The organism is Massilia sp. PAMC28688, assembly GCF_019443445.1.
In the GTDB taxonomy this organism is placed as follows: Bacteria; Pseudomonadota; Gammaproteobacteria; order Burkholderiales; family Burkholderiaceae_D; genus Telluria_A.
Genome location: NZ_CP080378.1, coordinates 57,672 through 173,014 on the forward strand (window position 1 = coordinate 57,672; position 115,343 = coordinate 173,014).

88 protein-coding genes, 1 tRNA gene and 1 pseudogene (2 of these 90 cut by a window edge) are annotated in these 115,343 nt (G+C 61.8%); 47 read left to right on the top strand and 43 right to left on the bottom strand.

The features are described from left to right. The 5 genes and pseudogenes from KY495_RS00195 to KY495_RS00210 form a co-directional block, all read left to right on the top strand. Nucleotides 1–788 carry the final stretch of a hypothetical protein gene (locus KY495_RS00195; protein WP_219881790.1) on the top strand. The gene continues 4,789 nt to the left of window position 1, outside the view, so the window shows 788 of its 5,577 coding nt (coding positions 4,790–5,577); its start codon lies beyond the left edge, outside the window; its stop codon occupies nt 786–788. Then, the gene (locus tag KY495_RS00200; protein WP_219884416.1) at nt 781–2,640 is read left to right on the top strand and encodes a hypothetical protein; all 1,860 of its coding nucleotides are present in this window, start codon (nt 781–783) and stop codon (nt 2,638–2,640) included. The genes KY495_RS00195 and KY495_RS00200 overlap by 8 nt, the downstream gene beginning before the upstream one ends. A 1,188-nt stretch (nt 2,641–3,828) precedes the next feature. Beyond that, nucleotides 3,829–5,001: pseudogene (locus KY495_RS23950) on the top strand (type VI secretion system Vgr family protein). 39 nt (nt 5,002–5,040) lie between these two features. Beyond that, nucleotides 5,041–6,615, top strand: coding sequence for a type VI secretion system Vgr family protein (locus tag KY495_RS23955; RefSeq protein WP_229518445.1), 1,575 nt, complete (start codon nt 5,041–5,043; stop codon nt 6,613–6,615). Nucleotides 6,616–6,623: 8 nt separating this feature from the next. Beyond that, nucleotides 6,624–7,850 carry a LysM peptidoglycan-binding domain-containing protein gene (locus tag KY495_RS00210; RefSeq protein ID WP_219881791.1) on the top strand — a complete coding sequence of 409 codons (1,227 nt, stop codon included), beginning with the start codon at nt 6,624–6,626 and terminating at the stop codon, nt 7,848–7,850. A 7-nt stretch (nt 7,851–7,857) separates the two neighbouring features. Here the strand turns inward: KY495_RS00210 and KY495_RS00215 are convergent, their stop codons facing one another. The 4 genes from KY495_RS00215 to KY495_RS00230 are packed head-to-tail and all read right to left on the bottom strand — an operon-like array spanning nt 7,858 to nt 10,834. Then, on the bottom strand, nt 7,858–8,457 hold the full coding sequence (locus KY495_RS00215; protein ID WP_219879845.1) for a plasmid pRiA4b ORF-3 family protein: 600 nt from the start codon (nt 8,455–8,457) through the stop codon (nt 7,858–7,860). A gap of 51 nt (nt 8,458–8,508) precedes the next feature. Beyond that, nucleotides 8,509–10,080: an IS66 family transposase gene (locus KY495_RS00220; RefSeq protein WP_219881792.1), complete on the bottom strand. Its 1,572-nt coding sequence runs from the start codon at nt 10,078–10,080 to the stop codon at nt 8,509–8,511. 29 nt (nt 10,081–10,109) lie between these two features. Further along, a complete protein-coding gene (gene tnpB, locus KY495_RS00225; protein ID WP_119784802.1) occupies nt 10,110–10,457 on the bottom strand; it encodes an IS66 family insertion sequence element accessory protein TnpB in 348 nt (115 codons plus the stop codon). Beyond that, entirely contained in the window at nt 10,454–10,834 is a 381-nt protein-coding gene (locus KY495_RS00230; RefSeq protein ID WP_229518289.1) for a transposase, read from the bottom strand. Before KY495_RS00230 ends, tnpB (KY495_RS00225) begins: the two co-directional genes overlap by 4 nt. A 55-nt stretch (nt 10,835–10,889) precedes the next feature. On the opposite strand from KY495_RS00230, the gene KY495_RS00235 reads away from it, so the two are divergent. Both KY495_RS00235 and KY495_RS00240 read left to right on the top strand, forming a co-directional pair. After that, on the top strand, nt 10,890–11,780 hold the full coding sequence (locus tag KY495_RS00235) for a M23 family metallopeptidase (RefSeq protein ID WP_229518659.1): 891 nt from the start codon (nt 10,890–10,892) through the stop codon (nt 11,778–11,780). Next, a complete protein-coding gene (locus KY495_RS00240; protein WP_219881794.1) occupies nt 11,777–12,625 on the top strand; it encodes a hypothetical protein in 849 nt (282 codons plus the stop codon). The genes KY495_RS00235 and KY495_RS00240 overlap by 4 nt, the downstream gene beginning before the upstream one ends. Nucleotides 12,626–13,065: 440 nt before the next feature. Here the strand turns inward: KY495_RS00240 and KY495_RS00245 are convergent, their stop codons facing one another. The 8 genes from KY495_RS00245 to KY495_RS00280 form a co-directional block, all read right to left on the bottom strand. Further along, complete coding sequence (locus KY495_RS00245) at nt 13,066–13,440, bottom strand: hypothetical protein (protein WP_219881795.1); 375 nt, start codon at nt 13,438–13,440, stop codon at nt 13,066–13,068. 582 nt (nt 13,441–14,022) lie between these two features. Then, nucleotides 14,023–14,113 (bottom strand) — tRNA-Ser (locus KY495_RS00250). Between the two features lie 153 nt (nt 14,114–14,266). After that, entirely contained in the window at nt 14,267–15,562 is a 1,296-nt protein-coding gene (gene serS / locus KY495_RS00255) for a serine--tRNA ligase (RefSeq protein WP_219881796.1), read from the bottom strand. Nucleotides 15,563–15,707: 145 nt separating this feature from the next. Beyond that, the gene (locus KY495_RS00260) at nt 15,708–15,908 is read right to left on the bottom strand and encodes a hypothetical protein (RefSeq protein ID WP_219881797.1); all 201 of its coding nucleotides are present in this window, start codon (nt 15,906–15,908) and stop codon (nt 15,708–15,710) included. A gap of 134 nt (nt 15,909–16,042) precedes the next feature. Further along, nucleotides 16,043–17,347 (bottom strand): replication-associated recombination protein A, encoded by a 1,305-nt coding sequence (locus KY495_RS00265; protein ID WP_219881798.1) that lies wholly within the window; start codon nt 17,345–17,347, stop codon nt 16,043–16,045. 75 nt (nt 17,348–17,422) lie between these two features. Next, nucleotides 17,423–18,130, bottom strand: coding sequence for an energy transducer TonB (locus KY495_RS00270; RefSeq protein WP_219881799.1), 708 nt, complete (start codon nt 18,128–18,130; stop codon nt 17,423–17,425). A gap of 15 nt (nt 18,131–18,145) precedes the next feature. Next, entirely contained in the window at nt 18,146–18,778 is a 633-nt protein-coding gene (lolA, locus tag KY495_RS00275; RefSeq protein ID WP_219881800.1) for an outer membrane lipoprotein chaperone LolA, read from the bottom strand. 88 nt (nt 18,779–18,866) lie between these two features. Then, the gene (locus tag KY495_RS00280; RefSeq protein ID WP_219881801.1) at nt 18,867–21,221 is read right to left on the bottom strand and encodes a DNA translocase FtsK; all 2,355 of its coding nucleotides are present in this window, start codon (nt 21,219–21,221) and stop codon (nt 18,867–18,869) included. 179 nt (nt 21,222–21,400) lie between these two features. On the opposite strand from KY495_RS00280, the gene trxB reads away from it, so the two are divergent. From trxB to KY495_RS00295, 3 genes are all read left to right on the top strand, one after another. Further along, nucleotides 21,401–22,357 carry a thioredoxin-disulfide reductase gene (trxB, locus tag KY495_RS00285; RefSeq protein WP_219881802.1) on the top strand — a complete coding sequence of 319 codons (957 nt, stop codon included), beginning with the start codon at nt 21,401–21,403 and terminating at the stop codon, nt 22,355–22,357. Between the two features lie 7 nt (nt 22,358–22,364). Continuing rightward, complete coding sequence (locus KY495_RS00290) at nt 22,365–23,036, top strand: Smr/MutS family protein (protein WP_219881803.1); 672 nt, start codon at nt 22,365–22,367, stop codon at nt 23,034–23,036. Nucleotides 23,037–23,109: 73 nt separating this feature from the next. Further along, nucleotides 23,110–23,715, top strand: coding sequence for a trimeric intracellular cation channel family protein (locus KY495_RS00295; protein WP_219881804.1), 606 nt, complete (start codon nt 23,110–23,112; stop codon nt 23,713–23,715). Nucleotides 23,716–23,739: 24 nt separating this feature from the next. Here KY495_RS00295 and KY495_RS00300 read toward each other — a convergent pair whose 3' ends face one another. The 3 genes from KY495_RS00300 to KY495_RS00310 are packed head-to-tail and all read right to left on the bottom strand — an operon-like array spanning nt 23,740 to nt 26,837. Next, nucleotides 23,740–25,287, bottom strand: coding sequence for a tryptophan halogenase family protein (locus KY495_RS00300; RefSeq protein ID WP_219881805.1), 1,548 nt, complete (start codon nt 25,285–25,287; stop codon nt 23,740–23,742). A 17-nt stretch (nt 25,288–25,304) separates the two neighbouring features. Beyond that, nucleotides 25,305–25,988 (bottom strand): DUF6445 family protein, encoded by a 684-nt coding sequence (locus KY495_RS00305; RefSeq protein ID WP_219881806.1) that lies wholly within the window; start codon nt 25,986–25,988, stop codon nt 25,305–25,307. A gap of 3 nt (nt 25,989–25,991) precedes the next feature. Further along, nucleotides 25,992–26,837, bottom strand: coding sequence for a VPLPA-CTERM sorting domain-containing protein (locus tag KY495_RS00310; protein ID WP_219881807.1), 846 nt, complete (start codon nt 26,835–26,837; stop codon nt 25,992–25,994). A gap of 481 nt (nt 26,838–27,318) precedes the next feature. On the opposite strand from KY495_RS00310, the gene KY495_RS00315 reads away from it, so the two are divergent. Genes KY495_RS00315 through KY495_RS00325 form a run of 3 tightly spaced genes read left to right on the top strand, consistent with a single transcriptional unit; the run spans nt 27,319 to nt 29,526 of the window. Next, complete coding sequence (locus tag KY495_RS00315; protein ID WP_219881118.1) at nt 27,319–27,609, top strand: hypothetical protein; 291 nt, start codon at nt 27,319–27,321, stop codon at nt 27,607–27,609. Beyond that, nucleotides 27,609–27,950, top strand: coding sequence for an IS66 family insertion sequence element accessory protein TnpB (gene tnpB, locus KY495_RS00320; RefSeq protein ID WP_219881119.1), 342 nt, complete (start codon nt 27,609–27,611; stop codon nt 27,948–27,950). Before KY495_RS00315 ends, tnpB (KY495_RS00320) begins: the two co-directional genes overlap by 1 nt. Before the next feature lie 55 nt (nt 27,951–28,005). Further along, the gene (locus KY495_RS00325) at nt 28,006–29,526 is read left to right on the top strand and encodes an IS66 family transposase (protein WP_219881120.1); all 1,521 of its coding nucleotides are present in this window, start codon (nt 28,006–28,008) and stop codon (nt 29,524–29,526) included. A gap of 129 nt (nt 29,527–29,655) precedes the next feature. On the opposite strand, the gene KY495_RS00330 is transcribed toward KY495_RS00325, so the two are convergent. Both KY495_RS00330 and KY495_RS00335 read right to left on the bottom strand, forming a co-directional pair. After that, nucleotides 29,656–29,994, bottom strand: coding sequence for a P-II family nitrogen regulator (locus KY495_RS00330; RefSeq protein ID WP_219881808.1), 339 nt, complete (start codon nt 29,992–29,994; stop codon nt 29,656–29,658). A gap of 35 nt (nt 29,995–30,029) precedes the next feature. Further along, nucleotides 30,030–32,042 carry an NAD(+) synthase gene (locus tag KY495_RS00335; protein ID WP_219881809.1) on the bottom strand — a complete coding sequence of 671 codons (2,013 nt, stop codon included), beginning with the start codon at nt 32,040–32,042 and terminating at the stop codon, nt 30,030–30,032. Between the two features lie 75 nt (nt 32,043–32,117). Between KY495_RS00335 and KY495_RS00340 the strand changes: the two genes are divergently transcribed. From KY495_RS00340 to KY495_RS00350, 3 genes are all read left to right on the top strand, one after another. After that, entirely contained in the window at nt 32,118–33,257 is a 1,140-nt protein-coding gene (locus tag KY495_RS00340; RefSeq protein WP_219881810.1) for a GNAT family N-acetyltransferase, read from the top strand. After that, the gene (locus KY495_RS00345) at nt 33,254–33,640 is read left to right on the top strand and encodes a VOC family protein (RefSeq protein WP_219881811.1); all 387 of its coding nucleotides are present in this window, start codon (nt 33,254–33,256) and stop codon (nt 33,638–33,640) included. The genes KY495_RS00340 and KY495_RS00345 overlap by 4 nt, the downstream gene beginning before the upstream one ends. A gap of 125 nt (nt 33,641–33,765) precedes the next feature. Next, on the top strand, nt 33,766–36,537 hold the full coding sequence (locus tag KY495_RS00350) for a hypothetical protein (RefSeq protein ID WP_219881812.1): 2,772 nt from the start codon (nt 33,766–33,768) through the stop codon (nt 36,535–36,537). On the opposite strand, the gene KY495_RS00355 is transcribed toward KY495_RS00350, so the two are convergent. After that, nucleotides 36,534–37,469 carry a LysR family transcriptional regulator gene (locus KY495_RS00355; protein ID WP_219881813.1) on the bottom strand — a complete coding sequence of 312 codons (936 nt, stop codon included), beginning with the start codon at nt 37,467–37,469 and terminating at the stop codon, nt 36,534–36,536. The genes KY495_RS00350 and KY495_RS00355 overlap by 4 nt on opposite strands. Nucleotides 37,470–37,748: 279 nt before the next feature. Between KY495_RS00355 and KY495_RS00360 the strand changes: the two genes are divergently transcribed. From KY495_RS00360 to KY495_RS00390, 7 genes are all read left to right on the top strand, one after another. Then, nucleotides 37,749–40,082: a TonB-dependent receptor gene (locus KY495_RS00360; protein ID WP_219881814.1), complete on the top strand. Its 2,334-nt coding sequence runs from the start codon at nt 37,749–37,751 to the stop codon at nt 40,080–40,082. 94 nt (nt 40,083–40,176) lie between these two features. Beyond that, entirely contained in the window at nt 40,177–41,049 is an 873-nt protein-coding gene (locus KY495_RS00365) for an alpha/beta fold hydrolase (RefSeq protein ID WP_219881815.1), read from the top strand. Nucleotides 41,050–41,083: 34 nt separating this feature from the next. Next, nucleotides 41,084–42,277 carry a substrate-binding domain-containing protein gene (locus KY495_RS00370; RefSeq protein WP_219881816.1) on the top strand — a complete coding sequence of 398 codons (1,194 nt, stop codon included), beginning with the start codon at nt 41,084–41,086 and terminating at the stop codon, nt 42,275–42,277. A gap of 2 nt (nt 42,278–42,279) precedes the next feature. Continuing rightward, nucleotides 42,280–43,047 (top strand): ABC transporter ATP-binding protein, encoded by a 768-nt coding sequence (locus KY495_RS00375; RefSeq protein WP_219881817.1) that lies wholly within the window; start codon nt 42,280–42,282, stop codon nt 43,045–43,047. Then, complete coding sequence (locus KY495_RS00380) at nt 43,040–43,762, top strand: ABC transporter ATP-binding protein (RefSeq protein WP_219881818.1); 723 nt, start codon at nt 43,040–43,042, stop codon at nt 43,760–43,762. Before KY495_RS00375 ends, KY495_RS00380 begins: the two co-directional genes overlap by 8 nt. A 12-nt stretch (nt 43,763–43,774) precedes the next feature. After that, nucleotides 43,775–44,821: a branched-chain amino acid ABC transporter permease gene (locus KY495_RS00385; RefSeq protein WP_374040976.1), complete on the top strand. Its 1,047-nt coding sequence runs from the start codon at nt 43,775–43,777 to the stop codon at nt 44,819–44,821. 9 nt (nt 44,822–44,830) lie between these two features. Next, nucleotides 44,831–45,919 (top strand): branched-chain amino acid ABC transporter permease, encoded by a 1,089-nt coding sequence (locus tag KY495_RS00390; RefSeq protein WP_219881819.1) that lies wholly within the window; start codon nt 44,831–44,833, stop codon nt 45,917–45,919. Nucleotides 45,920–46,091: 172 nt separating this feature from the next. Here KY495_RS00390 and KY495_RS00395 read toward each other — a convergent pair whose 3' ends face one another. The 7 genes from KY495_RS00395 to hemC form a co-directional block, all read right to left on the bottom strand. Beyond that, nucleotides 46,092–46,706: a hypothetical protein gene (locus KY495_RS00395; protein ID WP_219881820.1), complete on the bottom strand. Its 615-nt coding sequence runs from the start codon at nt 46,704–46,706 to the stop codon at nt 46,092–46,094. A 121-nt stretch (nt 46,707–46,827) separates the two neighbouring features. After that, nucleotides 46,828–47,262, bottom strand: a complete 435-nt coding sequence (locus tag KY495_RS00400; protein ID WP_219881821.1) for a hypothetical protein — start codon at nt 47,260–47,262, stop codon at nt 46,828–46,830. A gap of 203 nt (nt 47,263–47,465) precedes the next feature. After that, the gene (ppa, locus tag KY495_RS00405; protein ID WP_219881822.1) at nt 47,466–48,005 is read right to left on the bottom strand and encodes an inorganic diphosphatase; all 540 of its coding nucleotides are present in this window, start codon (nt 48,003–48,005) and stop codon (nt 47,466–47,468) included. A gap of 90 nt (nt 48,006–48,095) precedes the next feature. Further along, nucleotides 48,096–49,292: a heme biosynthesis protein HemY gene (locus tag KY495_RS00410; protein WP_219881823.1), complete on the bottom strand. Its 1,197-nt coding sequence runs from the start codon at nt 49,290–49,292 to the stop codon at nt 48,096–48,098. 2 nt (nt 49,293–49,294) lie between these two features. After that, on the bottom strand, nt 49,295–50,431 hold the full coding sequence (locus tag KY495_RS00415) for a uroporphyrinogen-III C-methyltransferase (RefSeq protein ID WP_219881824.1): 1,137 nt from the start codon (nt 50,429–50,431) through the stop codon (nt 49,295–49,297). Next, on the bottom strand, nt 50,428–51,198 hold the full coding sequence (locus KY495_RS00420; protein WP_219881825.1) for a uroporphyrinogen-III synthase: 771 nt from the start codon (nt 51,196–51,198) through the stop codon (nt 50,428–50,430). The genes KY495_RS00415 and KY495_RS00420 overlap by 4 nt, the downstream gene beginning before the upstream one ends. Then, nucleotides 51,191–52,177, bottom strand: a complete 987-nt coding sequence (hemC, locus tag KY495_RS00425) for a hydroxymethylbilane synthase (protein ID WP_219883992.1) — start codon at nt 52,175–52,177, stop codon at nt 51,191–51,193. The genes KY495_RS00420 and hemC overlap by 8 nt, the downstream gene beginning before the upstream one ends. A gap of 159 nt (nt 52,178–52,336) precedes the next feature. Between hemC and ppc the strand changes: the two genes are divergently transcribed. Beyond that, the gene (gene ppc / locus KY495_RS00430) at nt 52,337–55,147 is read left to right on the top strand and encodes a phosphoenolpyruvate carboxylase (protein ID WP_219881826.1); all 2,811 of its coding nucleotides are present in this window, start codon (nt 52,337–52,339) and stop codon (nt 55,145–55,147) included. Between the two features lie 376 nt (nt 55,148–55,523). Here ppc and KY495_RS00435 read toward each other — a convergent pair whose 3' ends face one another. Together KY495_RS00435 and rpoD are read right to left on the bottom strand one after the other, a co-directional pair. Further along, nucleotides 55,524–56,099, bottom strand: a complete 576-nt coding sequence (locus tag KY495_RS00435; protein WP_219881827.1) for a PEP-CTERM sorting domain-containing protein — start codon at nt 56,097–56,099, stop codon at nt 55,524–55,526. A 450-nt stretch (nt 56,100–56,549) separates the two neighbouring features. After that, nucleotides 56,550–59,021 (bottom strand): RNA polymerase sigma factor RpoD, encoded by a 2,472-nt coding sequence (rpoD, locus tag KY495_RS00440; protein WP_219881828.1) that lies wholly within the window; start codon nt 59,019–59,021, stop codon nt 56,550–56,552. A 438-nt stretch (nt 59,022–59,459) separates the two neighbouring features. Here rpoD and KY495_RS00445 point away from each other — a divergent pair, with 438 nt between their 5' ends. From KY495_RS00445 to KY495_RS00460, 4 genes are read left to right on the top strand one after another with little or no spacing between them, the layout of a single operon-like run. Continuing rightward, the gene (locus tag KY495_RS00445; RefSeq protein WP_374040977.1) at nt 59,460–60,020 is read left to right on the top strand and encodes a ProQ/FINO family protein; all 561 of its coding nucleotides are present in this window, start codon (nt 59,460–59,462) and stop codon (nt 60,018–60,020) included. Between the two features lie 9 nt (nt 60,021–60,029). Continuing rightward, nucleotides 60,030–60,632, top strand: a complete 603-nt coding sequence (locus tag KY495_RS00450; RefSeq protein WP_219881830.1) for a 3'-5' exonuclease — start codon at nt 60,030–60,032, stop codon at nt 60,630–60,632. 58 nt (nt 60,633–60,690) lie between these two features. After that, the gene (locus KY495_RS00455) at nt 60,691–61,389 is read left to right on the top strand and encodes a cytochrome c4 (RefSeq protein ID WP_219881831.1); all 699 of its coding nucleotides are present in this window, start codon (nt 60,691–60,693) and stop codon (nt 61,387–61,389) included. Next, nucleotides 61,386–62,660, top strand: coding sequence for a cytochrome c (locus KY495_RS00460; RefSeq protein WP_219881832.1), 1,275 nt, complete (start codon nt 61,386–61,388; stop codon nt 62,658–62,660). The genes KY495_RS00455 and KY495_RS00460 overlap by 4 nt, the downstream gene beginning before the upstream one ends. A 63-nt stretch (nt 62,661–62,723) precedes the next feature. On the opposite strand, the gene KY495_RS00465 is transcribed toward KY495_RS00460, so the two are convergent. The 3 genes from KY495_RS00465 to KY495_RS00475 all read right to left on the bottom strand — a co-directional run bounded on the left by KY495_RS00465 (nt 62,724) and on the right by KY495_RS00475 (nt 66,298). Beyond that, nucleotides 62,724–63,737, bottom strand: coding sequence for an IS110 family transposase (locus tag KY495_RS00465; RefSeq protein WP_219881833.1), 1,014 nt, complete (start codon nt 63,735–63,737; stop codon nt 62,724–62,726). Nucleotides 63,738–64,351: 614 nt separating this feature from the next. After that, nucleotides 64,352–65,506 carry a type IV pilus twitching motility protein PilT gene (locus KY495_RS00470; protein WP_219881834.1) on the bottom strand — a complete coding sequence of 385 codons (1,155 nt, stop codon included), beginning with the start codon at nt 65,504–65,506 and terminating at the stop codon, nt 64,352–64,354. Nucleotides 65,507–65,653: 147 nt separating this feature from the next. Then, a complete protein-coding gene (locus KY495_RS00475; RefSeq protein ID WP_219881835.1) occupies nt 65,654–66,298 on the bottom strand; it encodes an SAM-dependent methyltransferase in 645 nt (214 codons plus the stop codon). 184 nt (nt 66,299–66,482) lie between these two features. On the opposite strand from KY495_RS00475, the gene KY495_RS00480 reads away from it, so the two are divergent. The 4 genes from KY495_RS00480 (at nt 66,483) to KY495_RS00495 (ending at nt 68,874) form a co-directional block, all read left to right on the top strand. Continuing rightward, nucleotides 66,483–67,379, top strand: coding sequence for an SPFH domain-containing protein (locus tag KY495_RS00480; RefSeq protein WP_219881836.1), 897 nt, complete (start codon nt 66,483–66,485; stop codon nt 67,377–67,379). A gap of 12 nt (nt 67,380–67,391) precedes the next feature. Continuing rightward, nucleotides 67,392–67,586 (top strand): hypothetical protein, encoded by a 195-nt coding sequence (locus tag KY495_RS00485; RefSeq protein ID WP_219881837.1) that lies wholly within the window; start codon nt 67,392–67,394, stop codon nt 67,584–67,586. 31 nt (nt 67,587–67,617) lie between these two features. Continuing rightward, nucleotides 67,618–67,938, top strand: coding sequence for a hypothetical protein (locus tag KY495_RS00490; RefSeq protein WP_219881838.1), 321 nt, complete (start codon nt 67,618–67,620; stop codon nt 67,936–67,938). A 150-nt stretch (nt 67,939–68,088) separates the two neighbouring features. Continuing rightward, nucleotides 68,089–68,874 carry a head GIN domain-containing protein gene (locus tag KY495_RS00495; protein ID WP_219881839.1) on the top strand — a complete coding sequence of 262 codons (786 nt, stop codon included), beginning with the start codon at nt 68,089–68,091 and terminating at the stop codon, nt 68,872–68,874. Nucleotides 68,875–68,904: 30 nt separating this feature from the next. On the opposite strand, the gene KY495_RS00500 is transcribed toward KY495_RS00495, so the two are convergent. Further along, nucleotides 68,905–69,501 (bottom strand): isoprenylcysteine carboxylmethyltransferase family protein, encoded by a 597-nt coding sequence (locus KY495_RS00500; protein ID WP_219881840.1) that lies wholly within the window; start codon nt 69,499–69,501, stop codon nt 68,905–68,907. 130 nt (nt 69,502–69,631) lie between these two features. On the opposite strand from KY495_RS00500, the gene cadR reads away from it, so the two are divergent. Then, the gene (gene cadR, locus KY495_RS00505; RefSeq protein WP_219881841.1) at nt 69,632–70,057 is read left to right on the top strand and encodes a Cd(II)/Pb(II)-responsive transcriptional regulator; all 426 of its coding nucleotides are present in this window, start codon (nt 69,632–69,634) and stop codon (nt 70,055–70,057) included. On the opposite strand, the gene KY495_RS00510 is transcribed toward cadR, so the two are convergent. The 3 genes from KY495_RS00510 to purU are packed head-to-tail and all read right to left on the bottom strand — an operon-like array spanning nt 70,054 to nt 71,977. After that, on the bottom strand, nt 70,054–70,530 hold the full coding sequence (locus tag KY495_RS00510; RefSeq protein WP_219881842.1) for a copper chaperone PCu(A)C: 477 nt from the start codon (nt 70,528–70,530) through the stop codon (nt 70,054–70,056). The genes cadR and KY495_RS00510 overlap by 4 nt on opposite strands. A gap of 16 nt (nt 70,531–70,546) precedes the next feature. Continuing rightward, complete coding sequence (locus KY495_RS00515) at nt 70,547–71,089, bottom strand: YaeQ family protein (protein WP_219881843.1); 543 nt, start codon at nt 71,087–71,089, stop codon at nt 70,547–70,549. Between the two features lie 18 nt (nt 71,090–71,107). Continuing rightward, nucleotides 71,108–71,977: a formyltetrahydrofolate deformylase gene (gene purU / locus KY495_RS00520; protein ID WP_219881844.1), complete on the bottom strand. Its 870-nt coding sequence runs from the start codon at nt 71,975–71,977 to the stop codon at nt 71,108–71,110. Between the two features lie 142 nt (nt 71,978–72,119). On the opposite strand from purU, the gene KY495_RS00525 reads away from it, so the two are divergent. The 4 genes from KY495_RS00525 (at nt 72,120) to KY495_RS00540 (ending at nt 74,845) form a co-directional block, all read left to right on the top strand. Further along, a complete protein-coding gene (locus tag KY495_RS00525) occupies nt 72,120–73,151 on the top strand; it encodes an NADP-dependent oxidoreductase (RefSeq protein WP_219881845.1) in 1,032 nt (343 codons plus the stop codon). A gap of 214 nt (nt 73,152–73,365) precedes the next feature. Further along, entirely contained in the window at nt 73,366–73,788 is a 423-nt protein-coding gene (gene phaP, locus KY495_RS00530; protein WP_219881846.1) for a TIGR01841 family phasin, read from the top strand. A 17-nt stretch (nt 73,789–73,805) separates the two neighbouring features. After that, entirely contained in the window at nt 73,806–74,351 is a 546-nt protein-coding gene (locus KY495_RS00535; protein WP_219881847.1) for a hemerythrin domain-containing protein, read from the top strand. 113 nt (nt 74,352–74,464) lie between these two features. Next, nucleotides 74,465–74,845 carry a KGG domain-containing protein gene (locus tag KY495_RS00540; protein ID WP_219881848.1) on the top strand — a complete coding sequence of 127 codons (381 nt, stop codon included), beginning with the start codon at nt 74,465–74,467 and terminating at the stop codon, nt 74,843–74,845. Nucleotides 74,846–74,958: 113 nt separating this feature from the next. On the opposite strand, the gene KY495_RS00545 is transcribed toward KY495_RS00540, so the two are convergent. The 7 genes from KY495_RS00545 to KY495_RS00575 all read right to left on the bottom strand — a co-directional run bounded on the left by KY495_RS00545 (nt 74,959) and on the right by KY495_RS00575 (nt 80,638). After that, nucleotides 74,959–75,105 (bottom strand): hypothetical protein, encoded by a 147-nt coding sequence (locus KY495_RS00545; protein ID WP_219881849.1) that lies wholly within the window; start codon nt 75,103–75,105, stop codon nt 74,959–74,961. A 459-nt stretch (nt 75,106–75,564) separates the two neighbouring features. Then, nucleotides 75,565–75,708 carry a DUF2474 domain-containing protein gene (locus tag KY495_RS00550; RefSeq protein ID WP_219881850.1) on the bottom strand — a complete coding sequence of 48 codons (144 nt, stop codon included), beginning with the start codon at nt 75,706–75,708 and terminating at the stop codon, nt 75,565–75,567. After that, nucleotides 75,708–76,715, bottom strand: a complete 1,008-nt coding sequence (cydB, locus tag KY495_RS00555; RefSeq protein WP_219881851.1) for a cytochrome d ubiquinol oxidase subunit II — start codon at nt 76,713–76,715, stop codon at nt 75,708–75,710. Before cydB ends, KY495_RS00550 begins: the two co-directional genes overlap by 1 nt. Then, on the bottom strand, nt 76,705–78,150 hold the full coding sequence (locus KY495_RS00560) for a cytochrome ubiquinol oxidase subunit I (RefSeq protein ID WP_219881852.1): 1,446 nt from the start codon (nt 78,148–78,150) through the stop codon (nt 76,705–76,707). Before KY495_RS00560 ends, cydB begins: the two co-directional genes overlap by 11 nt. 14 nt (nt 78,151–78,164) lie before the next feature. Next, on the bottom strand, nt 78,165–78,731 hold the full coding sequence (locus KY495_RS00565; protein ID WP_219881853.1) for a GbsR/MarR family transcriptional regulator: 567 nt from the start codon (nt 78,729–78,731) through the stop codon (nt 78,165–78,167). A 101-nt stretch (nt 78,732–78,832) separates the two neighbouring features. Next, complete coding sequence (locus KY495_RS00570; RefSeq protein WP_229518446.1) at nt 78,833–79,435, bottom strand: ion channel; 603 nt, start codon at nt 79,433–79,435, stop codon at nt 78,833–78,835. Nucleotides 79,436–79,537: 102 nt separating this feature from the next. Next, a complete protein-coding gene (locus KY495_RS00575) occupies nt 79,538–80,638 on the bottom strand; it encodes a suppressor of fused domain protein (protein WP_219881855.1) in 1,101 nt (366 codons plus the stop codon). 188 nt (nt 80,639–80,826) lie between these two features. Between KY495_RS00575 and KY495_RS00580 the strand changes: the two genes are divergently transcribed. From KY495_RS00580 to KY495_RS00620, 9 genes are all read left to right on the top strand, one after another. After that, nucleotides 80,827–81,333, top strand: coding sequence for a M48 family metallopeptidase (locus tag KY495_RS00580; protein WP_219881856.1), 507 nt, complete (start codon nt 80,827–80,829; stop codon nt 81,331–81,333). A gap of 242 nt (nt 81,334–81,575) precedes the next feature. Next, nucleotides 81,576–82,838, top strand: a complete 1,263-nt coding sequence (locus KY495_RS00585; RefSeq protein ID WP_219881857.1) for a hypothetical protein — start codon at nt 81,576–81,578, stop codon at nt 82,836–82,838. Nucleotides 82,839–82,849: 11 nt separating this feature from the next. Beyond that, complete coding sequence (locus KY495_RS00590; RefSeq protein WP_219881858.1) at nt 82,850–83,287, top strand: phosphate ABC transporter substrate-binding protein; 438 nt, start codon at nt 82,850–82,852, stop codon at nt 83,285–83,287. 10 nt (nt 83,288–83,297) lie between these two features. Continuing rightward, nucleotides 83,298–86,033 (top strand): EAL domain-containing protein, encoded by a 2,736-nt coding sequence (locus KY495_RS00595; RefSeq protein WP_229518447.1) that lies wholly within the window; start codon nt 83,298–83,300, stop codon nt 86,031–86,033. Next, nucleotides 86,023–87,120: a diguanylate cyclase gene (locus KY495_RS00600; RefSeq protein ID WP_219881859.1), complete on the top strand. Its 1,098-nt coding sequence runs from the start codon at nt 86,023–86,025 to the stop codon at nt 87,118–87,120. The genes KY495_RS00595 and KY495_RS00600 overlap by 11 nt, the downstream gene beginning before the upstream one ends. Nucleotides 87,121–87,473: 353 nt before the next feature. Further along, nucleotides 87,474–89,675 carry a type I secretion system permease/ATPase gene (locus KY495_RS00605; RefSeq protein ID WP_219881860.1) on the top strand — a complete coding sequence of 734 codons (2,202 nt, stop codon included), beginning with the start codon at nt 87,474–87,476 and terminating at the stop codon, nt 89,673–89,675. Continuing rightward, nucleotides 89,672–91,090 (top strand): HlyD family type I secretion periplasmic adaptor subunit, encoded by a 1,419-nt coding sequence (locus KY495_RS00610; RefSeq protein WP_219881861.1) that lies wholly within the window; start codon nt 89,672–89,674, stop codon nt 91,088–91,090. Before KY495_RS00605 ends, KY495_RS00610 begins: the two co-directional genes overlap by 4 nt. A gap of 19 nt (nt 91,091–91,109) precedes the next feature. Then, nucleotides 91,110–91,724, top strand: a complete 615-nt coding sequence (locus KY495_RS00615; protein ID WP_219881862.1) for a response regulator transcription factor — start codon at nt 91,110–91,112, stop codon at nt 91,722–91,724. Nucleotides 91,725–91,833: 109 nt separating this feature from the next. Beyond that, nucleotides 91,834–111,708 (top strand): VCBS domain-containing protein, encoded by a 19,875-nt coding sequence (locus KY495_RS00620; protein WP_219881863.1) that lies wholly within the window; start codon nt 91,834–91,836, stop codon nt 111,706–111,708. 149 nt (nt 111,709–111,857) lie between these two features. On the opposite strand, the gene KY495_RS00625 is transcribed toward KY495_RS00620, so the two are convergent. Next, nucleotides 111,858–113,798 carry an EAL domain-containing protein gene (locus KY495_RS00625; RefSeq protein ID WP_219881864.1) on the bottom strand — a complete coding sequence of 647 codons (1,941 nt, stop codon included), beginning with the start codon at nt 113,796–113,798 and terminating at the stop codon, nt 111,858–111,860. A 30-nt stretch (nt 113,799–113,828) separates the two neighbouring features. After that, a complete protein-coding gene (locus tag KY495_RS00630) occupies nt 113,829–114,332 on the bottom strand; it encodes a transglutaminase-like cysteine peptidase (protein ID WP_229518448.1) in 504 nt (167 codons plus the stop codon). A 472-nt stretch (nt 114,333–114,804) separates the two neighbouring features. On the opposite strand from KY495_RS00630, the gene KY495_RS00635 reads away from it, so the two are divergent. Further along, on the top strand, nt 114,805–115,343 hold the 5' end (the start) of the coding sequence (locus tag KY495_RS00635) for a TolC family outer membrane protein (protein WP_229518664.1). It continues 1,066 nt past the right edge of the window; the window shows 539 of its 1,605 coding nt (coding positions 1–539); its start codon is at nt 114,805–114,807; its stop codon lies beyond the right edge, outside the window.

Below are 115,343 nucleotides of genomic sequence, written 5' to 3' on the forward strand. Positions count from 1 at the left end.
CGACAGCAACAGGCGAGGCGCAGGTGCAGCTGCTCACCGACGCCGTCAAGGCCTTGCTCGGCGACGGGGCACGCATCATTCCGCGGTTTACTTTATCGGCCGATCACGGCGATGAATGGCAAAACGCGTTCGACGGACGGGGCGCGCTGCTTGCCCACCTGCTGCCCGCGCGCGACTTTCCCGTCGACGACTGGATGTACGGCATCGCACGCGTGCGGCCCAAGCTGCACGATTGGGAGAACGTGGTCTTGCTGACCGGCGCATTCGGCACCGCCGAACCGTCGCTGGCACCGGTGCAGTTTCCATTCAACGCGGCCGAGCCGTGGCTGGCGATGGAACTGCCGGCCGCATTTGAACTCAACAAATCGGGCGACCATCTGCTCTACACGGCGGCCTACCCGGGCGGCGTCTTCAACAAGAATGCGCCCCAGTTCGGCGGCCTGTTGATCGACGAATGGACCGAAGTGATACCGGCAACGCAGGAGACCGCGGGGCTGGCTTTCAACTTTGATCGGCCCAGCAACGAGCCACCGCAGAGCATGTTGCTGGTCACGCCGGCGAGCAGTGGCCGCCAGTGGACCTGGGACGACCTGAAGCTGGCGGTACCCGAAACCTTCGACATGGCGAAGAAGCGCGCCGTGGAACCGCGCGACATCAGCGCTACACCGCTGTCACGCTTGCTGCCCGCGACATTGATGGCGTTCACGACCAATGCGATGTCAATCAGCAGCGAACTGCGCGTGGCCGATATCCTTATTGCCGAGAAAAGGGCGAACCTCAATGGCTAACGTATTCAAACCACCGCTGGATATGGCCGCCGCGCTGAAGATCCGCGCCCTGCCCTCCATCACCCGCTGGGAGCGGGTTGAAGGCATCCCGCGCGCGCATGATTTGGCGCGGGCACTACGTGCCGAAGTGAGCGATCCTCTGTGGATGCTCGCGCGGCAGTGGCAATTGGGCGAATTCATCGGGGACGATGCGGGTTCACCCGTGTTGGCCAAGCTGCATATCAAGACGACCCAGCTGACCACCTATGCGCCGCGCGACGGCGCCGAGCAGGCGTTCGATGACGGCACGCCGCTGGAGAGCCGCGTCGAACAGCGGCCCATCGCTTTCACCGCTGGCGCGCAGCGGCTCTCGCTCGACTTGCGGCTGCTGATGGGCCGTCAATGGCTCAAACTGGTGGCGCGGGACGGATTGCCGTTTGCGGCGGGGTTCAGGGCCGTGTTCAAGGTGGAAGCGCCGGATCCCCTGTCGCCCCTGTCGGCGGGCGTGTGCGCGCATCCCGAGGCCTGGCAGCACACAGCCGCCTTCGCGGGCCGCGCCATGGATGGCTATCTCTGGTATCAATGGCTGGTGGCGCGTCCTTCTCCGCGCGACTATTCCACGTTGCCGCCGCCGCTGGTGATCGGCGGGGCCGATGCCGACGCTGTCGATCTGTTGGGCGATCGATTCATCGCGTGGTTCGACCAACTGATCGACCAGCCCTTGAAGCCCGAAGAAAACGCATGGGACCCCGCGCGGCTGGAGTACCGCTTTCAATGCTCGGCGCCGCTCGCCGACGGCAGGAAGGAGTTCGTGGCCGAGGAATACTACCTTGGCAATCTGGACTGGTACGCCCTGGACGAGGCGCCCGCGAGCGCGGCGCCGGCGCAGCGGCCGGAGGTGCAGTCGGAGATTATCCAGAGCTTTATTCCGACCTCTGTCGAGTTTGCGGGCATGGCCAATCCGCGTTGGTGGACCTTTGAGGACCGCAAGGTGAATTTTGGCGCGATCAAACCCGATACCACCGATATCGCCAAGCTGCTGATGCTTGAGTTTGGGCTTGTGTACAGCAACGACTGGTGCATCGTTCCCGTGCCGCTGGCTGCTGGCACGGTGGCGGATGTGGCCGGCCTGGCAGTGACGAACGTCTTTGGCGAGCGGCTGTGGATCGAGCCCGCGGGGCAAACGCCGGAGCAGGCGTGGCAGCGCTGGAGCATGTACACGCAGCACCAGATCACGCCGGCGCGCACACCCAGCACCAGCCTGCTGATGCTACCCACCGTGCCCAAGGTCCAAGAGGGTGAAGCGCTGGAAAAAGTGATCATCGTGCGCGATGAAATGGCGAACATGGTGTGGGGGATCGAGGATACGATTCCCTTACCACACGGGGTGGGCAGGTCTGGCCATGGCGCCGCTGCCGAGACGCTGCGCTTTTACGAGCGGCTGGTGGGCGGTTCGCCACCCGCGCCTGCGCTGCTGAACGAGGCGAAGGTGCGCTATGAGGTGATGAACACGGTGCCGGAGAACTGGATTCCATTTATTCCGGTGCATGTGCCCGGCGACAATCGGCAGATCCAGCTGCAGCGCGCCAGCCTGCCGCGCCGGGTTGAAAATCAGGTCGGGCCTGGGGAAAAGATCAAGCCGCGCACTTCCCTGCTCAGAGAGGGACTCGATCGCGTCGCGCCGGAAGCATATTTTGTGCATGAGGAGGAAGTGCCGCGCTCGGGGGTGCAGGTGACGCAGGCGTTTCAGCGGACACGGTGGGCCGATGGGCGGGTGGTTGTCTGGTTCGGCGCAAGCAAGCGGGTTGGGCGCGGGGAAGGGTCGAGCGGGTTGCAGTTTGATCGGCTGGTGGCGGTGCCGAAGAAGACGTAGGAGCCGGGAATCTTGTCATGCATAAGCTGAACACGCCCAGTTGTACATGTCGTCGTCGACGACGAGTGGAATACCGAACATAACATCCCAAATCGACGCGCCCCTATTATTCTGAATCGCAGGGCAACGGGGTCTACTATCGGAGTTGTAAGTGACGCCCCCAGTCTAAGGGTCTATTCTGTAATGGGACGGGGGTGTGGCCCAGCATTTCGGGCGCCCGCACCCGAGGAGGTTCGCGCAATCGTCCATATCCTCAACATGATTGTTGATCAAATAGCCAGCCTTGTCGGTGTCAAGGACGGCCGTGCCGTGCGCCGTTGGATGGCTCCGACAACATCGAAAACTCATGCTCAGATCGACTACGCTGCTTGGCGCCTGTTGTTGCTTGAATCGGGCGTTGTTCGGCTGCAATAGCGTCGTCCACAAAGCGAAAAATCTCTACGCAAAACTAGTAGCAATGACGGAGGAAAACCATTGTCTTAGCAGTTTATTGAATAGTGGCGGTTACGTTGGCGCGAAATTCCAACACCGGTCGGCACGGTGCTCCCTTGGAAAGCAGGACTGTTTGCCTTGCCGTCCCGATAACCCCGGTATCGGGCGCCGCCACCGGAATGCAATCAGCGTGGCCCGGCCACGAGTAAATTTAGCGACGCCCTTCAATACGATTTGCCGGGATTGTCTCGCCACAACTCCTCGTGACTGTCTTCGGCTCGCGGCGAGCCTGGCCGGGCCGCTGGAGGTCAGTGGCCGCGTGGCACGCTTAGTGCGCGCCAGAGGCGCGCGGCCCACTACGACACGTCGCACCAGGACTCGGCCGAAAATCATGCAGTGATATTCGTGCTGATCTGTGCGAACCCGGGAAAGGTTACAAATTAATCACTATTGTTGATGCGAAACTCTTTATAATATGAATTAGACGCGTACCGGCGGGGCAATGCCTCGCCGTCAAAAGGTTTTAACTGCGTCCAACTTTAACGATGTCAATCAATATATTTTTGCAACGCCACGGGAATCACACAACAACATGGTCAAGAGCGCGCCGCACAAGTCCACACTCACTAACACGCTGACCTGATGGATATCCTTTCCGAGGATTCCGCCCTGGGCCTGTTTGGAACCGGGCTTAGTCAGCATTCCCGCCTAGTCACCCTCGCGAGCGCCCAAGGCCGCGCCCTGCCCGAATCCCTCATGGCAGAAAAGTTCAGCGGCCGCGAGGCGGTCAACGAACTGTTCGCCTTCGACGTGGACGCGCTAAGCGTCTCGACCGACCTCGACCTGGATATCTTCATTGGCGAAGAACTGACCATCGCGCTGCTGCAGCCCGACGGCAGCCGGCGCGCATGGCACGGCCTGTGCACGCAAGCGTCATGGATGGGGGCCGACGGCGGCGTGGCGCGCTATCGCATGCGCCTCGAACCGGCATTGGCACTGCTGCGCTATCGGCGCGACAGCTACATTTTCCAGCACAAAAACACGCAGGAGATCATTACCGAGCTGCTGTCCGATTACGGGCAAGTGCGATTCTAGTTCGACGTCATGCAAGAGCTGGCGCAACGAGAAATTTGCACCCAGTACCGCGAGAGCGATCTCGAATTCCTTACGCGCCTGCTTGCCAGCGAAGGCCTAAACTGGCGCTTCGAACATGACCAGGCCGGGGACGACGACGAAGGAGGCGATGGCCAGGCCAGGCACCGATTGGTCATCTTCGACAGCAAAGCGAAGGCCCCGGCCACTCCGGGCGGCGACACGATCCGGTTTCACGGCGTGCGTGCCACCGACAACGACGACGCGATTAACGAGTTACGCGCCAAGCGCCAGGTTCAAGCCAACGCCGTCAGCATCAGCAGCTGGGACCCGTTCCAGCTGGTTGCGCCCGCGGCTGAGCAGACTTCCAACGTGAATTCGGGAGAACTGCCGGCGCAGGAAATTTACGACGGCAGCGGCGAACGCATCGCCAGTGACAGCGGGTTAGCCAATCTCCATAGCCTGCTGATGCTGCAAGCGCTCGAACTTGACAACAAGATGTTCGAAGGTGCCGGCTCGGTGCGGCGACTGGCCGCCGGCCATGCATTCGCCCTGACACAGCATGAACGCTATCCAGACGCCGCCTTCAAGGTGCTGTCCGTCAGCCATGAAGCGCGCAACAATTTTCAGTCGCAAATCGCGACAGTGCCCGATACGGGCCTAGAAGCGGGTACCTATCGCAATAAATTTACCTGCGTGCCCGATGTTGTTCCTATCGTCCCGTGCATGATGACCGCGCCCGGGGCCAGCACAGCGCTCGGCCCGCAGACGGCCATGGTGGTCGGACTGGGCGATTCGATCTCGACGACGGTGCGCGACCATCACGTAAAAATTTAGTTCGCGTGGCAGCGCGGGCACGCCGCCAATGCTGGCGGCATGGGGCACAACACCGACACGAAGGGTAGTGCTCCAGGAGACGAAACGTCGGGCACCTGGGTCCGCGTGGCAGAAGCGCTTGCCGGTCCGAACTGGGGTTCGCAGTTTACGCCGCGCATAGGCACTGAAGTGCTAGTCGATTTTATCGAAGGCGACATGGACCGGCCGATCGTCGTCGCTCAGCTGTATACCGGATCCGATGCGCCACCTTTCGCCGCCGGTATCGATTCGGCCGCCAACCACGCAGGCGTGCTCTCTGGTATCCATAGTCATAACTTCGATGGTCACGCGTTCAACCAGTGGCAGCTCGACGACACGCCGGGACAGGTACGCACGCGCCTGGCGACCAGCACCGCGGAAACGCAACTCAATCTTGGCTACCTGATTGCGCAGGCGCCATCCTCCGCCCATCGCGGCGCCTATCGCGGCAGCGGGTTCGAGCTGCGCACCGACGCCTGGGGCGTGGTGCGGGGGGGCGCGGGCGTGCTGCTGTCGACCACGGGTCGCTACCAGATTGGCAGCGGCATCGACTCGACCCAGCTCGATGTCGCCGAGGCGGTCTCGCTGTCAAAGGGCGCCCGTGACTTGGGCGAGCGCCTTGCAGAAGCGGCGGCGCAGCAGCAGGCGCTGTTCAGCGAGGACGCGGCTAAGGCGCACGACGAGTTGATCGGGCAGATCGATCCGATGGCAAAGGGCAAGCATGAAGGGGAGCTAAACGGACAGGATGTGCTCAAGGCTAAAAGCGGCGAGCGTGACCTCGACGCCGAACAGCCGGTGGAAAAATTTGCAACGCCGATCGTGCTGATGGAGGGTCCCGCCAACATCAACTGGGCAACGCCGGCATCGACGGTGGTTTTCGCCGGAGAGCAGATGCAGTGGACCACCCAGTCGGACCTGCACCTCGCGGCGGCGCACACGGTGTCGTCAGTTGCCGCGAACGCGGTTAGCCTGTTCACGCACGCTGGTGGCATTCAGGCGTTCGCGGGCAACGGGCCGGTGTCACTGGAGGCGCACTCTGATCAACTGGAGATACTGGCGGATAAGGCAATCACGGTTATCTCAGTGAACGATAGCATCCAGATCAATGCCAAGGAAAAGATTGTGCTGCAAGCCGGGCAATCGTCGATCACCCTTGAGGGCGGCAATATCACGTTTGCGTGTCCCGGCAATTTCACTGTCAAGGGTGGCACCCATGTGTTCGACTCCGGTGCTTGCAATCCCGCAGTACTGCCAGGCCAGCCGACACTGCTGAGAAAATTCGCCCCAATTAAGAAAGACAAGCCGGGCCCGCACGAAATTACCGTGATGGGCTTTAGCGCCGAGGGCGAGGCACTTGAAGGGGCGCTGGTGCAGTTCTTTGACATGGACGAGGGCGCCACTTTTGCCGAGCGCGAGGTAGCCGGCAGCGGCCTGTCGGAGGTGGTGACTGCGGCCACAAGCCAAGCATACCGCGCCCTGATCGGCTATGAAGGCTGGTCCGCCCAGTTCGACAATGCCGACGATGATGAGGACGAGGAAGTCGAGCAATACGAAGCCGGCGTGCTTGAAGAAGACCGTGATACTGAACACTTGTAGGAAAACGGATGCGTATTCATAAAGTAGAAAAGCACGACACGCTGTGGAAGTTGGCCAAGTATTATTCGACCACGGTGGACGTCATCGGCCGGCTGAATGGCCTGAAGGGAACCCAGCTGCACCGTCTGTCCATCGGCCAGATGCTGCGCATCCCCGACGCGAACAGTGCTAAGCCTGACGCCGAGCTGAAGGTTAAGTTTCGCAGCATGGACTTCAAGACGATTACCCCAAAAAAAGTCAAGGTCGAGCACGACGGCAAGGAGGAATGGCATGTCATGGACAAGGCCGACCACCTGCTGCTGTCGATCCAGGATCATGCCCTGGGCCTGAAGGTATGGGTAGAAAACCTGAACAAAGAGATGGAGCAGGTGCTTTCCCACGAGATTCTACCCATCGGCAAGTGGAATGTGTTCATTGATTCGCGCAAGGTCAAGGCCGACGGCGCCTTGCAGCCAAAGCGCGGCGCGCCGGCGTCCAGTGCAGCCCGGGTCAAGGCTGTCACCTCTCAGAACGCCCAGCTCAAACAAGGGCAGGCCGCCGAGGAACAGACGCGGGTCGAGGCGGGCAAACCGGTGCACGCGGTCGCAACTATCTACACCTCGGCTAACCTGCGCCTGCCGCCGGTGAACGAAAAATACCGTGAACTGATCATTGCCGCAGCCGAGGCGCATCAGCTCAGCCCGCAGTCCCTGGCCGCGATGATCAACATCGAAGCTGCCAAGGCGCGCAGGGGGCCCAACAAAGGCGAGTGGCTGGAACAATCCAACGCCCATGATTCATCGCTAGCGCAGGGTCTGGCCCAGTTTTTCCCGGCCGGCTGGACCGATGTCAGCAAGGATCCGTCCTCGCTGCTTCACAAGGAATGCGGCAACCTTAACAACGGTGCCCTAATGGCTAAGCGCAGGGTTGCGCGCTATGCCATCGATGGTGCCGCGACCTACGCCCAGATCAATCTGCGCAATTTTTCGAGGCAGTCCCGCTATCCCGTCGATGCACTTCCCCCGGAAGACAAGGCCAAGGTCGCCTACATCTTGCACCATGACGGGCTGACGGGCACTATGATGCTGGTTGGCCTGGAGCCCCCGATGTCCAGGACCAGGGCGCGCAACAAGCTGATCGGACAGTTGGGTGGGGACGCGGAAAAGGCCGATCGCATCATCGCACAGTACGATGGGAACTCTTTCAACGCGTACCGGGGCTGGCTGTTCGTAAGCGTGGCATCAGTACCGTCTTGACGCCCGCTTACTTCCGGCCCCAGCCATTCCAAGCCATGCGCAGCAGCGTCGCGTTCGCCATTCGCTGATCGAAGGCCTCTGCGTCGAAGCTGCCGCCCACCCATCTCAAATAGTCCTTTGCTTCCTGGCTCTTCGGTTCGTCCCGCAGTGTCGTGAGGAAGTCGTCGTAGCCGCCGATGCCGCCGACGTCTTCAGGCGGGCATGCGCGCTTGCCATCGATGATATAGGCACTGCCCATTGGCTCTGGACGTTGCTCAATTTTTTCGACGTGAATTTCATGCTGCCAGCTGTCCCCGAAATCGTATTGGTAGGTGAAGCGCTGGCCGGTGTACAGCAATCGATTCAGCTTTCCTTTTCGGTCATCGAACATTTCCTCGTCGCTGTCGTAGCTGCCCTCAAGAACATGCTCGTTGTCAAGCATGCTGTAGGTGCGGCCCTCAACACGAAACTCATGAAGATGGGCGTCGGTCCAGCCAAACGCGGCCTGGATGATGTGATGAAGCGCACGCAAGCTGAGGTCGCCGTCGACGACGATACGGCGCCAGATTGGCGGCGTGATGTCTGCGATGCTGATGCGCAAAGTGATGACGATATTTTTCTTGGCCATGAGAGTTTCGTTCAATGCGCGCAATTACCATCACCGGATGTGACGTTACAACTACGCGCTGACAGTGCTCAGTTTATCAGCCAGATTCCACGGCAACAAATCTTCAACCCGATTGACCGGATAGTCGGCGATGTGGGCCAGCACATGGCGTAGATAAGCCTGCGGATCGATGCCGTTGAGCTTGGCGCTGACGATCAGCGAGTACATCGTTGCAGCGCGCTCGCCGCCGCTGTCTGCGCCCATGAACAAGAAGTTCTTGCGGCCAAGGCAGCAGGTTCTCAACGCGTTCTCGGCGATGTTGTTGTCGATCTCGGCCAAGCCATCTTCGCAGTAGTACACCAGCGCCTGCCACTGATTGAGCAAGTAGTTTATGGCTTTCGTAGTGTCGGACTGGGTCGATAGTGTGAGCAGCCGTGCCCGCAACCATACTTCAAAGTCGTCGAGCAAAGGCCGCGCTTGTGCTTGCCGTATTCGCTGTCGATGATCAGGCAGCTGGCCGCGGATCTGTTCTTCGATTGCGTACAGTTCGCCGATCCGCCGCAACGCTTCTGTCGTTGTCACGGTCGCCTTGCGCGCATGCAGATCATGGATCTTGCGTCGCGCATGCGCCATGCACGCTGCTTCGCGCACGCGGCCATCGGCGAAGATTTTATCGTAGCCTGGAAACGCGTCGGCCTGTAGAACCCCAGTGAAGTTGGCCAGGTGCGACTGTGGATGCTGGCCTTGGCGATTCGGCGTATAGGCGAACCATGCGGCCGGCGCCGCAGTCGAGCCGGAGCGCCTGTCGTCGCGCACGTAGACCCACAGGCGTGCTGTCTTGGTTTGGCCGTTCCCCGGCGCAAGCACAGGCATCGGCGTGTCATCCGAATGGATCTTGCCGGGCTGGAGCACGTAGCGCTGCAGTGCGTCGACCAGGGGGCGCATCAGGGCCCCGCACGCACCTACCCAGCGCGCCATCGTGGAACGATCAAGCTCGACGCCGTCACGTGCGTAGATGGCGGACTGGCGGTACAGTGGCAGATGGTCGGCGAACTTGGCGACGAGTATGTGCGCCAGCAAGCCTGGTCCTGCGATGCCGCGTTCGATGGGGCGGCTAGGCGCTGGCGCCTGCACGATGTGATCGCAGCAGGCGCATGCCTTCTTGCGGCGTATATGCCGAATTACCTTGAAGGCCGAATCGATGAGCTCAAGCTGCTCGGATACATCCTCGCCCAAGGGCTTGAGTTTGCCACCGCATTCGGAGCAGGCCTGGTCCGGCGGCTCAATGATATTGTCTTCGCGCGGTAGATGCACCGGCAGCGGCTGGCGCGCAACCTTGCGCGCGTGCGCAGCGGGCAATGTCGCTTTCTGCTCGCCGGCGCCATCCTCGGCAATGAGATCCTCCAGCCGCGTTTCCAGCAGTTCGATCTTGCGGTCGAGCTTCTCGGACTTGCGGCCAAACTGCATTCGCTTGAGCTTTGCCAACTGGAGTTTGAGCTGCTCGATTTCGAGAGAGCGGACATTGAGGGCCTGCTCCAGCGTCGTGACGGTATCGCGCAGTTGTTGCACTTCGCCGTCGCGCTGCAGCAGCAGCGCTTTTAAGGCTTCGATATCGTCGGGAAGTGAGGTAGGGCTGGAAGGCATGCGCGCAGTTTACGCGCATGTTTAAACGTTTACAACACCGACATGAGGGGCGCGGTGCGTTCGGGCTGTTTCCAGTTGATGCCTTCGAGGAGCATCGACAGTTGGGCCGGCGTCAGATGGACCTTGCCGTCGGTTGCTTGCGGCCAGACGAAGCGGCCATGCTCGAGGCGCTTGGCGAACATGCACAGGCCATCGCCACTGGACCACAGCAACTTGATGACGTTGCCGCGCCGACCACGGAACGCGAACACGTGGCCGCTGAATGGGTCGTCCAGCAACGCACTCTCCACCTTGGCCGCCAGGCCGTTAAAGCCGCAGCGCATATCCGTGAAGCCTGCAGCGATCCAGATACGTGTGCCCGCCGGCAGCCCGATCATGGTCGCAGACTCTGGAAGATCGTTCTGAGCAGCGCAGCGTCGACGCCCTCGTGAACACGCACGACCGCGTCGGCGAAGATGATCTCGACCGTGCTCAGGTTGGCGGCAGGCGACGCCGCTTGGGCGATCACCGCCGGCGCCACCATCAACGGAGTATCCGCAATAACGACCGGCAGCAACGTTGTGCTTGCGTCCGGTATATTGTCAAAGAGACCTGCGCGATACTCGCGGCGCCACTTGAACACCATGTTGGCGTTGACGCCGTTGGCCATCGAAAGCTTCGAAACCGACACCCCGGCTTCGCACGCCGCAGCGGCAAGGCGCCGCTTGAACTCGACCGGATAGTTCGGCCGCCCTTTCCGGTTTCCCGGCTTCATTTCAGTATCCAAAGTAGTTCCCATCATAAAAGTAGTGGGAACTACTTTGGCGGGCATGCCTACTTGCGTCCAGACGGTGCTGGCGTCACGCTTACGGCTGTTCTCTTACTGCGATGCGGGACTGGACGTCAACAGCTATATCGTCAAGGATGCAGCGCTGTTCGCCAAGGCGCCACGCTCCATTGCCGACATTTTCGCGTTCATGGCGTCGCAACCGCGCGTGCCGCGTCCAGCTCCGCGCAAAGGCGCGGCGAAGGCCAAGCCGGCACCAGCGGCCGCAGCCAACCCGGCAGCGGCAGCGCCCAAGCCGCCGTTGGCGGCTGCGCCTGCTCCTGCGCCTGCTGCCCCTGCACCGGCAACCCCTTCCCCTGGGGCTGCCGCGCCAGCCCCAGGGGCGATGCCGGCGCCGCAGTGGCATGATCCGCTCGACGTGTGCACCATCCGTAGTGCGGGCCTAGCCAGCGTCAACGGCGCCAAGTTTGGCATGGTCCGGAATGGCGGCACCAAGGCTCACCAGGGAATCGATCTGATTGCGGTGCCCGGCACTCGCATCTACGCCGTTGCCGATGGCCGCGCCGTTGCTGTCCCGCAGGCGAACGGCAATGCCTATGGCAATACACTGGTACTGAAGGTGGGGATCGACGATTTACCAGACTTCCAGCGAACCAAAGTGCTCGCCTCCATGCCCAATGCCACGTTTGTCTATTTTTATTACGCCCACCTCAACGAGATGATCGACGGTCTCCCGTTCCGCAACGTGCAGGCAGGCGATATTATCGGAAAGACGGGCAATTCCGGTAATGCCACCAATATGGTCACGGTCGCGTCCGGAGCACATTTGCATTTCGAAGTCAGGAAAGTTGCTGCCATCCCCAAGACACCGGGCCAGCCTTTAATTAACCGGGTTAATCCCCTGCCCTATATTGTGAATTGTACAAACGCATGAAAACACTGAGCTCTTCCCACTTTGCCCTTCCTTGCCTGGCTCTGTTGCTACTCTCTGGTTGTTCTCAGGCCAAGGAACCGGTTCCGCAGGCGGCCAGCCCAGAGACGAGGCGACAAGCAAAGGACGTCGCGGCCGCGCCCCAAAATCCCGGCGAGGTGGCCGAACGAGCGGGTCACGCTGCTGTTGAACAGGCTCGCGCCGGCATTGACGACAAGAAGCGCTGGTCGTACGTGGTCATGGAATCGGATGCCACGGCTGAAGAGGCGGACACGCTGGTCATGCCGCTGGTGAAGGCGGCCCAGTTCGAGATGCGGCTGCAGCCCAAGGATGGCCATATCGTCTTTACAAAGCCTGGCATCAAGCATGTCTTCAAGCTGGCCGGCCCTCCGGGCTTGAAAGGTGACATTTGTCCCAACTACAACGTGCGGGTACTAGATGCGTCTCGTGACCATGCTGTATTTCGAAAGGTGTGTATTCCCTTCGAATATTCACGCGACCGCGTTTTTATGAGCAACCAGTTCTTTCTGTACGACGTGCAGACGGCCACCGTACGCACTCTGTGGACCGCCATGCGCGACCAAAAGGGTGACCGCATGCCCGAGGCCGATCCGCCGATCACGGTCAAGATCACGGCGAGCGGCTATCGTTTCGACTGGGCCGGCGTGCATCCGGGCGAAGACGGGCCGGTCAAGATGAATATTCGCAACGTTTACACGCGCCAGAAGGTCGGCAAGCCCGACGCAAGCCTGTCGTGTGCCGATCTTAATTTTCCCGGCAAGGAAGGGCTGGAAAGTGAAAGCTGCCAGACCGGAATCCTGACGCTGGTGGAAAAGACGCCCAAGTAGGGGCAGTACCGACCCGCACGCGGGCAATGGCTGCGCCACTCCTGATCGGAACGCCAGGGACCGTTCGTTTGATTAGTACCGGTCAGCCCCGATTGCAGTGGTCAAGAATTTCGGAGACATCAATAGGTTGTTGTTCTGCCATTTTCCGTTCGTAGACGGTGGGCGGCAGATTGCCCAATGCTGAATTCGGTCATTCGCAGTTATAGAAGCTGACGATGAAGCGGGCCTCCTTTTGCAGCTGCTGAAGAAGCTGGTAGCTCATTTCAGTTCGCGAGCAAAGAAGGCCGACGCCTTTTTTAATATCTCAACATCTCCTTTCAGCTGGCGGTTTTCCTGCTCCAGTCGTCGGATACAAAAATGACGGCAGGGTCACGATCATCACCACGGGAAAAAACTGATTTTCTGGCCGGCCCCGAATTCACGCTCGCCGCGCTACCCTGTCAATGCAATGAGGTTACAGAGGGGAAATTCCACCCAGCAGTGATTAGGTCGTCCCAATCCACAGGATCATACCCGTATGAAGCCTCATATTTCCCATTTGCAAGAAAATTCAATTTGCACATCGTGAAAGGCTGTTTGCCTCCTTCTGCCAAGTGCTCCTGCAGTCTTCTCATCCAACCATCGAGATCTTGAAAAACCGGAAGTGCTTTCTCACGAGTAACCCCATCCTGAGAAATGAGATAGCTATTTCCGAACTCGCTCTGTTCACCTTCCACATAATAAGTGATCATCAACTCACGCCAACCTGGTTCAGCAGCCGATATTGCGCGATTTGCTATTTCTTGAATTATTTGAAATTGATCAATTTTATTCATCAAAGCTACCTAGTTGATTGAGGGACGAACGCACTCGTGGCATACCGTCTTCACACTATAACTGACTCTAAATGCATCCGGGCGTTGCGTCAAATTGGCTTTGTCGAAAATAGCCTCAAAATTTGCACTCACAGTATTCCCTTTATTGCTGAGATTTCTAAGTTTATTTTCAAGTCGTTTGTACGCTCCGCCGTTGAGATTTGGCACGGTTCATCGGGGTCGGTGCCGACATCTCGACACCGATTCATCGGGGTCGGTGCCGACATCTCGACACCGATTCATCGGGGTCGGTGCCGACATCTCGACACGAACTCAGCGCTACGCCCGAATGGCTTGCGATATGCGGACGAGTGGTTGTTCTATCGTGCAAGTTGCGTTAAGGAATTTTGATTTTTGAAGCTCCCTCCGGGAGCTTGAGGGGAAAGGGGCGGAGAGCGGCGCCTCAGGCGCCCCGCCGCGAAGCGGCGGAAGATGGGCGATTCGGAGAGGGTTGCCCCGGCACGGGGCAACCCTTCGAATCCCACCCTTCCGTCCAGAGCAAAAAAAAAGGACACCCGCAGGGGTGTCCTTTTTTTTTGCTTCTGGCGGAGAGGGTGGGATTCGAACCCACGGTAGGGGGAAACCCTACGCCTGATTTCGAGTCAGGTACATTCGACCACTCTGCCACCTCTCCGGTGATTCATTTGAACTCTTGGCCAGCTGGTAGCTCAAGGGTGGTCTTCAAATTCTGTTCGCTTGCTGCTGCGAGGACAGAATTATAGCAAAGCCCCGCTAAAACGGAAGAGGAAAAAGCCAAAATCCCAAAAAATTTTTGCCGCCGCGAAAATCACGCCGCTGGCGCCAACTTCTCCAGCCCACCCATATACCCCCGCAACACCTCTGGAATCACCACACTGCCATCTGCCTGCTGATAATTCTCCAGCACCGCCACCAGCGTGCGCCCCACCGCCAAACCCGAACCATTCAGAGTATGCAGCAACTCCGGCTTGCCCTGCGCATTGCGGAACCGCGCCTGCATGCGCCGCGCCTGGAACGCCTCGCAGTTCGACAGCGACGAAATCTCACGGTAAGTATTTTGCGCCGGCAGCCACACCTCCAGGTCATACGTCTTGGTCGCCCCAAAGCCCATATCCCCCGTGCACAGCGACATGACGCGATACGGCAAGCCCAACCCCTGCAGAATCGCCTCCGCATGCCCGACCATCTGCTCGAGCACATCATAGGAAGTATCCGGGTGCACAACCTGCACCAGCTCGACCTTGTCGAACTGATGCTGGCGAATCATGCCGCGCGTGTCGCGCCCGTAACTGCCCGCCTCGGAACGAAAACACGGCGTGTGCGCAGTGAACTTAAGCGGCAGCTGGTCAGCCGCAACAATCTCGTCGCGCACCAGGTTGGTCAGCGATACTTCTGATGTGGGAATGAGATAGAAATGCTCGCCCTCGCCTTCCGCGCCGCCTTTCTTCACAGAGAACAGATCGGCTTCGAACTTGGGCAGCTGGCCCGTGCCGCGCAGCGAATCGGCATTGACCATGTAAGGGGTATAGCATTCGGTATAGCCATGCTCGCCCGTGTGGGTGTTGAGCATGTACTGCGCCAGCGCGCGGTGCAGGCGGGCGATGCCGCCTTTCATGACGGAGAAGCGCGAACCGGTCAGCTTGGTAGCCACGTCAAAGTCCAGCCCCAGCGCCGCGCCCACGTCCACATGGTCGCGCACCTCGAAATCAAAGGTGGGCGGCGTGCCAACCTTGCGTACTTCCACATTGCCGCTCTCGTCCTGCCCTTCCGGTACCGAGGCATGCGGCAGGTTGGGCACCGCTTCCATGAAGGCGGCCAGCTTGCCCTGCACTTCGGTCAGTGCGACTTCGTTGGCCTTGAGCTCGTCACCCAGGCCGCCCACTTCCGCCATCACGGCCGTGGTATCTTCGCCTTTGCCCTTGAGCATGCCGATCTGTTTCGACAGCGAGTTGCGCTTGCTTTGCAGCTCTTCAGTGCGGGTCTGGATCGCCTTGCGTTCCGCTTCGAGGGCGTTGAAGGCCGCCACGTCGAGCTTGAACTTGCGCGTTGCCAGCCGCGCCGCCACTGTGTCGATGTCTTTGCGAAGAAGTTGGATGTCTATCATGGTCACATTGCCGCTATGTCGAAAGCGCAATTGTACCAAGCCGACAGCCACTTCCGGCGATTTGCATCAGGTATCCCCGAGGCCGCGCTCGCCTGCGCGCACTGCTGTTACTGCCCTGCTGTTACTGCGCTGCTGCTTGCTGCTCTTACAGGGCGGCCTTCTCGGCTGCCGTCAGGCGCTTGGCTTTCACTTCCACCGTCTGCACCGGCGCTTGATCGACCACGCTCACGTAGGCAGCCGGCGCGGCAATTTCAACCACCGGTACTTCGGCCGTGGCGTAGGCTGCAAAGGTCGACAGGAAGGCGGCTGCGACAAAGATGCCTTCGAGGTTTTTAGGTGCTTTCATGATGCTCTCCTTGGGTTAAAGTCAGTTGGTATGGTTGAACTTTAACCCTCATCTCCCGCACCTTCCACCGGCTTGCGATGAAGCGCCGAAAACACGGGACAGGATGCAGAAAAGTGCGCACGATGTGCGCTGCCTCAGCCTTTGCGCGCGTCGTCGTCCAGGCTGCGCAGCCAGGCCAGCTTTTCAGCGATCTTGGACTCGATCCCGCGCGGCACCGGCTCGTACCAGCGCGGCTCGGCCATCCCGTCCGGCAGGTAGGTCTCCCCGGCCGCGTAAGCGTTCGGCTCGTCATGGGCGTAGCGGTATTCGTGGCCGTAGCCGAGCTCCTTCATGAGCTTGGTCGGGGCGTTGCGCAGGTGGACCGGCACTTCGCGCGACTTGTCCTTCTTGACGAACGCGACAGCCCGGTTGTAGGCGTTGTAGCCGGCGTTGCTCTTGGCCGCCATGGCCAGGTAGATCACGGCTTGCCCCAGCGCCAGCTCGCCTTCCGGCGAACCCAGCCGCTCGTAGGTGGCGGCGGCATCGTTGGCGATCTGGATTGCGCGCGGGTCGGCAATGCCGATGTCTTCCCAGGCCATGCGCACGATGCGCCGCAGCATGTATTGCGGATCGGCCCCGCCGTCGAGCATTCGGCACAGCCAGTACAGGGCCGCGTCCGGATGCGAGCCGCGCACCGATTTGTGCAGCGCCGAGATCTGGTCGTAGAAATTGTCGCCGCCCTTGTCGAAGCGGCGCGAGTTGAGCGTGAGCGCATTGTCGACAAACTCGCCCGTCACCCGCGTCACGCCCGAGGTGGCGGTCGAGGTCTTGGTTTGTTCGAGCAGGTTCAGAAAGCGGCGCGCGTCGCCGTCGGCATAGCCAATCAGGGTCGCCACGGCCACGTCATCAAACGTCAGGTGGCCCAGGCCATGCTCCTGCGCCCGCTGCAGCAGCTGCAGCATTTCGGCGTCGCTCAAGGCTTTGAGCACGTACACCTGGGCCCGCGACAACAAGGCGGAGTTCACTTCAAAGGACGGGTTTTCCGTGGTGGCGCCAATCAGCGTCACCAGGCCCGATTCCACAAACGGCAGCAGCGCATCCTGCTGCGACTTGTTGAAGCGGTGGATTTCGTCAATGAATAAAATCGTGTGCTTGCCGTTGGCCAGGTGGTGCTCGGCCTGCTCGATGGCGGCGCGGATATCTTTCACGCCCGACAGCACGGCCGACAGGGCAATGAACTCGCAGCCAAAGGCGTTGGCGGTCAGGCGCGCCAGCGTGGTCTTGCCCACGCCCGGCGGCCCCCACAAGATCATGGAGTGCGGCTTGCCGGACTTGAATACCAGCGCCAGCGGCTTGCCGTCGCCCAGCAGGTGGCTTTGCCCGATTACTTCGCCAATGGTTGCCGGCCGCAATGCTTCCGCCAGGGGCGGCGCAGGCTCGGTCTTGAATAAGTCGTCCATGCACAGTCTTGTCAAAGTTGAATGCGTAGTCTAGCGCATGGATACGCACGCGGCGCGCGCACACGCAAGCGAAACTCAGGAACCCTTGGCCGCTTGTGCTTTCCCCTGCCGCTTCGCCTGCACCAGCACGCGCCCGTACATGGTGTCGGTGCGCTCGCCCGGCACCGATGGGTCGGTGGCAAACTTGCAGGTCTGAATGTATTCCATGGCGGCCCTCGCCTGCAGCGCCTGGCCGTCCGCCGGCTCGGCCTTGACGGCATAAGGGGTTCCGGTTTCATTGACGAGAAAGCGCACCAGCACGCCATCGGTGCCGCTGGGGTCGCGATTGAAGCCTTCAAAGCCGGCAAAACGGCCCGATGGCGCGCAGCTGCCTGCCACCAGCGCCGGGCGGATGGTGGCAGGCCCGGTCAGGGTCCAGACAAACTGGATGGGATAGGTGGCGGTGCGGCTGTGCTCGTCCAGCCCGGCCTTGAATTTGCACTTGACGAGGGATCGCATGGCGGCCTCGTCCAGCAAGCGCCAGCCGCTGCTGCGCGCCACGGTGGCGTCGGCTATGTTGCCGGCTTCATCAATCTGGAAGTTGAGCACGGTGACGCCGTCGACTTCGTAACGCCGCGCTTCGTTGGGCCACTGGGGCGTGGTGCAGGATGCGGGCGACTCCAGCAGGCCGGCCGGGAAGGCCTTGGCCAGGGTGCGATTGGTGCGCTTGGGAACGTCGGGCGCGGCCAGCCACACCACCAGTACTACCAGGGCCGCCCCGAGGGCGATATTTTTCTTGTTCATGCCCTGCCTGGCACCTTAATTCTTGAAGACGTCAGCGCCTTTTGGAACGACAAACTTGAATTGCTCCGCACCCAGGGCGGGATTTCTTTCAAACTTGGTGAAGGTGAGAATCGAGGTCTGGCCGAACGCATCGCGCAGTTCCATGGCAGCCGGCGCGCCATTTTTCATGCCAATGCTGATTTGCTGGAACTGGCTGTCCTTGGCCTTGGGGGTGGCATTGAGCCATTCCATGCCGCCGCGGGCGCCGGCATCGGTCAACGCGAAATTCTTTTCCAGGTCGTTGCTGCCAAACAGGATGGCGGCCGGCGAGGAACCCAGGGCATCGCCCAGTTTCTTGACCGTGACCTGGTTCAGGTCCTTGTCGTAAATATACAGCTGGTCACCGTCGGCCTGCAGCAGTTGCTCGTAGGGCTTTACATAGGTCCAGATGAACTTGCCGGGACGGGCAAAGACAAAGGTGCCGGTCGACGGCTGCACGGCCTTGCCGGTATTGCTTTTCTTGACCTGGTGCTGGGTGAACTCGCCACGCGCGGCCTTGGTGCCGGCAACGAAGGATTTGAACTGGTCCAGCGCCGCGGCCTGGACACTGCCTGCCATGGCCAGGCCCAGCGCCAGGGCGCCGATCGCGGTCTTGATAAGTGTATGCATTGTTACCTTTCTTGTTGGGTAGTGCGGCACGCTGCCTCTACCGCCTCTACCGTTAACGGCTGGGCGGGCAATCCGTGCACACGAAGGTTTATTCGGCGCTGGCGGCAGGCACCAGGATGTCGCGGTTGCCATTCGATTGCATGGCCGACACAACACCGCTGTTTTCCATTTGCTCCAGCAAGCGGGCCGCGCGATTGTAGCCGATCCGCAGGTGACGTTGAACCAGGGAAATGGAAGCGCGGCGGTTCTTGAGCACCACCTGCACCGCCTGATCGTACATCGGGTCGGCCTCGCCGCCCGCTTCGCCGGCCGCACCGCCCTCGGCGCCACCCTCGCCTTCGAGCGTGCCACCTTCCAGAATGCCGTCGATGTAATCAGGCTCCCCCGTGGTTTTCAGGTGCTTGACCACGCGGTGCACTTCGTCGTCGGACACAAAGGCGCCGTGCACCCGCACCGGCAGGCCAGTGCCTGGCGGCATGTACAGCATGTCGCCCATGCCCAGCAGCGCTTCCGCGCCCATCTGGTCCAAAATGGTGCGCGAGTCGATCTTGGACGATACCTGGAAGGCGATCCGGGTCGGGATGTTGGCCTTGATCAGGCCGGTAATCACGTCCACCGAGGGGCGCTGGGTGGCCAGGATCAGGTGCAGGCCGGCCGCGCGCGCCTTTTGGGCGATGCGGGCAATCAATTCTTCCACTTTCTTGCCAACCACCATCATCAGGTCGGCCAGCTCGTCAATGACGATGACGATGGTCGGCAGCTTTTCCAGCGGTTCCGGCGAGTCCGGCGTCAGGCTGAACGGGTTGGGAATGTGTTCTTCGCGCTTGGCAGCTTCGGCGATCTTGGTGTTGTAGCCGGCCAGGTTACGCACGCCCAGCTTGCTCATGAGCTTGTAGCGCCGTTCCATTTCGTTCACGGCCCAGTTCAGGGCGTGGCCGGCCTGGCGCATGTCCGTCACCACCGGCGCCAGCAGGTGGGGAATGCCTTCGTACACCGACATTTCCAGCATCTTGGGGTCGATCAGGATCATGCGCACATCAGCCGGATCGGACTTGTATAGCAGCGACAAGATGGTGGCGTTGATACCCACCGACTTGCCGGAACCGGTGGTACCGGCCACCAGCAGGTGGGGCATCTTGGCCAGGTCGGCAATGACAGGTTTGCCGGCAATATCCTTGCCCAGCGCTACCGTCAACTGCGAAGGGCTGTCGTTGTAGAGCTTGGAGCCGACAATTTCGGTCAGGCGCACGATCTGGCGCTTCGGGTTAGGCAGCTCCAGCGCCATATAGTTCTTGCCCGGGATGGTTTCCACCACGCGGATGGAGGTCAGCGACAGGGAACGGGCCAGGTCGCGCGCCAGGCCCACGATCTGGCTGCCCTTCACGCCCGTGGCTGGTTCGATTTCGTAGCGTGTGACCACCGGTCCCGGATAGGCTGCCACCACTTTCGCTTCCACGCCAAAGTCCGACAATTTCTTTTCGATCAGGCGGCTGGTGAATTCCAGCGTTTCCACGGACACCGTTTCCTGTACCGGCGGCGGCTCGTCGAGCAGCGACAGGGGCGGCAGGCTGGAGTCGCCCGGCAAGTCCTGGAACAGGGTAGTCTGCTTTTCCTTTTGCACCCGTTCTGATTTCACCACTTCCACCACCTGCGGTTCGATCCGGATCGGCGGGGCGGCCACGTGCTTTTCCACGTGCTTGGCGCGTTCGCTCACCACCACTTCATCACGCTTGACGGCAGCCACTTCGCCCTGCCTGCGGTCTTCGCGGTCCTGGTAGCGCAGGCGGAAGTAAGCAATGGCGTTTTCGATGGCGCCGCCAATGCGCTCGGCCACCGACATCCACGACACGTGGAAAAACAGGGAAAAACCCAGCCCGAACAAGGCCAGGAACAGCAAGGTGGCGCCGGTAAAGCCAAAGGCGTCGAGCGCCGTATTGCCCAGCAGCTTGCCCAGCACCCCGCCCGGCTCGCGCGGCAGCTGCACTTTGAGCGACCACATGCGCAGGTATTCAATGCCCACGCTGCCGATGAACATGATGGTAAAGCCGATCCAGCGGATCGTCGCTTCCTGCTCGTGCTCGGCATCCACTTCGGCCTGGGTGGTGAATTTCTGGTTCAGCGAACGGTAACCCTTCCACACCAGGCGCAGGAAACACACGCACCACCACCAGGCGGAAAACCCGAAGATGAACAGCATCAGGTCGGCCAGGTAGGCGCCCGCGCGGCCGCCAAGGTTGGTCACTTTGGCCACTTCCACTTCGTGCGACCAGCCGGGATCGCCCTTGTAATAGCTCAGCAGGATCATCACGAAGTACAGGCACAGCACCGCCAGTGCGATCCAGCGCGCTTCCGACAGCAGTCGCACCACCCGGTTTGGCAGCGGCTGGCGAATGGTCTCCTTGCGGGTATAGGTCGAGGCTTGAGGTTGGGTATTCTTAGTCATTCTCGTGCTGCTTAAACTGCGATCCGCCCATTCTAAGCCATATGGCGCGCGACAGCCCATCATTCATGCTCGGACGCATCATCGTCTATAATCGCCATCTGTGATTCGTTCGGCGAAATCCCTTGATTCTTGCCACGATCAGCCCCAGTTTCTTCAAACACATTCGAGCAGACCTCTCCATGACTACTACCAAACACGCCAAAGTCTTGATTCTCGGTTCCGGCCCCGCCGGCTACAGCGCCGCTGTCTACGCCGCCCGTGCCAACCTGCAGCCTATGCTGGTCACTGGCGTGGAACAAGGTGGCCAGCTCATGACCACTACGGACGTGGAAAACTGGCCGGGCGACCCCATGGGCGTGCAGGGCCCGGAGCTGATGCAGCGCATGCTCCAGCATGCCGAGCGTTTCAAGACCGATATGGTGTTTGACCATATTCATACGGCAAAGCTCGACGAGCGCCCTTTCCGCCTGATCGGCGACAGCCAGGAATTTACCTGCGATTCGCTCATCATTTCCACGGGCGCCTCGGCCCAGTACCTGGGCTTGCCTTCGGAGCAAGCGTTCATGGGCAAGGGCGTGTCGGCCTGCGCCACCTGCGACGGCTTTTTCTATCGTGGCCAGGAAGTCGCTGTCGTGGGCGGCGGCAATACCGCGGTGGAGGAAGCGCTGTACCTGTCCAACATTGCCACCAAGGTGACGATCATCCATCGCCGCGACAAGTTCCGCGCCGAAGCGATTCTGATCGACCGCTTGAATGCCAAGGCGGCCGAAGGCAAGATCGTCATCAAGTACAACCACACGCTCGACGAGGTGGTGGGTGACGACAGTGGCGTGACGGGCGTGCGCATCAAGTCCACGGTGGACGGTACCATTACCCCATTGACCTTGCACGGCGTGTTCATTGCCATCGGCCACAAGCCCAATACCAGCATTTTCGAAGGCCAGCTGGCCATGAAGGATGGCTATATCGTGACCAAGACTGGCCTGGAAGGCAATGCCACCGCCACCAGCATCCCGGGCGTGTTTGCGGCCGGCGATGTGCAGGACCATATCTATCGCCAGGCGATCACGAGCTCGGGCACCGGCTGCATGGCCGCGCTCGACGCCCAGCGCTACCTGGAATCACTCGAGGACTAAAGGCCTTATGGCGGGAATGAAAGACTTTGGTGACCTGAAAGCCTTGCGCGAGTCGCTCAAGGAACAGGAACAGGCACGCGCCAACGAAAAAGCCGAGCGCGAGGAGCGCGAACGCGTGGCCCGCCAGGAAGCGGGCCTGTTTCGCAACGCGCTGGGCGACGTCAAGAAGCTGCCGGAATCAAACCGCTACGTTCCCAATGCCCCGCCCGGCATCAATGTCACCATCAAGCCCAAGCGCCTGCTGAGCCAGGCGGAAGACGATGCGGCCGTGCTGCGCGAGTCGCTCTCGGACCAGTTTGAAGTCGATCACCTGCTCGAAGACGATCCCAGCCTGTCATTCACCCGCGCCGGGGTGGGCTCGGACGTGGTGCGCAAGCTGCGCAAGGGTCACTGGCAAGTGCAGGATGAGCTTGACCTGCACGGCATGCGGCGCGATACGGCGCGCGACCAGCTCGGCAGCTTCCTGGCGCGTGCGGTGCAGCGCAAGCTGCGCTGCGTGTGCATCATTCATGGCAAGGGCCTGGGCTCGGCCGGCGGTGAACCGGTGCTGCGTTCCATGGTCCACAGCTGGCTGGAACAAAAACCCGATGTCATTGCCTTTTGCGCCGCCAATGTGGACGGACGCAGTCATGGCGCCGTGATAGTCCTCCTCAAAGCTGCGCTCGCCTTCAAGCAATAGCGCGCGCGTCTTCGCACTTGTGCGTGTGGCATGTTAGGCTAATAACATTCGCCACAATGCACACGGTTTTCGCATGTCTCTCATTAAGTTCATTGAAATCCTGGCGATCCTGGTGGGTGCGTTTTCGGGCTTTATCGAAGCGCGCCGCAAGCGCATGGACCTGGTGGGCGTCTTTACCGTCGCTTTCATTACCGCCTTCGGTGGCGGCACCCTGCGCGACATCCTGCTCGACCGGCGCCCCCTGTTCTGGGTCATTCACCAGGAATACGCCATCCTGATCTTCATCCTGGCGCTCATTGCCGCGCCGGCCATCCGCACCCTGCGCCAGGTCGTGTCCGAGCGCATGATCGTCATTGCCGATGCCATCGGCCTGGGACTGTTCTCCATTGCCGGCGTGGCAGCGGCGCTGGACGCGAACATGCCCATCTTTATCGCCTCCATGATGGGCGTCATTACCGGTATCTTTGGGGGCGTGCTGCGCGATATCGTCTGCAATGAAGTGCCGATGGTATTCAGGGATGGCAAGCCATACGCCATTTGCGCCTTCATCGGCAGCTGGATGTTCCTGCTGATGAAGCGCTTTGGCGCCGAGCCGGAACTGGCCTTGTGGTCCAGCGCGGCCGTGATCACGGCCTTGCGGCTGGTTACGTGGAAATTCGATATGCGGATGGGGAAATAGGCGCCCTCCCCCCGCCGCTTGCGCTTAGCGGGCGACCGCGCGCTGCTTCTGGATATATTCCCGGTGGTCGGGCGCCACGGCAATGGCGCGCTGCTGGAATCCTTCCATCGCCTGCAGGGCACGTGCGCTCGCCTCCGGGCTGATGTAGGGACTGAGATGGTTGCCCATCGCCGGCATGCGGTCCATCCCGGCCAGGATGTAGGTGTAGCTGGAGGCGCCGAACAGGCTGTTCTTTTCATCCAGGTCCGTCAGGCTTGGCAGCTTGAAAGTCCACAGGTCAAGCCGGTATGCCAGCGCGTCCGACACCTTCACATTGTTGGTGTAGTCGCGCCAGAATTCGGTATCGTCGCGGTTGGAGGTGATGTAATGAAGCTGGATGAAGTCGCGCAGCTCTTCGTAGATCAATCCCATCTTGCGGTTGAAGCGCTGTGCCAGGTAGGGGCTGGCCGGGCCGGTGGCGATATGATCGGTAAACAGGGACAGCGCCACTTCCAGCAGATAGATGCCGGTGCTCTCGAGCGGCTCCAGAAAGCCTGCCGCCAGGCCCAGTGCCAGGCAATTTTTCGACCACATGTTGCGGCGGTGGCCAATCTGCATGCGCAGCTGGCGCGTGCTGGCCTGCTCGGCCAGCGGCCCCAGGTGCTGGCGCAGCACTTCCTCGGCCCGCTCGGCGCTGGTATGGCGCGACGAGTACACATAGCCGTTGCCGCGGCGGGTGAACAAGTCGATCTCCCACAGCCAGCCGGCTTCCTTGGCGCTGGCCGTGGTGTAGGGCCGCAGCGGTCCCTGCGCATCGGCGTAAGGCAGCTGGCAGGCCACGGCGCGGTCGCACAGGAGATATTCGCCCCAGTCCTGGAACGGCTCTTCCAGTGCGCCGCCGAGCAGCACGGCATTAAATCCCGAGCAGTCGATGAAGAAGTCGCCGCCTATCTCGCCGTGCGCCTGCGTCACCAGCGCTGTAATGGCGCCATCCGCGTCACGCTTGACCTGGCCCACCGTGTCGACAATATGGCGCACACCGCGCTCCACCGCGATCTTGCGCAGGAACTGGCCGAACCGCACCGCATCGAGGTGATAGGCGTAGGGCACCGGCGCTTCGTAAGGCGCGCTGTCGTAGGAACGGGGCGCCTTCATCTCATGGCACAGGGTTGACTGCAGCGATACGGCGTCGGCGAAGCGGCGCGGCGTGGCGCCCCGGTCACACAGGGAAGTCCAGTGGGTGGCCAGGCTGAAGCCTTCGATGGCTGGCGGATTTTCAAACATGTGGAAAAATTCGCCATACCGGGTCGGCACGCCGGGCGACTCGAGCCAGTCGCGAAACAGGATGCCATGCTTGAATGTGGCATCGGTCTCGTGCAGGAATTGCCACTCCGGGATGCCCAGTGTCTGCAGGATGTTGCGGATGCTCGGCACCGTCGCTTCACCCACGCCAATGATGCCGATATCTTCTGACTCGACCACGGTAATGGCGATCGGCGCCTCGCCCTGCGGGCTGCGCAGCACGCGGTTCAGGTAGCACGCGGCCATCCAGCCGGAAGTGCCGCCACCAAGAATGACGATTGATTTGATCATGCTGCCGCTCCTGCCACTTACGGCTTTGGATGGGTATGATTGACGATAAAGCGCTGGGTCACGCGGACCCGTTCCATGTCGATGTGTTCATCGACGTGGCGGATATCGATCGAGTGAAAAACGTTGCCCGGATAGAAAACAAAGCGGTTGAACACCGGTTCAATCGTGTAAAACTTTTTCCACACCGGGTGATCATCTAATGTATAGCCAGTCGGCGCCAGCTGTTTGCTGTGCTGGTCGATGAATTGCCCGTACTGTGTCATCTGCTCGTCTGTGACCACTGCGTGGGTGCCCAGCATCTCATTGTGAAAAAAGCAGGTCCCCTCGATGCTGCCTGGTGTCAGGTAGACCAGGCCAAGTACTGGCGTGGGATCGATGTGGGGATGCTTCTGGATTGCCAGCAGATCGCCCGGCCGGGTGGTGACGATCGAAAAATCGCTGATGAAGTCTGCCGCCTGGTAGCTGCGGTCACCCAGCGCGGTGGCCGTGCGCGCCAAAGTGTGCAGCACTTCCTGCAGCTCGGCGCTGCGGTTGTTGAGCGGCGCATGCCGGCCCGGATACTGGGCCATGGCCAGGTCGTACCGGGCCGCCAGCGCCTGTGCCCGGACGGCCTCGGGATCAGCGTAAAAGTCGTCGATGATCAGCACGGGAACCCCGCGCGGATGCTCGACGCGCAGCCTGGCGTCCGGGTTGACCCGCATGGATCAGGACTGCGCGCGCTCGCGGCGCTGACGGCGCGCCGCAGCGGCCAGACCGGCCAGGCCGCCCAGCATCAGCAGGGCCGACGCCGGCTCCGGCACCTCGGCCGGATCAGCCGCCTTGGCCGTGACATCCACCGTCATGGTCAGGCCATGCAGGCGGAAATTGCCGACGGTGGCCGCGACCATGAAGTCGAACTGTCCGGTCTTTGCCAGGTTGAGCAGATCGTTGGCGCCCAGGCCGAGTTCAGCGTACAGCGCGCCACTCATGACATCGCTGGTGTGGCTGTTGTAGCTGAATACGGTATCGCGGCCGTAGGTACCGTTGCTGCGGTTGTAGCTTCCCTGGTAGCTTACCGTGGCGCCGGAACGGGTACGGTCGACGGTATCCGATGCGCTGGCCGCGCCAGAGGTCAGCAACATGCTGTCGGCAACGGTGTCGCGCGATTCCGAGTGCTGATACGCATCGTAATTGCCGTAATGGGCGTAGCCATAATAGTTTGAATAGCAGGTACGGCGGTTCAGCCAGCTGCCGCAGCTGTACGAATAGCTGCCGATGACGATACTGGTGCTGTAGCCGCCGAGGTAATGTTCGTTATATCCCGTGTAGGCGTACTGGTCGATCTGGGTATCGGAAAAGCCGTAGGCAGTCAGGGTGGCGCTGTTGAACGTGCCGCCGGACAGGCCATTGGCGGCCAGCAGGGGCGACAATGCAAACGTTCCTGCGTAACCGGCACCATTGCTCAGCAGTTCGCTCAGCGAAATCGATGCGGTGACGATACCTGCCTGGGCACTGCCGGCCATGGTGGCAACGGAAACGGCGGCGGCAATCTTTGAGATGCTATTTTTCATTGTTGGTCTGCTTCGCTGATGGGTTTATTGTTCGGCATCAATAAATATACCAAGTTTGGTGTTCGCAAGTCAACAAAAGATTAATTTTAACAACAAAAAAACTTCGAACGAAGCTTCTATTTTCTGGATTGGTTGCTGCAATTGACATACGTGAAGGTTTCAGGAGGCATTTTCGGGCGCGCGGAGCGGCACCTTTGACGGCACTGCGACATTGTGTGCAACGAGGAGCGATGGTTTTCAGGGATGGCAAGCTGTACGCAACGCGCGCTTGGGTAAGTCAGGAGCAATCCGGGACGACGACCGAACTACAAGCTGTGTCGCCTTGACCCCATGGCATTTTGTGCATGGCTGTATTGCTTGGGCAATGACGGCTGAGCTTGATGGCAGTACCAGGCACTAACAAGGTAAGCGGCCAGCCCGCCCACCTATGATTTCTCAATTCAATTAGCGACACTGCATTCCTCGAACTTTGGAGGACAGTGTGAACAACGTCGAACGCGAGCAGGTATGGAAGGAGCGGGTAGCGCAATGGCAGGCAAGCGGCCTGTCGCAACGCGCGTACGCAATTGAACAAGGTTTGCCGGTACGCCAGGTTGGGTATTGGGTTCGGCGCTTGACGAGCGCGCAGGTGCCAGCGCTATTGCCGGTACGGGTGGCCAGCGTGGCTGCGGCGGTGCCGACGATCAGCCTGCGCAATGAGCGCGGCTGGACCTTGTTGCTGCCTGGCGATGTGCCCGCCAGCTGGCTGGCCGAAGTGATGCGGGCCCTCTGATGCAGCTGTCGGCCGATGCGATCTGGCTAGCGACGGCGGCGGTGGACATGCGCACCGGCATCGACGGGCTGTCCTTGCATGTGCAGCAGGCGCTGGGGCGGCCGCCTTGCGATGGCACGGCGTATGTGTTCGCCAACCGGCGCCGCACCCGCCTGAAGATGGTCTGTTGGGATGGCACTGGCGTCTGGATGTGCCTGCGGCGCCTGCACCGTGGCCAGTTTGTCTGGCCCCAGGTCGACGACGCCTGCTGGCAAATGAGCGCCGAGCAATGGCAATGGCTGGTCGCCGGGGTGGATTGGCAGCGCCTGTCGGCACAGGCCCCGGCGCAGTGGCAACTGTGAGGACGTAGACTGTTTCGCTTGTAAACATCGTCCATGCTCTGTAAACTACTGAGCCATGAACCTGCCTGCCGAACTTGCCGATCTGGATATCGCCCCTGCCGCAATGGCGAGAGTGCAGGCGCTGTTGGCGCAGCGCGATGCAGTGCTGGCCGAGAAGAACTTCAAGATCACCGCGCTGACGCACGAACTGGCGTACTACAAGCGGGTTCGCTTCGGCAAGGCCAGCGAAGCATTGGTCGGGGAGCAGCGCCTGCTGTTCGAGGAAACGGTCGATACGGATCTGGCAGCCATCAACGAGGAACTGGAAGTGCAGGCACCGGTGAAACGGCAGCGCAAGCGCGCTGGTCGCCAGCCCTTGCCAGCGCACCTGGAGCGCATCGAACACCACCATGAGCCTGAGTCGTGCCAGTGCGGCCAGTGTGGCGCCGACCTGGTCAAGATCGGCGAAGACGTCAGCGAACAGCTGGACGTGGAACCTGCGCGCTTCTTCGTGCATCGCCACATCCGCCCGCAGTATGCGTGCCGGCCATGCGAGACGGTGACGGCGGCGCCGATCCCGCCAGCGGTCATTGACGGCGGCATGGCCGCTGTTGGGTTGCTGGCCTGGATCGCGGTGTGCAAGTACCTTGATCATTTGCCGCTGTACCGCATCGAGCAGATCGCGGCGCGCGACGGTGTGCCGCTGGCACGCTCCACACTGGGCGAGTGGATCGGACGCATCGGCGTGGCCTTGCAGCCGCTGGCTGACCGGCTGGCCGAACTGCTCAGGGAACGAAGTTGCCTGCATGCCGACGAAACACCGGTGCGCCAGCTCGATCCCGGCAGCGGCAAGACCAAACACGCCTATCTGTGGGCCTACCGCTCCAATGCGCTCGACGATGGACCTTCAATGGTCGTGTTCGATTACCAGGCCAGCCGGGCTGGCGCCCATGCCCGCGCCTTCCTGCAGGACTGGCGCGGGCATCTGATGGTGGACGACTACGTCGGCTATAAAGCGCTGTTTACGGCAGGCCCCACCGAACTCGCTTGCCTGGCTCACATTCGACGAAAATTCTTCGACATGCACGCCGCCAGCGGCAGCCCGGTTGCCGAGGAGGCGCTGCGGCGCATTGGGCTGCTGTACGCTATCGAGCAACAAGCGGCGGGCATGACGCCGCAACAGCGGGCCGCATTGCGTGAGCAGCACGCCCTCCCGGCCCTGGCCGACCTGCACGCGTGGCTGCTGGCGTCCCAGCGCAGCGTTGCTGTCGGCAGCGGCACGGCCAAGGCCATCGAGCACGCCCTCAAGCGCTGGCCAGCGCTGCAGCGCTATGCCAGCTCGGGCAGCCTGCCGATCGACAATAACCCGGTCGAGAACGCGATACGTCCCATCGCCATCGGCAAGAAGAACTGGCTGTTTGCTGGCTCCGAGCGAGCGGGCCGCCGCGCCGCCGCCATCCAAAGCCTGTTCGCTACCGCCAAACTCAATGGTCTCGATCCTGCACGCTGGCTGGCCGACACTCTCGAAAAACTTCCCACCTGCCCCAACAGCAAGATCGATTCGCTGCTACCGTTCGCAAACTCTACACAGCGCTAGGCGCCAATGGAAGGTGGGCGCGTTGGCCGCTTACCTAACAAGCGCCTGGCATGCATCTCAAACGCCGTGGGGGACGCCGCCCCATCCGCCCCGCCGGGAGCATGGCGGGAACGCTTACTTTGTCAAACTTTAAACCGCATCGGGCCCCGTCTCGCCAGTCCGGATCCGAATCACCTGCTCCACATCTTGCACAAAGATCTTGCCGTCACCGATCTTGCCGGTGCGCGCAGCCTTGATGATGGCGTCCACGACCTGGTCGCACATGGCGTCGTCGACCACCACTTCGATCTTCACCTTCGGCAGGAAATCGACGACATATTCGGCGCCCCGATACAGTTCCGTATGGCCCTTCTGGCGGCCGAAACCCTTCACTTCAGTAACCGTCAGGCCCGTCACGTTCACGTCTGCCAGCGCTTCGCGCACCTCGTCCAGCTTGAACGGCTTGATCACACAGGTAATCTGTTTCATCGCTACTCCTTCATTAGTGGCATGTTGACGTTATTTTAATCGACATCCGGGATCTTCTTCAGGTCCTCCAGCCACACGGTCGCTTCGGAGTCGCTCGGCGCGCGCCAGTCGCCGCGTGGCGAGAGCGAACCGCCGGTGCCGACCTTGGGCCCGTTCGGCACGCAGGAACGCTTGAACTGGCTGGTCTTGAAGAAGCGCCACACAAAGGTGCCGAGGTGCTTCTTGATGGTCGCCAGCGAATGGCGCTCGTGCCACGCCGAGTAAGACAAAAACGCCACCTTGGACGGCGCAAAGCCATAGCGCAGGATGTGGTACAGGTTGAAGTCCTGCAGTTCATACGGGCCAATGCTCGACTCGGTGCTTTGTGCAGGCTTGGCGTCGCCTTCCCTGCCGGGCACCAGTTCAGGACTGATTTCGGTCTCGAGCACCGCCAGCAGTGTGGCCGAGCCTTCGGTGCCGATCACGCCTTTCTCTGCCACCCAGCGCACCAGGTGGCTGATCAACGTCTTGGGCACGCTGCCGTTGACGTTGTAGTGCGACATATGATCGCCCACGCCGTAGGTACACCAGCCCAGCGCCAGTTCGGACAGGTCACCGGTACCGATCACGATCGCATTGTGGAAGTTCGCCAGCCGGAACAGGTGGCTGGTGCGTTCGCCGGCCTGCACGTTTTCAAACGTGATGTCGTATTCCTCCTTCCCTTCCGCATAGGGATGCCCCAGATCCTTGAGCATCTGGATGCAGCTCGGACGAATGTCGATGGTCTGGGCGGTGGCACCAATGGCCTCCATCAGCTCGTTCGCCTGGCGCAGCGTGCGCTCGCTGGTGGCAAATCCCGGCATGGTGTAGGCAAGGATATTCGCGCGTGGCAGTCCCAGGCGGTCCATGGCCTTGGCACAGACCAGCAGCGCCTGCGTGGAATCGAGTCCGCCGGAGACGCCGATCACCACCTTCTGGATGCCGGCCTGCGACAGGCGCTGCACCAGGGCCTGCACCTGGATGTTGTACACCTCGGTGCAGCGCTCATCGCGCAGGGCCGCGTCGGCCGGTACGTACGGGAAGCGGGCAATGGCACGCTGCAGCGGCAGCGCCTCGCTGCGCGCCACCGGCAGTTCGAAACGCACCACGCGGAACTGCGCTACCTCGGCCGCGTGGCGCCGCACCGAGTCGCCAAAGGTCGTCTGGCGCATGCGGTCGCGCGACAGGCGCTCCAGGTCCACATCGGCAAAGATCATGTGCGAGTCGTCCAGAAAGCGCTCGGACTCGGACAGCAGCTCGCCCTTTTCATAAATGAGTGCCTGCCCGTCCCAGGCCAGGTCGGTGGTCGATTCGCCAAGGCCCGCGGAGCTGTACAGATACGCGGCCAGGCAGCGCGCCGACTGCTGCGCCACCAGCTGGTGGCGGTAGTAGCTCTTGCCGGCCAGGATATTGGAGGCCGACAGGTTCACCAGCACCGTGGCGCCGGCCAGCGCGCCAAACGACGACGGCGGAATCGGCACCCACACGTCTTCGCAGATCTCCACGTGAAAGCGCAGGTTGGCCACATTGGCCACGTCGAACAGCAAATTGGCGCCGAATGGCACGTCCTGCCCCAGCAACTGGACCTGGGTGGCCACGGCACTGGCGGCGGGGCTGAACTGGCGCGCTTCGTAGAACTCGTTGTAATTGGGGAGGAAGGTCTTGGGCACGAGGCCCAGGATGCGTCCCTTGGCCACCACGGCCGCGCAATTGAACAGCTGGTGATCGACCCGCAGCGGCAGGCCCACGATCATTACCAGGTCAATGTCGTGCGAGGCCGACACCACCGTGTCGAGGGCCGCGATGGAAGCGTCCAGCAGCGCCGACTGATGGAACAGGTCGTCGCAGGTGTAGGCCGACAGGCCCAGTTCGGGGAACACCACCAGGGCCGTGCCACGCTCCTGCGCCTGGCGCGCCAGCGCGATGGTCTGAGCGGCATTGAATGCCGGGTCGGCGATTTTGCAGCGGGGTATGGCGACGGCGACACGCGCGAAACCATGCGAATACAGATTGAAAAATTCGTCGGTCATCCAGTGCTTTCCTCATGTGCGGGCGCGGCCACGGGTCGAAACAACGGGACGCGCCTTTTTGCGTAGAATGGTTCCATGAATTATCGCACGCATATCGTTTCTTCTCTCGCCGAGGTGGGCCAGCCCGTCTGGGACGCACTGGCTTCTTCGCAGGCGCGCAGCAACCCCTTCCTGTCCTACGCTTTCCTGCATGCCCTGCACGAATCGGGCAGCGCCTGCGCGGAAACCGGATGGCAGCCGCAGTTCATCGTCCTGTATGACGGCGAGGAGCTGGTGGCCGCCATGCCGCTGTACGTCAAGTCGCATTCATACGGGGAGTACGTGTTTGACTGGGCCTGGGCTGACGCTTACCACCGCAACGGCGTGGAGTACTATCCCAAGCTGCTCTCGGCCATCCCGTTCACGCCCGTCACCGGGCCGCGCCTGATGGCCAGAAACGCAGCAGCGCTCGGCGCCCTGCTCGACGTTTTGCGCGGCACGCAGGAAGCCTCGCCCGTATCCTCCACCCACATCCTGTACCCGCCGCCGGAGATGGCCCCGCAGCTGGAACAGGCCGGGTTCATGCTGCGCAGCGGCGTGCAGTTCCACTGGCTCAATCCCGGTTACGCGAACTTCGAGGAATTTCTCGCCACGCTGGAAAAAAAGAAACGCAAGAATATCCGCGCCGAGCGGCGCAAGGTGGCCGATGCCGGCGTCACCATGCGCCGCCTGCGCGGGGTGGACGCCACCGACGCCGACTGGCGCTTTTTCAACCGCTGCTACCAGCGCACCTACCAGGCGCACCGCTCCACGCCTTACCTTAACCTCGATTTTTTCCAGCGTATTGGCCGCACCATGGCGCACAATATCTTGCTCGTCATTGCCGAACGCCATGGCCAGCCGATTGCCGCCTCACTCGTCATCCATGACGCGACGACGCTGTTTGGCCGCTATTGGGGCGAACTGGAATACGTTGACTGCCTGCATTTTGAAACGTCCTACTATCAGCCACTGGAGTTTTGCATCGAGAAAAAAATTGCCGTGTTTGAAGGTGGTGCCCAGGGCGAGCACAAGATGGCGCGCGGGTTTCTGCCGACCAAAACCTGGTCGGCCCACTGGCTGGCCCATCCGGCATTTGCCGATGCGATCGAACGCTTCCTGGCGCGCGAGAAAGGCGGCATCGATGAGTACATGGACGAACTGAACGATCGCAATCCCTTCAAGGATCCGCAATGATTTCTCATGTCTATGTTGGCGTTGAAAACTTCGAAAGGGCGCTGGTCTTCTACTCGGCGGTCATGGACACCCTGGACATGCAGATCAAGTTTGCCGAGCCAACCAAGTCGTGGGCCGGCTGGACCGCGCCAGGCCAGCCCCGGCCATTGTTTGTGGTCGGGCGTCCCTTTAACGGCCAGCATGCGGCACCCGGCAATGGCCAGATGGTGGCCCTGCTGGCGCACTCGCGTGCTGCGGTGGATGCTGCGTATGCCGTCGCGCTGGAACAAGGCGGCAGCAGCGAAGGCGAACCTGGCCTGCGCCCGCACTACCACCCCAATTTTTACGGTGCCTATTTCCGCGATCTGGATGGCAACAAGCTGTGTATTTGTTGCCACGATTAAGTTCCATTGCACCTGAACTATCCGGCCAAAGATTGAGGAGCGTCGATCCTCGCACTGATGCAGGCTCAGCCGCTCGATGAGCGGCTGCCCGAAGATGAACGGTCACTTCATCAACGGGAGCTATCATGTCACACGCAATCGAGAATGCCGAGGAACTATTCCGTTTCGCCAGCGCGCGGGCAGCCGGCGCCGCCACCGTACCGGCCGGCGTGCTGGAACTTGAGGACGACCAGGCGGTTCCGCAATGGCTCGCCAGCGCGCCTGAACAGGATTTCGGAACGCGCCTGCAGGAACTCGAAAACAAATGGCAGGCGCTCAGCGGTCGCCCGGGACTGGAACTGCAGGTCGATGCCCAGCTGGCGCCGGGCGAGCGGGCGCCCTTCCCCGCTGTCACTATTTTTCCCGGCGCCACGGCAGGCGACGCTGGCGGCCGGGCCGGCGATCTGCTCACTTCGCTCTGGCAGTTGTACCTGCAAGGCATCAGCACCGGGAATGCCGACACTGCGCAACTACGCCGTACCCAGCAGTTGATGGGCCAGGCCGGCCTGCTGAAATCGGCCGCACTTGCCGGCAGCGGCCTGATCGCCCCCGAGCAGCTGGCCGCCGCACGACATCCAGTGGTGCGCCTGCCCGCATCGTTCGAGCAGTTCATGCGCTCGCGCCGCGACGAGCACCGCAGCGCCACAGCGCTGGCCAGCGCGCGCCAGGCGCAAGACAGCGCTGCCACCCGCGCGCGCCTGACCGAGCGCCTGGCGCAGCTGGGCAAGCTGGAGCAGGACCTGGCCGCCGCCATCGATCAGGGCGGTCCGGTAGAGATTCCGGCGCCTGTCACCCTGCCCCAGTTTGCGGCGGAACCGGGTGCCGAGCGCGCCTTTCATTTCCGGCCCGCCGCTGATTTGAGCCAGCGCTTTCGCGAGCAGAATGCAGCGCTGATCGAGGCCCTCAACCAGGCGCAGATTCCCAGCGCCGGCGTGAGCCCCTACACGCTGCTTGACGAAGTGCGGCGCCAGATGGCAGACCTGGTCCTGGCCGAAGCGCGCCTCCCGGCCGCCCCGCCAGCGGCGCAGCAGGCAGGCAGCATTGGCGCCTTTGGCGTGCGGCCCGTGGGCGTGACCGATCTACGCGTGGTCAGGCAGGTACTGGTCAAGTATGAAAAAGGCGAACTGGCACACATCGACAACGTCATCGACGGCGAAAAACGCGAGCGCCACCACTCGCGCCTGCAGCGCGCCGAACAGGGGGTAACGGACTACAGCGACCGCTCCACCGAGCAGTGGCGCGAAAGCCAGAGCGCCGACCGCTTTGAAGTGAGCCAGTGGACCTACATCTCGGCGCGCGAAAACCAGGACAGCAACAGCAGCATCAACCTGTCCGGCACCTACGGCCAGGTGACGGTCAATGGTTCGACCTTCGCCAACAGCGGCCGGGGCCGCGACAGTGCGCGCGGCGAAGACCTGCGCCGCTCGCGCGAAATCATCAACCGCGCGCTGGCTCTGACACGCCAGAGCGTGGGCCAGTACCGCTGGCGCAACGTGCTGTCGGAGGTGCAGGAAACCATCATCCACAAGCAGCATGCCAAGGGCAACGCCCACATCAAGGCGCAGTACCGCTGGGTCGACAAGGTGTACCAGGCGCAGGTCTACAACCATGGTGCGCGCGCCATGTACGAGATCATGGTGCCGGCACCAGCGGCCCTGTTCAAATACCTGCTGGCGCAGCAGCCTGGCATCGCCCCGTTTGCCGCGCCCGTGCCGGTGCGGCCTACCGTGACGCCGGCACAAATCAACGACACCAACTGGGCGGCACTGGCCGCGCAATATGGCGTGGTGCTGCCGCCTCCGCCGCTGGCAGCCATCACCGAGTTCGCGCAGGTCACCTCGTCGGGCTTTAGCCTGCCTGACGACGTGCCCCTCAACCTGCTGCGCACTTCGCAAGGGGGCACCTTTGAGCGCACCCAGGCGCTGGAACGCGGCTACCAGGCCGGCAGCGCGGGCGTATCCATCTCGTGGTACGGCGCCAGTGGTGAAGGCGGGGTCACGGCCAGCATCGGCACGCTGCTCTTTACCAGCACGGTGGAAGGCGACACTGCCATCCCGCCGCAGCAGCTCAATGCCGATACCGACGCGGTGCCGTACAGCGCCACTGCCTGGGGCGCGGTGGAGCAGTTCACGGTGAACTTCTACATTGTGTGGACGCGTACCCAGCGCGCCGTGGAACAATGGCAGCTGGCCAGCTACCAGATCATCCAGGAAGAGTACGAGCGCAAGCTGGCCGCTTACCGCGCCCAAGTGGCCGAGGCAGTGATCACGGAACCGCACATGCGCGCCATCGAACGGGCCGAACTCAAACGCGCCATCATCGAGATCGTGCGCGCCGGCGGCGCTCAGCCCACCCCGGCACCGGCAGTGGACCTCAGTGGCCGGCCCACCATACAGGTGGCCAACCTGGAGGCAGCGGCGCGCGAAGTACGTTTCGTCGAGGTCGCCTTCGAGTGGGAGCAGATGACGTACAGCTTCCAACCCTATTTCTTCGGCCAGGAGAGCGGTTGGGGCGCACACAACTTCGTGCAGCAGGGTGACAGCGTGTTCACGGCCTTCCTCAACGCGGGCTTTGCCTCGGTGATCCTGCCGGTGCGTAAAAACTTCGAGCACGCGGCGGCGGTCTACCTGCAGACCGGCGTGGTGCTCGACATCGCGGTGGTGCCGGCCGATGATGAGCTGGTGCGCATGAACTGCGAAGTCATCGAGATCAACGCCCAGGGCGAAGCAGGGGTGCCCGAAGGTGAAGCCTGGACCTACCGCGTGCCCACCAGTCTCATCGTGCTCGACGACGGGACCAACGGACCACTGCCGGTGATGGTGGAGAAAGCGGCTGAGGCGCCCACTCCCGCCCCCTAGCCACGCCTGGCCCGCGGGCGCGCGGGCTCGCCGTCGCCATGCACGAACAGCGCGGGTTTGCTGTCCGCATACTCGCGCAGCATGTTCCACACGGCGCGCACCCGCTGCAGGCGGTACAGGTCGGTAGGGGCCGCCAGCCAAAACGATCGCTCGGCAAAAAACTGGTCCAGCACCGGGACCAGCCGGCCATCGTCAGGCACGGCATAGGGCGGCGCCATGATCAGTCCCATGCCCAGGGCCGCCGCCTCGATCTGCGCCGGCATGCCGGTGCAGCACAGGCGCCGGCGCGGGGTGAATCCCAGTTCGTCCAGGTAGGTCAGCTCGCGGCTGGCCAGGCGGTCCTGCACGTAATCGACAAAATCATGCTGGGCCAGGTCGGCGTGCTGGCGTATGGGCGGATGGCGCGCCAGGTATGACGGCGCCGCGTACACGTACAGGCGAAACGTGGCCAGGCGCGTGATCATGTAGCGACCGGTGGTGGGCGGATCGAGCATCACGCCCAGGTCGGCCTCGCGGTTGGCCAGGTTGGCAAAGCGCGGCAGCACCAGCAAGTCCACCGACAGCTCGGGATTGGCCTGCAACAGGTTGACCAGCAACGGCGCCACCACGCGCACGGCGAACAATTCGGGCACCCCCAGCCGCACCACGCCATGCACGGCCACCGCTTCGCCGTTCAACTGTTCGGTGGCGGCCAGGGCGGCGCTTTCCATCGCTTCGGCATGCGGCAGCAGCGCCAGGCCCATCTCGGTCAATTCGTAGCCTTCGCGGCTGCGGTCGAACAGGGTCGTGCCAAGCTGCGCCTCAAGGCGGTCGATGCGGCGCGCCACCGTGGTGTGTTCCACCTCTAGCCGGCGCGAGGCACCAGAGAGGGTGCCGGCGCGCGCCAGCTCCAGGAAGAACCGCAGGTCGGTCCACTCGGGCAAGGTATTCATGGATGTCTCGTCATTTCTTATCTGCGCAGCATATTGTGCGCTTGCGCACAACTTACACCCAAACCCGATGAAACGCACCTTGCGATGCATCAAACGGACTGAGGTTTTTGTACGTACGCCCTGTAGTAGCATGAGACCGCCTGGGGTTGTGCATTAATGCACAACCATTGGGCGGCTTGTTATCTTTCGCACAAAATGGTTTAAGCGCACACTGCCTGCCATGCGATTCATGCCAGCTGGGCAGGCGCATACCACATAAAAATCTAGGAGACATTCGTCATGCGTCTTACCAATAAAAATGCACCTGCGCGCCGCCTGCTTCTGAATCGCACCGCCGCGGCTGTCCTGGCCCTGACCGGTGGCTCCACGGGTTATGCCTACGCCCAAACCGAGTCTGGAGCACCGGCCGTATCGGCCGACAATCCCAACGTGGTCGTCGTGACCGCTCGCCGCCGCGAAGAAACGCTGCAGGACGTTCCCGTCTCCGTTACCGCGTTCAATGCCGAGCAGCTGTCCAAGCAGGGCATCCCGGACATCACCGGCCTGGCCCTGTCGCTGCCCAACACCACGCTCAAGGCCTCGCGCGCCACCAATTCCACGCTCACCGCGTTCATCCGCGGCGTGGGCCAGCAAGATCCACTGGCCGGCTTTGAGGCCGGTGTCGGCATCTACCTCGACGACATTTACCTGGCCCGTCCCCAGGGCGCCGTGGCCGAGATCTACGACGTCGAGCGCATCGAAGTGCTGCGCGGCCCGCAGGGCACGCTGTACGGCCGCAACACCATTGGCGGCGCCGTCAAGTACGTAACCCGCAAGCTCGGTCCACGTCCCGATGCGCGCGTGCGCGTCACCCTGGGCAGCTACGACCAGCGCGAAGGCGTGGTCACGGTCAGCACGCCGGTCTCGGAAACGGTGCGCATCGGGGGCTCGTTCGGCAAATTCGTGCGCGACGGTTTCGGCACCAACCTGTTCAACGGCCAGCCCAACTACGACAAGGACCTGACGGCCGCGCGCCTGTCGGCCGAATTCACGCCCACGCCGGAGCTGTTCATTCGCCTCTCGGGCGATGCCACCCAGGACGATTCGCATCCGCGCAACGGCCACCGCCTGACGGTTGGCCGTACCAGCGGCGCGCCCGTGCTAGAGAACGAATACGATACCCGCGCCAACCTGAACCTGGCACTGGGCAAGGAGCAGGAAGTCAAGGCCCATGGCGTGGCCGCCCTGGTCGAATACCGCATGAGCGACACGCTCACGCTCAAATCCGTGACCGCCTCGCGCAAGGACACCTCGTACGCGCCGATCGACTTCGACGCCCTGCCCGTGACCGACTTCCACGTGCCGGCCCTGTACCGCAACAAGCAGTTCAGCCAGGAACTCCAGGCCACCTACACCGGCGCCAGGCTGCAGGGTGTGGCCGGCGTGTACTACATCGATGCCAACGCCTTTAACATCTTTGATACCATCCTCGTCACGCCCCTGTCGCCAACGGTGAGCTTCCCATCCTCCACCTACACCAAGGGCGATATCGACACCAAGGCATGGGCCGTGTTTGCCGACGCCAGCTTTGACATCAGCGACACCCTGAGCTTCTCGCTGGGCGGACGCTACACGGTGGACGAGCGCAAGGCAACCATCCTGCGCCAGGCCTACGCGGGCGCCAACGGCACACCGGAACTGGGCAACCCGGGCGCGGTATTTATCCGCACCGATACCGACTTCACCAACGGAGAACTCGAGCGCAAGGACAAGAAGTTCACGCCCAAAGTGGGTTTGGCCTACCAGATGTCGGACGCCCACAATCTGTACGCATCGTACGCACGCGGCTTCAAGGGCGGCGGCTTCGACCCGCGCATGAACGTGGTCGGCGGCCGCGTGACGCAAGCCATCGCCCGCGCAGGCTACCTGCCCGAGACCATCGACTCCATCGAACTTGGCCTCAAGTCGCAGTACGCCGGTGGCCGCGTGCTGACCAACATCGCCCTGTTTGACAGCGATTACAAGGACGTGCAAATCCCCGGCTCCATCGCCATCGATACCAATGGCGACGGCGTGGACGACAGCTTCGCAGGCGTGACCACCAACGCCGGCAAGGCCAAGATCCGCGGTATCGAAATCGAGGCCAGTGCACGCCTGACCGAGAGCTTCTCGATGTCCGGCATGTACAGCCACATCAATGCCGAGTACACGCGCTTCATGACCAACCAGCTCGTCAACGGCACCGTCACCCCGGTCAATATCGCCGACCAGCGCTTCTTCCAGAATACGCCCAAGAACGCGGCCAATCTGCGCGCCACCTGGGAAACGCCCATGGCGGCCATGGGCAATGCGGGCCGCATCAGCCTGTCGGCCTCCGGTTCGTACCGCGACGACATGACGCAGTTCGAGTTCAAGTCGCCACTGGACCAGGAAGGCTACACCCTGTGGGACGCCAGCATCCTGTGGACCAGCGCCAACAACAAGGTGCGCCTTGGCCTGCACGGCAAGAACCTGACCGACGAGCGCTACAAGACCGGCGGCTACTTCTTCCCGACCCTCGGCATGGAAGGCACGCTCACCGCATTCTATGGCAACCCGCGCACAGTCTCGGCGACGCTCGAATACCGCTTCTGAGGCGCGCCCGAGCCGTTTGCCTGCGGCTGCCGGCGGCCGGTTTCCGAACCGGCCGTGGACAGCCGCGCCCTTCCACCATTCGATGAAGCCTGCCGTGTCCAACTTTACCGACATCAGCTACAGCAGTAACGACGGCCTGTCGCTGTATGCCCGCGACTACGCTTCGCACAGCGGGCCGGCCCGGCTGCCGGTGATCTGCATCCATGGCCTGACGCGCAACTCGGCCGACTTCGACGAGCTGGCCCCGTGGATGGCCGCCATGGGCCGGCGCGTGCTGGCAGTCGATGTGCGCGGCCGCGGCCTGTCGGCACGCGACCCCGATCCCCGCCATTACAACCCCATGACCTACGCCGGCGACGTCATGAAACTGGCACACGAGCTTGGCATCGGGCGGGCGGTATTCGTGGGCACCTCCATGGGTGGCCTTATCACCATGACGCTGGCACTGCGGCGCCTCAGGCTGATCGCCGCCGCCGTGCTCAATGACGTGGGACCTGTCATCTCGCAAAAAGGTCTGGCGCGCATTGCAGGCTATGCGGGCAAGGGCTGCACGCCCGCCAGCTGGGAAGAGGCTGCATGCTACATGCGTGACATTAACCAGCCTGCCTTTCCCGACAACGACATGGGTGAGTGGAACAAGTGGGCCCACCGCGCCTTTGCCGAGAACGACCAGGGACAGCTGGTACTGAGGTACGATCCCAATATCGCCATGCCATTCAAGACCGGCAAGCTGCGTTCGAGTTCGTGGATCGGCCGCATGGCCTTCCGCCGGCTGGCGCGCAACCGCCCCACGCTGCTCGTGCGCGGTGCGCTGTCGGACCTGGTGGAAGACGAACAGGCCATTTACATGCGGCGCGCGGCACCGGCCATGCAATATGCGGTCATTCCGGGCGTGGGCCATGCGCCCATGCTGACAGAACCGCCGGCGCGCGAGGCCATCGCCCGCTTCCTGTCGCAGGTTGACTAAAGCGGCAGTACACCATCAACAAGGAGGAGACAGCATGAAAAGAAGAACCACCATCGTAGCAGCCATCCTGGCGGCATTTGCGGGTACGCTGGCAGCAGGATCCGTGGCAGCGCAAGACCTGAAAGTGGCGCTCATCGCCGGCAAGACCGGCGTGCTGGAAGCCTACGCCAAGGAGACCGAGACCGGCTTCATGATGGGCCTTGAATACCTCACCGGCGGCAAGATGGAGATCAACGGGCGCAAGCTCAAGGTGATCGTCAAGGACGACCAGAGCAAGCCGGACCTCTCGCGCGCCATGCTGGCCGAAGCCTATGGCGACGACAAGGCCGACATCGCCGTTGGCACCACCTATTCCGGTTCTGCGATCGCCATGCTGCCGGTGGCAAAGGAGTACAAGAAGATCCTCATCATCGAACCGGCCGTGGCCGACGCCATCACCGGCGACAAGTGGAACCGCTACATCTTCCGCACCGCGCGCAATTCCATGCAGGACGCCATGGCCGCCGCCAGCACGCTCAAGGGCGGCAGCGTCGCCTTCCTGGCCCAGGACTATGCCTTCGGCAAGGATGCGGTCAAGGCCGGCCGCGAAGCGCTGGCCGCTACCGGCAGCAAGGCCGTGGTGGTGCACGAAGAATATGCGCCCCAGACCACTACCGACTTCACCGCCCAGGCCCAGCGCATCTTCAATGTCCTCAAAGACAAGCCGCAGCCACGCCTGCTGCAGATCGTGTGGGCCGGTCCCAATCCCATGAACAAGCTGGCCGACATGAAGCCGGAACGCTACGGCATCATCCTGTCACCGGGCGGGAACATCCTGCCCGTCATGAAAACCTGGAAGAACTTTGCCGGCACCCAGGGCACCATCTATTACTACTACGACTTCCCCAAGAATAAGATGAACGACTGGCTGGTGGCCGAGCACATCAAGCGCTACAAGGTACCGCCAGACATGTTCACCGCCGGCGGCTTTGCCGCGGCCAGCGCGGTCCATACCGCGCTCACCAAGGCCAAGTCCACCGATACTGAAAAGCTGATCGCCACCATGGAAGGCATGTCCTTTGATACGCCAAAAGGCACGATGACCTTCCGCAAGGAAGACCACCAGGCCTTGCAGTCGATGTACCACTTCCGCATCAAGAAAGACCAGAAGAACGAATGGGACCTGCTGGAACTGGTGCGCGAAATCCCGGCCAGGGAACTGCCGGTGCCGCTGCGGAACAAGCGCTGACCATGGGCCAGCCATCGCCATCGCTGTCCACCCGCGACCTGACGATTCGCTTCGGCGGCCACGTCGCGGTCAACCAGGTCACGGCTGAATTCTTCCCGGGCACGCTGACGGTGATCGTTGGCCCCAATGGCGCCGGCAAGACCACCTACTTCAATCTCATGTCCGGCCAGCTGGCCGCCACCAGCGGGCGGGTATTCCTGGCGGGCCAGGACATCACCGCCCATGGCGCAGCGAAGCGCACGCGCCTGGGGATTGGCCGCGCCTTCCAGCTTACCAATTTGTTCCCCCACCTGACAGTGATTGAAAACGTGCGCCTTGCAGTGCAGAGCCGGGCGGGCCTGGGCATGAACATGTTTTCCATCTGGTTCAGCCACAAGGAGCTGATCGAGCGCGCGCAGCACTACCTTGAGCGCGTGGCCCTGGCCGACAGGCGCGATGCGCCGGTGATCTTCCTGTCGCATGGCGACAAGCGCAAGCTGGAAGTGGCCATCCTGCTGGCACTGGAGCCGGACGTGATGATGTTTGACGAACCCACCGCCGGCATGAGCGTGGATGAAGTGCCGGTGGTGCTGGACCTGATCCACCAGGTCAAGGCCGAGCGCAACAAGACCGTGCTGCTGGTCGAGCACAAGATGGACGTGGTGCGCTCGCTCGCCGACCGCATCATCGTCCTGCATAACGGCGCCCTGGTCGCCGATGGCAATCCGGCCGAAGTCATGGCGTCGCCGATCGTGCAGGAAGCTTACCTGGGAACCCCGCAACATGCCTGAACCGATGCTCAAACTGTCCGGCGTGCATACGCACATCGGCGAATATCATATTTTGCAAGGCGTGGACCTGGTGGTGCCGCACGGTGGCATGTCGGTGCTCCTGGGCCGCAACGGGGCCGGCAAGACCACCACCCTGCGCACCATCATGGGTCTGTGGAAGGCCAGCGCCGGCAGCGTGGCATTTGATGGCCGCGAAATTGGCGCCATGGCCACGCCCGACATCGCGCAGGCCGGCATTGCCTACGTGCCCGAGTCCATGGCCGTGTTTTCCGACCTGACCGTGCGCGAAAACCTGTACCTGGCCGCGCGCAGCGGGCCGCTCGACGAGGCGCGCGTCGAGTGGATTTTTGGCTTTTTCCCGGCCCTGAAAAAATTCTGGCACTACCCGGCCGGGAATCTGTCCGGCGGACAGAAACAAATGGTGGCCATCGCGCGCGCCATCGTGGAGCCGCGCAAGCTGCTGCTCATCGACGAGCCGACCAAGGGCCTGTCGCCCGCCATCATCCAGAGCCTGATCGCCGCCTTCCAGGAACTCAAGGCCACCACCACCATCGTGCTGGTGGAACAGAACTTCAGCTTTGTGAAGTCGCTCGGCGACACCGTCGCCGTGATGGATGACGGCCGCATTGTCCATGCCGGCGCCATGCGCGAGCTGGTGGACGACCAGGACCTGCAACACCGCCTGCTCGGGCTCTCGCTCGACGCGCATCAATAACAGGACGCCCCCGTGAATCTCCATACACCCCCTGCCATCGCCAACGTGGTGCCGCCCGCGCCGCCCGAGACCGCCCTCCCCGCCGCGCCGCGCGACTGGGCACCCTTGCTGCTGGTACCGGCACTCATGCTCATCACGCTGCCCCTGGTGGCAGACTTCCCCACCTGGATCACGCTCACCGTGGCCGGGCTGGCAATGGGCATGATGATCTTCCTGATGGCCAGCGGCCTGACGCTGGTGTTCGGCCTCATGGACGTGCTCAACTTCGGCCACGGCGCCTTTGTTGCGGTCGGCGCCTATGCCGCTACCATGGTGCTCATACCCATGCAGGCGTCGCTGGAGGTCGATTCGCTCATGCTCAACCTGGGCGTTCTGGCCCTGGCGATCACGGTGGCCATGGTGGTGACGGCGCTGCTGGGCTGGGCCTTCGAGCGCATCATCATCGCGCCCGTCTACGGCCAGCATCTGAAGCAGATCCTCATCACCATGGGCGGCATGATCGTGGCCGAGCAGCTCATTAACGTCATCTGGGGCGCGGAGCAGATTCCGCTGCCGCTGCCTACCGCCCTGCGCGGCGCCATCATCGTGGGCGACGCCGCGATTGAAAAATACCGGCTGGTGGCGGTGGTGATCGGCCTGGTGGTGTTTGTCGGCATGTCGCTGATCCTCAACCGCACCAAGCTTGGCCTGTTGATCCGCGCCGGGGTCGAGAACCGCGAAATGGTCGAAGCGATGGGCTACCGCATCCGGCGCCTGTTCGTGGCGGTATTCGCGGCCGGTTCGGCGCTCGCCGGCCTGGGCGGCGTGATGTGGGGCCTGTACAAGGAAACCCTGACCGCCGGCATCGGCGCCGAAATCGTGGTCATGATGTTCGTGGTGATCATCATCGGCGGCCTCGGTTCGCTGGGCGGCTGCTTCATCGGCGCGCTGCTGGTGGCCATGGTGGGCAACTACGCCGGCTTCCTGGCGCCCAAGGTGGCGCTGGTGTCGAACATCGGCGTCATGATGCTGATCCTGCTCTGGCGCCCTGCCGGAATGTATTCCAACCTGCGCCGCTAAGGACGCCCCATGCTCACCCGCCTCCTCTCCGGCGATTCGCCGCGCAGCCGCAGCCTGTCGATCGTCCTGCTGCTGATTTTCCTTGGCCTGGCACTGGCGCCGTTCATCACCACCGGCGCGCGGCCGATCAATACCGCCGCCACCATCTGCATCTATATCGTGCTGGTGGCGTCCTATGACCTGCTGCTCGGTTATACCGGCATCGTCTCGTTCGCCCACACCATGTTCTTCGGCATCGGCGCCTATGGCGTGGGCCTGGGACTGGCCAGCGTGGAGGAGCCGACATGGACTGCATTGTTTTCGGGCCTCCTGATTGCCATTGCCGTGGCGCTGGTGCTGGCACTGGTGGTGGGCCTGTTCGCCCTGCGCGTGCGCGCCATTTTTTACTCCATGATCACGCTGGCAGTGGCGTCCTCGTTCGCCGTGCTCGCGTCGCAGCTGTCCGATTTCACCGGCGGCGAGGATGGCAAGACCTTCAGCGTGCCGGAGCTGCTCTCGCCCGGCTTCACGCTGATGGAAGGCGAGTGGTTTGGCCGCGCGCTCGACGGCAAGCTGCTCACCTACTACATCGTCTTCGCCGGCTGCCTGCTGCTGTTCCTGTTCCTGCTACGGCTGGTCAATTCGCCCTTTGGGCGTGTGCTGCAGGCCATCCGCGAAAATGAATTCCGGGCCGAGGCGCTGGGCTACCGCACGGTGTTGTACCGCATCTGGGCCAACTGCCTGGCCGCGCTGGTGGCCTGCCTGGCAGGTGCGCTGATGGCACTGTGGCTGCGCTACGTGGGCCCCAAGACCATGCTCGGCTTCGAAGTGATGACCGACATCCTGCTCATTGTCGTCATCGGGGGCATGGGCACCATGTATGGTTCGGTGATCGGCGCCACGCTCTTCATCATCGCCCAGAATTACCTCAAGTCGCTCATGGCCCAGGGCTCCAGCGCGCTCGAAGGCGTGCCGGTGCTGGCCCAGGCGCTGCATCCGGATCGGTGGATGCTGTGGCTTGGCGTGCTGTTTGTACTGTCGATTTACTTCTTCCCGCTGGGGATCGTCGGCAAACTGCGCATGCTGAAACTGCGCCGAACGCAGGCCACGGGCGCCTGATCGCCGTGGCTTGCTAGTGTCCTGAGTTATAAATACGTTGATTAAATGCGGCGACAATCGCCCCAATACCGCTTCACAAATGCTCGCAAGGCCTCGGCCTTGCTGTGCTTTGTTCATTGTCTTGGGTCGATTTCGCCACATTGATAATTCCACGAATTTCCAGCTCAGGACACTAGCCGCCGGCCGGCACGCTGCATGGCATGCCGGCGCGGCGCGCCGGATTGCCCGGATCGGCCCGTTCGACGAAGAAGTTGTAGACCTCAGACACCCCGGTTGTCGCACCCCAGTTACGCGCAGTGGCCCGCAATGCACCCCGGTTGGCACCATTGAATTCATACACGGTCAACAAGGTGACGGTATCGTAGGCCTTGGCCGTGCTGAATCGCACCTGCGTTACCGCACTGCCCGGCTGTTTGCCGGGGTTGGGGAAGGTCATGCCGGAGACGGTCTGTGTCGTTTCGGCAGGCCCGGGAATGGCGATAATGTCGCCCGGATTGGCGCGCGCTGCCAGTGCACCAAAAAACGCGGAAGGGCCGATGACAATGGATCGCACCCCGCCCTTGTCGGCGACATTGGCCACCACACCAAAGGGGCTGTTGACATAGACGCAGCGCCCGGCTGCGACGGAAGTCGTAGTCTCCACTTCGCTCATGGGCGTGGTCAGGCCGGGGGCGTGGTAATGGATGCGAAAGCGCAGCTTTGCGGGGGTGGTGTCGGCCGTGTCGGGCATGGTTTGGCAGCCAGTCATCCATAGCACGGTACAGAGCAGCGATGCGGTCAGTTTCATATGAACCTCCGGTACGGTCGAACTCGTCACTCAGTATCGGAATAATTCACTGCACCGTAAATACATATTATTACTTTTTCGATATCGCTCACCCCGGCGGCAGGTGAAGGTGGCGCGGCATTTACACATAGCGTTCAGCCACCCGCACCAGAACAGGTATCAGCTGTCCGATAAACACAATGCAGGCGACCCACGTGACGGTCGCGGCGCGGGAATCTGCAATGGCCGCGCGGTTCTCTGCCTGCATGGTTTTCATATCGGCTCGCAGGCTCCAGACATCCTCCCTGGCCTGCAGGCGGTGCTCAGCGAAACGGGCATCGATCATTGCCTGCTGCTCCACAAAACCTGCCTTGGTGGCTTCGCGCAATTGGGTCAATTCTCCTTTCAATTCTTGCCGCACCTCTGCAAGTTCTTGCTTGGTAACCATATTAGCCATGGACGCATGAATTACCCCGAGTTCATGCCAGATACTGCGCAACTCTTTTGCCACATCGGTATCGTGCCCGTCGAGGTCCTTGCCGGAATTTGGCGGTAGATCGTTTCTTTGCACAGACATAGGTCACCTATATTAAGAAAATGCCGACTGACGAAAGACGCTTTAAAACAAGCAGCGCCCGCCTTTTCACCTTCCATAGTTAGACCTTCCAAGTACGCCACCGTTCACATAAATCGGCGTCAAAACGGCTCGCCCCAAAGCCTCAGGCGAAAAAAAACCGGGTATCTGACAACCCGGTTTCTTGCAGCCAGCCTCGCGGCTGTTTATTTGTTTTCAGCTTTCTTGAAAGCTGCCACGCCATTGACGATTTCCGCTTTCGCTTCTTCCGGGCCGAACCAGCCTTCGATCTTGACCCACTTGCCTGGCTCCAGATCCTTGTAATGCTCGAAGAAGTGCTGGATCTGCTGCAGGCGCAAGTCCTGCAGGTCTTCCGGCTTTTGCCAGTGCTTGTAGATCGGCAGGATCTTGTCTACCGGGACTGCCAGGATCTTGGCATCGCCGCCGGCTTCGTCGGTCATCTTCAGGATGCCGATGGCGCGGCAGCGTACCACCACGCCAGGAATCAGCGGGAACGGCGTGATCACCAGCACGTCGCATGGGTCGCCGTCGTCCGACAGGGTATTTGGCACGTAGCCGTAATTGCACGGATAGTGCATCGCGGTGCCCATGAAACGGTCGACGAAAATCGCGCCCGACTCCTTGTCCACTTCGTACTTGATCGGATCGGCATTCATCGGAATTTCGATGATGACGTTGAAATCGTTAGGCACGTCGCGGCCGGCGGAGACTTTATTCAAACTCATGGGAATTCCTTAGATACGGATTTTAAAGATGCGTGATTATAGCGAAAATTACATTGCGATTGGTGCGCCGCAACAACGGCACCCCGGTATTTAGAGAACGCTGGCCAGGGCGCACTGGCGGAAATGGGCACTGGCCTCTTCCTGCTGGCCCAGCGCTTCATGCATCTGCGCCAGCTTCAGGTGAGCTTCGCGCACCATGCGCGGCTCGGTCGCGTCGGACAAGGCCTGCTCCAGGTAGCGCTGCGCCTTGCCCCACAATTTCTGCTTCAGGCACAGGGAACCGAGGGTCAGCGCCAGCTCGGCATCGTTGGGGCGCTGGCGAATCCAGGCCTCGCAGTATTCGATCTGGGCCAGCAGCGATGGTGAACCGGCCGGTCCCGCCGTTTCGCGATAGGCCCGCACTACCCGGTCGTCCCACTCCACCCGCAGCGCTTCCTCGGCCGTGGCGCGCGCTTCGTCATGCAGCCCCCGGGCATTGAGCGCCGTGGCGGCGCGCGCGGCGATGTAAGGCTTGACGCGGTCGGCGCTCGGAATGGTCGCCCACACGCGCTGGATCGATTCGGCATCGTGCGAACTGTCGGTGAGCATGGCTTCATAGGCCAGTTCGCGCAGCCGCGCCGACAGCGCCGGGTGCAGCGCCTTGTGCTTGTCGAGCGAGCGCACCAGACGCAGCACCTCTGGCCAGTTCTTGGCCTGCTGGTGCGCCTTCATGGACCACTGCAGCGCATGAATGTGACGCTGGCCGCTGGCATTGAGTTCGGCCACCGCTTCCAGTGCCGCTTCCGGCTGATGGTCGTCCACCAGCAGTTCGGTGGTGGTCATCAGACGCGCCGTCTTGAGCGCGGGGTCATTGACCACGCCGGCCAGCCAGTTGTCGCGCCGGGCCGACTGGCGCATGCGGTGTGCGGCGCGCGCGCCGATCAGCGCGGCCAGGCCGGCGTTCTCGGGCAGTTCAGCCGCGCGCATGGCCGCCTTTTCGGCGTGCCCGAAACGGCCCTCGAACAAGGCCTTGAGCGCGTCGCGCAAACCCTTGTTGCCGTCGCGTTCACGCTTGCGCTGGCGATAGGCCGCCACTTTCGCCGGCATGGACACGGTGGCCCGCAGGGCGCGCAGCAAGCCGTATATGAACGTGAACAGCAGTATCGTCAACAGCACGAACAGGTTCAGCGACATGTCGACCCGGTACGGCGGGTAGAACAGCACCACGTTGCCGGGATTGTATTCCGCCGTCACCGCCAGCGAGATGGCGACCGCCATCAGGAGCACCAACCAGATAAGTACGCGCATGGTCAGGGCTTCGACTTGTAGTTGCGCACGGCATTGAGGCTGTCGGCCAGCGACGGCATCTCGATCGCCACATTATTGGCCTGCACCTGGCGCAGCAGCGCCTGCACGCTCTGGGTGTGCGCCGCGCGCGTGTCGAAGTAGCGAGTCAGCGCCAGCTGCGCCGATTCGAGGTCGGCCCGAAACGCCGCTTCGTTGCGCGACAAGAGCGCCAGGCGGGCATTCAGCAAGCGCAGCTTCAGGTTCTCGCGCAGGAAATAGGTCTGCTCTGGCGAAATCATGAGCGCTTCCGGCGTATCGACCTTGCGCACCCGGATCAGCTGACGCAACTCGTCCCACAGTTCGGAAATCCAGGCATTCCAGGTCGCGCGTGCCCGTGCCATATAGCCTTCGTTCACGGCCACCACAGGCGCCGCGGGGGCGGTCCCCTTGGCGATGGCGTCGGTGCCGCGAGCGCGCTGCGGCCGGGCCGGCAGCACCGGCTTTTCGTCCGACAGCAGCGGCAGCGTGTCGACCTGGGCGATCGCATTGTCGATGCGCAGGGCCACGCCCACCAGGTCCAGCGCCGGCAGCGCCTGCAGCTTTTCGATATCGCGCGCAATGGCGCGCCGGATGGTGATGAATTGCGGCGTGTCCGACCGCGACAGCGAGCGATCGGCGTTTTGCAGCGCGATCAGCGCGCCGCGCACATTGCCTGCCAGCTGCAGCTGCTGGCTCGCCGTGGCCAGCACCTGCTCGATTTCGGCCAGCGCCCATTCATCGCGGTTCTTGGACAGGTCCTGGTACAGCTGTTCCAGGGCCAGCTGCTGGCTCTGCGCTTCGAGCTGGCGGTTGTCGAGTACCGTGAGCTTGGCCTGCAGGTCGCGCGTGAGGTCCTGCACCGAGCGCATGGTCGCTGCCGTCTCCGTATTGACCACTTCCGCCTTTTGCAGGCGATTGGCCACCTCGATGCGCAGCTTTTGCAGCGAATTGCGGGTTGACCAGGCATGGGCCGCCAGCAGCAGCGCAATGACGATGACGGCAACCGTCATGGGCCGCTGCAAGATGTCGGTCATGGTGGCCGGCGCCGCGGCGTTCACGTACGGCGGCGCAGTGCCGGCCGGCTTCGAATTGTGGTCAGGTAAAGTAGGCAAATCGTTCATGGTCGTGATTGTAACGCGGCAAGCAGACGTTCGTCGCCTGATCCACAGAGCGTGAGACGGGTCAGCCCCAGCGCGGCGGCTGTTTCGGCGATGCGGGCATGGGGAACGATCAGGTGCTGCTGTTGCATTTTTACTACAGCGTCCGGCGAACCGAGCTCCCCCACCAGTGAGCGCAGGCCGCGCAAGGCTTCGGAACTGGTGATGATCCAGTCGTTTTCGCCCTCCAGCAGGCCGGCCAGCTGCGTGCGCAGCGCCGGGCTCATGGCCGGAACGCGGCGCCGGTACGCCGCCACCGTGGTGACGATGGCGCCGGCCGCGCGCAAGCCGTCGGCCATCAGTTCGCGACCACTTTCGCCGCGCACGATCAGCACTTCCTTGCCCGCCAGCGCAGTCAGGTCGAGCGACTGCAGCAGGTTTTCCGAATCGCTGCGCGCCGGGTCGCGCGGACTGACGATGCGGGCATTGCCGTCGTCAAGACCGTGGCGGGCCAGCGCCGCGCGGCTGCCCTCTCCCAGCACCGCCAGCGTGACGGCGCGCGGCCAGTGGGCAATGTGGGCAAACGCGGCGTCAATGGCGTTGGGCGACACAAAGGCCACCATCGCATAGCGCGCCAGCTGCGCCAGCTGCGCCGTCAGCTCGCTCTGGTCGGGCAAGGGCGAAATCTCGAGCAGCGGCAGCAGCACCACCTCGCGCCCGAGGGCGGCCACCTGCTGCGCCAGGGCGCCGGCCTGGGCGCGCGGGCGCGTGATGATGACCGCGTCAGGCATCGCCCGCGCCGGCCTCCACCTTGCATGCGGCCAGGATGGCACTGGCATCCTGGTCGGCCAGCAGTTGCGAGACCTGTTCGCCCAGCGCTTCGGGCGCGCCGGCAGGACCTGTCAGTTCGGCGCTGGCCATGCGACTGCCGTCCGGCGTGGCCACCATGGCGCGCAGGCGCATCTGGCCGCCATCGACCGTGGCAAAGGCGGCCAGCGGAATCTGGCAGCTGCCGCCGAAGACCTTGGACACCTTGCGCTCGGCCGCGACGGCCTGGGCGGTGGCCAGGTGATTGAGCGGGGCCAGCACGGCGCGCAGGTCGACGCCGTCAGTGCGCTCGGACAGGATCTCAATGGCCATGGCGCCCTGCCCTGCAGCCGGCAGGCTGGTTTCAGGCTCCAGCACGCTGCGTATGCGCTGCGGCAAGCCCAGACGCTTGAGGCCGGCGGCGGCCAGGATGATGGCGGCATACTCGCCGCGATCGAGCTTGCCCAGGCGCGTATCGAGATTGCCGCGCAGCGGCTGGATGACCAGGTGCGGATAGCGCGCCGCGATCAGCGACTGGCGGCGCAGGCTGCTGGTGCCGACCACGGCGCCCGGAGGCAGGTCGGCCAGGCTGGCGTAATCATTGGAGACAAAGGCATCGCGCGGGTCTTCGCGCTCCAGCACCGCGGCCAGCTCAAAGCCTTCCGGCAAGTCCATCGGCACGTCCTTGAGCGAATGCACGGCCAGGTCGGCCCGGCCTTCGGCCATGGCCACTTCCAGTTCCTTGACAAACAAGCCCTTGCCGCCCACCTTGGACAGGGCGCGGTCGAGGATCTGGTCGCCCCGCGTCGTCATGCCGAGTATCTCAATGCTGCACTGCGGATATAATAAAGCTAATCGCGCGCGTACGTGCTCGGCCTGCCACATGGCCAGGCGGCTCTCGCGGGAGGCAATTATCAGCCGCGCGGGCTGCTGGACCGGCTTACCAGCCGACACGGCGGTCATTTCAGTTGCATTCAAAACGGATTCTTTCACTGTCGTTAAACCGTAACCGGCCAAGCCTCAGTTATCGGTGCTTGCATAAGATCACAAATTTTATCATGCGCCCCCTTTGCAGAACCTGGCCATAAGCCTTTTTGCACCAACATTACATTCTGGTCAAACATGGTAAATCAAGCTGCTGCTCAAGAAACCTCACCAGTCCTGGACAAGGACGCACCGTTAAAAGAAGATATCCGCCTGCTTGGACGCCTGCTCGGCGACGTCCTGCGCGACCAGGAGGGCGAAGAGGTCTTCAACGTCGTCGAAACCATTCGCCAAACGGCCGTGCGCTTCCGGCGCGAAGACGATGCCGCCGCCGGCGAAGAACTGACCACGCTGCTGCACAAGCTCTCGCGCAACCAGACCATTTCGGTGGTGCGCGCGTTCTCGTACTTTTCGCACCTGGCCAACATCGCCGAAGACCAGCACCACATCCGCCGCCGCCGCGCGCACCTGCTGGCCGGCTCCGCGCCCCAGCAGGGCAGCGTCAGCTTCGCCCTGAAAAAGCTGAGGCAAGCCGGCGTGGAAGGCGAAACCGTGCGCGAGTTTTTCAAGGAAGCCCTGATTGCCCCGGTGCTGACGGCCCACCCGACCGAAGTGCAGCGCAAAAGTATTCTCGACGCCGAGCATGACATCGCGCGCCTGCTGGCCGAACGCGACCTGCCCCTCACACCCAAGGAGCGCCTGGCCAACACCGACCTGCTGCACGCCCGCATCGCGACGCTATGGCAGACGCGCATGCTGCGCTACTCCAAGCTGACGGTGGCCGACGAAATCGACAACGCCCTGTCCTACTACCGCATCACCTTCCTGCGCGAGCTGCCTGGCCTGTATGACGACATCGAACAGGAAATCGCCGAGCAGTATCCGGGCGAAGGCCTGGCGCTGGGGAACGCACGCTATGTGCAGATGGGCAGCTGGATTGGCGGCGACCGTGACGGCAACCCGAATGTCAACGCCGGCACCATGCAGCACGCGCTGGTGCGCCAGGCCACCACCATCCTCGACTTCTATCTCGAGGAAGTGCACGCCCTGGGCGCCGAACTGTCGATTTCGACCCTGATGGTGGGCGCCAGCCCCGAGCTGCAGGCACTGGCCGATGTCTCGCCCGACCACTCGCCGCACCGCAGCGACGAGCCATACCGGCGCGCCCTGATCGGCATCTATGCGCGCCTGGCCGCCACCGCCCGCGCGCTGGGCGCGACCAACATCCTGCGCAAGGAAGTGGGCCACGCCGAGCCGTACGCGCAGGCCTCCGACTTTGCCGATGACCTCAAGATCCTGGCCGCTTCGCTGCGTGCCAACCATGGCGCGCTGCTGGTCAAGCCGCGCCTGGCCACCCTGCTGCGTGCTTCGGGCATTTTCGGCTTCCATCTCGCCTCGCTCGACATGCGCCAGTCGTCGGACGTGCACGAGCGCGTGCTGGCCGAGCTGTTTGCCAGCGCCGGCGTGCAAGCCTCGTACGCCCAGCTCGACGAAGCGCAGAAGGTGGAACTGCTGCTGGCCGAACTGGCGCAGCCGCGCCTGCTGTATTCTCCCTACGCAAAGTACAGCGCCGAAGCCGATTCCGAGCTCTCCATCCTGCGCGCGGCGCGCGACATCCGCGCCCGCTACGGCGTGCGCGCCATCCGCAACTACATCATCTCGCACACCGAGACCGTGTCGGACCTGCTGGAAGTGCTGCTGCTGCAAAAGGAAACCGGCCTGCTGCGTACCCAAGCGGGTGAACTCGACGCCATGGTCATCCCGCTGTTTGAAACCATTCCCGACCTGCAGCGCGCCGCGGCCATCATGGGCGAGTGGATGGCAATCCCGATGGTCAAGGAACTGATCGCCAAACAGGGCATGCTGCAGGAAGTCATGCTGGGCTACTCGGACTCGAACAAGGATGGCGGCTTCCTCACTTCCAACTGGGAGCTGTACAAGGCCGAGATCCATCTGGTGAAGGTGTTCGCCGAAGCGGGCGTGAAAATCCGCCTGTTCCATGGCCGCGGCGGCACCGTGGGCCGCGGCGGCGGTCCAAGCTACGAAGCGATCCTGGCGCAGCCGCCGGGGACCGTCAATGGCCAGATCCGCCTGACCGAACAGGGCGAGATCATCGCCTCCAAGTTCTCGAACGCCGAAATCGGCCGCCGCAACCTGGAGCTGCTCGTTGCCGCCACGCTGGAAGCGACGCTCACGCCGCACGCGGCCGAGGGCGACAAGGCGCAGCGCCTGGCCGGCTTTGAAGACATCATGGCCGACCTTTCGGCGCGCGCCTACAAGGCTTACCGCAACCTGGTGTACGAGACTCCCGGCTTTACCGACTACTTTTTTTCGGCCACCCCGATTGCGGAAATCGCGGAGCTCAATCTTGGTTCACGCCCGGCCTCGCGCAAGTCGACCAAGCGCATCGAAGACCTGCGCGCCATTCCCTGGGGCTTTTCGTGGGGCCAGTGCCGCCTGCTGCTGCCGGGCTGGTACGGCTTCGGTTCGGCCATCACGCAGTGGATCGAAGAAGGCAACCGTGACGAAAAGATCGCCACGCTGCAGGCCATGTTCAAGGAGTGGCCATTCTTTGCCACGCTGTTGTCGAACATGGACATGGTGCTGGCCAAGACCGACCTGGCGATCGCGTCGCGCTATGCGGAACTGGTGGCCGACGTCGAACTGCGCGAGCGCATCTTCAAGCGTATCGCGGCCGAACATGGCACCACCCTGCGCTGCCTGGAAGCGATCACCGGCGCGCATGAACGCCTGGCCGGCAACCCGCTGCTGGCCCGTTCGATCCAGAACCGCTTCGCCTACCTGGACCCGCTCAACCACCTGCAGGTCGAGCTGATCCACCGGCACCGGAAGGTAGCAGGCGACCCGGCGCAGATCGACGAGCGTGTGCATCGCGGCATCCATCTGTCAATCAATGGCGTGGCCGCAGGCTTGCGCAACACAGGCTAAGGGCCTGTAAATATTTTTGTGCGGTGAAACAATTGGAGAGACTTGGTGTCATTCTGATATGTAGAATGAACCTCGGATAGTAAAAAGGGTGCGACATCCTCGTGCCCCTCTCCTGACTAGCCCATTGGCGCACCCGAAGCGATTCGGGTGCGCATTTTTTTGGCCACGCGTGTGTGCTGGCATCGAAGGCATCAAACTTCCATTGCGTGGCGGCGACACAGCATTGACCAGTTACCGCGTCAGCGGCTGCGCAGCAGCAAGGTGCCGAGGGCATTCACAGCGACCGGCACAGCCGGCAAAAAAAAACCCAACAGTTGCTGACTAACTGTTGGGCACGCGCTATGCAGTGTGCACTGCGACGAACTCCAGATGACGATCAGGCGCTTTTCTTGCGACGAGCAGCAACCAGGCCAACCAGGCCCAGGCCCATGAGAAGGACAGAGGTCGGCTCTGGCACCTCGTTCGCGGCGCTCAGCGTCCACACGCCCGGGGTGTAGCCGTTCGTATAGTAGTTGTAGTTGTAGTCATTGCCATAGAGGCCCTTGCCACTGGCGTAGATCTGGCGGCTCGGGTTGCTGATATCGTAGAAGTAATTCGTGTAGGAGTAGCTGTTCGGATAGTCAGCGTCAATGAACAGGAAATTGTTTTGCAATCCGTCGAACGACACCACGCCGCCACCCGACACCCAGGTGTACCCGTAATAGTAGTCGCTGGTCCTGTGCATGCTGGAAGCGTAGAGGTTGCCGCTGCCGTTGTAAGCGATGCCATTGATCGAGGCCGTGATGTTGGACAGGTTGGTGATCAGGTTGCCATTGGCGGTACCGGTGAAGCTGCCTTCGATCAGCACGCCATTGCCAAAGGCATAGCTGTAATTGTAGAGAGCGTCAGCGTGAGCTGCCGGTGCAGCAAAGGCGGCGGAAATCAGGGCAGCGATGGTGATAAGCTTTTTCATGATTCTCTTTCAGAGTTAATTGGTCTTATCCCAGCTATAGCACAATGCATGCCAGCAACAATTATTGATGGAAATCAATGAATTGCAATATGCCCCGCCACCCCGCCGCCAACCGCTGTAATGTTTCTCGACATAACCTTTAGTTTTGTTTTGGAAACGACAAGATTAATCAGATCAATGATGTTCAAGTCGCCACATTCCTTCCCGTAAAAATGTCGTCATTACAATTCCCCCCCTCTTTGGCCACATCCACATGTAAAGAATGTCGACATGCGTCCGGCTCCAAGCGCCACGGCTGGACCACTCCGATGCCCAAAAAAAAAGGGCGCCCCCAACGGAACGCCCTCATTCACCACCTCAGCACTGCACTAACAATTTCCCAAGTTCAGGGTCAGACCACTTAAACCGGTCAAAATCAATGTCTTGCCGGCAGTGTTAGATGCCTCTGCCTCAATGGTTGTGCAGGAAGCTCTTGAGCTTGTCCGAGCGCGACGGCTGACGCAGCTTGCTCATGGCTTTGGCTTCAATCTGGCGAATCCGCTCGCGCGTGACGTCAAACTGCTTGCCTACTTCTTCCAGCGTGTGATCGTTCGACATTTCCACGCCATAGCGCATGCGCAGCACCTTCGCTTCGCGCGGCGTGAGCGAGTCCAGCACTTCCTTGATCACGTTGCGCATCGATGCATGCAGCGCCGCGTCCAGCGGGGCCAGCGTGGTGTTGTCTTCGATGAAGTCGCCCAGTTGCGAATCGCCATCCTCGCCCATCGGCGTTTCCATCGAAATCGGCTCTTTCGCGATCTTCATGATTTCGCGAACCTTGTTCTCTGGCATTTCCATCTTGAGTGCCAGGGTTGCCAGGTCCGGCTCGCTGCCCGTTTCCTGCATGATCTGGCGCGAGATGCGGTTCATCTTGTTGATCGTCTCGATCATGTGCACCGGCACGCGGATGGTACGGGCCATGTCCGCGATCGAACGGGTAATCGCCTGGCGAATCCACCACGTGGCGTAGGTCGAGAACTTGTAGCCGCGGCGGTACTCAAACTTGTCCACGGCCTTGAGCAGACCGATATTGCCTTCCTGGATCAGGTCGAGGAATTGCAAGCCACGGTTGATGTACTTCTTGGCAATGGAAATCACGAGGCGCAGGTTGGCCACCGTCATTTCCCGCTTGGCGTGACGGGCCCGCTTTTCGCCGGCCGCCATCTGCTTGTTAATCTTGCGCAGGTCGGCCAGCGGCAGCGCCACGCGCGCCTGCAGGTCGATCATGCGCTGCTGCAGTTCCTTGATGGCAGGAACATTGCGGCTCAGGACCGTGCTGTACGGATAGGCGCAGTCGACTTCACGGTCAACCCAGCCCAGATCCGTTTCATTGCCCGGGAACACCTTGATGAAGTGGGCGCGCGGCATGCCGCAGCGGTCCACGCAGATGGCCAGCACGGCCTTTTCGATGTGGCGCACTTCATCCATCTGGCCGCGCAGGGTGTCGCACAGCTTTTCCACGACCTTGGCCGTGAAACGAATGCCCAGCAGTTCGTTGGAAATGACTTCCTGCGCCTTGACATACTTGGCCGAGCCGTAGCCCTCTTTCGTGAAGGCAGCCGCCATCTTGTCGAATTCGGCTTCGATCAGGGCGAACTTGTCGAGCGCGCCCACCTTGAGCTGATTGAGCTGCTCGGCCGAAAAGCCGGCCGCGCCGCCATTGGCGTCGCCATCTTCTTCCTCGTGCTCTTCATCGTCTTCTTCATCGTCGTCCGAGGCCACGTGCGGCGCCGGGGCGGCAGGCGCCGACGATTCGTTCAGGTCCACGAAACCGTCGACCACTTCATCGACCTTGATCTCGTCGCGCGCGATCTTGTGCGACAGCGCGATGATTTCAGCGATCGTGGTCGGACAGGCGGAAATGGCCTGGACCATGTCCTTCAAGCCGCCCTCGATGCGTTTGGCGATCTCGATTTCGCCTTCGCGCGTGAGCAGTGCCACGGCGCCCATCTCGCGCATGTACATCCGCACCGGGTCGGTGGTACGGCCAAAATCCGAATCGACCGTCGACAGTGCGGTGGCGGCGGCAGCTTCCACTTCGTCGTCGCTGGTGGCGGTGGCGACGGTGTCGGTCAGCAGCATCATTTCCGCGTCAGGGGCGCGCTCGTAGACGGCAATGCCCATGTCGTTGAAGGTGGCGATGATGCCTTCCACCGCTTCCGGATCGATGATGTTTTCCGGCAGCTGGTCATTGATCTCGGCATAGGTCAGGTAGCCGCGCTCCTTGCCCATGTTGATCAGGTTCTTGATCTGCAGGCGGCGGCGCTCCATGTCCGCTTCGGTCGCTTTCGGGTCGGCCGGCAGCGTCACGCCACCCTTGGCCTTGCGCTCCCTGGCTTTCGATACCGCCTTCAGTTCGGCGCGCTCGACCGCGTTCAGTGCCGCCACTTCATCATTCTCGGGCGTAAATTCGCTTGGCTTGCGGCCGCGGCGGCCCGGCACCTTGACCGATGGCAGCAGGTAGCCGGAAGTGTCGATGGCGGCCAGCGCGGCGGCGTCCGTGGTCTGGCTGACCGACTTGCCGGCCGTCTGGATCACATTCGGTTCCGCGTCCAGCGCCTTCTTGACGGCGCGCGCTTTCGGCGCCGCCTTCACGGCGCCCTCGCCCGCTTGCGCAGCATCCGCGGCCGGCGCGTCGACCACGGCCAGCTTGGAGCGCTTGCGCACCACCACCGGGGCCGAGGCCTCGCTGTTGTTGGCCGCCTCGGCGGCGGCAGCTTCCACGGCGGCCAGGCGCGAGCCTTTTTTGACGACCGTGACCTTGGCAGCCGCTTCCGTTTCCAGGAAATAGGACGTCGCAGTCTTGGGCACGGCCAGCGGCGCGGCGCCTTTGCGCGGCGCTTTGGCGGCGGTAAGGGTCAGGGTTTTGGCTTTGGTCGTCATAAAAACTCCAGTCAATAATCCAGCCGGACCGGGCGCAGGGTCCATCCAGATAAGTGTTCAGGTAGCCCGCGCTAAGGGCAATGGTGGCCGCATGCGGCCGCGCGCATCAGAACGAAAAAAAGCCCGCTGGTAAGAAACGGGCTTGATCTATTATTCCAGTGAAGAATAGAGGAGACACCGCCATTATGCCCCAATGCAAGATATAGGGATAATTGATATATCGCATATCAGATATCACCCAGGCTTATTCTTGCGGGACACCCACGGTCCTCTTTCGTCGAGCTGATACGTCTGCGCTGGCGCAAACCGCGCGCAGGGCAAGGGGCGGATCATACACGATTTCGCAGCGCGCGGATCATGTTGAAGCGCGGCACTGACGAATAAAATCCCGGCACGTGCGAATGTGTACATGCTATCCTTCCGGTTCCAGATCTTATTATGAAGTCAATGAATACAACTAGTCTTGTCGCCGAGCCGGCCGAAGTCCCAGCCGCCGCGGCACCCGCAGCGCCCGCCCCTGTCACTGAAGCGAGCGCCGCACCGGCGCCCAGCGCCGACGCCAAGCCTGACACTGCGCAGGCTCCGGCCACCCCGGCCAGTGCCCCGTCGCCGCGTTCGCTGCTTAAACAGTTCCAGCAGCAGTTCCCTGCCTTCCGCGATTGCCTGCCCCTTGCCATCGGCATCGACAAGCAGATTCTCGCGCGCATGCCCGATCTCGACCGCAAGACCATGCGCACGGCGCTGGGCATTCATACCGGATCGCTGCGCTACCTGCGCGCCATGGAAAAAGCCACCCAGCGCTTTGACCTGGACGGCGTTGCTGGCGCCGACGTCACCGACACCCACCGCAGCCACGCCAAGGAAACCTTGCAGCAGCGCTTCAAGAAAGAAGCCGAGCGCAAGAAGGCCGAGCGCGACGCCGCCCAGGCGGCAGAAGCGGACCGCCTGCGCCAGGAAAAGCTGCAACTGCTCGCCTCGAAATTCTCGCGCAACGGTTAATGCGCGGTGATGACTGACGAAGCAGCTCCGGACCGCCCCGACGAACCCGAACTTCCTCCCTACGAAGGCATCGCCATCACCGCCGTACGCATGGTGAAGACACCGGCGGAAGCGGCGGCGGCGCTGACCGTGCTGTCGGCCATGGATGCGATTGGCTTTGACACCGAATCGAAGCCCACGTTCATGAAGGGCGAAGTGTCGACCGGCCCGCACCTGGTGCAGCTGGCCACCGACGAGGTGGCCTACCTGTTCCAGATCGTGCCGGGCAGCGCCTTTGACCTGATGAAGCCGGTGCTCGAATCGCGCGACATCATCAAGGTAGGCTTTGGCCTGCAGGACGACGTCAAGCGCATGCGTGCCAAGCTGGGGATCGACATGGTCAACGTGCTGGACCTGTCGACGGCCCTGCGCAGGAAGGGCGAACGCAATACGCTCGGGGCCAAGACGGCAGTGGCACGCTTTTTTGGGCAGAAGATGCAAAAGTCCAAAAAGATCACCACGACCAACTGGGCCATGCCGCGCCTGTCGGAAAAGCAGATCCTGTACGCTGCCGACGACGCCCACGTGGCACTGAAAATCTACCGTCACTGGCGCAGCAGCAGTCCTGCCTGACCACGCGCTACGCCGGGAAGTGCGACAATCATGGCATCTCCGCTCACTCGACGCCATCATGCTCACACATTTCATCCGGTCTCTTTGCCTGCTGGCCTGCCTGGCCGCGCCGCCCCTGCATGCGGCCGAGCGGCCTGCCGTGCTGCCCGACACCATGGCCCAGCGACTGTTGGCCTGCGCATCCTGCCACGCCAAAAAAGACGTCAACGACCAGTACTACCCGCGCATCTCCGGCAAGCCGGCCGGCTACCTGTACAACCAGCTGGTGAACTTTCGTGATGGGCGCCGCCAGTTCCCGATCATGACCTACATGGTCGACCACATGTCCGACGACTACCTGCTGGCGATCGCCAGGCACTTCGCGGCCGAACATTTGCCCGCGCCCCCACCGCAGCCGACCGGCGTGAGCGCGGCGATACTGGAGCGCGGGCGGGTACTGGCCCTGCAGGGCGACCCGGCACTGAGGGTGCCGGCCTGCGTGGCCTGCCACGGCCAGCAGCTTACCGGCGTCAATCCGGCCATTCCCGGCCTGCTTGGACTGCCGCGGGACTACGTCAACGCCCAGCTGGGCGCCTGGCGCAACAAGACGCGCCGTGCCCACGCGCCTGACTGCATGGCCGATATCGCGGCCCGCCTGTCGCTGGCCGACGTGGCGGCCGTGTCCAACTGGCTTGGCGTGCAGCCGGTGCCGGCCAGCGCCCGGCCGGCCGAGAGCATCGCCCGGCCGTTGCCGATTGCCTGCGGGAGCGCGTCATGAAACGCACCATCCTCATTCTGGCTGGCGTGGTGGCCGCCTTGCTGCTCCTGTCGATCCTGATCGCCTGGCCGCGCACCGACATGGTGGCTTCCTCGTCGCCGGGGGCGTATGCGTCGACACCTGCCAACATCGCGCGCGGCGCCTATCTGGCCAAGGCCGGCGACTGCATGGCCTGCCACACCACGCGCGGCGGGGTGCCCTATGCGGGCGGGCGCGCGCTCGATACGCCGTTCGGGCGCGTGGTGGCGCCCAACATCACGAGCGACCGCGAAAGCGGCATTGGCGCGTGGACGGCCGACGACTTCTGGAATGCTCTTCACAACGGCAAGTCGCGCGACGGGCGCCTGCTCTACCCGGCCTTCCCCTACACCAGCTACACCAAGGTCTCGCGCGACGACGCGGACGCACTGTACGCCTACATGCGCACGATCGCCCCGCACAAGAGCGCTCGCCAGCCGCACGCATTGCGCTTCCCGTACGACCAGCAGTTCATGCTGGCCGGCTGGCGCCTGCTGTACTTCACCCCCGGCGTCTACGTCAACAACCAGACCCAGTCTGCGCAATGGAACCGCGGCGCCTACCTGGTCGAGGGGCTGGGCCACTGCGCCGCGTGCCACAGTAGCCGCAACCGCTTCGGCGCCAGTGAAGAAGGACTCAAGGGCGGCATGATCCAGACGCTGGGCTGGTATGCGCCTTCCCTCACATCCGACGCCGAAGCCGGCCTGGGTGACTGGGAAGTGCCGCAGATCGTGGACCTGCTCAAGACCGGCATCTCGGAACGGGCCACCGTGTTCGGCCCGATGGCTGAGGTGGTGCAAAAAAGCCTGCAGCACGTTTCCACCGACGATGTGACGGCCATGGCGGTGTACCTGAAATCGCTGCCGGCGCACGGTGCGCCCCCGGCGAAGGTAGCGCAAGGGCCGCAGGTCGAGCGCATCCTGGCCGACGGCAGGAAGACCTATGAAGCGCAGTGCATGGAGTGCCATGGGGCCGATGGCAAGGGGCTGCCGCCGCACTATCCGCCGCTGGCGGGCAACCGGGCGCTGACCATGACGGAAGCGGTCAACCCGATCCGGATAGTGCTCAATGGCGGCTTTGCGCCCACTACCGCGGGCAATCCGCGGCCATACGGCATGCCACCGTACAGCCACGTGCTCAGTGACCAGGAAATCGCCAACGTGGTGTCGTACCTACGAAACAGCTGGGGCAACCGCGCCCCGCTCGTGACTTCGGCCGAAGTGAACCGCTACCGGGGCGTGCCGCTCGACTAGGGGTGGGCCGGCCACGTCTTCCTGGCCGGTCAGCTACCGTAAATCAATTTCCCACAGGCGGGGTCAGATACCGTCTTGAATTGCAAGCCCGGATTGCAAGTAATTTGCATCGAAGGGCTTGTTTGACCGCAGGACCCCGTAGATCAGATGTGCCAGCTTACGCATGACAGCGCTGACCACGGCCATCTTGGCCAGGCCGTTGTCCGATAAGCGGGCCGCAAAGGCCCTGAGTATCGGGTTGTGCGTCTTGGCCACCACGCCCGGCATGTACAGCGCTGCTCGCAGTTGACCACTGCCGATTCGGCTGATCATGGTCCGGCCTCTTACCGAACTGCCCGATTGCCGTTGCTTGGGAGTGACGCCGATGTAAGCGGCGAAGGCCTTGGCGCTGCTGAACTTTCGCACATCGCCCGCATAGCTGATGACTTTGGCTGCCGTGGCGCGTCCCACGCCCGGAATCGTCGTCATTAGCTCAACGTCAGCCCGCATCCCAGGATCGCTATCGATATGGGTGTCGATATCGTTCTTGAGCTGCGCGATCTGGGCATCCAGCCAGTCCACGTGCTCTTTGGTGTGCTTGGCCAAGTCAGTTTGCCCGGCGAACTCATGCGCTTCAATCCGGTTTGCTTCCTGCTGGCGGATATCCTGAAGTGCACTGAGGCGCTCCACCCATCCACGCAACAAGCGCTCAGCTGGCGGCGGTGCCACCCAAGGTTCCGGCGTCATTGCTCGGCAATACCGAGCAATAACGCCGGCATCGACCTTGTCGTTCTTGTTTCGAATGTTTTCGCTCTGAGCGAAGCCCTTGATGCAGCCTGGATTGACGATGCTGACCTTCATGCCAACTGCCTGCAGATTGAGCGCTACGGGCTCGCTGTAGATGCCGGTTGACTCCATGCAGGCGTGGACTGTCGTCACATCGACCTTTTGCTTGGTCACCCAGTTCGCCAGCTCGGCGTATCCGGCCTTGCTGTTCTCAACGACCTTGTTCTTCAGTTTGCCGCCTTCCAACAGCGCGGCGTCCAACTTCTTCTTGCTGACATCAATTCCCAGAATGGGAGCGTGCGTAGTTTCCATTTGTTGACCTGTCTCGTATGCAGGCTCTAAGGCCTAAGATACCGTCCGGACTTGCAAGGAAAAAACGGGCAAAGGCACCTATCTGACCCACAGACTACTCGTCTCCGACCACGCCGATGTCACTCTGCCCGACCAATAAATCTGGCCCACATTCTGCCAAATTTTCGGTAACTCCAATATACGAGACCACTTAAACGCACCAAAATCAATTTCCTCTGGCCAGGGTCAGACCACTTAAACAGGGCGAAATCAATTGTTTCGGATGATTTGAATGCCGACAGGCATTTAAATTCGGGCTAGGAAAGTGGCTCTGGGCAAACCTGCTCACAGCGCCGGGCGACTTTGACCTACAGCCCATACCAGATCGCCCGATACTGTTGATTCTCCGACAGAAAACGCATACTGCCGGGGACCCAGTGGGAAAACGCTAGCCTTGGCGCGCCCCTTTAGGCGTACAAAAAAAGTTGCTTTTGTCGGCTCTAAGTGGTCTGACCCTGGCGCAGGGAAATTGATTTTGGCTCGTTTAAGTGGTCTGACCCTGGTGTGGGGAAATTGATTTTGGCAGGCAGGCGGCAGCGCGACCTTGATGCCAAGGCCGCCCCAACGGTCCGGCACTACGCGGCGTCGAGCATGGCGCTGTAGCAGGCGTCGGCAAAGCCGATGCGGTCGGTAGTGGCATTGCGGGCGTCATCCATGCTGATTTTTTTGTCGCGCAGCAGATTGACCAGCGCCGCGTTCATGGAGTGGCAGCCTGCGTTGAACTTGCCCGTGCCCCCATCCATCAGCCCACGCACCTCGGCCACGCGGCCAGATTCGATGATGCGCTGCACTTCAGGATTGGCGGTCAGGCATTCGGTGGCGAGGTAGTAGCGCTCCCCTTCCATCGATGGCAGCAGCGCCTGGCACAGCACGCCGCGCAAGGCGCTGGCCAGCGCTTGCGCCTGGGCCTCCGTGTTGCCCAGCAGGCGCAGCATTTTTTGAAGGCCCAGTTCGGTAGAGCGCGCGTGCAGCGACGCCAGCACCAGCGGGCCCGATTCGGCCAGCGCCAGCGCTTCCTGCGCCGTTTCGGCATCGCGGATTTCGCCGATCACAATCACGTCCGGCCGCTCGCGCAGCGCGTCCAGCGCGCCCAGGTAGTAGCTCTCGACGTCGCCGTCAAACCCCACTTCGCGCTGGGTAATGATGCACTTGCGCTGGGGGATCAGGGTCTCGACCGGGTCTTCAATGGTGATGATGTGGCCCGAACGCGTCTGATTGATCTGGTCCAGCATCGAGGCGATGGTGGTGGACTTGCCCTGGCAGGTGTCGCCGATGATCAGCACCAGGCCGCTCGTCAGGCGCGCGAAATCCTGCTCGGCCGCGCGCAATCCCAGCTGGGTCAGCGGCAGCGGCTCCTTGGGAAAGCGCCGCACGACGCAGCCCAGCCGCTTCTTGCCCTGGAAAGTAAAGCAGTTGGCGCGAATGCGGGCGGTGTGCAGGTCGATCGAGCGGTCAAACGCACGCACGGCAATCCGCTCGGCCCAGTCCGGCTCAATCACTTCAAAAAACTCTTCCAGCTCTTCCTTGGTGATGGGCGAATCGCTCACCGCCACCAGGCCCTTGGGCTGACGCAGCATGAGCGGACTGTTCTGGTGGATGATGATGTCGCTGAAAATCAGCTTGGAGTTGAGCAGGTGCAGGATCTGCTCGACGAGGGTGCCGAAGACGGGATGGTCTTCGTTCTCGATGTAAGTGAGCGTGCGGATTTGCGAGGACTGGTGGTTTTCCATCTGATGGCGTCTCTGGTAGGCCGCGACAAAATTGTGCGTGCGATGATCGAGACAATTATAAGACGAGTACGCAGATGCGAAGCGGAAAGATTGCAGTTCGGATATAAAAAGTGATGCAGAAAAACCGCAGTCCCCGCCCCGCGCAAATCAGAAGCGCCGGAACGGTCGCTGGAATCCCGTCTTGGGGTCGGTTGACATGCGCACGCCATCCTGGTCCACCCACACTTCGTCGGGCGGCTCGTCGCCGGCCAGTGCCCCGGCCACAACCGGCAAGCCTTCGCCCTTGCGCACCAGCTCGTCGGCGCGCTCATACACATTCTTGCATCCGGTCTCGGCCATCAGCGCCTGCACGATGGGCACTTTCCAGGCGTCGGCGCCGGCCGACTGAAACTGGCAGATCAGGTAGCCGTCCTTGCCCCCAAACTGTTCGACCAGCAAACCCGGCAGCAAGTCCGCCTCGGCATGGATGCGCTTGACGATCTGGTCCGGCCGCGCCTTCGATGCCGCTGCCGCACTTTTCTCCAGCGCAGCCTTGACCCGGCGCTTGATCAGGGCGTGATCGACCGGCTCGTTTTCGTCGAAGGTCCAGACCCGGGCCCGGATCTGCGACTTGCTGTTGTAGGCCGCGCGCGCGAGAAATTTTTGCGACGATGACTGCACGATGGCCGTGCCGCCCGCCTTCATCTTTTCGTTGGGCTTGCCATCGACCTTTTCCACGGCCGACGCATAGATGAAAGGGTCGCCGGCGAGCAGGCTTTTTTCCTTGCCTTGTTTGATGGTGATGATCAGCATGAGATTTCCGTAAAAGATGATGCAGGGCGACATGATACCGCTTTGGCCGTGTCGCAGGACAGTTACCGCTGTTGCCAGACAAAGCGCTGCGCGCGCCGGCGAAAAGTTGCAAGGATGGCTTGACAAAGACTTCACGAGATCCTAAAGTGATATCACTTTGATGTCTAACCTGAAGGGGAACAGCATGGCTGCAGCACATATTCGGCGTGAAGCGTCGTTTTCATCCACCAATGGTTATCTGGCACTTGCCGGCGGCGTGGCCATGGCCCTGCTGGCCTTCTATCTGTTCAAGACGGGGGTGGAGGCGGACCTGCCCCTGCCCTTTATCCTGGCCGCCTTCCTTGCCGGCTTTTTCGGGTTTCTTTGCCTGGTGGGCCTGTACATGCTGCAGCCCAATGAAGGCGCGATCCTGACCCTGTTTGGCAAGTACATCGGCACCGACCGCAGCGAAGGCTTGCGCTGGGCCTTTCCGCTGTACACCAAGAAACGGCTGTCGCTGCGCGCGCGCAACTTCAATGCGCCCACGCTCAAGGTCAACGACAAGCGCGGCAACCCGGTGGAAATCAGCGCGGCCGTCGTCTGGCGGGTGCGCGACACGGCCCAGGCCCTGTTCGAGGTCGATGACTTCGAGCGCTATGTCCAGATCCAGGCCGAGGCTGCGCTGCGTCATCTCGCCTCGCAGTATGCCTACGATGAGGGCGAAGACTTGCCGGACGGCGAAACCACCCTGCGCGCCGGCATGGATGTGGTGGCTGAAGCATTGAAGGTAGAATTGCAGGCCCGTTTCGAGGCTGCCGGTGTGGAGGTGCTCGACGCCAAGCTGACGCACCTGGCTTACGCTGCGGAAATCGCCCAGGTCATGCTGCGGCGCCAGCAGGCCGAAGCCATCATCAGCGCCCGCGCCAAGATCGTGCATGGGGCCGTTACCATGGTGGAAGCGGCGCTCAAGGGCCTGTCCGAGCGCGGCATCGTGGATCTCGATGCCGAACGCAAGGCGGCCATGGTCAGCAACCTGCTGGTGGTGCTGTGCTCGGACAAGGAAACCCAGCCGATCATCAATACCGGCACCCTCTATAACTAAGGTCGCACGTCCATGGCAAGTCCCGGCAAGAAAGCCTATCCGCTACGCATCAGCCCGGCGCTGTGGGAACAACTGCAGCGCCTGGCCTCGCGCGACCTGCGCAGTGTGAATGCGGAGATCGAGTTCCTGCTCCGGGAGGGTTTGACGCGCCGCGGCATCAAGGTGATTGACGCACCGCTCGACGCGGGTGACGAGGCTGAGGAATAATGGCAAGTTCCCGCATTGATTCTTATTGATCATGGTTAAGCCTCGCCCTCGACGTTCGCGCAACAAGCCGCCCGACCCAGCCTGGGTCAAGCCCTTCACCCTCGTCCTCACGGTGGGACTGGCAGCCCTGTTCATCACCGGCCTGCGTGATCTGATCGGCTACTTCATCGAGGGCCAGTCCTGCATGGGGCGCCATTGCAACGACTGGGCCAGCGAGCCGTGGGGGTTTATTGGCCACGTGGCCACCCAACTGTTTTTCCTGTTCATGTTCGGTGGCTTGCTGGTCGGTTGCACCAATGTACTCAAGCACGGCCTGCAGCCGCCACCGGAGAACGGGGCTCCGCCACACTAGCTTTCACGCAGGCTGCTTCCGGAAGCGTTTCGGCCATCGCCCAATTTTGCATTCCAGTCGGCATCCCGTGCACTCTGTCGCATAGCGGGGGCGCGGCCGGGCCGCTTTTTCTATGATGGCAGCACTACAACCAACAACCCGGGAGCTGTCATGCATTCACCATCCTTTTTCCATACGCCGCTGCGCAAGCTGGTGCTGGCCCTGTCGCTGAGCGCCTGTGCCATTCCATTTACCCACACCACCGCCGGCGCGCTGGACTGGATGGGCGGCGAGAAAGTCCAGGGCAGCGGCGTGATCAAGCAGCAGACGCGCAACCTGCCCGCCTTCTCGGGTGTGTCTCTGAACGTGCCTGGCGACATGGAAGTGCGCCTCGGCAGCACGGACAGCATCACCATCGAGTCAGACGACAATATCCTGGCCCGTATTGAAACCGTGATCGACAATGGCACCCTGAAAATCCAGCCGGCCGAACGGAATATGAACCTGCGCACGCGCCACATGAAAATCGTCCTCACCGCGCGCAGCCTCGACCATATCTCGGTCGGCGGTTCCGGGTCGGTGGAAGCGCCCGCCCTCAAGGCAAGCAAGCTGAAATTCAATATTGGCGGCTCCGGCTCGATCAACGTCCAGGGCGTGGAAGCGGACCAGCTGGCCGTGAGCGTGGGCGGCAGCGGCGACTTCAAGAGCAATGGCGGCAAGACGCGTGCCCTGTCGGTCTCGATCGGCGGCTCCGGCGACGTCGACCTGGGCCGCGTCCAGGCCAACGACGCCGCCGTCAGCGTGGCCGGTTCCGGCGAAGCCGTGGTCTGGGCCACCAACAAGCTGAGCGCGACGATTGCCGGCTCCGGTGACGTGAACTACTACGGCGATCCCAAGGTCAGCCGCTCGGTAGTGGGCTCGGGCAGCACGGAACGGCTCGGCGCCAGCCCCCGCTGATGCGGCATCGGCCGCGCGTGCGCGCGGCGCCTACAGCCAGCGCCGCACGCGTGCGCAATATTGTTCATAAGCGGGCCCATGCTGCTGCCGGAGGAAGTCTTCCTCCAGCCGCACCTGGAATTGCATGACCAGGTCGCCGGCCAGAAAGAACGCCAGGGTGACGGCGTTGGGCTGGACCAGCACCAGCGCCCCCAGGCACACCCGCATCGCCAAAAAAATCGGGTTGCGCGACCAGCCGAACAAGCCGCTTGTCACCAGAGCGGTACCGGTCTTGCGGTCAATGCCGATGCGCCACGACAGGCCCATCTGATACTGCGCCGTCACGGTCCAGCAGATGGCCACGGCCAGGGCCGCCCAACCGGCACGCGCCAGCGTGGCCGCTGCCGGCAAGTGCAGCGCGCCCATCTGCATGCCCACGGCTGGCCATAGCAGCCGCACCGTGAAATAGGCGAACAATCCGGCAATCACGCATTTCATGGCCCGCGACACGAAGCCGTAGGCATCATCGGCGCTGGGCAAGACGTAGGGATTGCGTCCCGTGCTGCGCCACACGCGCACGGTCGGCACCAGGAAGGCCGCCACAAAATACAGGGTGAACACCCCCGTTAACCAGCCAGTTTCGTTCATGTCTACTCTCCCCGCCGTATCGGCAACAATTGCTGCAGGCCTGGCCCACACGGGCTGGACCCTGCAGCACATTGCCTATTAGGCACCCTGTAGTTACCATAGGGTCAAGCAGGTATTCAAGAAAGTGACGATGATGAACATGAAAATTGGCGCGCTGGCAGCCGCTGCCCAGTGCCAGGTTGAGACAATTCGTTTTTACGAAAGGGAAAGCTTGCTGCCGCCCCCGGTACGCTCAAGCGGCAACTATCGCCTGTACAATGCGCGCCACCTCGAACGGCTGGCTTTTATCCGGCATTGCAGGTCGATGGAGATGTCATTGCCGGAAGTGCGGCGCCTGCTCCATTTCCGGGATGCGCCCGAAGAAAGCTGTACCGAAGTCAACCAGCTGCTCGATGCGCATATTGCCCGGATCGGCCAGCGCATGGCGCAGCTGCAGGCCATGCAGGGCGCCATGCTGGCCCTGCGGACGCAATGCAGCCAGGACCTGGCGGCAAAGTACTGCGGCATCCTCAACGGCCTGGCCGTCACGCCCGCTAGCGTCGAATGCCCGGCCTAGTGCCCCATGTGCCCGGCTTGTCCCGGGCTGACAAAGGTCATGGGTTTGACCGGCACCTTGACCGTGATGTTCTCGATTTTCTTGCCCTTGCTTTGCACCCGGAGCGTCAGGTCGATGGCTTCACCTTCCTGCAACTGCCGCGTCAGGCCCATCAGCATGATGTGATATCCGCCGGAAGCCAGGTTGACGCCCTTGCCAGCCGGCAGGTCGATCCCCTCGACCCGCGCCATTTTCATGGTGGTGCCCGACATTTTCATCTGGTGCAGTTCCACCGTGGCGGCAATCGGGGAGCTCACGCCCACCAGGCGCGCCGGCACCGCCGACTGCACATGCATGAAGGCGCCCGTGCTCTTTTGGGCCGGCACCGTGGCGCGCACCCAGGGCGCCGTCACGCTCAGGCTGGCCGCTCCGTGGGCAAGGGAAGTCATGGCCATTGCGCCGGCCAGCAGGAGGGTGGAAAGATGTTTTTTCATGGTAGCCATTATATCGTTAGCGGACAGCCTTGAAATCTTCCCGCTCGATCAGCACCGTTGTCACGCTGTCGGTCAGGTAGATCTGGCCGTCCTGGATCGTGCACTGAAGCTGCATATTGCGGTTGGCCAAGGCTTCAAGGCCCGCGCTTGCTTCTGCCGGGATGTTGATGACACTGAGATTCTTTGCCCGCTCCAGCTTGTTGGCGATCTGCTTGTACCAGATATGGCTGGTGGCGCTGTAGCTGTATACAACCACGCGCTCGCTGCGCCCGCACGCTTTCATCAAGCGCTTCTCGTCCGGCTGCCCTACCTCGATCCACAATTCGATGGCCCCGGTCAAGTCCTTTTGCCACAGGTCCGGCTCCTCGGTATCGAACAGGCCCTTGGTGAAGGTGAGCGACTCGCTGGCATGGATGGCAAAGGCCAGCAGGCGGATCATGACGCGCTCGTCGGTCTCCGACGGGTGCCGCGCCAAAGTGAGCAAATGCGACTGGTAATAATTGCGGTCCATGTCCGCAATTTGAAGTTCTGCTTTGTAGATGGTTGCTTTGAGAGCCATTAATGCACTTGCCTTTAATTATTTAAAGACGACAGTCTTGTCGCCGTTTTGCAAAATCCGGTGTTCCACGAACCATTTCACGGCGCGCGCCAGCACCACGCACTCCACGTCGCGGCCGATGGCGCTCAGGGTCTCGGCCGTCATGGCGTGATCGACCCGCTCCACATCCTGTTCGATGATCGGGCCTTCATCGAGGTCGCCCGTCACAAAATGGGCGGTCGCGCCAATCAATTTCACGCCGCGCAAGTGGGCCTGGGCATACGGCTTGGCGCCCTTGAAGCTGGGCAGGAAGGAATGGTGGATATTGATGGCCTTGCCGCGCATGGCTTCGCACAGCCCCGGCGACAGGATTTGCATGTAGCGCGCCAGTACCACCAGGTCAATCTTGTGGGTATTCATGATGTCGAGCACGCGCGCTTCCTGGGCCAGCTTGGTCGCTTCGTCGGCCCCCGTGGCCAGTGGCAAATGGTGGAACGGAATGTTGTAGCTGGCCGCCAGCTGGTAGAACTCCATGTGATTCGAGACAATGGCTGGAATCTCCACGGGCAGCAAGCCGCTCTTGTAGCGAAACAGGAGGTCGTTGAGGCAATGTCCAATTTTCGACACCATGATCATGACCCGTGGCTTGACTGCGGCATCGTGCAGCTGGCCCTGCATGCCGAGCTGGGAGCACAGGGCGGCAAAATCGTCACGCAGCATGGCGTCGGACACGGCACTGTCTTCCAGGGCGAAGTGCATGCGCATGAAAAACAGTTTCGACTCCGCGTCACCGAACTGGGCCGAATCAATGATATTGCAGCCATGGTCGGCAAGAAAGCCGGATACGCGATGCACGATGCCGCGCTGATCCAGGCAAGACAGGGTCAGGATATATTCAGGTTGCGTCATATAGAGAGCGATAGTGGGACGGGTCATACCAACCTTGTATTGTCGCATGCTCAGCCATACAGCGAACACCAAATAAAAAAGCACGGTCGTTTTAATTCTCGGGTATAGTAATCAGATTGCCACCTCACACAAGGACCAGACCATGTCGACCACCCTGCTCTCGAATCTGCAATTCCGACTCGCCGCCCGCCCTGTGGGCATGCCCAAACGCAGCGACTGGCAGGAAGTCACGGAACCGGTGCGCGCGATTGCCGACGGCGAGATCGTGGTCAAGGCGCTGTACCTGTCGCTCGATCCAGCCATGCGCGGCTGGATGAATGAAGGCAAATCCTATATCCGCCCTGTCGGCATTGGCGAAGTCATGCGCGCCGGCGGCGTGGGCGTGGTGGTGGAATCGCAGTCGGACAAGTTTGCCGTGGGCGACTTCGTATCCGGCGGCATTGGCGTGCAGCAGTACTGGACTGGCGCTGCCACCGACAAGACCGCCGGCTTTTACAAGATCGATCCGCGCATGGCGCCCCTGACCACCTGGCTCAACACGCTCGGCATGCCCGGCATGACCGGCTACTTCGGCCTGCTCGAATCGGGCCAGCCCAAAGCGGGCGAGACGGTGGTGGTGTCGGGTGCGGCCGGCGCCGTTGGCATGACGGTGGGCCAGGTCGCCAAGCACCTCGGCTGCCGCGTGGTTGGCATTGCAGGCGGCAAGGAGAAATGCGATTTCGTCGTCAACGAACTGGGCTTTGATGCCTGTATCGACTACAAGAACAGCGAAGTCAAAGATGGCCTCAAGCAGCATTGCCCCAACGGCGTCGATGTCTACTTCGACAATGTGGGCGGCGAGATTCTCGACACGGTGCTCACCCGCATCAACCTGCGCGCGCGCATCGTCATTTGCGGCGCCATTTCCCAGTACAACAATACGACGGCCGTCAAAGGGCCGGCCAACTACCTGTCGCTGCTGGTCAACCGCGCGCGCATGGAAGGCATCGTCGTGTTCGACTATGCCGACCGCTATCAGCAAGGTGTGGCCGCCATGGCCAAGTGGATGCAGGAAGGAACGTTCAAGAGCAAGGAAGATGTGGTCGAGGGCTTGGAGAACTTCCCGGAAGCACTGCTGATGCTGTTTGAAGGCAAAAACTTCGGCAAACTGTGCCTGAAAGTCGCCGACCAGTAAGCCCCAGCGCGCTTGCCGTACCTGGCGCCAGTGCCCGATGGGGCTGGCGCCTTCCCCTCTCCTGCCTGCCATCCGCGCCATGACTGCTTGACCCACGCGGTGCCTGCCGCGCGTTGACGGAACTTGGTGCCACGCCTGACGTCTACCCCCTTCATGTTCGAGGCGCGCGCATCCCGCGCGGCGCTGCCCTTATCCGACTATCACGAGGTAGCCAATGGCAAGCTTTCCCAGCACTCCCTTCGGGCGACCGGGCTTCGACGCCCAAGCCTCCTTCGTTGCCGACCTGACGCGCCGCTCTTGTGAGCTCGCGCGCCAGCTTGGCGAACTTAATATGCGCCTCACACAGCAACTGGTGGAAGACACGGCAGAGGCCTCGCGCCAGATCCTGGCTTGCACCAATCCCGCACAGGCGCTGACGGCGGCCGCAAACGCGGCCCAGCCGGCCCTGGAACATCTGTACAGCTATCAGCAGCGCCTGGCCGGCCTGTTCACGGGCATGCAGCCGGCCTCCCCGCGCAGCACGCCCCATCAGCACAGCGCCGGGCGCGGCGGGCACGACAGCCTGGCAGGAGGCGATCCGCTCACCAACGCTTCGCGCGCCGACACCATCGCCGGCGCTGCCGGCTACGCGCACTAGCCGTGCCGGAGACCACCATGGCCAATCAAGAAAAGCCCGGGCGCGACGCGCTGGAGGTGCTGCGGGCGGAACACGCGCGGATCAAATCGCTGTTTCGCGACTTTGACAACCTGCCCGCGGACGACGATGACGACGACCAGCGCAAGGCAGAACTGGTTGACGACATCTGCTACGAGCTGGCGGTTCACGCCATGATCGAAGAAGAGATCTTCTATCCCGCTGTGCGTGCCGGCGCCGGCCAGCAAGAACTCATGGACGAAGCGGACATCGAGCACGCCGGCGCGCGCGAATTAATCAGCCAGCTCGAAATCATGTACCCCGGCGACGACCATTTTGACGCCATCGTCACGGTCCTCGGCGAAGAGATGGCCCACCACATGGACAAGGAGGAAAGCGCCATGTTCGCCGCGGCGCGGGCCGCCGGGATCGACCTGCAGATCCTGGGCAGCCAACTGGCTGCGCGCAGGATGGCGCTTGACGAGGACCTGACCGCGCCGCCGGCCACCATGGATCCGATCGACCCGCGCGACGGCACCCGGGGGCCACCGCGCCCTCCCAATTAGGCAGGCAAGACAAAACAATCGGTGACAAGGAACTAAATATTCCGGGCGTATCTCTAATTTACGAGCGCGCATGAATGCGCGATAAGACCGGCCAATAATTCAAGGAGATCGAGATGGCGACCAGCAAGGAAGGCGCGAGCAAGAGCAGTAGCTCCGGCAATGCGCAAAAGAGCGACAGTTCCGGCAATGCCCAAAAAGGCGCCGGCAGCAGTGGCCCGGCAAAACGGGGATTCGCTGCCATGGATGAAGAGCAGCAGCGTCAAATCGCCAGCAAGGGCGGCCAGGCCGCGCACCAAAAAGGCACGGCCCACGAATTCGATTCAGAAGAAGCGCGGCGCGCTGGCCAGAAAGGCGGCGAAGCGGTCAGCCGCAATCGCGCGCATATGGCAGACATTGGACGCAAAGGTGGGGAAAGCCGCCAATCCGCAGCACGCAACATGAAAGCAGCAGCTGCCGCTGACAAGGGATCGCGCCAGGGTGGCAAGGAAGAATAGCCTATCGACTCCGCGCCGAGGCCGGAATGCACGAGGTAGGGGCCGGGCGACTGTTAGCAATGGTCAGCGACTGGTAAGGATGATCAGCGATTGTTGGCAATGGTCAGCGACTGTTAAGGATGATCAGCGATTGTTGGCGATGGTGAGCAACTGCAAGCGATGGTCAGCGATTTATCGATGGTCAGCGGAGCGATTTTCAGCGCGTGGGAGCAGTCGTGAGCGCCGTCGCCAATCGCCCACCAGTCTTCAGCGATCATCATCTGTCATCGAGAGGCATCGGCAATCGACCAATGTCTTCTCGATCGCAAGCAGTCTTTCAGAGTCGTCCACTATCGCCGATCAGGCTTCGGCGGTCGCCAGAAATCTTCGGGAGTCATCTGCAATCGGCGGCAGTGTTAGGTGATCACGAGCGGTCGTCGCGAGTTATGCGCAACGTTATGCAGTCGTTGAGAGTCGTTAGCTGCCGTCGGTAGTCGTCAGCAGCCGTCAGTAGTAGTCAGCAGCCGTCGGAAGTCGTCGGCAACCGTCGGCAACCGTCGAGACGCGCCCCCAGTCGGCAGGCATCAGCGATTGTTTGCAGTGGCCGTCCGTCGCCAGATCCGATGGAACACGGCATCATCATGACATCTCACGCTGCCTGCGGCTCGTTGTCGCCGCACGCCGACGGCGACAGGCCGGCAGAAGTTAGCGCCGTATGGGCCTGGGGGACGGTCCACCATTCAGCTACTCAAGCCTACTGCGTTCATCACCACTTTCATCAGAGCGGCAGCGATTCCGAGCGCCGCCACGCTGAGCACCCAGATGAGAATGAGCCAGCCGAGCCGCTTCCACCACGGCCCCGGCGTATTGTTCTTGTCATCCATTAGTGGTATCCATCCCCGGCCCGCACTTTTCCACGAAATACATAATATGACCAGATCGTGTACATCAAAATAAACGGAATGATCAGCAATGCGCCCACCAGGGCAAAGCCCTGGCTTTGCGGGGGCGATGCCGCAGCCCAGATCGTGATATCGGGCGGGACGATATTGGGCCAGACGCTGATGCCCAGACCGCTGTAACCGAGGAAGATGAGCAAGAGCGTGAAGACGAACGGTCTCACCTGTGCATTGACGGCGAGGGAGCGCAGTAGACCCCAGCTACCGGCCACCACCAGAATTGGCACCGGAGCAAACCACACGATATTCGGAAAACTGAGCCAGCGCGCCGCGATACGGGGGTCGATCAGCGGCGTCCAGATACTGATCACCACGATCGTCGCAAGCAGCATCCAGACCAGCGGCCGCGTCAAACGGTATGCGTGCCGTTGCAGCGCCCCTTCGGTCTTCATGATGAGCCAGGTACTGCCCAGGAGCGCGTAAGCGACCATGAGGCCGACGCCGGTGAAGATCGAGAACGGCGACAGCCAGTCCAGGGCACCGCCCGAAAATGTGCGGTCAACCACTGAAAAGCCCTGGATATAGGCCCCAAGCGCCACTCCCTGGAAGAAAGTCGCCACCATCGAGCCGCCCGTGAATGCCTTGTCCCAGAAATGGCGCTCGTGATCGAGTGCCTTGAAGCGAAATTCGAAAGCGACGCCGCGGAAGATCAGGCCGATCAGCATGAAAATCAGCGGTAGATATAGCGCGCTCAGGATGACCGAATACGCCAGGGGAAACGCGGCAAGAAGACCTGCGCCACCCATGACCAGCCAGGTCTCATTGCCATCCCACACGGGTGCGACGGTATTCATCATGACGTCACGCTCTTCCTTGTCCTTGAAGAAGGGATAGAGCAAGCCGATGCCAAGATCGAACCCATCCATGATGATGTACATCATGATCCCGAACAGGATAATGACGGCCCACACGATCGACAGATCAATTCCCATCTTCTACTCCTTCTTGTGGCGCGACATCATCACGGTCAGACTTGCGTGCCGCGGACAGCGGGCGCATTGGTGTCCTGGCCTGACCGGGCCCACCTACCTCGGGATGGCGTCCTTCGCTGATAACGGGTCCCTTGCGAATCATCCTCAGCATATAGGCAACGCCGGTGCCAAACACGGCAAAATACACCAGCACGAACAGCGCCAGCGTGATGCCGAGCTGATTGGCACTGTGGCGCGACACCGCATCGGCGGTGCGCATCACGCCGTAAATGATCCAGGGCTGCCGGCCAATTTCCGTCGTATACCAGCCCGCCAGGATGGCAACGACGCCCGAGCCGCCCATCCACAAGGAAAAGCGCAGGAATGGCCTGCTCGTCCACAAGCGCTTCCTCCAGCGCAGCCAGACGCTGATCACCCCCAGCAGGATCATCAACAGGCCAAGCCCAACCATGACCCGGAAGGACCAGAAAACAATTGTTGAATTGGGCCGATCGGCGGGCGCAAATTCTTTCAGGGCGGGGACCTTGCCATCCCAGCTGTGGGTCAGGATGAGGCTTCCCAGGCGGGGTATTTCCACCTTGTACTTGGTGCGCTCTTCCTCCATGTCAGGGATCCCAAACAGAATGAGGGGGACACCGTCGTTGCCGCTGTTTTCCCAATGCCCTTCCATCGCCGCTATTTTTGCAGGCTGGTGCTTCAAGGTATTCAATCCGTGAAAGTCACCAATGACGGCCTGCAACGGTGCGACGATCACCACCATCCACATCGCCATGGAAAACATTTTCCGGATCGCCGCGTTGTCCGTCCCGCGCAGCAGGTGCCAGGCGGCGGAAGCACCGACGAACAGCGCCGTGGCGAGAAAGGCGGCCACGCTCATGTGCGCCAGCCGGTAGGGAAACGAGGGATTGAAAATGATGGCGAACCAGTCGGTAGGCACGACGCGGCCGGCGACGATCTCGAAGCCCTGCGGCGTTTGCATCCAGCTGTTCGAGGCCAGAATCCAGGTGGCGGAAATGAGCGTGCCCAGCGCCACCATGGCCGTGGACAGGAAGTGCAGCCCCGGTCCCACCCGGTTCCAGCCAAACAGCATCACCCCCAGAAATCCCGCTTCCAGGAAAAAGGCGGTCAACACTTCATAGGCGAGCAAAGGCCCGGTAACGCTCCCGGCAAAGTCGGAATAGTAGCTCCAGTTCGTGCCAAACTGGTAAGCCATGACCAGGCCGGAGACCACCCCCATGCCGAAATTGACCGCGAAAATCTTGGACCAGAAATGGTAGAGATCGCGGTAGAGTTCCCGGCGCGTGCGCAGCCAGCACGCTTCCAGCACGGTCAGAAAGCTGGCCAGGCCGATGGTGATGGCCGGGAAAATGATATGAAACGATATCGTGAAACCAAACTGGACGCGCGCCAGTTCAAGGGCAGTCAAGCCGAACATTGAGGTCTCCTTGCCTACGTGGCCTTGTTCTTGCGGAAAGTGCCGCGCACGGTATCGCCCACGTCGAGCAGCTTACCCACGGTCGATCCCATCTTCATGAGCGACGTCAAGGTCTCGGGAGAGAGCCGCTGGACGTCGTCGAACCAGGCGCTGGACAGTTCAATGAGTTCATACATCTCGCGCATGCGGGCCTGAGCAACGATATCGGCTTCGGTACTCGGCGTCTCCAGCAGGGCGTCGCGCAACATGGACAGCGTCGGCTCCACTTCGCGGCGGCGGCGCTCTTCGATCAGCGCCTTGAAAATGTCCCACACATCCTTGGGCGGCTCAAAATACTCGCGCCGGTCTCCCGGCTGATGCAGCAGCTTGACCAGGCGCCATGATTGCAGCTCCTTGAGGCCCATCGAGACGTTGGAGCGCGAAAACTGCAGGTGCTCGGCAATTTCGTCGGCGTTAAGCGGCTTGCTCAGGACGAACAGCAAGGCATAGATTTGCCCGACTGTCCGGTTGATGCCCCAGCGGCTACCCATTTCGCCAAAATGGAGGATGAATTTTTGTGCCAGCGGTGTGAGATTGACCATGTGGTTGATGCCGTTAAGTTTTGAATTTTCAGGAATTACTGAAATTATAGGAGAAAAAAACAGGCCGTGCTGAAGACGGCCCGTTTTGCCGGAATGGGTGGCTATTTCGGGGCGCTGTGATCCCGTTGCATGGTGAGCGCAATCAGGCGGGCCACCACCCCGGCCAGGTAAATCAAGCCACAAAACATTTCCACGCTGGCCACGGCGCGCGCCTGTGGCGTGAGGGGAATCACGTCCCCGATGCCGGTGCTCGACAACAGCGCAAAGCTCAGATAGTTCAACTCCGTCCAGGTACGCAGGTCGCCCGGGTTCACTGCCGCGGCGAACGTACCCGGCTGGAGCGCCTGGATCAGGATGAACACGTGGGTAAAGCCCCAGGCCAGCAAGGTGAAGGTTGCTCCGGCAGCAAACAGCTCGTCGGTCGTGGCCTTGTAGTCTTCCATCATGTAGGCAATCAGGCTGAGGGCCGCGTAAAAATAAAACGCTGCTTCCAGGCCGGAAACCCAGGGCAATACCCACGACAGTCCCAGCAGCCAGTGCAGCAGCTGGCCGCAGATGATCAGCACGGCCAGACTGGCGCTGATCCATGCCGGGCGCGGCGTGGTGCGGACCATCCGGATGGTAAAGCCGAGCACGACGACACCGAACAGGTTGAAAGCCACCAGGCCGGCGCGGGTCGATTCAATGAAAGGGTAAAGCAGCATGCCGCTCAATTGAACCAGCAACAAGATGGCGGACGGATGGCGGCGGGTGTGGTGCAGCAGGCGGTGACTGAACATGGGTGCGGGATGAATGAGAGGGAGCGCTTATCCAATAACTTCCACCACATCGCCCTCGGCGTTGCGGATGGTCGTCGGCTTCACGTCCCACAGAACCTGCTGGAACGATGGCAGTTTATACACGCCCTTGCGGGGGTGAAGCAAGGTGGCAAAGTCTTTCACGCTGGCCGCGTTCACCTTGAACAAGACCACGCCGTCGCGCCCGATACTGACTTCATTTTTGCGGCCAAGATCGAAAAACAGGCGGGCGCGCGGCCCCACCAGGCTGAACGGCTTGCCAAAAGGCAGGCGCAAAGGCAGGAACTCGGCCAGCTGCTCGATCTGGCGCGCGCCAAGCGTGATCTCGACCAGGCTCTTGCGCAAGAAGCGTTTGCGCTGCCGGACGTCCAGCAAGTCGGTAAAAGCGGCGCTGCTGGACGAGCCATCCTTGCGGATGCCTTCCGTGGCCTGCACCATCACGCCGGGTTCGGTCAGAAAGGAGTGGCGTTCCAGATCCGTCACGTACAGGGGCATGCAGGGGTGCATCGTCGCAAGCAGCTTGCGGGTGTCCCATTTATGGGCCACAGCTTCCTCATCACGGGTCAGGCCCACGACCTGCAGGAAAGCCACACTGCCGTTGGCCGTATCGATGGCGGGCAATTCCGGATCAAACGTGAACGCCAGTGAGCACAAGGCCGTTGGCGTGCCCAGCGTGATCGGACCGTTGGTGCTCATGCGGTGGCCATCATGGAAACCATTGCCGGTGCGTACAACGTAGCGCGCCAGGCTTTGCAGCAAATGCAGGGGCCAGAGTGGTGCTTCCAGCGCGCGCGGGTCCGCCGCCAGGCGAAAGGTCAGCTCGAAACCGAACCCGCTCGCTGCACTGCCCGAGCGCTTGTCGAACAGGTCGGTCAAGCCATAGGTAACGTAATGCCAATGGGGCACCGGTTCGGCGCGCTGCCAGACGCTGATACTGTCGAGCGGGTCGGCGCCCCCGGCGTGCATGGGCTGCGGGTTCTGGAAGTGGCGTGGCTGCCGCCCCTTGTACAGCACATCAAGGGTCGCTGCAATGGCCTCCCGGCCGGGCGCGGGCGACGCCGGCTGCGATGCGGCGGGATCGCGGCGAACGGGGAGGTCCGACGAATTCATGGGTGGTTCCGATGCAGATTATGCAAGTCGCATGCTCCGGGAGTGGGCGGTGGGAAAATCTTAGCACGAGCCTAGCCCGCACGTGGCAGGAAGAGCGCGCGGTAACACATTCACAAGTAGTCACATCCCTGGTTGCCGGAAATGGGCCACGGCCTGCGCATGCGTTTTGCATGTGCTACAGTTCTTCCATGCACGAACTCAAATACCTCAGCGCGTATTCGGACCAGATGCGCGCTCAGGTGTCGCAACTGATTGCGCAAAACAAGCTGGCCGATGTGCTGCGCCAGCGCTACCCTGCTCCACACGCCATCCGCACCGATCGCGCCCTGTACGACTACGTCCAGGACTTGAAAACGACATACTTGCGCAACGCCGAACCCATCAACAAGGTGGCATTCGACAGCAAGATTCACGTGATCAATCACGCGCTCGGTTTGCACACGTCCATTTCGCGGGTCCAGGGCAGCAAGCTCAAAGCGAAGCATGAGATCCGGGTGGCCACGGTGTTCAAGGATGTGCCGCTTGAGTTCCTGCGCATGATCGCTGTGCACGAATTGGCACACGTAAAAGAAAAGCAGCACGACAAGGCTTTCTACAAGCTATGCTGCCACATGGAGCCGAATTATCATCAATACGAATTCGACCTGCGCCTCTACCTCACTCACCTTGATCTGTCACCTGAGCGCCTCTGGTAACACGCCCGCGTCCCGTCATCGACATGGAAAGCCTGTCCGGCAGGCTTGATTTTTTTGATATCAAGACCTGCATCAATTTGTTGCATACGCGCACGAAAGTTTGCAAGTAAGATATTTTCGGCGCCTTTTTGTCGACAATCAAGCGTCAGCCCTATAGAGTTGATCCTATGCCTTTCCACATGGCAATTACGACGTCCGCCTTCCACGTCACTTATCAGACAGGCATCCATCGGAACACTGCAATGCACATCACGCCTCATCAGACCATCCGCCATTTCCCCCTGCGTGCCTGTGCTTTCGCTGCCATCTTGTTCACCGCCGGCCTGGCCCAGGCCCAGGACAGTGAAGCGGCCACCTGGACCTTCGGCGGTTTCGCCACGCTAGGCGTGGTGCATTCGGACTATGACCAGGCAGACTTTACCTCCAGTGCGCTCAAGGGCGAAGGCGCCGGCTGGAGCAAGTCACTCAGCTTTGTCCCGGACAGCCGGTTCGGCGCGCAGCTCGGCTACCGGCATGACCGCAAATGGTCGGCCGTGCTGCAGGTTGGCACCGAGCATCGTTTCGATGGCAGCTACCGCACGGAAGTCGAATGGGGCAATATCAAATACCAGGCAACGCCCGACCTCGCCCTGCGCGTCGGCCGGATTGCCTTGCCCATCTTCCTGGCGGCCGACTACCGCAAGATCGGCTACGCTTATCCCTGGGTTCGTACGCCGGTCGAGGTCTATGGCGGGGTGCCGATCACCAACAGTGACGGTGTGGACCTTGCCTATCGCTGGCGCAACGGCAGTGTCAAGCACACCACCCAGTTCTTCTGGGGCCAGACCGACATCTACCTGACTGAAACAACCGATGTCAAGGCGCGCGACATGGGCGGCCTCACCCACACCGTCGAATCAGGTTCCACCACCTTCCGGGTCAGCGCGTTCAAGGCCAACCTGAATGTCAATATCGTGCGCGACTTCCTGGACGCCTTTCGGGCATTCGGTCCCCAAGGCGTGGCCATCGCCGACAAGTACGATATCATCAACAAGCGCACCACCGGCATGACGGTCGGTGTCAACTATGACCCGGGCACCTGGTTCCTGATGGCCGAAGCCGGCCGCATGAAGAGTGACTCGTTTTTCTCGACGTCGCACGGGGCCTATATCAGCACCGGCTTGCGGCGCGGGGCCTTTACACCGTATGTCTCGTACGCCTATACCAGGGGCGAGCAATTCAAGGATGAGCAGGGCTTGTCCCTGGCCGGCCTGCCGCCGCGCTTTGCCGCCATCGGGGCCGGCCTGAACGGGGGCTTGAAGGAGCTGCTCGGCACCGTGGCCATCCAGTCCAATGTCAGTGCCGGCCTGCGCTGGGATTTTCATACCGACATGGCGCTGAAAGTGCAGTTCGAGCGCGTCAAGCCGAGCCAGGGCTCGCGCGGTACCTTGCGCAATGCGACGCCTGCCTTCCAGTCCGACCGCGCCGTCAACGTCACGAGCGCGGCGCTCGACTTTGTTTTCTGATGAGGCTGACCATGCGCACCTCAACCATGCATTATCTCGCCGCCATCGTGCTCGGCGCCTGCGCCGTGCAAAGCGCCGCTGCCGCCGGCGAACTGGTGGTCATCGTGTCGGCCAAGAGCGCGGTCGGCACGCTCAAGCCGGAACAGGTCTCCGACATCTTCCTGGGCCAGATGGCCACATTCCCGGGCGGGCTCGAAGCGGTGGCACTGGACCAGAACATCGGCTCGCCCGAACGCGACGAGTTCTATTACAAGCTCACCGCCAAGACCCGTCCCCTGGTCAAGGCCCACTGGACCAAGATGATCTTCACCGGCCGTGGCCAGCCGCCGCGTGAAATCGGCGACAGCGCTGCCGTGCGCAAGAAAGTGGCGGAAAATCCGTCCCTGATCGGCTACATCGACAAGGCGGCCCTCGACGCCAGCGTCAAGGCTGTGTTGTTGATTCGCTGATTGCACTGACATGGCAGCGATGAGCACCACCACGCACAACAGGCGCACGCGGCGTTTTGCCCGCTGGCTCGGCCACGGGATGGAAACGCACATCTCGCTGCCCCTGTTCGCCGTGGTGCTGCTCATCGTGATCTGGGTCTCGACCAATCACTTCATCGACATCGAACGCGTCGCGGCCCAGGCCAGTGCGCGCACCTCGTCGCGCGAACTGCTCGACACCTACGAAGCGCAGGTGCAGCGCAACCTCGGCGGCATTGACCAGACCCTCAAGGTGCTGAAATACGCGGTCGAACTCAAGGGCGCATCCGGCGCCCTGCCCGCCCTCAACCAGCAGGGACTGCTGCCTTCCGGCCTGGTGTTCGTGGTCAGCATCGCCGACCGCAACGGCATGATCGTGGCCAGCAATCCCAGCGCCGAGTTCATCGACATCTCGCGCCAGAGCTATTTTGCCTACCACCGCGACAGCGACACCAACACGCCCTACGTCAGCCAGACCCTGCGCGATACGGCCAATCCGGAATGGCACCTGCACTTCACGCGCCGTCTCAATGATGCCAACGGCGAGTTTGCCGGCGTGGCGATTGTCGAAGTCGATCCATCCTACTTCACCAGCGGCTACGAGCTGTCGCGCCAGGGCCATTTCGGCGCCCTCGGCCTGTACGGCACCGACAATGTTTTCCGCACCCTGCGCATTGGCGAAAAGGTGCTGTGGGGCCAGAATGCCAAGGAGCTGGAACGGCACGATGACCAGGGTAGGCTGCTCGTCAACAGCTGGGACGGCGTGCGCCGCTATACCAGCGCGCGCCGCCTGCATGGCTTCCCCATGACGGCCCTGGTGGGCCTGGCCGAACACGAACAGATGGCCGCCTTTGAGCAGCAGCGCCGCAACTACCTGTGGGCCGCCGGCAGCGGCAGCGCCCTGCTGATTCTGGTGGTGTCGCTCATTGGCCTGTGGTCGTGGCAGCTCACCCGCACCCGGCGCCGCATCCGCCGCGCCCAGGAAACCTACGCCGCTGCCTCCGAGGCCAGCCTTGATGCCTTCTTCGTCATGCGCAGCGTCAGCGGCCCGCACGGCGCGATTACCGATTTCGTGATCGAAGCGACCAACAGCCGCGCCGAAAAGCTGGCCCGCATGAGCAAGCAGGAAATGCGCGGCAAGAGCCTGTCCGAAGTGCTGCCGGCCTATATCAGCAATGGCATCTTTGAAGATCTGCTCAAGGTGACGCTGGTGGGCGGCGTGCACGAAGCCGAATGGCTCGCCACCGAAGACGCCCAGGAGCAGCAGTGGCTGCACCGCCAGGTGGTGGCCGTCGAGGGCGGCGTGGTGGCCATCGTGCGCGACATCACCGAGCGCAAGCTGACGGAACAGCGCATCCGCCATATCGCCCATCACGACGACCTGACCGGCCTGCCCAACCGCAGCCTGATCCGCGACCGCCTTGACCAGGCCATCCTGCATGCCCAGCGCCGCCAGCGCAGCGTGGCGGTGGCCTTTATCGATCTCGATGGCTTCAAGCTCATTAACGATGGCCTGGGCCACAATGCGGGCGACGAACTGCTCAAGGTGGTGGGCAAGCGCATGCAGGAGTGCCTGCGCCGCGAAGATACCCTGGGCCGCTTTGGCGGCGATGAATTCGTCATCATCCTGGCCGACCAGTCGGACAATCCCGGCCTGCTGGCACCGGTGCTGGAAAAGATCCGCCAGGCCGTGCACGCACCGGTCCTGCTCGATGGTCAGGAAGTACAGGTCAGCTGCAGCATGGGTGTGGTGATGTATCCGCGCGACGGGGGCGACCCGAATACCCTGATGATGAATGCCGACGCGGCCATGTACCGCTCCAAGGAGATGGGCAAGAATATCTTCCAGTTCTATACGCGCGAAATGAACGCCAGCGTCGAGCACAAGCTGGTGCTGCTCGAAGGCTTGCGCAGTGCGCTCGATGAAGGCCAGTTCCACCTGCTGTACCAGCCCAAGGTGGACCTGCGTACCGGCTTGATCATCGGTGTCGAATCGCTGATCCGCTGGCAGCATCCCGAGCACGGCATCGTCTCGCCCCTGCGCTTCATTGGCCTGGCCGAGGAAAGCGGCTTGATCGTGGCGATCGGTGAATGGGTGCTGCAGACAGCCTGCCGCCAGAACAAGGCCTGGCAAGATGCAGGCCTGGCCCCGATCACCATTTCGGTCAATGTCTCGCCCCGCCAGTTTGAAGAAAAGCGCCTGGTCGAGCGCGTGGCCCAGGCCATGGCCGACAGCGGTCTGGACCCCGCCTGGCTCGAACTGGAAGTGACGGAAAGCCTGATCATGCGCGACCTGGCCCAATCGGTGGGCAAGATGCGCGAACTGGAAGCGATGGGCATTTCCCTGTCGATCGACGACTTCGGCACCGGCTATTCGAGCCTGTCGGCGCTCAAGTCCTTTCCCATCAAACGCCTCAAGATTGACAAGTCGTTTGTGAGCGAACTGGCCGACGACCTGGACGACCAGGCCATTGCCATGGCCGTGATCTCGCTTGGCCACAAGCTCAATCTGCGCGTCATTGCCGAAGGGGTGGAAACCGAACAGCAATGCAATTTTTTGCGTGACAATGATTGCGACGAAATGCAGGGCTACCTGTTCAGCGCGCCTGTGCCTGCCAGCAAAATCCATTCCCTGCTCGAAGAACAGGCGCGCTTGCTATCCGATGTCAGCAAGGCCAGCCCGGCCGCTGCCATCCCTACTCCGGCCCCCTCCATCCATGCTCACTAAACTCGACCATTTCCTGTTCAGCGCAGACCCCAAGCTGCGCCGTCTGCTGGGTTACTGGGCAGGGACCGGTTCCATTTACCTGATTGCCTTTGCCACCTTGTGGTTCCATGCGGACAAGAGCATCGGCCTGTCGCGCCACACCGACGCCCTGTACGGCATGGCCCTGGGCGGCGTACTGCTGTCGTTCGTGTTGGTACGGGTGAGCCAGGCCATGCGCATTGCGCCGTGGCAGCTCGCTGTCTTCCAGGCCCTGTTTGCCATGGTGTGCATCGTGGGCGCCTATGGCGTCAGCGGCGCCCCCCGCGGGGCGGTGCTGATGATCATGCTGGTGGTGATGGTGTTCTGTACATTTTCGCTGCGCCCCCGCGCCACCATGTTCCTGTGCGCCACCGCCATTGGCCTGCTGGCAGCGGCCATGCTGTGGCTGGTGAACTACGATCCGGTGCAATTCCCGCCGGCCGTGGAAGGCATGCATTTCGGCCTGGCGGCCGCCTGCCTGCTTGCCGTCACCCTGCTGACCGGCGAAATGAGCAAGCTGCGCACCAGCCTCAAGCAGCAAAAGCAGGAATTGCTCACGGCCCTGGCCAAGATCCGCACCCTGGCCACCATTGATGAACTGACCTGCCTGGCCAACCGCCGCTACATGAACGAGGTGCTCACCAATGAAGAGCGGCGCGATTCGTCCACCGGCGCGCCCATGTGCATCGCGCTGCTCGACATCGACTTTTTCAAGAACGTCAATGACCAGTTCGGTCACGACAGCGGCGACCAGGTCCTGCGCACCTTCGCCGCGGCGGCCCGGGCCGAACTGCGGGTTGGCGACGTCCTGGCGCGCTGGGGTGGCGAGGAATTCCTGCTCATGCTGCCTGGCACCGAAGTGGGCGAAGCCCTGTTTGTCCTCAAGCGCATGGCCGACCGCGTGCGCGCCATCCGCATTCCCGGCCTGGACATGGAGCGCGACGTGACGTTTTCCGCCGGCCTGGTGGAGCGGCGCGGTACCGAACCTTTTGCCGACACCATCTCGCGCGCCGACAAGGCCATGTACAAGGCCAAGGCGAGCGGGCGCAACCGGGTTGAAACGGATTGACCGTTATCGCATTTTCCACACCCGTGCCGCTTGTCGTAGCGAGCAAGATTGCGACACACTTCACGCATCATTTTTCACACTTCGTGTAGAATTACTCCCATGAAATTGCCTCCGTTTCGCGGGGGCGGCGCCGGACCCTGCCCCCTGTCTGACTGCCCGCAGCACCACTGCAGCCTGTCGTCAAGCTGCCATCGTTTGCACCAGCGTTTCCCCTAAGCACCGGGACGCGTTGACCGATCCCTCCATAACGGCCCAAGTTTTTCCGTTGCCGGCCGTTATATGCAGGATGCATTGTTCGATGTACCGTGCCGCGCCGGCCTCGCTCCGCGCGCGCGGGCGACCCGGCTTAAGACATGACCACTTTGAAGCAGCCAGCAGATTCCGGCACCCAGCCGCCCATCTTCCCTAGCACCGCCGAGGCCGGCATTCGGGAAGACTTGCTCCATCCGGACCCCCTGCTTGATTGCCTGGTTGAACTGACGCGCATTCACGGCCGTCCCAGCACCCGCGCCGCCCTCAGCGCCGGCTTGCCCCTGCCCAAGGAAGGCTTGACGCCCTCGCTGTTCGCGCGCGCGGCCGCCCATGCCGGTTTTTCCAGCAAGATCGTGCGCCGTTCGCTGCGCAAGATCGACAATGCCCTGTTGCCCGTGATCTTGCTGCTCAATGACAATGAAGCCTGCGTCCTGCAGGGCTGGAGCGCCGACGGCGAAGCCCAGGTCCTGCTGCCCGACGGCGCCCAAGGCGCCGTCTACCTGCCGCGCGCGGAACTCGAAGCGCGCTATACCGGCATTGCCATCTTTTCACGCCCGCACTTTCGCTTTGACGAGCGCACCCCGCCGCTGGTGGCAGTGCCGCAACGGCACTGGTTCTGGGGCACCATCCTGGAACAGCGGCCCATCTTCAAGGATATTCTCAGCGCCGCCCTCCTGATCAACCTGTTCGGCCTGGCCATGCCGCTGTTTACGATGAATGTGTACGACCGTGTCGTGCCCAATTTTGCCGTGGAAACCCTATGGGTGTTCGCCGGCGGCATCGTGCTGGTGATGATCATGGATTACATCGTGCGCCTGCTGCGTGGCCATTTTGTCGACCTGGCAAGTTCGCGCGTGGACTTGCAGCTCTCCAGCCTGATCATGGAGCGCGTGCTCGGCATGCGCATGGCGCATCGACCCAGCTCCGTGGGCGCGTTCGCGGCCAACCTGCGCTCGTTCGAGACGGTGCGCGACTTCATTGCCTCGGCCACCGTCACCACCCTCATCGACCTGCCCTTCGCCCTGCTGTTTTTGGTGGTACTGGCGTGGATTTCGTGGCCCCTGCTGTTCATTCCGCTGGCCGGCATCATCATCGTCGTCATCTACAGCTACCTGGTGCAGTACAAGATGCGCGAATTGTCGGAGACCACCTTTCGTGCCGCCGCCCTGCGCAACGCCACCATGGTCGAAAGCCTGACCGCCCTCGAAACCATCAAGGCCCACGGCGCCGAGAGCCAGATGCAGGCGCGCTGGGAAAAGACCACCGCCTTCCTGGCACGCGTGAGCGCTGAACTCAAGCTCCTGTCCTCATCGAGCATGAATGCGGCCGCCTCCCTGTCCCAGTTCGTCAACGTGTGCGTGATCGTGGCCGGCGTCTACCTGATCCAGGAGAAAATGCTGACCATGGGCGGGCTGATTGCCGCGACCATGCTGTCCGGCCGCGCCATGCAGCCGCTGGGCCAGATGGTGGGCCTGCTGCTGCAGTTCGAAGGAGCCAAGAATTCCTTGTCGGCGCTCGAGAACATCATGGCCACCCCCACCGAGCGCAGCGACGAAAGCGCCTTTATCCACCGTCCCGAGATCCGCGGCGAGATCGAGTTTTCCAATGTCCACTTCAGCTATCCGGGCCGTCCCGAGGAAGCGCTGCGGGGCGTGAGCTTTCGTATCCAGCCCGGCGAGCGCGTGGTCATCATCGGCCGTATCGGCTCGGGCAAATCGACCCTGCAAAAGCTGATTCTTGGCCTGTATGCGCCAACCAAGGGCGCCATCACGCTCGACGGCGTGGACCTGCGCCAGCTCGACCCGGCCGACCTGCGCCGCTCGCTGGGCTACGTGGAGCAGGATTCCATGCTCTTTTACGGCTCGCTGCGCGACAATATCGCGATCCGCGCGCCCTACGCCGATGACCGCGCCGTGGTGGCGGCGGCCGAACTGGCGGGCCTGACCGACTTCGTCAACCGCCACCCGGAAGGCTTCGACATGCTCATTCACGAGCGCGGCGAATCGCTCTCCGGCGGCCAGCGCCAGGGCGTGGCCATCGCCCGCGCCGTGCTGCTCGACCCGCCCGTGCTGCTGCTCGACGAGCCGACCAGCGCCATGGATTACCCGTCCGAGCACCAGTTCAAGGAACGCATTCGCCATTATGCCGATCACAAGACCGTCATCATCGTCACCCACCGTTCCAGCCTGATGGACCTGGCTGACCGCATCATCGTCATGGATGAAGGCGTGGTCGTGGCCGATGGTCCCAAGGACAAGGTGATGAAAGCGCTGCAGTCGGGCCAGGTCGGGAGGGCCAAATGACGCCGCGCCTGAAAAAAGCCGGCGCCGCCCTGTTGCGCGCCCTGGAGGTGATCCGGCGCCGGCTTGACCGCGGCACCGCCCACTGGCTCAATCGCTGGAAGGACAGCGCCACCCTGTCGGGCGAAACGGATTTCCGCAATGATGCCGACAGCATGATCATCCGCCAGGAGCCGCTGCGCGCCCGGGTGCTGATGTATGCGCTGCTGGCAGCGGTGGTCCTGTTCGTGGTGTGGACAGCGCTGATCCAGGTTGATGAAATCACGCGCGGCGACGCCAAGGTGATACCTTCGCGCCAGCTGCAGGTGCTGCAAAGCCTGGACGGCGGCATCGTCTCCAAGATCCTGGTGCAGGAAGGCCAGGCCGTGTCCGAAGGCCAGGTGCTGCTGCAGGTCGATTCCACCCGTTTTGAGTCGTCGGTGCGGGAAAACCGCTCGCAATACCTGTCGCTGGCCGCCAAGGCCGCGCGCCTGCGCGCCATCGGCGAGGGCAAGCCCTTCGTGCCGCCGCCCGAAGTGCTGGCCGAAGACCCGCAGACGGTCGATGAAGAAAGGCGCCTGTTCGAGACAGCCACTTCGGAATTGCAGACCCAGCTCATGATCGCGCGCCAGCAGCTGGCGCAGCGCTCGCAGGAACTCAATGAAGCTACCGCCAAGCAGCGCCAGGCCGCCCAGGCCTACGACTCGACCAGCCGTGAACTGGCCGTCACCCGGCCCCTGCTCAGTTCCGGCGCGGTGTCCGAAGTCGAGCTGCTGCGCCTGGAACGTGACGTGGCGCGATTCAAGGGCGAGCGCGAGATTGCAGGATCCCAGATCGCGCGCGTTCAGGCCAGCATCTCCGAATCGACCCGCAAGATCCAGGAAGTGGAACTGGTGTTTCGCAATACCGCCAGCAAGGAGTATTCAGAAACCATGGCGCGCCTGAACGCCCTGACCCAGAGTGGCACCGGCCTGGCCGACCGCGTCAAGCAGTCGGCCCTGCGTTCGCCCGTCAAGGGCACCATCAAGCGCCTCCTGGTCAATACCGTGGGCGGCGTGGTGCAGCCCGGGCGCGACGTGGTCGAGATCGTGCCGCTGGAGGGTCGCCTGCTACTCGAGGCCAAGGTGGCGCCGCGCGACATCGCTTTCCTGCAGCCGGGCCAGCGTGCCATTGTGAAGTTCACCGCCTACGATTTCGCGGTCTATGGTGGCCTCAATGCGCGTGTGGAGCACATTGGCGCCGACTCGGTGACCGACGACCGGGGCAACACTTTCTACACGGTGCGCGTGGCCACCGACCAGTCCACCCTGGCCGGCAATCTGCCCATCATCCCGGGCATGGTGGCCGAAGTGGACATCATCACGGGCAAGAAGACCATTCTGTCCTACCTCCTCAAACCCGTGCTCAGGGCGAAATCAGCCGCCATGACGGAACGCTAGGAGCATGGAATTGGACAGCATGGACCATTTATTCATCAGCGCCGGCGGCATCATGCTGCCGGCATGGCGCGAAGCCTTCCCCCAGGCCCGCTGCGCCGCCCCCGGGCAGCTGGACCAGGCTGCCTCGTGCGCCTCGCTTGCATGGCTGCGTCTTGATGGCAGCACCGGCCTGGCCGGCCACATGGCCGCGCTGCGCATGCACTGCACCGCCACCCCCGTCATCGTCATGAGCGACCTGCCGGACGACGCCGAAGCCATCGCGGCGCTCGGGCTGCAGGCACGCGGCTACTGCAACAGCCACGCAGGCGCTGAAGTGCTGCTCAAGGTCGCTTCCGTAGTCGCCCAGGGCGGGCTATGGATCGGCGAGACGCTGATGCAGCGCCTGCTCGGGGTGCAGCACCGGATCGCGGTGCCGGAAGCGGCGCGCCGTCCTCAGTGGCGCAACGGCCTCACCGCGCGCGAAATCGAAGTGGCCGAACTGGTGGCAACCGGTATGCGCAACAAGGAAATCGCACGCCAGCTGACCATCACCGAGCGCACCGTCAAGGCCCACATGGGCGCCGTGCTGGAAAAGCTCGGCCTGCAGGACCGTATGCAGCTGGCACTGCTGATTGGCGAACGCCAGCGCGCCTGATATTTCCATTTAGCTATTTTTATTTCCCTACTGTACCTCAGTACAATGCCATGCGGCAACGCTGTTTGATACAGTCGGGAGTATCTCGTCATCCGTTTGGAGCTACATCATGGCAACCGCAGGTAACCTTATCGGTAAAGTAACTGTTCTCGCTGGCCACGCCACGGCCCGCAGCCTTGATGGCGCCGTCCGGGAACTGAAGCTTGGCGATCCCGTCTTTGAAGGCGACGTGATCACCACCGATGCGGGTGGCAAAGTCGAAATTGCATTCGACGGCGGGCGCAATTACGTCATTGGCGGCAGCGAGACCGTGACGCTGGACGGCCAGGTGTTCGATCCGGCAGGCGTGGAGGCACGCGACGCTGCGCTTCTGCCGGCGCGGGGAGAACTGGGACCGGTCACCGATGCCATCATCAATGGTAACGGCAGCCTCGACGCCCTGCTGGAAGAAACCGCAGCCGGCGTCAATGGCGGTGGCGGCGACGACAACGGCAGCTCGTTTGTCGAACTGGCCCGCGTCCAGGAAGACGTCACGCCGGTCGACAACCAGACCACGCCAATTGCCACCGATACCGAGCCGGTCTTCCGCACCTACAACGGCAGCACCGAAAGCGTTGCCACCATCAGCGTGGACCTGCCAGACACCATCGCGCCCGACGGGGCAAGCGGCATCGTCATCACCGGCACGACCGGCGGCATCCCGGCAGGGAGCGCCGTGTCGATCCGCGTTAGCGACGGCGATCCGGCCACGCCCGATGTGACCATTACCGCCATCACCGATGCCGATGGACGCTTCAGCGTTACCGCCGACCTCTCAAGTCTGTCCCGCGGCGCCCTGACCGTGAGCGCCTCCGTGGGCGACGTGACGGCCAGCGACGTAGCCACCAAGCTCAATGCCGCACCAGCGCCTCAGGGCGACACGCTGCTGGTGGTGGAAGATACGGCGCTGACCATCAGCCCTGCTACCTTGCTCGGCAACGACAGCGATGCCGACGGAGATGCCTTGAGCATCAGCAGCGTCCAGGGCGCGGTCAATGGCAGCGTCGCGCTGGTTAATGGCAATGCAGTGTTTACTCCGGCGGCCAACTACCACGGGCCGGCCTCGTTCACCTACACCGTCGCCGACGGCCAGGGTGGCAGCAGCACGGCGAGCGTGACTCTGGCGATCAGCGCGGTCAACGACGCGCCGGACGCGACACCCGATGCGATCGATGCCAGCGAAGACACGCCCGTGACCATCGCGCCTGCTGCCCTTCTTGGCAACGACAGCGATGCAGATGGCGACTCCCTGACGATCGTCAGCGTGCAGCAGCCGGTCAACGGATCGGTCGCCCTGGTCAACGGCAGTGTGGTCTTCACGCCGGCTCCCAACTTCAGCGGCGCAGCTTCGTTTGCTTACACGGTCAGTGACAGCCGGGGTGGAAGCACGACCGCCACCGCCATCGTCAATGTCGCATCGGTCAATGATGCACCACTTGCCACGGGCGACGTGGTTAGCGCGACCGAAGACACCCCTTTGACGATATCGCCGGCAACGCTCCTTGGAAATGACAGTGATGCCGAAGGCGGCCCGCTGGTCATCGTGAGCGTGCAGGACGCGGCCAATGGCAGTGTCGCACTGGTCAACGGGAATGTGGTCTTTACGCCGGCACCTGACTATACGGGACCGGCTTCGTTCTCGTACACCGTCACGGATGCCGAGGGCGCCAGCTCCACGGCCATCGTGAGCCTGAACGTGGCAGGTGTGAATGACGCCGCCGTCATCACCCCGGGCGCGGTCACGCTGACGGAATCCGATGCGCCCCTGCGCGCAACCGGCACGCTGGCCATCAGCGATGTCGACAGCCCGGCCGGTTTCGTGGCAGCGGCCAGCAGTGGAAACTACGGCACCCTCACCATCGACGCCGCAGGCAACTGGGAGTACGTCACCAGCAAGGCCAATAATGACTTTGTGGGCGACGCGGTTTATGTCGAGCAGTTCACGGTATTGAGCGCCGACGGCACGGCCAGCACGGTTACGGTCAACATCATTGGCACCAACGACGCTGCTGTCATCACCGCTGCCACCGCCACTGCCGCCGAAACCGACGCGCCGGTCGTGCTCACAGGTCAGCTGTTTATTTCCGACGTCGACAGCGCTGCCACGTTTGCGCCAGCAAGCACTGTTGGCAAATATGGCACCCTTGACGTTGACGCAGATGGCAAGTGGAGCTTCACGGCCAGCTCCGCGCATGACGCCTTTGAAGCCGGCAAGACCTACACCGATGTTTTCACCGTAACCAGCGCCGACGGCACCACGAGCACCGTGACCATCGATATCCTGGGCACGAACGATGCTGCTGTAATCTCTGCTGCCACCGGGGCTGCAACCGAAACTGACGCGCCCGTGGTGATCACCGGTCAAATGGCAATTTCCGACGTGGACAGCGCCGCCTCGTTCGCGGCAGCGAGCACCGTCGGCAAATACGGAACCCTTCAGATCGACGCCGACGGCAAGTGGACTTTCACTGCCAGCTCGGCCCACGATGCCTTCGAAGCCGGCAAGACCTACACCGAAGTCTTCACAGTGACCAGTGCAGATGGTACGACCAGCACCGTGACCATCGACATTCTGGGCACCAACGATGCTGCAGTCATCACTGCCAGCACCGGCTCGGCCATCGAAACTGATGCTCCCGTAGTGGTCACCGGCCAGATGGCCATTACTGATGTCGACAGCGCCACTACGTTTGCGCCAGCAAGCACGGTAGGCAAATACGGCACTCTCGACATCGACGCCGATGGCAAATGGACCTTCACCGCCAGCTCGGCCCACGATGCCTTTGAAGCCGGCCAGACTTACACTGACGAATTCACCGTCGCCAGTGCCGATGGCACGACCGGCACCGTCACCATCGATATCCTGGGCACCAACGATGCCGCAGTCATCACTGCATCTTCGGGTTCTGCTACCGAGACCAATGCTCCGGTTGTCGTGACCGGTCAGATAGTCATTACTGATGTCGACAGCGCCATCACCTTCACCGCTGGCAGCACCGTCGGCAAGTACGGCACCCTCGAAATGAACAGCAGCGGCAGCTGGACCTTTACGGCCAGCTCCGCACACGATGCCTTCGAAGCCGGCAGGACCTACACCGACGTCTTCACAGTGACCAGTGCAGATGGTACGACCAGCACCGTGACCATCGACATCCTGGGCACCAACGATGCTGCAGTCATCACTGCCAGCACCGGTTCGGCCACCGAAACAGATGCTCCCGTAGTAGTCACCGGCCAAATAGCCATTACTGATGTCGACAGCGCCACTACGTTTGCGCCAGCAAGCACGGTAGGCAAATACGGCACTCTCGACATCGACGCCGATGGCAGATGGACCTTCACCGCCAGCTCGGCCCACGATGCCTTTGAAGCCGGCCAGACGTACACTGACGAATTCACCGTCGCCAGTGCCGATGGAACGACCAGCACTGTTACCATCGATATCCTGGGCACCAACGATGCTGCAGTCATTACTGCCAGTACCGGTTCGGCTACCGAGAGCGATACTCCAGTAGTTGTTAGCGGCCAGATAGCCATCACTGACGTCGACAGCGCAATCACCTTTGCCGCTGGCAGCACCGTCGGCAAGTACGGCACCCTGGAAATGAACAGCAACGGCAGCTGGACCTTTACGGCCAGCTCCGCACACGATGCCTTCGAAGCCGGCAAGACCTACACCGACGTCTTCACCGTGACCAGCGCTGACGGCACCACGAGTACCGTGACCATCGACATCCTGGGCACCAACGATGCCGCAGTCATCACCGCCAGCACCGGTTCGGCCATCGAAACTGATGCTCCCGTAGTGGTCACCGGCCAGATGGCCATTACTGATGTCGACAGCGCCACTACGTTTGCGCCAGCAAGCACGGTAGGCAAATACGGCACTCTCGACATCGACGCAGATGGCAAATGGACCTTCACCGCCAGCTCGGCCCACGATGCCTTTGAAGCCAGCCAGACCTACACTGACGAATTCACCGTCGTCAGTGCAGATGGCACCACCAGCACTGTTACCATCGATATCCTGGGCACCAACGATGCCGCAGTCATCACTGCATCTTCGGGTTCTGCTACCGAGACCAATGCTCCAGTTGTCGTGACCGGTCAGATAGTCATTACTGATGTCGACAGCGCAATCACCTTTGCCGCTGGCAGCACCGTCGGCAAGTACGGCACCCTGGAAATGAACAGCAACGGCAGCTGGACCTTTACGGCCAGCTCGGCCCACGATGCCTTCGAAGCCGGCAAGACCTACACCGAAGTCTTCACAGTGACCAGTGCCGATGGCACGACCAGCACCGTCACCATCGATATCCTGGGCACCAACGATGCCGCAGTCATTACTGCCAGCACCGGTTCGGCGACCGAGAGCGATACTCCTGTAGTTGTTACCGGCCAGATAGCCATCACTGACGTCGACAGTGCAGTCACTTTTGCCGCTGGCAGCACCGTCGGCACGTACGGCACCCTGGAAATGAACAGCAACGGCAGCTGGACCTTTACGGCCAACTCCGCACACGATGCCTTCGAAGCCGGCAAGACCTACACCGACGTCTTCACCGTGACCAGCGCTGACGGCACCACGAATACCGTGACCATCGACATCCTGGGCACCAACGATGCCGCAGTCATCACTGCCAGCACCGGTTCGGCCATCGAAACTGATGCTCCCGTAGTGGTCACCGGCCAGATGGCCATTACTGATGTCGACAGCGCCACTACGTTTGCGCCAGCAAGCACGGTAGGCAAATACGGCACTCTCGACATCGACGCAGATGGCAAATGGACCTTCACCGCCAGCTCGGCCCACGATGCCTTTGAAGCCGGCCAGACTTACACTGACGAATTCACCGTCGCCAGTGCCGATGGCACCACCAGCACTGTTACCATCGATATCCTGGGCACCAACGATGCCGCAGTCATTACTGCCAGCACCGGTTCAGCCACCGAGACCGATGCTCCAGCAGTCATCACCGGCCAGATCGCCATTACAGATGTCGACAGCGCAATCACCTTCGCCGCTGGCAGCACGGTCGGCAAGTACGGCACCCTGGAGATGAACAGCAACGGCAGCTGGACTTTCACGGCCAGCTCCGCACACGATGCCTTCGAAGCGGGCCAGACTTACACTGACGAATTCACCGTCGCCAGTGCCGATGGCACGACCGGCACCGTGACCATCGACATTCTGGGCACCAACGATGCGGCAGTCATCACTGCCAGCACCGGCTTGGCCACTGAGACCGATGCTCCAGTGGTCGTCACCGGTCAGATGGCCATCACTGACGTCGACAGTGCAGTCACTTTTGCCGCTGGCAGCACCGTCGGCACGTACGGCACCCTGGAAATGAACAGCAACGGCAGCTGGACCTTTACGGCCAGCTCCGCACACGATGCCTTCGAAGCCGGCAAGACCTACACCGAAGTCTTCACAGTGACCAGTGCAGATGGTACTGCCAGCACCGTGACCATCGACATCCTGGGCACCAACGATGCTGCAGTCATCACTGCCAGCACCGGTTCGGCCACCGAAACAGATGCTCCAGTAGTCGTCACCGGTCAAATGGTCATGACTGATGTCGACAGCGCCACAACGTTTGCGCCAGCAAGCACGGTCGGCAAATACGGCACTCTTGACATCGCCGCCGATGGTAAATGGACTTTCACTGCCAGCTCGGCTCACGCTGCATTCGAAGCCGGCCAGACTTACACTGACGAATTCACCGTCGCCAGTGCCGATGGCACGACCAGCACCGTCACCATCAGCATCCTTGGAACCAACGATGCTGCAGTCATTACTGCCAGCACCGGTTCGGCCACCGAGACCGATGCTCCAGTTGTCATCACCGGCCAGATGGCAATTACAGACGTCGACAGCGCCACTACGTTTGCGCCAGCAAGCACCGTCGGGAAATACGGCACCCTCGACATCGACGCCGATGGCAAGTGGACTTTCACTGCCAGCTCGGCCCACGATGCCTTCGAAGCGGGCCAGACCTACACCGATGAATTCACCGTTGCCAGTGCCGATGGAACAACCAGCACCGTCACAATCAGCATCCTGGGGACCAACGATGCTGCTGTAATTACTGCTGCCACCGGGGCTGCACCGGAAACTGATGCACCCGTGGTGATCACCGGTCAAATGGCAATTTCCGACGTCGACAGCGCCATCACGTTTGCGCCAGCAAGCACCGTCGGCCAATACGGCACCCTCGACGTCGACGCCGACGGGAAGTGGACCTTCACGGCCAGCTCGGCCCACGATGCCTTCGAAGCGGGCCAGACTTACACCGACGAATTCACCGTCGTCAGTGCCGATGGCACGACCAGCACCGTCACCATCAACATCCTGGGAACCAACGATGCTGCTGTAATCACTGCTGCCACCGGGGCAACAACGGAAACTGATGCACCCGTGCTGATCACCGGTCAAATGGCAATTTCCGACGTCGACAGCGCCACCACGTTTGCGCCAGCAAGCACCGTCGGCCAATACGGCACCCTCGACATCGACGCCGATGGGAAGTGGACTTTTACTGCCGGCTCGGCCCACGATGCCTTCGAAGCCGGCAAGACCTATACCGACCAATTCACCGTTGCTAGTGCCGATGGAACGACCAGCACCGTCACGATTAGCATCCTGGGCACAAATGATGCGGCCGTCATTACGGCAGCTACTGAAAACCTGAGCGAAACCGATACTGCCATTGTCGTATCCGGCAAGATGGTAATTGCCGACGTGGACAGCGCCACGACATTCATGCCTGGCGAGACAACTGGCAAGTACGGCTCCCTCACCATGCAAACGAATGGGACCTGGACCTACACTGCCAGTTCCGCCCACGATGCTTTCGTTGAGGGCGAAGTCTATGTTGACAAATTCTCAGTTACCAGCGCCGACGGCACTACCAGCACTGTCACCATTAACATTCTGGGTACAGCTGACGCCGCCATCATCAAGGCTGCGACTGCGAACCTTACCGAAACCGATCAAGTCCTGACCACGGCCGGAAAGATGGTCATCACCGATATGGACAGTGACGTCACGTTCATCAGCGGCGATTCGGTAGGCAAGTATGGCGCGCTGCGAATGGAAGCTGATGGCTCCTGGACTTATACTGCCAGTTCGGCTCACGATGCCTTCGAAAGTGGCAAGTCTTACGTCGATCAGTTCACTGTTACGAGTGCAGACGGCACCACCAGTACCGTAACTATTAACATTCTGGGCAGCAACGATGCTGCAGTTATCACTGCCAGCATCGGTTCGGCAACTGAGACAGATGCGCCGGTGGTCGTCACCGGGCAGATTGTCATTACCGATGTCGACAGCGCCACTACGTTTACCGCTGGCAGCACCGCCGGCAAGTACGGTACCCTGGAAATGAACAGCAACGGTAGCTGGACCTTCACGGCCAGCTCCGCACACGATGCCTTTGAAGCTGGCAAGACCTATACTGATGTCTTCACTGTCACCAGCGCCGATGGTACAACCAGCACCGTCACCATCAATATCCTGGGCACCAACGATGCCGCCGCCATCACGGCATCTTCCGGCTCTGCCACCGAGAGCGATACTCCAGTTGTCGTGACCGGTCAGATGGTCATCACTGACGTCGACAGCCCCACTACGTTCACCGCTGGCAGCACCGTCGGCAAGTACGGCACGCTGGAGATGAACAGCAACGGCAGCTGGACCTTTACGGCCAGCTCAGCACACGACGGCTTCGAAGCTGGCAAGACCTACACCGACGTTTTCACCGTGACCAGCGCTGACGGCACCACGAGCACCGTGATTATCGACATCCTAGGCACCAACGATGCTGCTGTCATCTCTGCTGCCACCGGGGCTGCAACCGAAACTGACGCGCCCGTGGTGATCACCGGTCAAATGGCAATTTCCGACGTGGACAGCGCCGCCTCGTTCGCGGCAGCGAGCACCATCGGCAAATACGGAACCCTTCAGATCGACGCCGACGGCAAGTGGACTTTCACTGCCAGCTCGGCCCACGATGCCTTCGAAGTGGGCCAGACCTACACTGAAGAATTCACCATCACCAGCGCGGACGGCACATCCAGCACGCTCACGATCAGCATCCTGGGCACCAACGATGCTGCACTCATCACCGCGTCTTCTGGTTCCGCCACCGAGAGCGATATTCCAGTTGTCGTGACCGGTCAGATGGTCATCACTGACGTCGACAGCGCCACTACGTTTGCCGCTGGCAGCACCGTCGGCAAGTACGGCACGCTCGAAATGAACAGCAACGGCAGCTGGACCTTTACGGCCAGCTCCGCACACGATGCATTCGAAGCTGACAAGACGTATACCGATGTCTTCACTGTCACGAGCGCAGATGGCACGACCAGCACTGTGACCATTGACATCCTTGGCACCAACGATGCCGCAGTCATCACTGCGTCTTCTGGTTCCGCCACCGAGAGCGATGTTCCAGTAGTTGTTACCGGCCAAATCGCCATTACTGATGTCGACAGCCCCACTACGTTCACCGCTGGTAACACTGTGGGCAACTACGGCACGCTGGAAATGAACAGCGACGGTAGCTGGACCTTCACGGCCAGCTCGGCACACGATGCATTCGAGGCTGGTAAAACCTATACAGACGTCTTCACCGTGATCAGTGCAGATGGCACGACCAGCACCGTGACCATCGACATCCTGGGCACCAACGATGCTGCAGTCATCACTGCCAGCACCAGTTCGGCGACCGAGAGCGATGTCCCAGTAGTTGTTACCGGCCAGATCGCCATTACGGATGTCGACAGCCCCACTACGTTCACCGCTGGTAACACCGTGGGCAAGTACGGCACCCTGGAAATGAACAGCAACGGCAGCTGGACCTTTACGGCCAGCTCCGCACACGATGCCTTCGAAGCTGGCAAGACGTACACCGATGTCTTCACCGTGACCAGCGCGGATGGTACGACCAGCACCGTGACCATCGATATCCTGGGCACCAACGATGCCGCAGTCGTCACTGCGTCTTCTGGTTCCGGCACCGAGAGCGATGTTCCGGTTGTCGTCACCGGGCAGATGGCCATCACCGATGTTGATAGCGCAATCACCTTTGTCGCTGGCAGCACCGTCGGCAAGTACGGCACCCTGGAGATGAACAGCAACGGTAGCTGGGCCTTCACGGCCAGCTCGGCACACGATGCATTCGAAGCTGGCAAGACGTACACCGATGTCTTCACTGTCACGAGCGCAGATGGCACGACCAGCACTGTGACCATTGACATCCTTGGCACCAACGATGCCGCAGTCATCACTGCGTCTTCTGGTTCCGCCACCGAGAGCGATGTTCCAGTAGTTGTTACCGGCCAAATCGCCATTACTGATGTCGACAGCCCCACTACGTTCACCGCTGGTAACACCGTGGGCACCTACGGCACGTTGGAAATCAACAGCGACGGTAGCTGGACCTTCACGACCAGCTCGGCACACGATGCATTCGAGGCTGGCAAAACCTATACAGACGTCTTCACCGTGACCAGTGCAGATGGTACGACCAGCACCGTGACCATCGACATCCTGGGCACCAACGATGCTGCAGTCATCACTGCCAGCACCGGTTCGGCGACCGAGGGCGATGTCCCAGTAGTTGTTACCGGCCAGATCGCCATTACGGATATCGACAGCCCCACTACCTTCACCGCTGGTAACACCGTGGGCAAGTACGGCACGCTCGAAATGAACAGCAACGGCAGCTGGACCTTTACGGCCAGCTCCGCACACGATGCCTTTGAAGCTGGCAAGACGTACACCGATGTCTTCACTGTCACGAGCGCGGATGGCACGACCAGCACTGTGACCATCGATATCCTGGGCACCAACGATGCCGCAGTCATCACTGCGTCTTCTGGTTCCGGCACCGAGAGCGATGTTCCAGTAGTTGTTACCGGCCAGATCGCCATTACCGACATCGACAGTGCAAGCACATTCACCGCTGGCAGCACCGTCGGCAACTACGGCACGCTGGAAATGAACAGCGACGGTAGCTGGACTTTCACGGCCAGCTCCGCACACGATGCCTTTGAAGCTGGCAAGACCTATACAGACGTCTTCACCGTGACCAGCGCGGATGGTACGACCAGCACCGTGACCATCGATATCCTGGGCACTAACGATCCCGCCGTCATCACGGCATCTTCGGGTTCCGCCACCGAGAGCGATGTTTCAGTTGTCGTCACCGGTCAGATCGCCATTGCCGACATCGACAGTGCAATCAACTTTACCGCTGGCAGCACCGTGGGCAAGTACGGCACACTGGAAATCAACAGCAACGGCAGCTGGACCTTTACGGCCAGCTCGGCACACGATGCCTTCGAAGCTGGCAAGACCTACACCGACGTCTTCACTGTCACCAGCGCGGATGGTACGACCAGCACCGTGACCATCGATATCTTGGGCACCAACGATGCTGCAGTCATCACTGCATCTTCGGGTTCCGCCAACGAGAGCGATGCTCCGGTTGTCGTCACCGGGCAGATGGCCATCACCGATGTTGATAGCGCATTCACCTTTGTCGGCGGCAGCACCGTCGGCAAGTACGGCACCCTGGAGATGAACAGCAACGGTAGTTGGGCCTTCACGGCCAGCTCCGCACACGACGCATTCGAAGCTGGCAAGACGTACACCGATGTCTTCACTGTCACGAGCGCAGATGGCACGACCAGCACGGTGACCATCGATATCCTGGGTACCAACGATGCTGCAGTCATCACTGCCAGCACCGGTTCGGCGACCGAGAGCGATGTCGCAGCAGTTGTTACCGGGCAGATCGCCATTACGGATGTCGACAGCCCCGCTACCTTCACCGCTGGCAGCACCGTCGGCCAGTACGGCACCCTGGAGATGAACAGCAACGGTAGCTGGGCCTTCACGGCCAGCTCCGCACACGATGCCTTCGAAGCTGGCAAGACGTATACCGATGTCTTCACTGTCACGAGCGCAGATGGCACGACCAGCACTGTGACCATCGAGATCTTGGGCACCAACGATGCTGCAGTCATCACTGCATCTTCGGGTTCCGCCAACGAGAGCGATGTTCCAGTTGTCGTCACCGGCCAGATCGCCATTACCGACATCGACAGTGCAATCACCTTCACCGCTGGCAGCACCGTCGGCAAGTACGGCACCCTGGAAATGAACAGCAACGGCGGCTGGACCTTTACGGCCAGCTCCGCACACGATGCCTTCGAAGCTGGCAAAACGTACACCGATGTCTTCACCGTGACCAGCGCGGATGGCACGACCAGCACCGTGACCATCGACATCCTGGGCACCAACGATGCTGCAGTCATCACGGCATCTTCTGGTTCCGGCACCGAGAGCGATGTTCCGGTTGTCGTCACCGGGCAGATGGCCATCACCGATGTTGATAGCGCAATCACCTTTGTCGCTGGCAGCACCGTCGGCAAGTACGGCACCCTGGAGATGAACAGCAACGGCAGCTGGGCCTTCACGGCCAGCTCCGCACACGATGCCTTCGAAGCTGGCAAAACGTACACCGATGTCTTCACCGTGACCAGCGCGGATGGCACGACCAGCACCGTGACCATCGACATCCTGGGCACCAACGATGCTGCAGTCATCACTGCCAGCACCAGTTCGGCGACCGAGAGCGATGTCCCAGTAGTTGTTACCGGCCAGATCGCCATTACGGATGTCGACAGCCCCACTACCTTCACCGCTGGTAACACCGTGGGCAAGTACGGCACGCTCGAAATGAACAGCAACGGCAGCTGGACCTTCACGGCCAGCTCCGCACACGATGCCTTTGAAGCTGGCAAGACGTACACCGATGTCTTCACCGTGACAAGCGCTGACGGCAGCACGAGTACTGTGACCATCGATATCCTGGGCACCAACGATGCCGCCGTCATCACGGCATCTTCTGGTTCCGGCACCGAGAGCGATGTTCCAGTTGTCGTCACCGGCCAGATCGCCATTACCGACATCGACAGTGCAAGCACATTCACCGCTGGCAGCACCGTCGGCAAGTACGGCACGCTGGAAATGAACAGCGACGGTAGCTGGACTTTCACGGCCAGCTCCGCACACGATGCCTTTGAAGCTGGCAAGACCTATACAGACGTCTTCACCGTGACCAGCGCGGATGGTACGACCAGCACCGTGACCATCGATATCCTGGGCACTAACGATGCCGCCGTCATCACGGCATCTTCGGGTTCCGCCACCGAGAGCGATGTTTCAGTTGTCGTCACCGGTCAGATCGCCATTGCCGACATCGACAGTGCAATCAACTTTACCGCTGGCAGCACCGTCGGCAAGTACGGCACGCTGGAAATGAACAGCAACGGCAGCTGGACCTTTACGACCAGCTCCGCACACGATGCCTTCGAAGCTGGCAAGACGTACACCGATGTCTTCACCGTGACCAGCGCGGATGGTACGACCAGCACCGTGACCATCGATATCCTGGGCACCAACGATGCTGCAGTCATCACGGCATCTTCTGGTTCCGGCACCGAGAGCGATGTTCCGGTTGTCGTCACCGGGCAGATGGCCATCACCGATGTTGATAGCGCAATCACCTTTGTCGCTGGCAGCACCGTCGGCAAGTACGGCACCCTGGAGATGAACAGCAACGGTAGCTGGGCCTTCACGGCCAGCTCCGCACACGACGCATTCGAAGCTGGCAAGACGTACACCGATGTCTTCACCGTGACCAGCGCTGACGGCACGACCAGCACGGTGACCATCGATATCTTGGGTACCAACGATGCTGCAGTCATCACTGCCAGCACCGGTTCGGCGACCGAGAGCGATGTCGCAGCAGTTGTTACCGGGCAGATCGCCATTACGGATGTCGACAGCCCCACTACCTTCACCGCTGGTAACACCGTGGGCAAGTACGGCACGCTGGAAATGAACAGCAACGGCAGCTGGACCTTTACGGCCAGCTCCGCACACGATGCCTTCGAAGCTGGCAAGACCTACACCGACGTCTTCACTGTCACCAGCGCGGATGGTACGACCAGCACTGTGACCATCGAGATCCTGGGCACCAACGATGCTGCAGTCATCACTGCATCTTCGGGTTCCGCCAACGAGAGCGATGCTCCGGTTGTCGTCACCGGGCAGATGGCCATCACCGATGTTGATAGCGCATTCACCTTTGTCGGCGGCAGCACCGTCGGCAAGTACGGCACCCTGGAGATGAACAGCAACGGTAGTTGGGCCTTCACGGCCAGCTCCGCACACGACGCATTCGAAGCTGGCAAGACGTACACCGATGTCTTCACTGTCACGAGCGCAGATGGCACGACCAGCACGGTGACCATCGATATCCTGGGTACCAACGATGCTGCAGTCATCACTGCCAGCACCGGTTCGGCGACCGAGAGCGATGTCGCAGCAGTTGTTACCGGGCAGATCGCCATTACGGATGTCGACAGCCCCGCTACCTTCACCGCTGGCAGCACCGTCGGCCAGTACGGCACCCTGGAGATGAACAGCAACGGCAGCTGGACCTTTACGGCCAGCTCCGCACACGATGCCTTCGAAGCTGGCAAGACGTACACCGACGTCTTCACTGTCACCAGCGCGGATGGTACGACCAGCACCGTGACCATCGATATCCTGGGCACCAACGATGCTGCAGTCATCACTGCATCTTCGGGTTCCGCCAACGAGAGCGATGCTCCGGTTGTCGTCACCGGGCAGATGGCCAGCACCGATGTTGATAGCGCAATCACCTTTGTCGCTGGCAGCACCGTCGGCAAGTACGGCACCCTGGAGATGAACAGCAACGGTAGCTGGACCTTTACGACCAGCTCCGCACACGATGCCTTCGAAGCTGGCAAGACGTACACCGATGTCTTCACTGTCACGAGCGCAGATGGCACGACCAGCACTGTGACCATTGACATCCTTGGCACCAACGATGCCGCAGTCATCACTGCGTCTTCTGGTTCCGCCACCGAGAGCGATGTTCCAGTAGTTGTTACCGGCCAAATCGCCATTACTGAGGTCGACAGCCCCACTACCTTCACCGCTGGTAACACCGTGGGCAACTACGGCACGTTGGAAATCAACAGCGACGGTAGCTGGACCTTCACGACCAGCTCGGCACACGATGCATTCGAGGCTGGCAAAACCTATACAGACGTCTTCACCGTGACCAGTGCAGATGGTACGACCAGCACCGTGACCATCGACATCCTGGGCACCAACGATGCTGCAGTCATCACTGCCAGCACCGGTTCGGCGACCGAGGGCGATGTCCCAGTAGTTGTTACCGGCCAGATCGCCATTACGGATATCGACAGCCCCACTACCTTCACCGCTGGTAACACCGTGGGCAAGTACGGCACGCTCGAAATGAACAGCAACGGCAGCTGGACCTTTACGGCCAGCTCCGCACACGATGCCTTTGAAGCTGGCAAGACGTACACCGATGTCTTCACTGTCACGAGCGCGGATGGCACGACCAGCACTGTGACCATCGATATCCTGGGCACCAACGATGCCGCAGTCATCACTGCGTCTTCTGGTTCCGGCACCGAGAGCGATGTTCCAGTAGTTGTTACCGGCCAGATCGCCATTACCGACATCGACAGTGCAAGCACATTCACCGCTGGCAGCACCGTCGGCAACTACGGCACGCTGGAAATGAACAGCGACGGTAGCTGGACTTTCACGGCCAGCTCCGCACACGATGCCTTTGAAGCTGGCAAGACCTATACAGACGTCTTCACCGTGACCAGCGCGGATGGTACGACCAGCACCGTGACCATCGATATCCTGGGCACTAACGATCCCGCCGTCATCACGGCATCTTCGGGTTCCGCCACCGAGAGCGATGTTTCAGTTGTCGTCACCGGTCAGATCGCCATTGCCGACATCGACAGTGCAATCAACTTTACCGCTGGCAGCACCGTCGGCAAGTACGGCACGCTGGAAATGAACAGCAACGGCAGCTGGACCTTTACGACCAGCTCCGCACACGATGCCTTCGAAGCTGGCAAGACGTACACCGATGTCTTCACTGTCACGAGCGCAGATGGCACGACCAGCACTGTGACCATTGACATCCTTGGCACCAACGATGCCGCAGTCATCACTGCGTCTCTTGGTTCCGCCACCGAGAGCGATGTTCCAGTAGTTGTTACCGGCCAAATCGCCATTACTGATGTCGACAGCCCCACTACCTTCACCGCTGGTAACACCGTGGGCAAGTACGGCACACTGGAAATCAACAGCAACGGTAGCTGGACCTTCACGGCCAGCTCCGCACACGATGCCTTCGAAGCTGGCAAGACGTACACCGATGTCTTCACCGTGACCAGCGCTGACGGCAGCACGAGTACTGTGTCCATCGATATCCTGGGCACCAACGATGCCGCCGTCATCACGGCATCTTCAGGTTCCGGCACCGAGAGCGATATTCCAGTTGTCGTCACCGGCCAGATCGCCATTACGGATGTCGACAGCCCCACTACCTTCACCGCTGGTAACACCGTGGGCACCTACGGCACGTTGGAAATCAACAGCGACGGTAGCTGGACCTTCACGGCCAGCTCCGCACACGATGCATTCGAGGCTGGCAAAACCTATACAGACGTCTTCACCGTGACCAGTGCAGATGGTACGACCAGCACCGTGACCATCGACATCCTGGGCACCAACGATGCTGCAGTCATCACTGCCAGCACCGGTTCGGCGACCGAGGGCGATGTCCCAGTAGTTGTTACCGGCCAGATCGCCATTACGGATGTCGACAGCCCCACTACCTTCACCGCTGGTAACACCGTGGGCAAGTACGGCACACTGGAAATCAACAGCAACGGCAGCTGGACCTTTACGGCCAGCTCGGCACACGATGCCTTCGAAGCTGGCAAGACCTACACCGACGTCTTCACTGTCACCAGCGCGGATGGTACGACCAGCACCGTGACCATCAACATCCTTGGTACGAACGATGCTGCAGTCATCACCGCGGGCACCGGTTCGGCCAGCGAAACCAACGCGGCACTGGTCATCACGGGCCAGATGGCGATCACGGATGTCGACAGCCCGACCACGTTCGTCCAAACCACGCGGGTCGGCCAGTACGGCTCCCTGGTCATGCAAACCAACGGCAGCTGGACTTTCACGGCCAGTTCCGCGCACGATGCCTTTGAAGCCGGCAAGACCTACACCGACGTCTTCACTGTCACCAGCGCCGATGGCACGACCAGCACCGTGACCATCAACATCCTTGGGACGAACGATGCTGCAGTCATCACCGCGGGCACCGGTTCGGCCAGCGAAACCAACGCGGCACTGGTTATCACCGGCCAGATGGCGATCACGGATGTCGACAGCCCGACTACGTTCGTCCAAACCACGCGGGCCGGCCAGTACGGCTCCCTGGCCATGCAAACCAACGGCAGCTGGACCTTCACCGCAAGTTCCGCGCACGATGCCTTCGAAGCCGGCAAGACCTACACCGACGTCTTCACTGTCACTAGCGCCGATGGCACGACCAGCACAGTAACCATCAACATCCTTGGTACGAACGACGCTGCAGTCATCACCGCGGGCACCGGTTCGGCCAGCGAAACCAACGCGGCACTGGTCATCACCGGCCAGATGGCGATCACGGATGTCGACAGCCCGACTACGTTCGTTCAAACCACGCGGGTCGGTCAATACGGCTCCCTGGTTATGCAAACCAACGGCAGCTGGACTTTTACGGCCAGTTCCGCGCACGATGCCTTCGAAGCCGGCAAGACCTACACCGACGTCTTCACCGTCACCAGCGCCGATGGCACGACCAGCACAGTAACCATCAACATCCTTGGTACGAACGATGCTGCAGTCATCACCGCGGGCACCGGTTCGGCCAGCGAAACCAACGCGGCACTGGTCATCGCCGGCCAGATGGCAATTACGGATGTCGACAGCCCGACTACGTTCGTCCAGACCACGCGGGTCGGCCAGTACGGCTCCCTGGTTATGCAAATCAACGGCAGCTGGACTTTTACGGCCAGTTCCGCGCACGACGCCTTTGAAGCCGGCAAGACCTACACCGACGTCTTCACCGTCACCAGCGCAGATGGCACGACCAGCACCGTGACCATCAACATCCTTGGTACGAACGACGCTGCAGTCATCACCGCGGGCACCGGGTCGGCCAGCGAAACCAATGCAGCGCTGGTCATCACCGGCCAGATGGCGATCACGGATGTCGACAGCCCGACTACGTTCGTCCAAACCACGCGGGTAGGCCAGTACGGCTCCCTGGCCATGCAAACCAACGGCAGCTGGACTTTCACGGCCAGTTCCGCTCACGACGCCTTTGAAGCGGGCAAGACCTACACCGACGTCTTCACCGTCACCAGCTCCGATGGCACAACCAGCACCGTGACCATCAACATCCTCGGCACCAACGATGCTGCGGTCCTGGGCAAGGCGACCGTCACGCTGACCGAAACCAATGCCGTACTGACCACGAACGGCACACTGTCCATCACTGACGTAGATAGCCCCCAGACCTATCAGGCCGGTACCGTAACAGGTACCTACGGCGACCTGACCGTCAACAGCGCTGGCGCATGGAACTACACTTCGAAGAGCGCGTACAACAACCTGGCCGTTGGTCAGACCTATACTGAAACCTTCACGGTCCGCTCGCACGACAATACCCCGACCACGGTCACCATCAATATCGTGGGCAGCAATGACGCCCCGGTAGCTGCCGACGACGCTAACAGCGTCACGGAGGATGCCGCCAGTACCACGCTGAGCGTCTCCGACGCCAATGGCCTGATCCTCAGTACCGGCTTGTCTGCGGGGCGCGATACCGACGTTGACGGCGACACACTCACCATCACCGGCGTGCGCACCGGTACCGAGGCTGGTACCGGTACAGCGGGCGCCGTGGGCAGCGCCCTGTCGGGCGAGTATGGTTCGCTAACCCTCACTGCCGGCGGCGGCTACACCTATGTCCTGCGCAACAGCAGCGCGGCGGTGCAAAACCTGATGGCCGGTGAAACGGGCCTGGACGTGTTCACCTACACCGTCAGTGACGGCAAAGGCGGCTTCGATACGGCCACTCTCACCATTTCGGTCAAGGGCAGCATGGACCAGACGGCCAAGGCAGCCGAGATCACCGCTCTGCCCAATGCGGCCAACGGACTGACCGGTGCGTACTACGGCTACAACGAAACCAGCACCACCAGTGGCCGGATCCACAGCGATGATGGCACTGCCAGGTTCGGCAACCATGGCGTTGCCGGCAATCTCAACTCCGTGGAGGACCTGTACACGATCATCAACGGTCGCAACGTGGCCGCCGGTGGCTTGTCCAATATCGCCGGGTCGGCCGATTCGGCCATCGCCAGCTCGGCCGACGTGACCTTCCTGGCACGCACCCTTGCCTACGGCATCTCACCTACCGTCACCACCGCCCTTGGCAACAACAGCGCCGTGGCAGCCGGTGGTACGCTGCCAGCCGGCGACGGCACCTCGGGCCGTAGCTTGGCCAACTTCCTGAACGAAGACAGCGCCACAGGCAGAGTGCAAACAGGTGCGAGCAACGGCACGGGCAGCTCGGGCCTCGGTGTGACGACCGACGCGGCCATCCGCATGAGCGGCATGTTCTACGTGCAGCCAGGCTTCTATGACTTCCGGGTCTATGCCGACGACGGCTTCCGCCTCAACGTGGCCGGCCAGACGCTGATTGAATTCGACGGCAACCAGGCACCGACCACCCGCGTCTTCAAGAACGTCCAGCTCAAGAACGACGAAGGCGGCCTGCAGGACATCGAACTGCTGTACTGGGAACAAGGCGGCAACGCAGTGCTGCGGATCGAGTATCGCCCAAGCGATTCGACCGGGCCGTTCCAGACACTGTCGCTGTCGAACCTGGCCATGTTCTCCAAGGAAGCCGCGCCGACGCTCGACGACCCGCAGATCCAGGACCTGGTCTACGACAGCAACGCCAGGACCTGGCAGTTGCGCACGGGCTCACGGCTCGATGGCGACGACGTCGGCAATACCCTCACCGGCGGTGCCGGCCGCGATCTTCTGATGGGTAACGGTGGCAATGACGTTCTCTATGGCCTCGGCGGCGCGGACCGGCTCGATGGTGGCGCCGGCGACGACATTCTCGAAGGCGGCGATGGCAACGATCTCCTTATCGGCGGTACCGGTGCCGACACCCTGCGCGGCGGGGCAGGCGACGATATCTATATTATTTCCGACAATTTTGACAGTGTGGTCGAATACGCCGGGGCCGGCAGCGACACCATCGTCATCGATGCCAGTTTCACCAGCGGCACGCTCACCCTGTCGGCCAATATCGAACACGCTTCTGTACAGGGAACCGGAACGATCAACCTGACCGGCAATGCACTGGACAACCGCCTGGAGGGCAATGCGGGCGCCAATACTCTCAACGGTGGCGACGGCAATGACTATCTGATCGGGGGCGGCGGCAACGATACCCTGATCGGTGGCGCCGGTTCCGATATCTTTGCCTGGCGCCTGGCCGACAGGGGCACCGTCGGAGCCGCCGCGTCGGACACCATCACCGGTTTCGAGTACAACGGCGGCTACAGCACCATCGAGTCGACAACGGCCGGCGTGGCGCGCGGTGGCGGCGATGTACTGGACCTGCGCGACCTGCTGCAGGGCGAGCGCACCAGCGCGGGCGATGCCAACGGCACCGCGGCGAACGTCGAGATTTCAAACCTGCTCAATTACATCCACGTAGAGGTGGTCAACGGCAGCACGGTGCTGCACATTAGCGCCAACGGTGGCTTGACCAACACCACAGGCGGTACCGGCGCGGACCAGACCATCACGCTCTCGAACGTCAATCTGTACACCGCAACGGCCATCACCGCGGGCGACGAAACCAGTCTGCTGAAAATGCTGATCAAGATGGGAACGCTGCGGGTCGACTAACACTGGCAGGAAGGGGATGGCCGGTGTCCTCGGGGTCTGCGTGCAAGCGCAGACCCCTTTTTTTTCGATACGCGAAGGCTCGGCGCGTTGGCGGCGTGGGGCCGGCGCAGCCAATGTGCTCAAGCGGCCGCGCCGGGCGGCCTGCCAGGTTAAAGGACGGGACCGTCCTGGTTGATGCGGGTTGCCGTATCGGGTACCGCCGGACCGGTGGCGCCGTCGAAGCCGAGCGGGCCGATCGCCGCCAGCTCCGCCACTTCCGTCACACCCTCGGCGTATACCTGCAAGCCCATCTTGTGGGCGATACCGGCCAGGCCCTTGAGGAAGATCTGGTTGCCGCCGTTGGCATTGACGCCGCGGACAAAACTGCCATCAACCTTCACGTAATGCAGGGCCATGTCGTGGAACAGGCCAATCTGGTTGAACTGGCGGCCGAAATGCTCGATGCCGACCTTGCATCCGCCCTGGTGCATGGCGTCGCAGAACACGCGGAATGCGTCAAGATGGGCAAAGACTCCACTTTCCGGCACTTCCAGCCACAGGCGCCGGGCGGCGTCGGGACGCTCGGCAATGAGTTCGAGCATCTGCTGGCGGAAGCCGCTGTCCTGGATCGAGCGCGCCGACAGGTTCACCGCCAGGCCGGGCAAGCTGCCATCGCGCCCGAGTTCATCGAGACCGAGCGACACCGCCACCAGGTCCAGGCGCGCGGTCAGCCCGAGGCGCTCGGCAATGGGCAGGAAGCGCGCGGCAGGGAACCATTCGCCGCCAAACATCAGCCGCAGCGCCGATTCGCGGTGCACCACCATGCCTGCGCTGTCGACCACGGGAAACGACGCCATGCGCACCCAGCGCTGTTCCAGGCTGCGCAAAATCAGCCTGGCCCATTCGTCAGCGCTGCGCGGCGCTTCGGCGATATTGAGCGGCAGCTCTTCACGCACGGCGCTCACGCCCTGCGCTTCAGCGCCGGCCAGCGCGGTGTCGACCACGGACAGCACGGCGCCTACATTGTGCCCAACCTGCAGCTTGCCCATGCCGATGAACACGGCCGCTTCGCTGCCGGTGCGTTCGGTAACCAGTGCGGTCACGGCATCAAGCAGCTGACGGGCCACCGTTTGCGGCTCGCCCGCGCGCAGCACCAGCGCAAAATCACTGCCATTGAGACGGGCAGCGAAGCTGCCAGGATGCTGCTGGGCCGGGCCATCGACCAGTGCGCCGATGGCGGCGAGCATGGCGTCGGTGCGCTGGTGGCCCAGCTGCCGATTCCAGTCCGCCAGACGGGCCAGGCGCAGCAGCATCAGGCTGCCTTCGCCGCCGTCTTCCACCATCAGCGCTTCACGCAGCTGCTCCATGAAGTGGTGGCGGTTGGCCAGCCCGGTCAGGGCATCGGTGTTGGCGTCTCGCCGGATCGCCTCCAGCCGGTCGGCTTCGTCGGCAAACATGGACTTGAGCAGCACCACGGTGGAATTCATGGCACTGGTAAGCTGGCGCAGCTCCGGGACATTGGACTCCGGCGTGGTGACGAAACGGCGCTCGGCAATGGCGCGCGCCTGGGCCACCACGGCATCGAGCGGCGCCTTGAGACGGCGCAGGATCAAGGTAGCCAGGTAGCCGGCAATCAGTCCGGCAAAGGCCAGCACGCCAATCATCTGCAGTGTCGAACGCCACAGCGCGTCGTAGGCAAACTGGCTGCGGCTGACGATGACGAGTGTGCCTACCTGCTTCCAGCCGTTCGAGACGCGCGCCACACCGGGCGAGGCCTTGATTGGCAGGAGCGCCGTGAACCATTCGGGCGCGCTGCCGGCCGATGGCACCGCGCGCTTGTTGACCAGCTCCCGGTCACGCGGATCGTACAGGATGATGGAATCGTAATGCCCGCTGTCGAACAGCGCGGCGATGGCCAGTTCCAGTTCCAGCGGGTCGCTGCCGCGCGCGCCCAGGGCCTGGGCCAGCACGTTGGCATTGTCTATGTTTTTCAGTTCGAGCTGCGTCTGAAGATAGGAGCGCGCGCTCAGCGTGGTGGCCAGCAGCCCTCCGGCCAGCGCCAGCAGCGTGCCGAGGATCAGAGCAGACCAGAGTTGGCGATACATCGACATGACATGTCCTTACCAATGAGTGGTGTCTAGTTAGTTGAAGCCTTCGCGCTTTGCGCGCAGCAGCAGGTCTTGCCAGGCCGAGAGCCGTTCCGGACCGCCCGAGGCCTGGCCGCCTGCCGCCACGCCCACAAATACGCCCTGGCGGTTGAAACTGAAAACCGGCGCGAGGTCGGGGCGCCGTTGTGCGGGTCGAATATCCGTGATCAGGTTGTCGAGGATGAGCGGATCGGATTCCGGTGTCGGGTAATACGCCAGCACCATATGCGCTTGCTGCACGGCGCTGCCAGGTCCGCCCAGCCGCGCGCGCACGTAAATCAGGCGCAGCTGATTGTCCGGTATGTCCAGGTCAAGCAGCGAAAAATACTTGGCAATAACGAAATCTTCGCAGTCGCCCCTCCCCTTGCCCATGGTTTCCGCCGGCGCCGACCAGTAGTCCGAGCGGCCCCAGATGCCCTGGTCGTCGCCAAACTCGATGCGCCGGTTGAAAAACTCATTGACGCGCTTGAGCTTTTGCTCGGGCGTCGCGTTCTTCATTTCTCCGAGCATGTTCACCCAGTCACGCATTACCGGCCCACTTACTTGCAAGCGCTGCAAGTCCAGCGCGGGCGCTGATGCGGCAACACAGATGGCGGCAAAAAACAACAGTGCGAGCCGGCGCCGGCCTGCCCGCACAGGGGCAAGATCAGCAATAGTACAGGGCGGGCGCGGGGAAAAGATCAAAGCTGCTCGTCAAAAATGAGACACCTCGATGAAGTGTATCAGAGTAATATTTTTTGGCCTCAAGCAAATGATTCAAAAGAGTATTACAATGCATCAAATCGCAAAACGACCCCAAACCCTGGTTCATATTGTTGCGCGGGAGCAAATACCTCCCGATACTTGTTGATATGAAATAAGCAGCATGTTTGTCTACGCGTTCGCGCGTGCTGCTGTTGCATGCACTTTTGCATGATCTTAACGCGCAAATTATCAGGCCGTCGCCACGGCTGACCAGGACAATATCGTGATGAAGTTGAAACATACTTGCGCCGCACTCGCTCTCGCCTTTGCCCCCCTGCTGGCGCTTGGCCAGCCCCAGACCCTGCACCAGGTCGCCCAGCAGGCACTGGTGTCGAACCCCGAGGTGCTGGCGCGCTGGCACGCGTTCGAAGCGGCTGGCCATGAGCGCGCCGCCAGCGCCGGCGGCTACCTGCCGCGCCTGGACCTCACGGCAGGCGCCGGCCGCGACGATATCCGCGATCCCCTCAAGACCAATGACCTGAGCCGCAATGCCAGCTCGCTCACCCTCACGCAAATGCTATGGGATGGCGCGCTGACGTACAACGATGTCAGGCGTCTGGACCACACCCGCATGGCGCGCCTGTACGAACTGTATGACGTGTCCGAGACCGTGGTGCTGGATGTGGTACGCAGCTACGCCGACGTGCTTCGTTACCGCAAGCTGGTGGAACTGGCCGAGGAAAACTACGTCCGCCACCAGGCAGTGTTCATGCAGATCCAGAAGAAGACCCAGGCCGGCGTAAGCCGCCGCGTGGACCTGGAACA

Excerpts from the sequence above, each read along its gene's own strand:
- KY495_RS00200 (WP_219884416.1), top strand. The coding sequence starts at position 781 with ATGGCTAACGTATTCAAACCACCGCTGGATATGGCCGCCGCGCTGAAG.
- KY495_RS23955 (WP_229518445.1), top strand. The coding sequence starts at position 5,041 with ATGGGGCACAACACCGACACGAAGGGTAGTGCTCCAGGAGACGAAACG.
- KY495_RS00210 (WP_219881791.1), top strand. The coding sequence starts at position 6,624 with ATGCGTATTCATAAAGTAGAAAAGCACGACACGCTGTGGAAGTTGGCC.
- KY495_RS00215 (WP_219879845.1), bottom strand. The coding sequence starts at position 8,457 with ATGGCCAAGAAAAATATCGTCATCACTTTGCGCATCAGCATCGCAGAC.
- KY495_RS00220 (WP_219881792.1), bottom strand. The coding sequence starts at position 10,080 with ATGCCTTCCAGCCCTACCTCACTTCCCGACGATATCGAAGCCTTAAAA.
- tnpB (WP_119784802.1), bottom strand. The coding sequence starts at position 10,457 with ATGATCGGGCTGCCGGCGGGCACACGTATCTGGATCGCTGCAGGCTTC.
- KY495_RS00230 (WP_229518289.1), bottom strand. The coding sequence starts at position 10,834 with ATGAAGCCGGGAAACCGGAAAGGGCGGCCGAACTATCCGGTCGAGTTC.
- KY495_RS00235 (WP_229518659.1), top strand. The coding sequence starts at position 10,890 with ATGCCTACTTGCGTCCAGACGGTGCTGGCGTCACGCTTACGGCTGTTC.
- KY495_RS00240 (WP_219881794.1), top strand. The coding sequence starts at position 11,777 with ATGAAAACACTGAGCTCTTCCCACTTTGCCCTTCCTTGCCTGGCTCTG.
- KY495_RS00245 (WP_219881795.1), bottom strand. The coding sequence starts at position 13,440 with ATGAATAAAATTGATCAATTTCAAATAATTCAAGAAATAGCAAATCGC.
- serS (WP_219881796.1), bottom strand. The coding sequence starts at position 15,562 with ATGATAGACATCCAACTTCTTCGCAAAGACATCGACACAGTGGCGGCG.
- KY495_RS00260 (WP_219881797.1), bottom strand. The coding sequence starts at position 15,908 with ATGAAAGCACCTAAAAACCTCGAAGGCATCTTTGTCGCAGCCGCCTTC.
- KY495_RS00265 (WP_219881798.1), bottom strand. The coding sequence starts at position 17,347 with ATGGACGACTTATTCAAGACCGAGCCTGCGCCGCCCCTGGCGGAAGCA.
- KY495_RS00270 (WP_219881799.1), bottom strand. The coding sequence starts at position 18,130 with ATGAACAAGAAAAATATCGCCCTCGGGGCGGCCCTGGTAGTACTGGTG.
- lolA (WP_219881800.1), bottom strand. The coding sequence starts at position 18,778 with ATGCATACACTTATCAAGACCGCGATCGGCGCCCTGGCGCTGGGCCTG.
- KY495_RS00280 (WP_219881801.1), bottom strand. The coding sequence starts at position 21,221 with ATGACTAAGAATACCCAACCTCAAGCCTCGACCTATACCCGCAAGGAG.
- trxB (WP_219881802.1), top strand. The coding sequence starts at position 21,401 with ATGACTACTACCAAACACGCCAAAGTCTTGATTCTCGGTTCCGGCCCC.
- KY495_RS00290 (WP_219881803.1), top strand. The coding sequence starts at position 22,365 with ATGGCGGGAATGAAAGACTTTGGTGACCTGAAAGCCTTGCGCGAGTCG.
- KY495_RS00295 (WP_219881804.1), top strand. The coding sequence starts at position 23,110 with ATGTCTCTCATTAAGTTCATTGAAATCCTGGCGATCCTGGTGGGTGCG.
- KY495_RS00300 (WP_219881805.1), bottom strand. The coding sequence starts at position 25,287 with ATGATCAAATCAATCGTCATTCTTGGTGGCGGCACTTCCGGCTGGATG.
- KY495_RS00305 (WP_219881806.1), bottom strand. The coding sequence starts at position 25,988 with ATGCGGGTCAACCCGGACGCCAGGCTGCGCGTCGAGCATCCGCGCGGG.
- KY495_RS00310 (WP_219881807.1), bottom strand. The coding sequence starts at position 26,837 with ATGAAAAATAGCATCTCAAAGATTGCCGCCGCCGTTTCCGTTGCCACC.
- tnpB (WP_219881119.1), top strand. The coding sequence starts at position 27,609 with ATGCAGCTGTCGGCCGATGCGATCTGGCTAGCGACGGCGGCGGTGGAC.
- KY495_RS00325 (WP_219881120.1), top strand. The coding sequence starts at position 28,006 with ATGAACCTGCCTGCCGAACTTGCCGATCTGGATATCGCCCCTGCCGCA.
- KY495_RS00330 (WP_219881808.1), bottom strand. The coding sequence starts at position 29,994 with ATGAAACAGATTACCTGTGTGATCAAGCCGTTCAAGCTGGACGAGGTG.
- KY495_RS00335 (WP_219881809.1), bottom strand. The coding sequence starts at position 32,042 with ATGACCGACGAATTTTTCAATCTGTATTCGCATGGTTTCGCGCGTGTC.
- KY495_RS00340 (WP_219881810.1), top strand. The coding sequence starts at position 32,118 with ATGAATTATCGCACGCATATCGTTTCTTCTCTCGCCGAGGTGGGCCAG.
- KY495_RS00345 (WP_219881811.1), top strand. The coding sequence starts at position 33,254 with ATGATTTCTCATGTCTATGTTGGCGTTGAAAACTTCGAAAGGGCGCTG.
- KY495_RS00350 (WP_219881812.1), top strand. The coding sequence starts at position 33,766 with ATGTCACACGCAATCGAGAATGCCGAGGAACTATTCCGTTTCGCCAGC.
- KY495_RS00355 (WP_219881813.1), bottom strand. The coding sequence starts at position 37,469 with ATGAATACCTTGCCCGAGTGGACCGACCTGCGGTTCTTCCTGGAGCTG.
- KY495_RS00360 (WP_219881814.1), top strand. The coding sequence starts at position 37,749 with ATGCGTCTTACCAATAAAAATGCACCTGCGCGCCGCCTGCTTCTGAAT.
- KY495_RS00370 (WP_219881816.1), top strand. The coding sequence starts at position 41,084 with ATGAAAAGAAGAACCACCATCGTAGCAGCCATCCTGGCGGCATTTGCG.
- KY495_RS00375 (WP_219881817.1), top strand. The coding sequence starts at position 42,280 with ATGGGCCAGCCATCGCCATCGCTGTCCACCCGCGACCTGACGATTCGC.
- KY495_RS00380 (WP_219881818.1), top strand. The coding sequence starts at position 43,040 with ATGCCTGAACCGATGCTCAAACTGTCCGGCGTGCATACGCACATCGGC.
- KY495_RS00390 (WP_219881819.1), top strand. The coding sequence starts at position 44,831 with ATGCTCACCCGCCTCCTCTCCGGCGATTCGCCGCGCAGCCGCAGCCTG.
- KY495_RS00395 (WP_219881820.1), bottom strand. The coding sequence starts at position 46,706 with ATGAAACTGACCGCATCGCTGCTCTGTACCGTGCTATGGATGACTGGC.
- KY495_RS00400 (WP_219881821.1), bottom strand. The coding sequence starts at position 47,262 with ATGTCTGTGCAAAGAAACGATCTACCGCCAAATTCCGGCAAGGACCTC.
- ppa (WP_219881822.1), bottom strand. The coding sequence starts at position 48,005 with ATGAGTTTGAATAAAGTCTCCGCCGGCCGCGACGTGCCTAACGATTTC.
- KY495_RS00410 (WP_219881823.1), bottom strand. The coding sequence starts at position 49,292 with ATGCGCGTACTTATCTGGTTGGTGCTCCTGATGGCGGTCGCCATCTCG.
- KY495_RS00415 (WP_219881824.1), bottom strand. The coding sequence starts at position 50,431 with ATGAACGATTTGCCTACTTTACCTGACCACAATTCGAAGCCGGCCGGC.
- KY495_RS00420 (WP_219881825.1), bottom strand. The coding sequence starts at position 51,198 with ATGCCTGACGCGGTCATCATCACGCGCCCGCGCGCCCAGGCCGGCGCC.
- hemC (WP_219883992.1), bottom strand. The coding sequence starts at position 52,177 with ATGACCGCCGTGTCGGCTGGTAAGCCGGTCCAGCAGCCCGCGCGGCTG.
- ppc (WP_219881826.1), top strand. The coding sequence starts at position 52,337 with ATGGTAAATCAAGCTGCTGCTCAAGAAACCTCACCAGTCCTGGACAAG.
- KY495_RS00435 (WP_219881827.1), bottom strand. The coding sequence starts at position 56,099 with ATGAAAAAGCTTATCACCATCGCTGCCCTGATTTCCGCCGCCTTTGCT.
- rpoD (WP_219881828.1), bottom strand. The coding sequence starts at position 59,021 with ATGACGACCAAAGCCAAAACCCTGACCCTTACCGCCGCCAAAGCGCCG.
- KY495_RS00445 (WP_374040977.1), top strand. The coding sequence starts at position 59,460 with ATGAAGTCAATGAATACAACTAGTCTTGTCGCCGAGCCGGCCGAAGTC.
- KY495_RS00450 (WP_219881830.1), top strand. The coding sequence starts at position 60,030 with ATGACTGACGAAGCAGCTCCGGACCGCCCCGACGAACCCGAACTTCCT.
- KY495_RS00455 (WP_219881831.1), top strand. The coding sequence starts at position 60,691 with ATGCTCACACATTTCATCCGGTCTCTTTGCCTGCTGGCCTGCCTGGCC.
- KY495_RS00460 (WP_219881832.1), top strand. The coding sequence starts at position 61,386 with ATGAAACGCACCATCCTCATTCTGGCTGGCGTGGTGGCCGCCTTGCTG.
- KY495_RS00465 (WP_219881833.1), bottom strand. The coding sequence starts at position 63,737 with ATGGAAACTACGCACGCTCCCATTCTGGGAATTGATGTCAGCAAGAAG.
- KY495_RS00470 (WP_219881834.1), bottom strand. The coding sequence starts at position 65,506 with ATGGAAAACCACCAGTCCTCGCAAATCCGCACGCTCACTTACATCGAG.
- KY495_RS00475 (WP_219881835.1), bottom strand. The coding sequence starts at position 66,298 with ATGCTGATCATCACCATCAAACAAGGCAAGGAAAAAAGCCTGCTCGCC.
- KY495_RS00480 (WP_219881836.1), top strand. The coding sequence starts at position 66,483 with ATGGCTGCAGCACATATTCGGCGTGAAGCGTCGTTTTCATCCACCAAT.
- KY495_RS00485 (WP_219881837.1), top strand. The coding sequence starts at position 67,392 with ATGGCAAGTCCCGGCAAGAAAGCCTATCCGCTACGCATCAGCCCGGCG.
- KY495_RS00490 (WP_219881838.1), top strand. The coding sequence starts at position 67,618 with ATGGTTAAGCCTCGCCCTCGACGTTCGCGCAACAAGCCGCCCGACCCA.
- KY495_RS00495 (WP_219881839.1), top strand. The coding sequence starts at position 68,089 with ATGCATTCACCATCCTTTTTCCATACGCCGCTGCGCAAGCTGGTGCTG.
- KY495_RS00500 (WP_219881840.1), bottom strand. The coding sequence starts at position 69,501 with ATGAACGAAACTGGCTGGTTAACGGGGGTGTTCACCCTGTATTTTGTG.
- cadR (WP_219881841.1), top strand. The coding sequence starts at position 69,632 with ATGATGAACATGAAAATTGGCGCGCTGGCAGCCGCTGCCCAGTGCCAG.
- KY495_RS00510 (WP_219881842.1), bottom strand. The coding sequence starts at position 70,530 with ATGAAAAAACATCTTTCCACCCTCCTGCTGGCCGGCGCAATGGCCATG.
- KY495_RS00515 (WP_219881843.1), bottom strand. The coding sequence starts at position 71,089 with ATGGCTCTCAAAGCAACCATCTACAAAGCAGAACTTCAAATTGCGGAC.
- purU (WP_219881844.1), bottom strand. The coding sequence starts at position 71,977 with ATGACGCAACCTGAATATATCCTGACCCTGTCTTGCCTGGATCAGCGC.
- KY495_RS00525 (WP_219881845.1), top strand. The coding sequence starts at position 72,120 with ATGTCGACCACCCTGCTCTCGAATCTGCAATTCCGACTCGCCGCCCGC.
- phaP (WP_219881846.1), top strand. The coding sequence starts at position 73,366 with ATGGCAAGCTTTCCCAGCACTCCCTTCGGGCGACCGGGCTTCGACGCC.
- KY495_RS00535 (WP_219881847.1), top strand. The coding sequence starts at position 73,806 with ATGGCCAATCAAGAAAAGCCCGGGCGCGACGCGCTGGAGGTGCTGCGG.
- KY495_RS00540 (WP_219881848.1), top strand. The coding sequence starts at position 74,465 with ATGGCGACCAGCAAGGAAGGCGCGAGCAAGAGCAGTAGCTCCGGCAAT.
- KY495_RS00545 (WP_219881849.1), bottom strand. The coding sequence starts at position 75,105 with ATGATGATCGCTGAAGACTGGTGGGCGATTGGCGACGGCGCTCACGAC.
- KY495_RS00550 (WP_219881850.1), bottom strand. The coding sequence starts at position 75,708 with ATGGATGACAAGAACAATACGCCGGGGCCGTGGTGGAAGCGGCTCGGC.
- cydB (WP_219881851.1), bottom strand. The coding sequence starts at position 76,715 with ATGGGAATTGATCTGTCGATCGTGTGGGCCGTCATTATCCTGTTCGGG.
- KY495_RS00560 (WP_219881852.1), bottom strand. The coding sequence starts at position 78,150 with ATGTTCGGCTTGACTGCCCTTGAACTGGCGCGCGTCCAGTTTGGTTTC.
- KY495_RS00565 (WP_219881853.1), bottom strand. The coding sequence starts at position 78,731 with ATGGTCAATCTCACACCGCTGGCACAAAAATTCATCCTCCATTTTGGC.
- KY495_RS00570 (WP_229518446.1), bottom strand. The coding sequence starts at position 79,435 with ATGCTGCTTTACCCTTTCATTGAATCGACCCGCGCCGGCCTGGTGGCT.
- KY495_RS00575 (WP_219881855.1), bottom strand. The coding sequence starts at position 80,638 with ATGAATTCGTCGGACCTCCCCGTTCGCCGCGATCCCGCCGCATCGCAG.
- KY495_RS00580 (WP_219881856.1), top strand. The coding sequence starts at position 80,827 with ATGCACGAACTCAAATACCTCAGCGCGTATTCGGACCAGATGCGCGCT.
- KY495_RS00585 (WP_219881857.1), top strand. The coding sequence starts at position 81,576 with ATGCACATCACGCCTCATCAGACCATCCGCCATTTCCCCCTGCGTGCC.
- KY495_RS00590 (WP_219881858.1), top strand. The coding sequence starts at position 82,850 with ATGCGCACCTCAACCATGCATTATCTCGCCGCCATCGTGCTCGGCGCC.
- KY495_RS00595 (WP_229518447.1), top strand. The coding sequence starts at position 83,298 with ATGGCAGCGATGAGCACCACCACGCACAACAGGCGCACGCGGCGTTTT.
- KY495_RS00600 (WP_219881859.1), top strand. The coding sequence starts at position 86,023 with ATGCTCACTAAACTCGACCATTTCCTGTTCAGCGCAGACCCCAAGCTG.
- KY495_RS00605 (WP_219881860.1), top strand. The coding sequence starts at position 87,474 with ATGACCACTTTGAAGCAGCCAGCAGATTCCGGCACCCAGCCGCCCATC.
- KY495_RS00610 (WP_219881861.1), top strand. The coding sequence starts at position 89,672 with ATGACGCCGCGCCTGAAAAAAGCCGGCGCCGCCCTGTTGCGCGCCCTG.
- KY495_RS00615 (WP_219881862.1), top strand. The coding sequence starts at position 91,110 with ATGGACCATTTATTCATCAGCGCCGGCGGCATCATGCTGCCGGCATGG.
- KY495_RS00620 (WP_219881863.1), top strand. The coding sequence starts at position 91,834 with ATGGCAACCGCAGGTAACCTTATCGGTAAAGTAACTGTTCTCGCTGGC.
- KY495_RS00625 (WP_219881864.1), bottom strand. The coding sequence starts at position 113,798 with ATGTCGATGTATCGCCAACTCTGGTCTGCTCTGATCCTCGGCACGCTG.
- KY495_RS00630 (WP_229518448.1), bottom strand. The coding sequence starts at position 114,332 with ATGAAGAACGCGACGCCCGAGCAAAAGCTCAAGCGCGTCAATGAGTTT.